Below are 115,343 nucleotides of genomic sequence, written 5' to 3' on the forward strand. Positions count from 1 at the left end.
GATTCGTACGCAGCGTGCCGGCCAGCGCGCCGACCAGGTTTTGCGCCGCGCAGCGCGCCATCGCATGACGCGTCTCGTGCGTCGCCGAGCCGATATGCGGCAGCGCGACGACGTTGCTCATCCGCAGCAGCGGCGAGTCGGCCGACAACGGCTCCTTCTCGAACACGTCGAGCCCCGCGCCGCGGATCGTACCCGCGCGCAGCGCGTCGATCAGCGCGGCCTCGTCGACCACCGGGCCGCGCGACGCGTTGATCAGGATCGCACCGCGCTTCATCTTCGCGAATTCGGCCGCGCCGATCAGATGATGCGTCTGCGGCGACAGCGGCACCTGCAGGCACACGAAATCCGCCTGTGCGAGCAGTTCGTCGAGCGTGACGCGCCGCGCGCCGTACTGCTGTTCCGCTTCGGCGTGCGCCGAACGGTTGGTGTACAGCACCTGCATCCGGAAGCCGAGCGCGGCGCGGCGTGCGACCGCGCCGCCGATGCGCCCGAGCCCGACGATGCCGAGCGTCTTGCCCTGCACGTCGGTGCCGTACAGTTCGGGGCCGATGCTGCGCTGCCAGTGCCCGGCCTTGACCCATTCCGCCAGCTCGACCACCCGGCGCGAGGACGCGAGGATCAGCGAGAACACGGTGTCGGCGGTCGATTCGGTCAGCACGTCGGGCGTGTGCGCGAGCACGATGCCGCGCCGCGTGAGATCGGCGACGTCGAAGTTGTCGTAGCCGACCGAGATCGTCGACCACGCCTTCAGCCGCGGCGCGCGATCGAGCATCTGCGGCGTGATCTTCAGGCTCGCGCCGATCGCGCCGTCCGCCTCGCCGAGTGCGTCGGCGAGCGCGTCGGCGCCGTCGGCCCGGATCACCTCGGCGTGCTCGCGCAGATACACGAGTACGTCATCGGGCAGCGGCTTGTACGCGACGATACGGGGCTTCATCGTTTTCATTTTCCTTGCAACGGCGTCGCGAGCGGATGCGCGTCGCGCGCCTGGGGTTTGACGGACAGCGTGAGGATCACCGCGGCGACCAGCGCGACGCTCATGAACGCATACGACGCGAGGGGCGAGCCGGTCGCGCCGTTCAGGTAGCCGACGAAGTACGAGCCGACGAACGAGCCGAGCGCGCCCATGCTGTTGATCAGCGCCATCGCGCCGCCGGCGACGTTCTTCGGCAGCAGCTCCGGCACGATCGCGAAGAACGGGCCGTACGGCGCGTACATCGCGGCGCCGGCGACGACCAGCAGCGCGTACGAGATCCAGAAATGCGACGAGCCGAGCGCGTACGACGCCGCGAACGCGGCGGCGCCGACCAGCAGGAACGGCCAGACGAAGCCGCGCCGCGAGCCGACCTTGTCGGACGCCCACGATGCGACCAGCATCGCGATCGTCGCCGCGAGATACGGCAGCGCCGACAGCCAGCCGGTCGCGACCATCCCGAGCTCGGAACCGTTCTTGACGATCGACGGCAGCCACAGCACGAAGCCGTACACGCCGATGCTCCAGCAGAAATACTGCGCGCACAGCTTGATCACGGCCGGCGAGCGGAACGCTTCGCCGTAGTTGCGCACGGGCTTGATGGCCGCCTGCTCGGCCGCGAGCACCGCGGCGAGGTCGCGCTTTTCCTGCGCGCTGAGCCACGGCGAGTCGGCCGGCTTGTCCTGCACGAGGAACCACCAGCACACGGCCCAGACGATCGCCGGCACGCCTTCGGCGATGAACATGTGGCGCCAGCCGAACTCGTGGACGAGATAACCGGACACGATCGACATCCACAGCACGGTCACCGGATTGCCGAGGATCAGGAACGTGTTCGCGCGCGAGCGCTCGTTCTTCGTGAACCAGTTGCTGATGTAGATCAGCATCGCCGGCATCACCGCGGCCTCGACGACGCCGAGCACGAAGCGGATCGCCATCAGCGACGGGATGTTCGTGACCACGCCGGTGAGCGCCGCGCACGCGCCCCACAGCACGAGGCTCGCGAACACGAGCTTCTTCACGCTGCGGCGTTCCGCGTAGATCGCACCGGGAATCTGGAAGAAGAAATAGCCGAGGAAGAACAGCGCGCCGATCAGCGACGACAAGCCCTTGCTGACGCCGAGATCCTGGTTGATGCCGGCCGCTGCCGCGAACCCGTAGTTCGCGCGGTCGAGGTAAGCGAGGCTGTAGGTGATGAAGACGATCGGCATGATCGTCCACCAGCGTCGGACTGCAAGGTTGGCTGCCATCTGAGTGTCTCCTGGGGTGACCAGAGCGGGCCGGTCGCATACCGGCTCCGCTCCCGTCGTTCGGAAATCGACCGGCGTCGGCGCGGCGGCGCCGGGTCCAGCCTCATTCAAAACCGTGCTCTTGGCACGAAGTGGTTCCGCGGATCGGGCCGTGGCCGGCCTCTCATTGCGCGGTGACGGTTTCTTCCTGACGCTCGGCGTGCGCGGCGCCAGCGTCGGCGCCTTCGAGCCGATCGAGCGCCGCGCGGGTCGGCAAGCCTTCCGAGTCGCCGATCACCTGGATCGCCAGCGCGCCGATTCGGTTGCCGCGTGCGACCGCCTGCTCGATCGGCTTGCCCTCCAGCAGCGCGCTGACCACGCCGACCGCGAAGCCGTCGCCGGCGCCGACCGTATCGACGACGTTCGCGACGCGCTCGCCGGCCACCGTGCCCTCGCGGCCGTCGGCCGTGCGAAAGTATGCGCCGTCGGGGCCGAGCTTGATCACGACGCCGCGGGCGCCCTGCGCCAGATAGAAGCCGGCGATGTCGGCCGGCGCGTCGCGGCCGGTGAGCTGCTGCCCTTCGGCGAGGCCCGGCAGCACCCAGTCGGCGAGCGCGGCGAGCGCGTTCAGCGTGGTTGCCATCGCTTCCGCCGACGGCCACAGCGTCGGGCGCAGGTTCGGGTCGAACGAAATCGTCTTGCCGGCCGCCCGCATCTCGCGCGCGAGCTTGAACGCGAGCTCGCACGACGTCGCCGAGATCGCCGGCGCGACGCCAGTCAGATGCAGGTGCCGCGCGCCGAGCACGTAGTCGGCCACGTAGTCGTCGCAGCACAGATGGCTCGCGGCCGAGCCCTTGCGGAAATACTCGACGGTCGGGTCGCTGCCGTCGTCGTTGCGCGACTTCAGCTGGAAACCGGTCGGATACTGCGGATCGACGGTCACGCACGACGCGTCGATGCCTTCGCGCGCGAGCGTGTCGAGCACGTAGCCGCCGAACGAGTCGCGGCCCACGCGGCTCATCCAGCCGACGCGAAAGCCGAGCCGCGACAGCCCGATCGCGACGTTCAGGTCCGCCCCGGCGACGCGTTTCGTGAATTGCGTCGCGTGGGCGAGGTGGCCGGGCTCGGTGGCGACGAACATCGCCATCGCTTCGCCGTAGGTCACGACATCGAGTGCTGCTTTCATGAGTGAACTCCTCCGTATCCTGGCGGCGTCAGGCGGCCGCGAGCCACGCGACGCGCCGGCCGGCGTCGGCCGCCAGATCCGCCGCGTCGAATGGGAACTCGATGCCGCGCGGCGCGGTGTGCGGCAGCGCGGCCAGCACGTCCGCGACCAGCGCATCGCCGGGCGCCGGCGCCACCGCGAAGCGGCGCGCGCCTGCGCCGGCCACGGCCTTGCAATGAATGTATTCCACGTGCGGCGCGAGCGCATGCGCGCACGCGAGCGGCGCTTCGCCCGGCCACTGCCAGTTGCCGATGTCGAACGTCATGCCGAGCGCATCGGGCATGCCCGCGCCGCTCAGCGCGGCGAACAGCGCGCGAAACTGCGCGAGCGCGCCGCCCACCGGCAATTGGCCGTTCTCGACCACCACGCGGGCACGCGCGCCGTGCGACAGGGCAACGATGTCGGCCGCGTGCGCGTCGCCGGCGAAGCCGCCGAGCTGGAACTTGACGAAGCGCGCGCCGAGCGCGTCCGCTTCGACCAGCGTGTCGCGCAACGCGGCGGCATCGAGCGCACCGCTTTCCGTATACAGCGTGGCCGGCGTCGAGTAGACCGACCACAGCCCGTGCGCGGCCACCGCCGCGCCCAGCTCGGCCAGCGCGCCGGGCGTCGCGTCCTCGTCCGCTGCGAACAGCTCGCGGCGCACCTCGAAACCGCTCGCGCCGGACGCCGCCGCCGTCGCGATGAATGCCCGGTGGCCCTCGGTACGCACGCGGTCCATCCCGAATGCGCTCGCCACGATCACGATGTCTGCCATTTCTAACCTTTCAGCCCTTTTAAACCGAAATGGAACCGGTTCCATTTGCTTGAGACGGATGGTGCGCTTCGCTTCTCATGCACGCCATAGAGGAAATCCCTAAGCAACGGCTGCCGCGCGAAAGCGCGCTTCTGGACACGCATCGGGCGTTCCCGGAGAGCGTCCGGAGGCTGTTCGACCGGCTGGTCGCGCGCCTATCCGAGTGCCTATCCGAGTGCCTGTCCGAACGCCCATCCCGACGCCTACCCGCCCGCCTCCCCGATGCACATCTCGAGAAACCGGCCGGCCACGCGCGACGGCGCGGCGCCGTGCGGCACCAGGATCGAGAAATGCCGCGTGAGCGGCGCGGGCGCGAGCGAGCGCGGCACCAGCGCCGCATCCTCGTGCCGCAACGACATCGCGGAGACGAAGCCGACGCCCATTCCCGCGCGCACGGCCTCCTTGACGGCCTCGACGCCCGCGATCTCGAACGCGACGCGCATCGGCGCGCCGCTCTGCGCGAACGCGCGTTCGACCAGTTGCCGCACGCCGGAGCCTTCCTCGCGCAGCACGAGCGGATGGGCGGCGAGCGCCGCGAGCGGCACGCCATCGTCGTACGCGGCTGCCGCCAGCGGATGACCAGCCGGCACCACCGCGACGATCTCGTCCTCCTGCCACGCGTGCATGGCGGTGCCGGGCGGCAGCGCGTCGCCGGGCGGCCCTTCGATCATCGCGATGTCGAGCGACGCGAGCGCGGCCACCACGTCCGCCGTGTTGCCTCTCATCGTGTGGATCGCGACGCGCGGCGCGCGCGGCTGGAACGCGGCGATCAGATACGGCAGCAGATAGCTCGCGGGCGTCGTGCTCGCGCCGATGCGCAGCGTGCCGGCGTCGAGCCCGCGCACCGCGTCGCGAAACGCGCGCGCCTGCGCGAACGTGTCGCGCTGCGCGTTCGCGTACTGCGCGAGCTGCTCGCCCACCGGCGTCAGGCGGATGCCGCGGCCGTCGCGCTGGTACAGCGGCTCGCCGAATTCGTCCTGCAGCACGCGCAACTGCCCCGACACCGCAGGCTGCGACAGATGCAGCGCGACGGCCGCGCGGCTGATGTTCAGATGCTCGGCGACGGCCGCGAAAGTTATCAGTTGATCCGGGGTCATGGACGTGAATTATCGGATTTCCCGATAGTTTATGTCACAAATCACAATTTTTCATATCGATATAACCAAACTAGGATTAGGCCATCGCAATCAGCTGCTGCCGGTGCCTCATGTCGACTGCCACGCATTCCCCTGTGTCCCACGCCGCGCCGACGATGCGCGGCCAGTTGAACGGCGTGCTGTTCGTCGCGCTGTTCGCCGCCGCCGTCACGAGCCTCGCCGAACTGCCGACGATCGCGTCGCTCGGCCTGTCGCCGCTGATCGTCGGCATCGTCGCCGGTGCGCTGTACGGCAACGCGCTGCGCGACGGCATGCCCGCGAGCTGGGCGGCCGGCGTCAATTTTTCCGCGCGCAAGCTGCTGCGCATCGCGGTCGCGTTCTTCGGTCTGCGCGTGAGCCTGCAGGAAATCGCGCAGGTCGGCCTGCCGGGGCTGACGGTGTCGGTGCTGGTCGTCGTCAGCACGCTCGCGATCGGCACCTGGGTCGGCATGAAGGTGATGAAGCTCGATCGCGACGCCGCGCTGCTGACCGCCGCCGGCAGCGCGATCTGCGGCGCGGCCGCGGTGCTCGCGTTCGAATCGACGCTGCAGTCGAAGCCGCACCAGAGCGCGATGGCCGTCGGCAGCGTCGTGCTGTTCGGCACGCTGTCGATGTTCCTGTACCCGCTCGCGTACCACGCCGGCTTGCTGAACCTCGACCCGGCCGGCCTCGGCCTGTTCTTCGGCGGCACGATCCACGAGGTCGCGCAGGTGGTCGGCGTGGCCAGCGACATCAGCCCGGAAGTCACGCACGTCGCGACCATCGTCAAGATGACCCGCGTGATGCTGCTGGTGCCCGTGCTGCTCGCGCTCGGCTGGTGGCTGGCCCGCTCGGCACGTTCGGCCCGCGCGAGCGACGGCGCCCACGGCAAGCGCAAGGTGGCCGTGCCGTGGTTCGCGCTCGGCTTCCTCGGCTTCGTGATCGTCAACTCGCTGAACGTGCTGCCCGCGAGCGCCACCCACACGCTGAACGTGCTCGACACCTTCGCGCTGACGATGGCGATGACCGCGCTCGGCATCGAGACGCGCGTGTCGCAGATTCGCGAGGCCGGCCCGCGGGCGCTGACCACCGGCCTGATCCTCTACGTGTGGCTGATCGTCGGCGGTTACGGCATCACGTGGGCCGTGCAGCACTGGCTTGGCTGATCCGCGTCCACGCCGCCGCGCACTGCGCCGCGCCCGCCGGGGGAACCCGCGGGCGCGGCGCAGTGCTATGCTTCGCGTCGTTTTCCTTCGTCCTCTTCCTCTCCGTCTTTCAGCCGTGCTCTCGTTCCTGCTGAAACTGCGCACGCGCGCGCAGAAGCTGTTTCGCCTGTCCGACGCTCATACGATGCTGATCTGGTCGGCCATCGTCGGCGTCGGCGGCGCATTTGCGACGATGGCCTTCCGCGAAGGCATCGACCTGATGCAACGCTTGATCGCCGGGCACAGCGGCAGCTTCGTGCAGATGGCACGCAGCCTGCCGTGGTACGTGCGTTTCTGGATGCCGGCGGCGGGCGGCTTCCTCGCCGGCTGCGTGCTGCTGCTCGCGACGCGCAGCGACCGCAAGGCCGGCAACACCGACTACATGGAGGCCGTCGCGCTCGGCGACGGCGTCGTGCCGGTGCGCCAGAGCCTGTGGCGCAGCGTGTCGTCGCTGCTGACGATCGGCAGCGGCGGCTCGATCGGCCGCGAAGGCCCGATGGTGCAGCTCGCCGCGCTCGCCGCGTCGCTGGTCGGCCGCTTCGTGCACTTCGACCCGCCGCGCCTGCGCCTGCTGGTCGCCTGCGGCGCGGCGGCCGGCATCACGTCCGCATACAACGCGCCGATCGCCGGCGCGTTCTTCATCTCCGAAATCGTGCTCGGCACGATCGCGATGGAGAGCTTCGGGCCGATGGTGGTCGCCTCGGTGGTCGCGAACATCGTGATGCGCGAATTCGCCGGCTACCGGCCGCCGTACGAGATGCCGGTGTTCCCGGCCGTGACCGGCCCCGAGGTGCTGCTGTTCGTGGTGCTCGGCTCGCTGTGCGGCGTGCTCGCGCCGCAGTTCCTGCATCTGCTCGACGCGTCGAAGCGCCAGTTCAAGCGGATGCCCGTGCCGCTGCCGGTGCGGCTCGCGCTCGGCGGGCTCGTGGTCGGCGTGATCTCGGTGTGGATTCCCGACGTGTGGGGCAACGGCTACAGCGTCGTGAACCACATCCTCCATTCGCCGTGGACCTGGCAGGCGCTCGTCGCGGTGCTGGTGTTCAAGGTGGTCGCGACGGCCGCGACCGCCGGCTCGGGCGCGGTCGGCGGCGTGTTCACGCCGACGCTGTTCGTCGGCGCGGTGTTCGGCTCGCTGTTCGGGCTCGCGATGAACGGGCTGTGGCCGGGCCACACGTCCGCGTATTTCGCCTATGCGATGGTCGGCATGGGCGCGTTCCTGGCCGGCGCGACGCAGGCGCCGCTGATGGCGATCCTGATGATCTTCGAGATGACGCTGAGCTATCAGGTCGTGCTGCCGCTGCTGGTGTCGTGCGTGTTCGCCTACTTCGTCGCGCGCGCGACCGGCACGACGTCGATGTACGAAATCACGCTGCGCCATCATCAGGACGCGCAGGAACGGCTGCGGCTGCGCACCACGCAGATGCGCGAGCTGATCCAGCCCGCGCAGACGGTCGTGCCGCTCACCGCGAGCGTCGCCGACATGACGCGCGTGTTCCTCGAATATCCGGTGAAGTACCTGTACGTGACCGACGACGCCGGGCGCTTTCGCGGCGCGGTCGCGCTGAAGGACATCACGTCCGACCTGCTCGAGAAGCGCGACACGACCGACAAGACGGCCGCCCACTACGCGCATACGCCGTTTCCGCTGCTCACGCCGGACATGCCGCTCGCGACGGCGCTCGAACGCTTCATGGCGTTCAAGGGCGAACGGTTGCCGGTGATCGAGAGCGAGGCCGAGCCGCTGCTTGCCGGGGTGGTCTACAAGACGTCGCTGCTCGACGCGTACCGGCGGATGACCGGCGAGCGCTGACCGGCGCGGCGGTGCGCGCCGCGCGAGCCATCCGGGTTATCCGCGCTGTCCAGCAGCCCGCTCGAGCCCTTCACGCCGGCCTGCCGCTCGAGCCGTGACTCGAACGGATCGCCGAAGCCTCGAAGCACATCAAGCCAGATCCCGCCCCAGCGAGCCGCCTCCGGCCCCATCAGTCCGGCGCGCGCCCCAGCACGACTCTCGCGAAGAAGCCGCCCAGCACCGCTTCGGCCGCATCGGCCGACACGTGCTGCGGATCGGCCGTGTAATACGACTGCACGCCGTCGCACAGACACATCAGCCCGAACGCGAGCGTCTCGGCGGGCAGCAGCAGCGGCGTGCCCGCGCGCTCGGCGAAGCGCTGGATGAATTCGGCCATCTGCAGCCGCTTGCCGTGCAGGAACTGGTTGAAGCGCACGCGAAACTTCGCGTCGCGCGCCGCCTGCAGCTTCGCCTCGCCCCACAGCAGCGAATACTCGTCGTCGCGAAAGAGCGTCCGGTAGTACGCGAGCGCCATCGATTCCATCTGCTCGCGCGGCCCGCCTTCGTCGAAGATCGCCTCGAAATCGGCGCGCACCGAATCGTGATCGCGTTCGAGCAACTCGAGCAGCAGATCCGACTTGCTGCGGAAATTCGAATAGAACGCGCCGCGCGTGTAGCCGGCCGCCGCCGCGATGTCCTCGACGCTCGCGGCGACATAGCCTTTCTTCTGAAAAATCCGGTGCGCGGCAGTCAGCAGACGCTCGCGCGTCTGATCCCTGCTCTGCTCGCGAGTTAAGCGCTGTGGTTTCATGGCGCGAAGTCTAGCACCAACCCCCGTTCGGATTCAGCTTTGCATTCAGATACAACTGTGTATTAGAATCCGCGACAGTCTCCGAACGACCTCGTTCGCCGTTGTCCGTGCGCGCCTATGCCGGCGCCACTCGGGGCAAGCGCGCCGCGCTTGCCGGCCTCGTTCCGCTGTCACCTGCTCTGGGGGTTTCGTGATTCGCTCCGGTTCCCGCGCCGCGCTGCTCGTCGGCGCCGCGCTCGTCCTCGCCGCCTGTCATCCAAAGGAAGCCGCCGCGCCCGCGCCGCGCCCGGTCGTCACGCTGACCGCGCACGCCGACGGCGCGGCCGTCGCCGCCACGCTGCCCGGCGAAATCCAGCCGCGCTATGCGACGCCGCTGTCGTTCCGCATCGCCGGCAAGATCATCGAGCGCAAGGTGCGGCTCGGCGATATGGTGAAGGCCGGCCAGATCGTCGCGCTGCTCGATCCGTCCGACGTCGAGAAGAACGTCGCCAGCGCGCAGGCGCAGCTCGATGCGACGTCGCACACGTACGCGTTCGCGAAGCAGCAGCTCGACCGCGATCGCGCGCAGGCGCGCGAGAACCTGATCGCGACCGCGCAGCTCGAGCAGACCGAGAACAGCTATGCGTCGGCGCTCGCGCAGCGCGATCAGGCGCAGCAGCAGCTCGCCCTCGCGAAGAACCAGCTGCGCTATGCGACGCTCGCCGCCGATCACGCGGGCACCATCACCGCCGAGCAGGCCGACACCGGCCAGAACGTGTCGGCCGGCCAGGCCGTCTACCAGCTCGCATGGTCGGGCGACGTCGACGTCGTCAGCGACGTGCCCGAAACCGCGCTCGCCTCGCTCGCACCGGGCCATGCGGCGAGCGTCACGCTGCCGTCGCTGCCCGGCCGCAGCTTCACCGCGAAGGTGCGCGAGATCGCGCCGGCCGCCGATCCGCAAAGCCGCACCTACCGCGTGAAGCTCACGCTCGCGTCGCCCGATCCGGCCGTGCGCCTCGGCATGACCGCGAACGTCGCGTTCGACGGCGCGCCGGCTGCCTCGGGCGCGCCGACCGTCACGCTGCCCGCGACCGCGCTGTTCCATGACGGCCCGCGGCCGGCCGTGTGGGTCGTGCGCAGCGGCAACGACACGCTCGAGCTGCGCCACGTCGACGTCGCGCGCTTCGGCGAGCGCACCGTCACCGTGTCGCGCGGGCTGCAGCCGGGCGAGCGCGTCGTCGTGCAAGGCGTGCATACGGTCAGCGCCGGCGAGAAGGTGCGGCCGGTCGCGCCGCTGCACGCGGAGGACTTCGCATCATGAGCGGCCCTCGCGAAGAAGGCCGCTTCAACCTGTCGGCATGGGCGCTGCGCCATCAGGCGCTGGTGGTCTACCTGATCGCGCTCGCGACGCTCGCGGGCATCCTCGCCTACACGCGGCTCGCGCAATCGGAAGACCCGCCGTTCACGTTCCGCGTGATGGTGATCCGCACGTTCTGGCCCGGCGCGAGCGCGCGGCAGGTGCAGGAACAGGTGACCGACCGGATCGGCCGCAAGCTGCAGGAAACGCCGGCCATCGACTTCCTGCGCAGCTACTCGCGCCCCGGCGAATCGCTGCTGTTCTTCACGATGAAGGACTCGGCGCCCGTGAAGGACGTGCCCGAGACCTGGTACCAGATCCGCAAGAAGATCGGCGACATCGGCTATACGCTGCCGCCCGGCGTGCAGGGGCCGTTCTTCAACGACGAGTTCGGCGACGTCTACACCAACATCTGGACGCTCGAAGGCGACGGCTTCACGCCCGCGCAGCTGCACGACTATGCGGACCAGCTGCGCACCGTGCTGCTGCGCGTGCCGGGCGTCGGCAAGGTCGACTACTTCGGCGACCCGGACCAGCGCATCTTCATCGAGGTGAACAACGCGCAGCTCACGCGCCTGGGCATCTCGCCGCAGCAGCTCGGGCAGGCGCTCAACGCGCAGAACGACATCTCGTCGAGCGGCGTGCTGACGACCGCCGACGATCGCGTGTTCGTGCGTCCGAGCGGCCAGTTCGACAACGTCGCCGCGATCGCCGACACGCTGGTGCGCATCAACGGCCGCACGTTCCGCCTCGGCGATCTCGCGACCGTCACGCGCGGCTACGACGATCCGCAGGTCACGCAGATGCGCGCGAACGGCCGCGCGGTGCTCGGCATCGGCGTGACGATGCAGCCGGGCGGCGACGTGATCCGGCTCGGCCGCGCGCTCGACGCGGAATCTAAACAGTTGCAGGCGCAACTGCCCGCGGGGCTGAAGCTCACCGAGGTGTCGAGCATGCCGCAGGCGGTCTCGCATTCGGTCGACGACTTTCTCGAGGCCGTCGCCGAAGCCGTGGCGATCGTGCTGGTCGTGAGCCTCGTGTCGCTCGGGCTGCGCACCGGGATGGTCGTCGTGATCTCGATCCCGGTCGTGCTCGCGGTGACCGCGCTGTTCATGTACCTGTTCGACATCGGCCTGCACAAGGTGTCGCTCGGCACGCTCGTGCTCGCGCTCGGGCTGCTGGTCGACGACGCGATCATCGCGGTCGAGATGATGGCGGTGAAGCTCGAACAGGGCTACAGCCGCGCGCGCGCCGCCGCGTTCGCGTACACCAGCACCGCGTTTCCGATGCTGACGGGCACGCTCGTCACGGTGTCGGGCTTCCTGCCGATCGCGCTCGCGAAGTCGAGCACCGGCGAGTACACGCGCTCGATCTTCGAGGTGTCGGCGATCGCGCTGATCGCGTCGTGGTTCGCGGCCGTCGTGCTGATTCCGCTGCTCGGCTATCACCTGCTGCCCGAGCGCAAGAAGCACGCGCACGAAGCGCATCTGCCTGACGATCACGAGCACGACATCTACGACACGCGCTTCTACGCGCGGCTGCGCGGCTGGATCGACTGGTGCATCGAGCGGCGCTTCGTCGTGCTGCTGATCACCGGCGTGCTGTTCGTCGTCGCGCTGATGGGCTTCACGCTGGTGCCGCAGCAGTTCTTCCCGAGCTCCGATCGCCCCGAGCTGCTGATCGATCTGCGGCTGCCCGAAGGCGCGTCGTTCGCGGCGACGCTGCGCGAGACGCAGCGCCTCGAGAAGGTGCTCGACAAGCGGCCCGAGATCGACCATGCGGTGAACTTCGTCGGCAGCGGCGCGCCGCGCTTCTACCTGCCGCTCGACCAGCAGTTGCAGTTGCCGAACTTCGCGCAGTTCGTCGTCACCGCGAAATCGGTCGAGGCGCGCGAGAAGCTCGCGAACTGGCTCGAGACGACGCTGCGCGACCAGTTCCCGAGCGTGCGCTGGCGTCTGTCGCGCCTCGAGAACGGGCCGCCGGTCGGCTACCCGGTGCAGTTCCGCGTGAGCGGCAGCGACATCGCGACGGTGCGCGCGATCGCCGAGAAGGTCGCGGCGACGATGCGCGGCGACGCGCGCACGGTGCACGTGCAGTTCGACTGGGACGAGCCGGCCGAGCGCTCGGTGCGCTTCGAGCTCGACCAGAAGAAGGCGCGCGAGCTGAACGTGACGTCGCAGGACGTGTCGAGCTTCCTCGCGATGACGCTGTCCGGCACGACCGTCACGCAGTACCGCGAGCGCGACAAGCTGATCGCGGTCGACCTGCGCGCGCCGCGCGCCGATCGCGTCGATCCGGCGAAGCTCGCGGGCCTCGCGCTGCCGACCCCGAACGGCCCGGTGCCGCTCGGCTCGCTCGGCCGCTTCACGCCGACGCTCGAATACGGCGTGGTATGGGAGCGCGACCGCCAGCCGACCATCACCGTGCAGTCCGACGTGCAGGCCGGCGCCCAGGGCATCGACGTCACGCATGCGATCGACGGCAAGCTCGACGCGCTGCGCGCGCAATTGCCGGTCGGCTATCAGATCAACATCGGCGGCTCGGTCGAGGAAAGCGCGAAGGCGCAGAGCTCGATCAACGCGCAGATGCCGTTGATGGCGATCGCCGTGTTCACGCTACTGATGATCCAGCTGCAGAGCTTCTCGCGCGTGCTGATGGTCGTGCTCACCGCGCCACTGGGCTTGATCGGCGTGGTCGGCACGCTGCTGCTGTTCGGCCAGCCGTTCGGCTTCGTCGCGATGCTCGGCGTGATCGCGATGTTCGGGATCATCATGCGCAACTCGGTGATCCTGGTCGACCAGATCGAGCAGGACATCGCCGCCGGCCACGGACGCTTCGACGCGATCGTCGGCGCGACGGTGCGGCGCTTCCGCCCGATCACGCTGACGGCCGCCGCCGCCGTGCTCGCGCTGATTCCGCTGCTGCGCTCGAACTTCTTCGGGCCGATGGCGACCGCGCTGATGGGCGGCATCACGAGCGCGACCGTGCTGACGCTGTTCTACCTGCCCGCGCTGTATGCCACGTGGTTCCGCGTCAAGCGCGACGAACGCGACCCGCGCGACGGGCCGCCGCACGACGGCGGCGCCGCAGCCGCACCGTCGGGAGCCTGATCATGAAACCGTCGATGGATATGAAAACGACCCTCGCCCGCGCGCTGTCGGCCGCGGCCCTCGCCGGCCCGCTCGCCGGCTGCGCCTGGTTCGCGCCGAGCGGCGAGCCGCCCGCGATGCCGTCGCCCGCGCATTACGGCGCCGCACCGCAAGTGCAGCAGACGGTCGCCGCGCAGGGCGTCGCGCAACGCTTCGACGTCGGCGCGCAGCCCGTGCCCGACTGGTGGACGCAATACCGCTGCGCTGCGCTGAACGCGCTCGTCGACGAAGGGCTGCGCAACAGCCCCACGCTGAGCGCGGCCGCGCATTCGCTCGATGCCGCGCGCGAGCAATTGCGCGCGCAGATCGGCAGCTCGATGCTGCCGTCGATCGATGCGGGCGGCCAGGCCGTGCGGCAGCGCGCGCTCGGCGTGCCGATCCCCGCGCTCGGCGCGCCCACGCTGCTGTACGACACCTTCGTCGGCCAGCTGCAGGCGAGCTATACGCTCGACCTGTTCGGCGCGGCGCGCTTCGCGAACCGCGCGCTCGCCAAGCGCGTGGACGTCAGCGCGTTCCAGCTCGAGTCGGCGCGCCGCGCGCTCGCCGCGAACATCGTCACCGCGTCGATCACGGTGTCGGTGCTCAACGCGCAGATCGCGACCACCGAACGGCTCGTCGCGCTCGCCAACGATCAGGCGCACGACGCGCAACGTCGTTACGCGCTCGGCTCGGCGTCGCGCAGCGATGCGCTGAACGCGCAGCAAAGCGCGGACACCTTCGCCGCGAGCCTGCCGGCCCTGCGCCAGCAACGCGACACGGCGCGCCATGCGCTCGCGGTGCTGATCGGCCGCACGCCCGACCGGCCGCCGGCCGACCTGACGCTCGCCGATCTGCATCTGCCCGACGAGGTGCCGGTGGTCGTGCCGTCGGGCCTGCTGCACAGCCGGCCCGACATCCAGGCCGCCGAAGCCGGGCTGCGGGCCGCCGCGGCCGAAGTCGGCGTCGCGACCGCGCAGCTGTTCCCGCAGCTGTCGCTGTCGGCGGCGATCGGCCAGGGCGGCTTCAGCTGGCCGGCGATGCTGTCGGGCGGCGGCGCGATCTGGAACGTCGGCGCATCGCTGAGCCAGCCGCTGTTCCACGGCGGCGCGCTGCTCGCGCAGCGCCGGGCGGCGAAGGCCAGCTACGAGGCGGCCGTCGATCAGTACCGGCAGACCGTGCTGGCCGCGTTCCAGAACGTCGCCGATTCGCTCGCCGCGCTCGAGCACGATGCGCAGGCGCTGCAGGCGTCATCGCACGCGGCGCTGTCCGCGCAAGGCGCGTATGACGACGCGGCCGCCCGCGTGCGGCTCGGCGCGTTGCCGCCGTCGGCCGCGCGCGCGAGCGAGCTGCAGTACCGCAACGCGCGGCTCGACGAGATCCGCGCCACCGGCGCGCGCTTCGCGGATACCGCGCGTCTCTATCAGGCGATGGGTACGCCGCCGGCCGACGGCGCCGCGCGAACGGACACGGCCGCGAACGCCGGCCGCGCCGCGCCCAGCGACACCGGCAACGGCGCGGGCGCCGCCGCGCCCGACACTCCGCCCGACACCGCGCCCCGGCAGAACTGACGCCGCCGGCGCGGCACGCACCCGGCGCGCGCGAATCACCGCGCGCGCCGCGCCGCAATCTTCCGCTTGACCCTCACGTAGCGTAACGTTCGAGACTCCAGTGTGCGTACCGAACGGAGGACATCATGCGGCTGAAAGTGGGAGAACTGGCGAAACGCAGCGGGCTGACCGTCCGCACGCTTCATCACTATCACGCGATCGGCCTGCTGGCTCCTTCGGCGCGCGCCGACAACGGCTACCGGCTGTACGACCGCGACGACATCGCCCGGCTCCACCAGATCCAGGCACTGCGCCGCTTCGGGCTGTCGCTTGCCGAGATCGGCGACTACCTGAACCAGCCCGGCACGCCGCTCGTCGAGCTCGTTGCGAAGCAGATCGCGTCGCTCGAGCGCCAGCTCGCGCAGGCGGCGCAGCTGCGCGAGCGGCTCGTGCAGTTGCACGCGCAACTTGCCGCGGGCACGGAGCCGGAGCTGGCCGATTGGCTCACCACACTGGAGTTGATGACCGTGTACGACAAATACTTTTCCGAGGAAGAACTCGCGCGCATGCCGATGTACCGCAAGAGCCAGACGGGCGACGCGGAATGGGTCGCGCTCGTCGCCGACGTGCGTGCGCTGCACGACGCGGGCGTGCCGCCCGAGGACGAACGGGCGCGCGCGCTCGCCGAGCGCTGGATGACGCTGCTGGTGCGCGACACGAACAACGATCCGCGCCTGCTCGCGAAGCTGAACCTGATGCACGAGCGCGAGCCGTCGATGCAGTCGAAGATCGGTATCTCGACCGCGCTGCGCGACTACGTGCTGAAGGCGATGGCCGAAACCAAGATGCGCGTGTTCGAGAAGTACCTCGCGCCGGACGAGATCCGCTTCATGCGCGCGCACTATGGCGAGCGCGCGATGGAATGGCCGCAGCTGATCGCCGACGTGCGCGATGCGATCGACGCCGGCAGGACACCCGCTTCGCCGGAAGGCCGCGCGCTCGCGCGACGCTGGCTCGAGCTGTTCTGCAGCTACGCGGGCACCGATCCGGCCACGCACGCGAAGTTCCGCCACGCGATGGCGACCGAGCCCGCGCTGCTGAAGAACGCGTGGACCGACGAGACGCTGCTCGGCTTCATGCGGGACGCGATGGCGCAGTTGCAGACGGCCCGGCATTGAACGACGGCGGCGGCAACGCGACGGCCGCGCGACGCGGCACCGTCAATCGTCGCCGCGCGCGCCGAGCCCCAGCGCCTTCAGCCGCCGGTACAGCGTGCGCTCGCTGAGCCCCGTGCGCTCGGCCAGCGCCTTGCGCGTCCCGACGAAGCCGCTCGCGATCCGCAGCAGTTCCGCGTCGCTCGGCGGGTTGGCCGCACGCTGCGCGTCGTGCGGCAATGCCGACGCCGCGACGAGTTCGGCAGGCAGATGCTCGACGCGGATCACGCCGTCGTCGGCGAACAGGCACGCGCGTTCGAGCACGTTGCGCAGCTCGCGGATGTTGCCGGGCCAGGCATAGGCGTCGAGGCACGCGCGCGCCGCGTCGGTGAGCACGAACGGCCGCGCGCCTGCGTCGCCGCTGCCGGCGCGCGCATTGGCGATGCGCCGCAGGATCGATTCGGCGAGCAGCGCGACGTCGCCGCGGCGCTCGCGCAGCGCCGGCAGCTGGATCGGGAATGCGCTGATGCGGTAGTACAGGTCCTGACGGAACCGGCCGTCGTCGATCATCTCGCGCAGCGGCTTGTGGGTCGCGGCGACCAGCCGGAAATCGGCGCGCAGCGCCTCGACGCCGCCGACCCGGCGAAACGTCCCCGACTCGATCAGCCGCAGCAGCTTCACCTGCATCGGCAGTGGCACGTCGCCGATTTCGTCGAGGAACAGCGTGCCGCCCTGTGCGGTCTCGACCAGCCCGGGCTTGCGCTGATTGGCGCCGGTAAACGCGCCCTTCTCGTAGCCGAACAGCTCGCTCTCGAACAGCGTCTCGGCGATCCCCGAACAGTCGACCACCACGAACGGGCCCATCGCGCGTTCGCTCGCCTCGTGCAGCGCGCGCGCGAACAGCTCCTTGCCGGTGCCCGACTCGCCGAGCAGCAGCACCGGCAGCATCGACGGCGCGACGCGCTGCAGCGCGCCCAGTGCCGCATTGAACGCGTCGGCGCCGCCGACCAGCCCTTCCGCGCTCGGCTGCGCGGACGCGCTGCGCACCGTGGTCAGCCGCTCGACGAACGCGGTCACGTCGCCGCGCGCATCGAAGATCGGCCGCAACTCGACGTCGACGTGCTCGGGGCCGCGCGGCGTATGGTGGATGTGCAGCACGCGATTCAGGCTGCGCGATTCGATCGCCTGCTTCATCGGGCAGTGCTCGCCCGCCTGGTCGCACGGCACGGCGTAGTGATGCGACACCTCGAAGCAATGGCGCCCCACGTGCTCGACGCCGGCCACGCCGAATTGCCGCCGGTACGCGCCGTTCGCCGCGAGGATCCGGTAGTCGGGATCGACGACGATCATCGGCTGCGGGTCCTGCTCCAGATACGCGATCAGCGCGCGCACGTCGGGCGTCACGTCCCGCGGCTGGGCGGGAACGATCGGAATGATGTCGTGTTGATTCATGGGGAAGCTCGGTCACGGTCGCCCGACGGACTGCCAGGCCGACTGCCAATTCTGCCACGACACTGCCGCACATGGCAGTGCCGATCGGCCCGCAGCCGCGCGCGACGCCGCATGACGCACCGCCGCCCCACCTGAAACCCGATCCCAATCAAGCACTTGTCACATTGACCCCGATTACCACGTCGATTGGCACGCTTCTTGAACATGGGATACGCAATTGCAGATGCAGAACCCCAGCGAGGACATAACGTGAGCCATGCCCCCCAATTGTCGGTCGAAGGCTTCTTCGACCCGGCGACCCATACCGTCAGCTACCTGTTGCTCGATACCGGCAGCCGCGCCTGCGCGTTGATCGACAGCGTGCTCGACTACGATCCGAAATCCGGCCGCACGCGCACGGACAGCGCCGATCGGCTGATCGCGCGCGTCGCCGAACTCGGCGCGACCGTGCACTGGCTGCTCGAGACGCACGTGCACGCCGACCACCTGTCGGCCGCGCCGTACCTGAAGGCGCACGTCGGCGGCCAGATCGCGATCGGCTCGCACGTGCGCCGCGTGCAGGACGTGTTCGGCACGCTGTTCAATGCCGGCCCCGGCTTCGCGCACGACGGCAGCCAGTTCGACCGCCTGCTCGACGACGGCGACACGCTCGCGCTCGGCGCGCTGACGATCCGCGCGATGCACACACCGGGCCATACGCCGGCGTGCATGACCTACTGCGTCGACGACGCGACCCAGCGCGCGGCCTTCGTCGGCGACACGCTGTTCATGCCCGACTACGGCACCGCGCGCTGCGACTTCCCCGGCGGCGACGCGCGCACGCTGTACCGCTCGATCGCGCGCGTGCTGGCGCTGCCGGCCGATACGCGCCTGTACCTGTGCCACGACTACCAGCCCGGCGGCCGCGACGTGCAGTTCGTGACGACGGTGGCCGAGCAGCGTCAGGCGAACGTCCACGTGAAGGACGGCGTGAGCGAGGACGATTTCGTCGCCATGCGCACCGCGCGCGACGCGACGCTCGACATGCCGGTGCTGATGCTGCCGTCGGTGCAGGTCAACATGCGCGCCGGCCACCTGCCCGAACCCGAAAACAATGGCGTGCGCTACCTGAAGATCCCGCTGAACGCGATCTGACGATCTGAAGCCGAGCCGCCGCCCGACCGGAGAACCCCCGACATGAACATCCGCAAGCTGACCGACACGCTATCGGTCTCCCCCCAGATCGCCGCGACCGACCTCCCCGCGCTGCAAGCGGCAGGTGTCCGCGCGATCGTCTGCAACCGGCCGGACGGCGAAGGCTCGGACCAGCCGACCGTCGCCGAGATCCGCGCCGCCGCCGCGCCGCTCGGCATCGCCGTGCACTACCTGCCGGTCGACACGGGCAAGGTCACCGACGAGCAGGCCGCGCAGTTCGGCGTGCTGGTCGCGTCGCTCGCCGGCCCGGTGCACGCGTACTGCCGCAGCGGCATGCGCTCGGCGACACTGTGGGCGCTGTCGCAGGCCGGCTCGCGTCCGATCGACGAGATCGTCGCGACGGCCGCCAAGGCCGGCTACGATCTCGCTGCCGTCGCCTCGCGGCTCGCGCGCGGCGCGGCGCAGAGCGCACCGGCCGTCGACGCGCAGCACGACATCGTGATCGTCGGCGCGGGCGCGGCCGGCGTCGCGGTCGCATCGAGCCTGCTCGCGCGCGACGGCTCGCTCGACATCGCGGTGATCGACCCGGCCGAGATTCATTACTACCAGCCGGGCTGGACGATGGTCGGCGCGGGCGTGTTCCGGCCCGAGACGACCGCGCGCCGCATCGTCGACGTGCTGCCGCGCAGCGTGAAGCGCATCCAGGCGGCCGTCGCCGGCTTCGAGCCCGACGCGCACGCGGTCGTGCTCGACGGCTGCCGCCGCATCGGCTATCGCAAGCTGATCGTGTGCCCGGGCCTGAAGCTCGACTGGGACGCGATCGAGGGCCTCGCCGACACGCTCGGCCACAACGGCGTCACGTCCAACTATCGCTACGATCTCGCGCCGTACACGTGGCAGCTGGTGCAGGCGTTCCGCGGCGGCAATGCGCTGTTCACGCAGCCGCCGATGCCGATCAAGTGCGCGGGCGCGCCGCAGAAGGCGATGTACATGTCGTGCGATCACTGGCGGCGCAACGGCCGCCTGGGCGCGGCGAACGTCGAATTCCTGAATGCGGGCGCCGTGCTGTTCGGCGTCGCCGACTACGTGCCCGCGCTGATGGAATACGTCGAGCGCTACGACATCGCGCTGTCGTTCGGCCACAACCTGATCGCGATCGACGGGCCGGCGCGGCGCGCGACGTTCCGGCGCACGCTGCCCGACGGCAGCACGGAGACCGTCCAGCGCAACTTCGACATGATCCACGTCGTGCCGCCGCAGAAGGCGCCCGACTTCGTGCGCGCGAGCCCGCTCGCCGATGCTGCCGGCTGGATCGACGTCGACCCGACGACGCTGCGGCACAAGCGCTTCCCGGACATCTTCGCGCTCGGCGACGTCGCCAACACCACCAACGCGAAAACCGCTGCGGCCGCGCGCAAGCAGGCGCCCGTGGTCGCGCACAACGTGCTGGCGGCGCTCGGCCGCGTGCAGGGCGACGCCGCGTACGACGGCTACGGCTCGTGCCCGCTCACGGTCGAGCGCGGCAAGATCGTGCTCGCCGAATTCCTGTACGGCGGCAAGGTCGCGCCGACCTTCCCCGCGTGGCTGATCGACGGCCGGCGTCCGTCGCGGCTCGCGTGGCTGCTCAAGGAGCGCCTGCTGCCGCCGCTGTACTGGAAGGGGATGCTCAAGGGCCGCGAATGGCTCGCGAAGCCCGCGATCGCACGTTGACCGGAAGCCGATGACACCATGCTGATTTCTCTGGTACTCGGCGGCTTCGTCGGCGCCGTGCTCGGCCTCACCGGCGCGGGCGGCGGCATTCTCGCGGTCCCGGCGCTCGTCGTCGGAATGGGCTGGCCGATGCAGCAGGCCACGCCGGTCGCGCTCGTCGCGGTGGCCGGCAGCGCCGCGCTCGGCGCGCTCGAAGGGTTTCGCCGCGGGCTCGTGCGCTACCGCGCGGCGCTGTTGATGGCGCTCGCGGGCGTGCCGCTCACCACGCTCGGCGTGCGGCTCGCGCACGTGCTGCCGCAACGCGTGCTGCTCGCGCTGTTCGCGCTGACGATGCTGATCGTCGCGGCCCGTCTGCTGCGGCAGGCACTGCGCCAAGGCGCCGGCGAGCACGACGAGTCGCGCCTGTGCGTCGGCCGCGTGAATCCCGACACCGGCCGCCTCGTGTGGTCGTGGCCGGTCGGGTTCGCGCTCGCGTCCACCGGCGCGGTGACGGGACTGATGACGGGGCTGCTCGGCGTCGGCGGCGGCTTCGTGATCGTGCCGATGCTGCGCAAGTTCACGAACGTGTCGATGCACGGCGTGGTCGCGACGTCGCTGATGGTGATCGCGCTGGTCGGCACCGGCGGCGTGCTCGCGACCTTCGTGGCGGGCACGCGCGCGCCGCTCGACATGATGCTGTGGTTCACCGTCGCGACGGCGCTCGGCATGGTAGTCGGGCGCGCCGCGTCGCGGCACCTGTCCGCGCGCCACGTGCAGGCCGGCTTCGCGATCGTGCTCGTGTGCGTGGCGCTCGGCCTGCTCGCGAAGGCCGCGTTCAGCGCATAAGCCGCGCGCAGCCTGCGCTGGCGACAAAAACGCCCGGTCCGACTCATCGTCGGTGCCGGGCGTTTTGTTGTTGCCGGTTGCGCGGCAACCGGCGCGTCAGGCGGCGCTCAGGTGACACTCGAGCGCCACTCAAGCGGCGCTCAGGCCGCGAAGCCCGCCATCCGCTTGCGTTGCTGGCGCAGCATCACGACGTTCGCGATCACGACGCCGGCCGTCACCGCGACGATGAACAGCGTCGCGAGCGCGTTCATCTCCGGATTCAGGCCGAGGCGCACGCGCGAGAACACGACGAGCGGCAGCGTCGTCGAGCCGGGGCCCGACAGGAACGCCGACAGCACGAGGTCGTCGATCGACAGCGTGAACGACAGCAGCCAGCCGGCCACCAGCGCCTGCGAAATCAGCGGCAGCGTGATCGTGAAGAACACCTTCAGCGGCGTCGCGCCCAGATCGAGCGCGGCTTCCTCGAGCGACGGGTTCAGCTCGCGCACGCGCGACTGCACGATGATCGCGACGTACGAGATGCACAGCATCACGTGGCCGAGCCAGATCGTGAACACGCCACGCTCGGCCGGCCAGCCGATCCACTTCGCGAGCTCGATGAACAGCAGCAGCAGCGAGATGCCCTGGATCACCTCGGGGATCACGAGCGGCGCGTTGATCATCCCGCTGAACAGCGCGAAGCCGCGGAAGCGCCCCATCCGCGCGAGCACGAAGCCGGCCCAGGTGCCGATGAACACCGACGCGAACGCGGTCAGCACGCCGATCTTCAGCGACAGCCACGCGGCCGCGAGCAGCTCGTCGTCCTGCACGAGCGCCGCGTACCAGCGCAACGAGAAGCCCGACCACACGGTGACGAGCTTCGACTCGTTGAACGAGTAGACGATCAGGCTGACGATCGGGATGTAGAGGAACGCGAAGCCGGCGAACAGCGCCGCGAACTGCAGGAAACGATTCGGCTTCATCGACGGCGGCCCTCCTGCTCCTTCGCCTGGAAGTGCTGGAACATCGCCATCGGCACGAGCAGCAGCAGCACCATCGCGCAGGTCACGGCCGACGCCATCGGCCAGTCTGCGTTGTTGAAGAACTCATTCCACATCACGCGGCCGATCATCAGCGTGTTCGCGCCGCCGAGCAGCTCCGGAATCACGTACTCGCCGACCGCCGGGATGAACACCAGCAGGCAGCCCGCGATGATCCCGTTCTTCGACAGCGGCAGCGTGATCTGCACGAACGCCTTCCACGGCCGCGCGCCGAGGTCGTACGCCGCCTCGAGCAGACGCAGGTCCATCTTCACGAGGTGCGCGTACAGCGGCATCACGAGGAACGGCAGATACGAATACACCATGCCGATATAGACCGCGTAGTTGGTGCGGTACAGCTCGATCGGCGTGTGCGTCAGGCCGACCCACATCAGGAAGTTGTTCAGCAAGCCGTTGTTCTTGAGGATCCCGATCCACGCGTACACGCGGATCAGGAACGACGTCCAGAACGGCAGCATCACGCCCATCATCAGCAGGTTGCGCGTGGCCGGGTTCGAGCGGGCGATGTAGTACGCCATCGGATAGCCGATCAGCAGGCACAGCAGCGTCGTGATCGCGGCCACCACGACCGAGTTCACGTAGGTCGCGAAGTACAGGCTGTCGGTGAGCAGGAACGCGTAGTGCGACAGGTTCAGCGCGATGTGCAACACGCCGTCCGTATACGACGCGAGCTCCGTGTACGGCGGGATGCCGAGCTGCAGCTCCGCGAAGCTGATCTTCACGACCAGCACGAACGGCACGAGGAAGAACAGCACGAGCCACGTGTACGGCCCCGCGACGACCGCCGTGGCGCCCGTCAGGTTGAAGCGCCGCACGGGCCACGAGAACATCGACTTGAGCGCGTTCATGACGTCAGCACCACGCCGGCGGTCGCGCTCCAGCGCACGTAGATCTCGTCGCCGAGCGCGGGCGTTTCGAGCTCGCTGATCGCGAGGCTCGACACGTTCGCGATCACCGTCTTGCCCGCGTCGAGCTTCACGTGATACAGCGAATAGCCGCCCATGTACGCGACGTTGGCGATCCGGCCGTGCGCCCAGTTGAACGCGCCTTCGGGCGGCTTGCGGGTCAGCGCGATGCGCTCGGGGCGCACCGACACCGTGACCGGCATCCCGAGCGGGCCGGTGATGCCGTGGCTCACGTACAGCCGGCTCGGCAGCTCGGGCGATTCGATGTACACGTAGTCGGGTTCGTCCTCGACGGTGATGCCCTCGAACAGGTTCGTCGAGCCGATGAACTCGGCCGAGAAGCGGCTGTTCGGATATTCGTAGACCTCGCTCGGCGAGCCGATCTGCACGATCTGCCCTTCGCTCATCACCGCGAGCCGGTTGGCCATCGTCATCGCCTCTTCCTGGTCGTGCGTGACCATGATGCAGGTGACGCCGACCTTCTGCAGGATGTTGACGAGCTCGATCTGCGTACGCTGGCGGATCTGCTTGTCGAGCGCCGACATCGGCTCGTCGAGCAGCAGCACCTTCGGACGCTTGACCAGCGAGCGTGCGAGCGCGACGCGCTGCTGCTGGCCGCCCGACAACTGATGCGGCTTGCGCTTCGCGTACTTGCTCATCTGCACGAGCTCGAGCGCGGCGGCCACGCGCTCCTTCAGCTCGGCCTTCGGCGTGCCTTCCTGCTTCAGGCCGTACGCGACATTCGCCTCGACCGACATGTGCGGGAACAGCGCATACGACTGGAACATCATGTTCACGGGCCGCTTGTACGGCGGCATTTGCGCGAGGTCTTCGCCGTCGATCAGGATCTTGCCCGACGTGACCGTCTCGAGGCCGGCGAGCATCCGCAGCAGCGTCGACTTGCCGGAACCCGAGCTGCCCAGCAGCGCGAACAGCTCGCCCTGGCGCACCGTGAGGTTCACATTGCGGACCACTTCGGTTTCGCCGAACTTCTTGACGACGTCGACGATCTGGACAAAGTTCTCCGCGCGCGACGCGGCGCCGGAAGAAGGAACGAAGGACGGCGCACCCGCGACCGGCGCGCCCGACTGGCTATTCATGATGTGCTGCTTCTCTCCTGCGTTTGACGAACAAAGCCCCCGGGGACACCAGGGGCTTCATGACTGCTGGCTCACCGCGGCGCGCGTCAGCGGCCCGATTTCAGCTCGGTCCACAGACGGGTCTGCAGACGCTGGATTTCAGGCGGCAGCGGCTTGAGCAGGAACAGCGTCTTCACGACGTCGGCCGGCGGATAGACGGCCGGGTCGTTCGCGACGTCCGGGCGCACGTACTTGCGCGCTTCGGCGTTCGCGCTCGGGTAGTACACGGCGTTGGTGATCGCCGCGTGCACCTTCGGATCCTCGATGTAGTTGATCCATTGCAGCGCGGCGTCCTTGTTCTTCGCGTCCTTCGGGATTGCCATCACGTCGAACCACACGGGCGCGCCGCCCTTCGGGATGTAGTACTCGACCTTGTACGGCTTCTTCGCTTCGACCGCGCGATGCTTCGCGATCACGACGTCGCCCGACCAGCCGAACGCGAAGCAGATGTCGCCGCCGACCAGGTCGTTGATGTAGCCCGACGAGTTGAACTGCGTGATGTACGGACGGATCTTCTTCAGCACGTCCATCGCGGCCTTGTAGTCGGCCGGGTTCGTGCTCATCGGATCCTTGCCGATGTAGTGCAGCGCCGCCGCGAACATCTGGTCCGGCGCGTCGAGCACCGACACGCCGCAGGTCTTCAGCTTCGAGATGTTTTCCGGCTTGAACAGAATGTCCCAGTTGTCGAGCGGCACCTTGCCGAGCGCCTGCTGCGCCTTCGTCAGGTTGTACGCGAGACCGGTCGTGCCGTATGCCCACGGCACCGAATACTTGTTGCCCGGATCGGCGCCGGCGACCAGCGCCATCAGCTGCGGATCGAGGTACTTGAGGTTGGGGAGCTTCGACTTGTCGAGCGGCGCGAAGATGCCGGCCGCGATCTGCTTGCCCGCGTAGTTGCTGGTCGGCACGACGATGTCGTAGCCCGAGCTGCCGGTGAGCAGCTTCGCCTGCAGCGTGTCGTCGCTGTCGTAGTTGTCGTAGCGGACCTTGACGCCCGTCTGCTTCTCGAAGTTCGGGATCGTGTCCTTCGCAATGTAGTCCGACCAGTTATAGACATTGAGCTGCGTATCCTTCGCCGCCGCCGCCGATGCACCCACGCACAGCGCGAGCGCTGCGAACCGGCCCACTACTTTTGCTTTCATCCCGCTCTCCCTCCGACCGGACCGTTTGTCCGGCTGCCGTCTGCCTCATCATGGCGGCGCAGTTGGGCGCGCCGCCCCCCGAAAACCCCGAACGCTATCATCATTCGCGCCCGGTCACAAAAAAATCATGCCCGTGTCGCGCAAACGGAACACATTGCCGCCACCGGCCGCTCAGGCGGCGCGCGCAGCAACGCATCCCGGGGAATTCTATCGGGTAATCGGCGTCTGTCCATGGGGAAAACAAGGCGGCGGTGAATCGGCGTGCGAGTCGTGCTTGCGGGCGCGCAGGGCACGCCAAGGTTGCGATCGGGTCGCGAGCGCGTAGGCGCTCAGTGGGTGACGTCGCCGCATGCCGTGCCGTGCTGGACGGCCGATGTGGATCGGCGCCCGGTCAGCCGCACGCGCGGTCGGGCGACGCGCCGTGCGCCCGGATGGCGGCTCGCCCGGGTCGAGCCATGCCGATGCATTAAAATGACGCCCCGTCGACTCCACCGCGCGAACCCTTCAGATGGCCTCCAATCTCCACGACCTGCCCGACAGCCCCTGCATCGGCGTGTGCTCGACCCTGTTCGACGAAGTGTGCAAGGGGTGCGGCCGTACGGCCGCCGAGGTATCGAACTGGGTGTTCCTCAGCGACGAAGAAAAGCGCGCCGTGTGGGAACGCATCACGCGCGACGGCACCGCGATGCGCTTCCAGTACGACAAGCTGTAAGACGACGCGCGTCGATACGTACCGCTCGCGCGGCCCGTGAACGGCAACGCCGCTGCCGGTTAATCGCGACGCCGGCGTGTTCCGGCAGCGCGACGTACGCGTCCCGCTTGCCGCCGCGCGCTGCGTGCCCCCGGCTCTGCCCGCAACGGCGCTGCATAAAAAAAGAGCGGCATGCCGACTGCCATGCCGCCAACCCCAACTCAGTTTGTTGCTCTGCTCGCTTAGAACTTCATCCCGACGCCGATACCGACGATCAGCGGATCGATGTGCAGCGTGCCGATGCCCTTGTCGCCGAGCGTCGCGTCGGTGCTCATCCAGATCTTCTTCAAGTCGACGTTCATGAACACCTTCTTGGTGAGTTGCACGTCGACGCCGAACTGCAGCGCCGGACCGAAGCTGCTCTTGTTGATCGACACGCCCTGACCGCCGACATTCAGACCGTTGTTGTAGAAGTACGTGTAGTTCAGACCCGCACCGACATACGGACGCACCTTGCCGGCGTGATTGAAGTGGTATTGCAGCAGCAGCGTCGGCGGCAGCACGCCCACGCCGCCGAGATTGCCCAGGCTCGACGTGACCTGATGGCGCGACGTGCCGAGGATCAGCTCGACCCCCAGGTAGTCGCGGATCATGTACGTGAAGTCGAGTTCAGGCACGATCGCGTTGTTCACGCCGGTGTTGATCGCGCCCAGCGTGTCGCTGCCGCGCTCGTTCGGCTGAATGCTGATCGCGCGCAACCGCACCAGGACGTCACCCTGATTGATACCGTCGCCCGCGGAAGCCGCGTGGGACAGCGAAGGCATCGCGATAAGGCTGGCCGCGACGGCGGTGGTGGTGACAAATGTTTGAATCGCTTTATGCATGGTACGGACCCCCAAAGAATGGATACCATTCTCCCAATAGGGTCTTTTTTTCATCTTGATATCGATCAAGCGAGCGTAAACATGGGGCGGTTTGCCGCAGGCTCTGCGACACGGCCCGTCAGCAACAGCTCGAGCAGATCGCGCACGCTGCGGATCGCCGTGCCGAACGGCAGCGCTTCGCGCCCGCGGAAGAACAGCCCGTTCGCAACGTCGCCGCGCAACGCGGCCGCGAGCCGCGTGTCGATGCAGAAGTGCCCGAACTTCTCGATGCCGTCGCGCAACCCGCATACGCTCAGGCATTCGAGCGCGGTCGGACAGCGTTGCTTGAACGCACCGAGCTTGCTGCGGATGCGCGCCTCGTTACGCAGGTATCGATCGAGCCAGGGAGTTCGGACCGCGCGCGCCGGCAGCCCCGTCACGCTGACGAATTCGACGATGTCGTCGGGCACCGCATCGGCCAGCACGCGCTTGAAGTTCGGATGCGCATCGCCTTCTTCCGTCACCGCGAACGGCGTCCCGATCTGCACGCCGTTCGCGCCGGCCGCGAGCGCCGCGCGCACCGCGTCGTGGCTGCCGATCCCGCCCGCAACGATCAGCGGGATCGTGTCCCGCTCGAGTCCTAGCGTGGCCATCACCTGCGCCGTCTCGTCGAGCACGCGCGCAAAATCGAATCGGGCGTCGTGCATGTCGTCGATCTGCGTGACGCCGAGGTGGCCGCCCGCATAGGCCGGATGCTCGATCACGATCGCGTCGGGCAGCCGGCCCTTCTTCATCCATTTCTTCAGCACCAGCGCGATTCCGCGGCTGTCCGACAGAATCGGAATCAGCGCGATGTCGTGGCCCTGGGTGAGATCGGGCAGATCGAGCGGCAGGCCCGCGCCCATCACGATCGCGTCCGCGCCCGCGTCGCACGCGACGCGCACGTAGTCCGCATGGGCGCTCACCGCCTTCATCACGTTGACGGCGATCATCCCGCGCCCTTCGCTGTAAGTCTTCGCGAGGCGAACCTCGCGCGCGAGCGCCTCGAGGTTCGCGGCCTCGAGCGTCGCCCGGTCGGGATGCGCGCGACAGCGCGCGAGCAGATCCGCGTGGTGATGACGCAGGTCGATGCTCGCGATCGTGCCGAGCGCGCCCTCGCGCGCGACGGTGCCCGCAAGGCGGTGCGCGGACACGCCTACGCCCATGCCGCCCTGCACCACCGGCAGTAGCGTGCGCCCGCGAATCGTGAGCGGCGGGAAGGGAGTGGGTACGGTCATCTGGAGCCTCGTCGAAACATCGGAACAGCGATGATCGACGATCCACCGGTGTGCATCTTGATGGCCGTCAACAAAAAAACGGCACGCGAGCGTGCCGTGGCGAGCGATGCGGCGTGAAACGCGTCAGGACGGATTCGCCGGCCTGAGCTGCATCGACTTGTATTCCAGGTACTCCTCGAGCCCGTACACGCCGTTCTCGCGGCCGTAGCCCGACTGCTTGTAGCCGCCGAACGGCGCGGCGCTGTTCCAGCTGCCGCCGTTGATGTCGACCTGCCCGGTGCGGAGCCGGCGCGCGACGCGCAGCGCCCGCTCGTCGCTGCCCGCCCATACCGCGCCGCCCAGCCCGTACGGCGTGTCGTTCGCGATGCGCACCGCTTCGTCTTCGTCGCGATACGTGATGATCGACAGCACCGGCCCGAAGATTTCCTCCTGCGCGATCGCCGACGTCGGGTCGACGCGGCCGAACACCGTGGGCTTCACGAAGAAGCCCTTCGTCAGCCCGTCGGGCAGGCCCGTGCCGCCCGTCACGAGTTCGGCGCCGTCGTCGATGCCGCGCTGGATGTAGGCCTGCACGCGCTGCTGCTGCACGGCCGACGCGAGCGCGCCGAGGCGCGTCGTCTCCTGGCGCGGGTCGCCCGCGACATAGGCTTCGGCGGCCGCCTTCGCGAGTGCGCGCGCGTCGTCGTAGCGCGCGTGCGGCACCAGCATGCGCGTGTGCGCGGAACAGGTCTGGCCTGCATTGAGGAAGCACGCGTTGACCGTGCCCTTCACCGCCGCCGGGAAATCGGCATCGTCGAGGATCACCGCTGCCGACTTGCCGCCGAGCTCCAGCGCGACGCGCTTGACGGTCGCCGCCGCCAATTCGGCCACGCGCTTGCCGGCGCGCGTCGAACCGGTAAACGACACCATGTCGACCTCGGGATCGGTGGCCAGCACCTCGCCGACCACCGGGCCGTATCCGCACACGAGGTTGAACACCCCGGCCGGCAACCCGGCTTCGTGGATCGCCTCGGCGAGCATGAACGCATTGAGCGGCGCGACCTCGGACGGCTTCAGGACGACCGTGCAGCCGGCCGCGAGCGCCGGCGCGACTTTCAGCGTGATCTGGTTGAGCGGATAGTTCCACGGCGTGATGGCCGCGACGACGCCCACGGGCTCGCGCACCACCAGCGAATTGCCGACCTTCGCCTCGAATTCGAACGACTCGGCGAGTTTGGCGTATGCCTTCCAGTTGTAGACCGGCGCGCCGACCTGGATCGCGCGCGACAGCTTGATCGGCATCCCGACCTCGCCGGTGATCGATTGGGCGAGCTCCTCGCTGCGGGTCTGCAAGCGCTCGACGATCCTGCGCAGGTAGCCGGCGCGCGTCGCGGGCGGCGTCGCGGCCCACGCGTCGAAGGCGGCGCGCGCCGCGCGGACCGCGTGCCGTGCGTCCGTCGCCGCACCTTCGGGAATCCGGCCGAGCACCGCCTCGGTGGCGGAATCGATCACGTCGATGGTGCCGGCTCCGGCCGGTTTGCACCATGCGCCGTCGATGTAGAACTGATCGTAGATTTTCATCGCTTCCTGTCTCCCGGAAAACGGCCATTCTAACGACGGTGCGACGGGTGCGGCGACGCGTGGGAAGCCGACGCGGCCGACCCGCTGCGGGCGCGCGGTGGGGCTGCGGTGCGCGCGCCGCCGGCCCCGCGTTCGACCCTCTGAGCCGAGCCCGCGACGCCGGTGCGCCAGGTGGCGCGCATCGTGCTATGTTTTTAGTATCGGCGCCGGCCGCTGCACGCCGCGCCACCCGGAATCGATGCCTTTCGTGAGCGCTGCCATGACCGACGCATCCCGTACCCTCGGCTCGCAAGACCGCCTCGAGCTGCTGTGCTGGCTCACCTGCGGCAATCTCGGCGCGTTTTATCTGAATGAATGCTGGCCGGACGCGGCGTTCCAGGTTCAGGCCGCGCACCGCTGGCTCGACCGCCATCGCCGGCAGTCCGACTGGCTCGCGCTCGCGAAGCTGGCCGCGCTCGCGCAGGACATCGCGAAACGGCACGCGAGCTTCGTCGACGCATCCTGGGCGCGCGACGCCGTCGAGGAGATCGTCGATACCGATGATCTCGACTACCGCGCGAAACTCGTGCAGCGGGTGTACGAAGACTGCTGCAAGGCACTCGCCGACAAACGGCTCGCCGACTAAGCGTCGGCGCACGCACGCGCCGGCGTGCGCGTCACGCGATCGGCAGCCGCTGCGTCGATTTCAGCTGCCGCAGCGACAGATTCGAGCGAATGCTCAGCACGCCAGGCAGCTTGCGCAATACCCTTTCGACGAAATGGCTGTAGTCGTCGAGATCGGCTGCCACGACCTGCAGCAGGAAATCCGCTTCGCCGGTCGTGTTGTCGCAGGCGAGCACGTTCGGGCTCGCCTGGATCAGGCGCTCGAACTCCGCGGTCACCGCCTCGCTGTGCTGCGTGCAGACGATCTGCACGAACGCCATCACGCCGAACCCCAGCTTTCTGCGATCGAGCCGCGCGTGATAACCGGCGATCAGCCCCGCTTCCTCGAGCCGGCGCAGCCGGCGCCAGCACGACGTCTCGCTCAGCGAGAACGCTTCCGCCAGGCGCGCGTTCGACACGCGCCCGTCCTGCTGCAGCATGTCCAGCATGCCGCGATCGATCCTGTCCAGCTGCTCCATGAAAGCTCCTTGCGGCAATCGCACGATCGTCGCAAGGCTATCTCAGAATCGTGCGCTTCTCAATCGCAAGACGAAAGAACAATCCACCATTGTCGCGCTATATTGAAAGAGTCATTCGACCCAGGAGGAGATCGTGAAAGCAGTCGTTTATGAAGCGTTCGGCGCGGCGCCGCGGCTGATGGACGTGGACGATCCGAGGCCGGCACCCGACGGCGTCGTGATCGAGGTGAAGGCGACCGGCGTGTGCCGCAGCGACTGGCACGGCTGGATGGGACACGATCCGGACATCGTGCTGCCGCATGTGCCGGGCCACGAACTGGCGGGCGTGGTGGTCGCGACGGGCGCGGCGGTCACGCGCTGGAAGGCCGGCGACCGCGTGACGGTGCCGTTCGTCGGCGGCTGCGGCCATTGCCCGGAATGCCACTCTGGCAATCAGCAGGTCTGCGAGCGCCAGTTTCAGCCCGGCTTCACGCACTGGGGCTCGTTCGCGCAATACGTCGGCATCCACCACGCGGACCTGAACCTCGTGCGGCTGCCCGATGCGCTCGACTTCCCGACCGCGGCGAGCCTCGGCTGCCGGTTCGTGACGTCGTTTCGCGCGGTCGTCGACCAGGGGCGCACGTCGGCCGGCCAGTGGGTGGCCGTGCACGGCTGCGGCGGCGTCGGCCTGTCGGCGATCATGATCGCGAACGCGATCGGCGCGAACGTCGTCGCGATCGACATTTCCGAGCGTGCCCTAACGCTCGCGCGCGCGCTCGGCGCGGCGGCGACCGTCGATGCGTCGCAGGTGACGGACGTCGTCGACGCGGTGAAGGAGATCACGCGCGGCGGCGCACACGTCTCGCTCGATGCGCTCGGCCATCCGACCACCTGCTTCAACTCGATCAGCAACCTGCGCCGGCGCGGCAAGCACGTGCAGGTCGGGCTGATGCTCGGCGAACACGCGACGCCGGCCGTGCCGATGAGCAAGGTGATCGCGCACGAACTCGAGATTCTCGGCAGCCACGGGATGCAGGCGCATCGCTACGGCGCGATGCTCGACATGGTGCATGCCGGCAAGCTCGCGCCGGAGCGCCTGATCGGCAAGGAAATCAGTCTCGGCGAGTCGATCGACGCGCTGATGAACATGGATCGGTTCGAAGGCGCCGGAGTGACGGTGGTGACGGATTTTTCGGGCTGAGGGGGGCTAACGGTTAGCGGTTCACGATTCATGGCCGCCGTGCTCGCATATCTCAACGGGTGTACGCACCGCCCGCCCGCTTATTGCCGCACGCCCACAAACGCAAAAAAGCCCGCCAGGCATTCATCTGGCGGGCTTCACGCGAATCGGTGCGGGCACGATCGCCCGTGCGATTACTCCTGCCCCTGGCTCGCGAGGAACTCCTCGTAATTCCCGCCGAAGTCGAACAGCGTGCCGTCGGTACGCACTTCGATGATCCGGTTCGCCAGCCCGCTCACGAACTCGCGGTCGTGCGACACGAAGATCAGCGTGCCTTCGAACTGCTCGAGCGCGATCTGCAGCGACTCGATCGACTCCATGTCCATGTGGTTGGTCGGCTCGTCCATCAGCAGCACGTTGTGGCGGCCCAGCATCAGCTTGCCCCAGATCATGCGGCCCTTCTCGCCGCCCGACAGCACCTTCACCGACTTCTTGATGTCGTCCGCCGAGAACAGCAGGCGGCCGAGCGTACCGCGCACCATCGTTTCGTCGTCGCCGTCCTTGCGGTACTGATCGATCCAGTCCATCAGCGTGATGTCGTCCGGGAACTCCTCGTAGGTGTCCTGCGGCATGTAGCCGACGTTCGCGTTCTCGGCCCACTTCACGGTCCCGTGGTCGAGCGGCAGATTGCCGAGCAGCGCGCGCAGCAGCGTCGTCTTGCCCGCGCCGTTCTCGCCGATGATCGCGATGCGCTCGCCCGGCTGCACGGACAGATTGAAATTCTGGAAGATCGTGCGCTCGTACTTCTTCGTGATCTCCTCGGCCACCACCGCGACGTTGTGCAGCTTCTTGTCAAACTCGAAACGAATGAACGGGTTCTGACGCGACGACGGCTTGAATTCCTCGATCTTGATCTTGTCGATCTGCTTCGCGCGGCTGGTCGCCTGACGCGCCTTCGACTTGTTCGCCGAGAAGCGGCGCACGAAGTCCTGCAGCTCGGCCACGCGCTCCTTCGCGCGCGCGTTCGCCGCGGCCTGACGCTCGCGCGCCTGCGCCGATGCGAGCATGTAGTCGTCGTAGTTGCCCGGCCAGACCTTCAGCGTGCCGAAGTCCATGTCGGCCATGTGCGTGCACACCGAGTTCAGAAAGTGACGATCGTGCGAGATGATGATCATCGTCGAGTTGTACTCGTTGAGCGTGTGCTCGAGCCAACGGATCGAGTTGATGTCGAGGTTGTTGGTCGGTTCGTCGAGCAGCAGCACGTCCGGCTTCGAGAACAGCGCCTGCGCGAGCAGCACGCGCAGCTTCCAGCCCGGCGCGACGTCGGCCATCGTGCCGTTGTGGAACTTCTCCTCGATGCCGATGCCCAGCAGCAGCGCGCCCGCGCGCGCCTCGGCGTCGTAGCCGCCGTATTCGGCGAACTTGCCCTCGAGCTCCGCCGCGTGCATGTAGTCGTCGTCGGTCGCCTCGGGGTTCGCGTAGATCGCGTCGCGCTCGGTCATCGCGGCCCACATTTCGGTGTGGCCCATCATCACCACGTCGAGCACGCGCACGTCCTCGTACGCGAACTGGTCCTGGCGCAGCTTGCCCAGGCGCACGTTCGGCTCCAGCGCGACGTTGCCGCCGCTCGGCTCGAGGTCGCCGCCGAGGATCTTCATGAAGGTGGACTTACCGCAGCCGTTCGCGCCGATCAGACCATAGCGGTTGCCCTCGCCGAATTTGACCGAGATGTTCTCGAACAAGGGCTTCGGCCCGAATTGCATCGTGATGTTGGCAGTAGAAAGCACGGCAGGTCCCGTAAGAGAGAAATCGACGGAAAACCGTGTATTTTAGCAGGTGTCGGCGAAACTGCCGACCGCGCCGTTCCGGCCCCGCCAGCCGGCGCGCTGCGCCGCGCGCCCGGCCGGCCGTCGCGTCACTTGCCGGCCTTCTGCGCGTGCTTCTGCGCCGTCTTCGCGTTCATCTGCCCGAACAGCTCCGAGCACGGCACGTCGCGGTTGTTGCTCGGCGCGATCAGCGGAATCAGCGCCGCGAACGGGTTGATCAGCCCGAGCCCGACCATCGCGCCGGCCCGCAGCGCGAGCGCGCCGGCGTCGACGCCGACCTTCGGGTTCTTGAACGTGCCCTTCGCATACAGCGGCGAGCGCAGCGAGAACACCCGGAAGCCCTTCGTATGCGGATGGATCTTCAGGTCGATCGACTCGTCGCGCAGATTGATCGGGCCGTCGACGTTGATGAGCGCGTCGTCGGTGTCGAGTGCGAACACCTTCGGGTCGAGCATGCCGTCCTTCGCGACGAAATCGATCGCCGCGCAATTGATGTTGACGTCGCGATTGCCGAACAGCTTCTCGTAGACGACGTTCGCGACGTTCAGCCCCGCCGCCTCCATCAGCAGGCGGCTGATGCGGCCGTCGGTGACGAGCGCCTTCACTTCGCCGGTCGACGTCGCGGCGAGCGCGGCCGGCGAATTGCCGGTCGCCGACAGCGACGCGTCGCCGTTGATCTCGCCGAGCGCGGTCTGCATCACTTTCTGCGTCGGGAACAGCTGCTTGAGCTTCAGGTGCCGCGCGGCCAGCGTGAAGCGGCCCTTGAGCGGCGTGCGGCTGCCGTCCAGCCGCGCATCGGTCGCGAGCGTGCCGCCTGCGACGCCGAACTGCAACGGCTCGAGCGACAGCACGCCGTCCTGCAGCAGGATGTGCGTGTACAGATCGGTGATCGGCAACTGCGGGCTCTTGATCAGCTTGCGGCCGGTGAACTTCACATCGGCGTCGATCGCGCTCCAGCGCTCGGTGCGGAATGTCGCGACCGGCAGCACGCGGTCGGCCGGCTGGCGCGTCGTGTCGCCGCGCTTCGCCTTGCTCGCGGCGGTGTCGGCGCCGATGACCGGCGCGAGGTCGGAAAACTGCAGCAGGTTCGACACGAGCTCGCCGGACAATTTCGGCCGCGGCTCGCGCTGCGCCCACACGAGCGTGCCGCCGAGATCGCTGCCGCCGACGCGGCCGTTGAAGTTCTCGTAGCGGAACGTGCTCGCATGTTGCTTGAAGTTGCCGATCAGACGGCCTTCGGTCGCGTACGGCGGCGTGTCGGGCAGCGTGATGCCGGTGAGCTGATAGAGATGCGACATCGACGTGCCCTGCAGCCACAGGCGCAGATCGATCGCCGCGAGATGCATCGGGTCCGTCAGCGTGCCGACGATCGCGAGCCGCGTGTCGCCGGCCTTCACGTCGGCTTGCAGCGGAAACGGCTGCGTCGCGTTCTCGACCGCGAGCACGCCGCCGACCTTGCCGGTGCCGCTGACCGGCGCGTTCTTGTAGCGGCCATCGACCTTGAGCCCGAACGCATAGGTCGGACCGGACGACTGCGCGGACGCAGTGGCGCCCGAGGCAGCACGCGCACTAGACGCACTAGACGCAGCGGACGCCTGCACGACCGCTGACGCAGACGAAGCCGAAGCCCCCGAAGCAGCCGCCGCTCCGCTCGCCCCCGACGCTGCATCGGCATTGGCCTTCGCGCTGAGCTGCGCGGCGCCGCGCTTGCCGACGCGCTGCGCGGACGCGGCGCGCGACGTCTGTTCCTGCTGCTTGAGCACGTCGCCGAGCGGTATCGGCTTGCCGAGCGTATCGACCGCGATCGTCAGATCGGCTTTCGTGATCGCATCGCGATAGACGATCGTGCCTTTGGCGAACGCGAAGCTCTTGAGCCGCACCTGCCACTTCGACGGTTGCCCCGACTGCTTGAATTGGAAGGTCCACGTGTTGCGGCCGTCGGCGAGCCGCTCGAGGTCCACCGCGGGATTGACCACGTCGATCGACGGAATGACGATCTGATGCGCGAACAACGGCAGAATCGCGAGATCGAAATGCGCCGCGTCGAGCGTGACGAACTTCTGGCCTTGCGCCCAGTCGGGATTGCCGATCTCCAGCTGCGTCGCCGACAGGCTCGGCCACGGCACCCACGCACGCCAGCCGGTTTCGCCGATCGGGCGGCGCCAGCCGAGCTTCAGATCGCCGTTGATCGCGAACGGACGGCCGAGCGCCGCGCTCACGTGTTCGTTGACCCACGGCTTCGCGCGGTTCCAGTCGAACGTGAAGATGAAGATGCCGGCCGCCGCGATGATCACCGCGACGATACCGACGATCCATGCAGCCGATTTGCCGATGGTGCGGGCGAGCGTCATGGCGGTTCCGTCGTTGTTCTGCAGAGTTGGCGCGCCATGTCGGGCCACTTGCGCGAGCGCACAGAGCACGACACCGGCGGCTTTTCAATCGGTATTATGGCGCACGCTCGCGCCACGCTTCGGCGCCATTAACGCTTTTTTTCATTTTCGACATGACCGCCCCGACCGCTCTCATCGACGCGCAGCAGATCACGCGCCGCGACGCGACCAACGGCAAGACGCTGCTGGCGCCGACCGACCTCAGCGTCGCCGCAGGATCGCGAATTGCTATCACGGGGCCATCGGGCTCCGGCAAGAGCGTGCTGTTGCGCGCCCTCGCGCTGCTCGATCCGCTCGATGGCGGCCAGCTCCTCTGGCGCGGCGCGCGCATCAAGCGCGGCGCAATTCCGCGCTACCGGCGCAGCGTCGCTTATGTGCGTCAACGCGCGGCGCAGATGGACGGCACGGTCGATGCGCAGCTGCGCTATCCGTACGCGCTCGCGGTCTATCGCGACGCGGCGTACGACCGCGCGCGCGCCGAAGCGCTCGCCGCGCGCGCCGGCCGCGGCGCGGATTTTCTCGACAAGCGTGCGAGCGAGCTGTCGGGCGGCGAAGCGCAGATCGTCGCGCTGCTGCGCGTGCTGCAACTCGAGCCCGACGTGCTGCTGCTCGACGAGCCGACTTCGGCGCTCGACCCGGCGTCCGCGCGCGCGATCGAAGCGCTCGTCGCCGCGTGGTTCGATGCGGCGCCCGCTGCGCGCGCATACCTGTGGATCTCGCACGATCCCGCGCAGGCCGCGCGCATCGGCACGATCCAGCTAGTGATGCAGGCCGGCGTGCTGCACGCGGCCAACCCGACGGAGTGTGCGCAATGAGCCCGACGCTGCAGGACCTGAGCCTCGTCGACGTCGGCATCGCGGCCGGGCTCGTCGCGATCAACGGCGCGATCTCGGCGGCGCTGTCGCTCGGCCTGGGCCGCCGGCTCGCGCTCGCGGCCGTGCGCACCGTCGTGCAGTTGCTCGCCATCGGCTACGTGCTGGGCTGGGTGTTCGGTCATCCGCACTGGAGCGTCGTGTTGCCGCTCACCGCGCTGATGACGCTGATCGCCGGCTTCGCGGGCGCCGGGCGCGGCAAGCACGCCTACCGCGGCCAGCGCGTCGACAGCATCGCGTCGATCTGGTTCAGCAGCTGGATCGTCGCGGCGATCGGGTTGTTCGTCGTGATCCGCATCCATCCGTGGTACACGCCGCAATATGCGATCCCGATCCTCGGGATGATTCTCGGCAATACGCTGACCGGCGTATCGCTCGGCGTCGAGCGGATGATGGAGGAGCTGACCGCCAGGCGCGATCGCGTCGAGACCGCGCTCGCGCTCGGCGCGACGCGCTGGGAAGCCGCGCAGGACGCCGCGCGCCAGGCCGTGCGCGCCGGCATGGTGCCGACGCTGAACCAGATGGCCGTGGTCGGCGTCGTGAGCCTGCCGGGGATGATGACCGGTCAGGTGCTCGCCGGCCAGTCGCCGCTGCAGGCCGTGCGCTACCAGATCGTCATCATGTTCCTGATCGCGGCCGCATCCGCGCTCGGCACCGTCGGCGCCGTGTTGCTGACGTATCGCCGGTTGTTCTCGCCCGACCATCGCTTCATTGCGTCGCGGCTCGAGGAACGCAAGTCGTGACGCGTGACGCGGCAAGGCCGCCGCGCGCGCATGCATGATCGGGTTGGAATGACGTCTGGGAAGAAGAACCGCCGCGCCGCAGCTGCGTGACGGCCATATGACGTCATGCAGTGCGGCGGGCGAGCGGCCATCCGGCCGGCGCGCAACCGCGATGGTTGCGCACGCACCGGTCGGCGGCCGGCCTCAGTGCTTGATCGATACGGTGACCTTGGTGCCGTCGCTCATCGTGACGGACTTCGAGCCGCCGTTGGTCGGAATCGACACCCACTTGACCTGGCTCACCGACACGACGTCCGGGCACTGCAGCGACTTGCCGCCTGCGCTGACATTGCGCGTGCCCTTCGGCGCGGCCGCCTGGAAGCTCAGCTGAACGTTCGCGATGCCCTTCGCGTCGACCGACGGCGCGAGCCGCACCTGGGTCTGACGCACCATCGCGCCGTTGGCATCGCGCGGCAGGTTGTCGGCGTTGGGGCAGCCGTTCGGCATCGCGATCGCGCCGCCCGGCGGCACCGACTTCCAGTTGAAGTCGTCGGTTTCGCCCGAACGGATCTTGCGGGTCTCCTGCGTGTTGCCGAAGGTCTTCGAGTCGACCTTGACCGTATATTCGAGCTGCCCCGTCCCGCCGCCCGTCAGGCTGCCCTTCACCGGCGGCGCCGCGAATACGCTCGCGCTGACGCACGCCACGGCGAACACGGCCGACCACGATGCGGCGGCCGACCAGCTGCGTTGGCTCATGCTGACCTCCTTGTCTTGCGGCGGCACGCATATGCCGCGCGGTTTTCGATGCATGATGCGCTGCCAGTCTACCGCCAAGCGGCACGCGATGCGGCGCGAACGCATCGGGTGTTACCCCGCTTGCGCTCGCGACGCCGCTTGCCTTACGCGCTTCGCGCGCGGATCGCTCAGAAGCCGCTGAGCACCAGCTTGCCGATCGCGCGGCCGCCCTCGAGCATCCGGTGCGCATGCCGCAGGTTCGCGGCGTTGATCGTGCCGAGCTGTTCGCCGAGCGTCGTGCGCAGCGTGCCGCCGTCGACGAGCCGCGCGACCTCGCTGAGGATCTTGTGCTGCTCGATCATGTCCGGCGTCTCGAACATCGCGCGCGTGAACATGAACTCCCAGTGAAACGCGGCGCTCTTCGCCTTCAGCAGCTCGACCGGAATGGGCTTCGCGTTTTCGACGATCGTGCAAATGCCGCCCTGCGGCCGGATGACTTCGGCCGCGGCCGGGAAATGACGGTCGGTGTCGTTGAAGATCAGCACGTAGTCGACGTTCGGACGGCCGATCTCGCGCAACTGTGCCGGCAGGTCGCCGAAATGGTCGACCACGTCGTCTGCGCCGAGCGAGCGGACCCATTCCGCCGACGCCGGCCGCGACGCGGTCGCGATCACGTGCAGCCCGCCGAGCGTCTTCGCCAGCTGGATCGCGATCGAGCCGACCCCGCCCGCGCCGCCGATGATCAGCACCGACTTGCCGGCGTCCGCTCGCTGCGGCGACACGCGCAGCCGGTCGAACAGCGCCTCCCAGGCAGTCAGCGCGGTGAGCGGCAACGCGGCGGCCGCCGCGAAATCGAGCGACTCCGGCTTGCGCGCGGCGATCCGCTCGTCGACCGCATGGAATTCGCTGTTCGCGCCCGGGCGCGTGATGCTGCCCGCATAGAACACGGCGTCGCCGGGCCGGAACAGCGTGACGTCGGCGCCCACCGCGACGACGGTGCCGGCCGCATCCCAGCCGAGCACGCGCGGCGCTTCCTCGACCTGCGGTTTCGGCGCGCGCACCTTGGTGTCGACCGGGTTCACCGAAATCGCCTCGACCTTCACGAGGAGGTCGCGCGGACCGGGCACCGGTTGCGGCAATTCGACGTCGACGAGGGCCTGCGGATCGTCGATCGGCAGGTAACGGGTCAGTCCAACGGCTTTCATCTCGAACATCCTCCACGGAAATCAGGCGGGCCGCGGCGCAGCCCCATGACCACGATCGTAGACCCCGCTATCCTTCGAGAAAACCGCTATATTTCCTTAAACATTTTCAGGAATATCCGAACAATGTCATCCGATCCGGTCCCGGCGCCCGACAAGCCGCTCGATCTGCTCGACGTCGGCCTGTTCGTGCGTGCCGCGCTGCTCGCGAACGTGAGCGCCGCCGGGCGCGAATTCGGCGTGTCGGCGGCAGTGGCGAGCGCGCGCATCGCGCAGCTGGAGCGCCAGCTCGGCGCACGGCTGCTGCACCGCACGACCCGCCGCATCAGCCTCACGCAGGACGGCGAGGTGTTCATGGCCCGCGCCGACGCGCTGCTGTCGGCCGCCGACGCCGCGCGCGCCTGCGTCGGCCACGGGCGCAGCGAGCCGTATGGGCGGCTGAAGGTGTCGATGTCGTCGTCGTTCGGCCGTCAGCACGTGGCGCCGGTGATTCCGGCGTTCCTGCGCCGCTATCCGTCCGTGTCGCTCGACCTGCGGCTGTCCGACGAGATCGTCGACCTCGTCGACGACGGCTACGACGTCGCCATCCGGCTCGGCGCGCTGAAGGATTCGACGCTGGTCGCGCGCCGGCTCGCAGCGAACCGGCGCGTGCTGTGCTGCTCGCCCGCGTATCTGGCCGAGCGCGGCACGCCGCGCCATCCGGCCGAGCTCGCGCAGCACGAATGCGTGATCCTCGGCGATCAGCGCGACTGGTCGTTCGTCACGCCGCAAGGGCCGCTGACCGTGCGCGTCGGCGGGCGGCTGGTCGCGAGCAACGGCGAGGCGATCCGCGAAGCGCTCGTCGACGGCTTCGGCATCGCGATCAAGTCGACCTGGGACGTCGGCCCGCTGCTCGCGAGCGGCGCGCTCGTCACCGTGCTGGACGACTACCCGTTCGCGGACGACGTCGCCGTCTGGGCCGTCTATCCGAGCCGCGCGCACGTGCCGCTGAAGACGCTCGCGTTCATCGGGTTCCTGGCCGAACACTTTGGCGACCCGCCGTATTGGGATCGCTCGGAACGGAGATAGTGGAATAGCGCCCCCAGCCGATCGCGGCCCGGCCGGATACCAACCGGATACAATGGCGCGTTCTCGACGCAGCAGCCCCGCACGCCGGCGGGGCCGCGGCCGCACACGCGTTTCATTCGCTTTCAATCATTCCGTCATGACCCACAACCTCGTCATCCAGAGTCTCGCGCCGCTGTCGGACGCCCATCACAAACCGCTGCTCGCGCTGTCGCGCGGCACCCGCATCGTGCAGACCGACGATCACGCGCTGCGCATCGAAAACGCGAATCCCGCGCAGCGGCTCGATATCGACGCGTACTGCGGCACGCACGCGCTCGACTTCGGCTTCGTCGATGCCGGGCGCACGCTCGGCGATTTCGGGCTCGTCGTGATGGACATGGATTCGACGCTGATCACGATCGAATGCATCGACGAGATCGCCGACTTCTGCGGGCTGAAAACGCAGGTCGCGGAGATCACCGAAGCGTCGATGCGCGGCGAGATCCGCGACTTCAACGAGAGCCTGACGCGCCGCGTCGCGCTGCTCGCCGGGCTCGACGCGCATGCGCTCGAGCGCGTGTACGAAGAACGGCTGCAACTGTCGCCGGGCGCCGAGACGATGCTCGCCGGCGTGAAGGCCGCGGGCCTGAAAACGTTGCTCGTGTCGGGCGGCTTCACGTTCTTCACCGAACGCCTGAAGGCGCGCCTCGGCCTCGACTACGCGCATGCGAACACGCTCGAGATCGTCGACGGCAAGCTGACCGGCAAGGTGCTCGGCGAGATCGTCAACGCCGACGTGAAGGCGCGCTTGCTGCGCGAGACCTGCGCGTCGCTCGGCCTCGAGCCCGGTCGCGCGATCGCGATGGGCGACGGGTCGAACGACCTCAAGATGATGTCCGAGGCCGGGCTGTCGGTTGCGTTCCATGCGAAGCCCGTGGTGCGCGAGGCGGCGACCGTCGCGTTCGATCACGTCGGGCTGGACGGGCTGCTGCGGCTGTTCTGAGCGGCACGCGGCAGAAACGAAAACGCCGGCGCGATACTCGATCGCGTCGGCGTTTCGTTTTCCGCGTCGGTTGCGTCGGGTGCTGCGGCTGCGTCAGCTGCCGAGCGTTGTCTGCATCGCGCGCTCGATGTCCGCGCGCAGATCGCCTTCGTCCTCCAGGCCGACGTAGAACCGCACGAGCGTGCCGCGATGCGGCCAGTTCGTGCGCATCGACGCGACGTCGTAAGGCATCGCAAGACTGCACGCGCCGCCCCAGCTCCAGCCGATCGCGAACAGCTCGAGCGCTTCGACGAAACGATCGATCTGCGCGCTGTCGTAGCGTTCGTCGAACACCACCGAGAACAACCCGCCGGCGCCGGTGAAGTCGCGCATGAACGACGCGTGCCCCGGGCAATCGGGCAGTTGCGGATGCAGGACGGTCGCGATCTCCGGGCGCGTCTTCAGCCATTGCGCGAGCGCGAGCGCGCTCTTACCGTGTGCGTCGAAGCGCACCTGCAGGCTCGGCAGGCTGCGCAGCACGAGCGAACAATCGTCGACCGACACGCCGATCCCGCAGCGCATCCGCGCGAGCTTCAGCTGCGCGTGCAGCTCGGCGTTCGCGGTGATCGTCGCGCCCATCAGCACGTCGCTGCCGCCCGATTGATACTTGGTCAGCGCCTGCACGGAAATGTCGACGCCATGCTCGAACGGCTTGAACGCGAGCCCGGCCGAATAGGTGTTGTCGATCGCGGTGACGATGCCGCGCGCGCGCGCCACCGACGTGATCGCGCTCACGTCGGGCACTTCCATCGTCACCGAGCCCGGCGCCTCGATCCAGATCAGCCGCGTGTTCGGCTGGATCAGATCGGCAATCCCCGCGCCGACGAGCGGATCGTAGAAGCGCGCGCTGATGCCGAAGTCCTTCGCGAGCCAGTTGCCCAGATCGGCGTTCGGGCCGTAGACGTTGTGCGGGATCAGCACGTCGTCGCCCGCCTTGACGACGCCGAAATAGACGTTGGTGATCGACGCGAGGCCCGACGGCTGCAGCAACGCGTGCGTGCCGCCCTCGATCTCGGCGAGCCGCTGCGCGAGCGCGAGCGAGGTCGGCGTCGCGTGCAGCCCGTAGCGCCACTGGTTGTCTTTGTGCCAGACGAGCGCGCGCATCGTCGCGAGATCGGGGAACACGACCGTCGACGCGCGCGCGACCGGCGGCACGAACGAACGGAAGCCGTCCGGAATGACATCGTCGGGTTGAACGATACGGGTCTGGAGGGCGCGCTTCGGATTGGATGCAGTCATGTCGGCAGGCCGGTAGGAGGCTCGGTTGCGAAAGATGTCGCTAGGGTAGTCAAATTCGCCGCGCTTGGCCCGATACAATGCGCGCCGCGCGCGCCGAGCCAGCGGGTGCTCAGTCGTCGGTACGCAGGTTGACGACGCCGCCGACGGTCTCGATTTCCTGCACGCGGCCGTCGCGCACCTGCAGCGCCGCGCGCGCGCCGGGCGCGGCGCGCAGCACGACCGGTTGCGGGTCCGATTCGTCGGCGTTCATCCGGTCGGCCTTCAGGTCGCCGGTCGCATCGAAGCGGCCGACCCATACTCCGGTGATGTTGGTGCCGTCGTTCGATTCCTCGACTTCGAGCGTGTCGCCGTCGCGATCGCCGGCGAGCAGGATCACCTCACCCGTATCGACGAACTGGTATTCGCCGTGCACGCCCTCCTCGTCCGTCTTCGGGCCGAGATGCGCGACGATCGGGCGGTCGCCGAGCATGCCTTCGTAGCGCGGCAGGCGCGCGAATTCGGGATTGGGCCGCAGCGGCCGCGCGGGCGCCCCTTCGTCCGTCTGCATGCCGGGCGCGACCGCCTGCGCGACGACCGCGCGCGGCAGCGCGAGGCTCGCCGCAAGCACGCCGGCCAGCGCCAGCATCCGTTGCCACTGCTTGTATTGCCGCACGTTGTGTTGCTCCCTTCTTCAAATTCGCTCGAAAATCGCGGCCGTATCCCGGCCATCGACGTCAGCCCCGCAGCAAGCGTTCGACCGCGTCGCGATGCGGAATCGGCGCGACCGCGCCGTAGCCGGTGGTCGACAGCGCCGCCGCTGCGTTCGCATAACGCGCGGCGGCGAACGGATCGTCGCCCGCGACGATCCGCGCGACGAACGCACCGCCGAAGCAATCGCCGGCGCCCGTCGCATCGACGGCCTCGACCGCGAAGCCCGGCACCACACGCCGTTCGCTCGGCGTCGCCACATACGCGCCTTCGCGGCCGAGCTTCAGCGCGACGATCTGCGGCCCGAGTTCGAGCATCGCGTCGACGATCGCGTCGCGATCGTTCGCGCCGGTGAGCGCGGCGACGTCGTCCCAGCTCGGCAGGCAGATGTCGGTGTGGCACAGCGCTTCGCGGATCACCGCGCGGGCGCGCGCCAGCGGCCACAGCTTCAGGCGCAGGTTCGTGTCGAAGCTGATCAGCGCGCCGTTGCTGCGCGCGTGGACGATCGCCGCGAACGCCGCATCGCATGCGGCCGTGCTGATCGCCACGCTGATGCCCGACAGGTGCACGGCCTTCGCGGCGGCCAGCGCATCGAGCGGCAGGTCGGCCGCCGTATAGCGGCTCGCCGCGGAGCCCGCGCGCAGGTAGTCGAACTGATGGCCGTCAGGCCCATGCGTGACGAAGTAGACGCCGGTGGGCGCGCTGCGGTCGACGCGCACGTAGCGCGTGTCGACGTGCTCGTCTGCCCACATCCCGGCCAGCAGGCGGCCGAACGGATCGTCGCCGATCGCCGACACGAAGCCGGTCGACGCGCCCTGGCGCGCCGCGGCGATGCAGAAGTTCGACGTGTCGCCGCCGAAACCCTGCAGGAATTCCGGACGGCCCGGCTGCGACTGATTGAATTCGATCATCGCTTCGCCGAGCGCGAGTATCTCCGGAACCGCGGCGCTCATCGCCTAGACCTCGCCCCACAGATCGTGGCCGTCCGCGCCGGTGATCTTCACCGACACGAAATCGCCGACCTTGTAGCGCTTCGATGCCTTCGCCGCCGGCTCGACGTAGACGACGCCGTCGATCTCCGGCGCATCCGCCGCCGTGCGGCCGATGCCGCCCTCGTTGCCGACTTCGTCGATCAGCACCTTCAGCGTCTTGCCGACCTTGCGCTGCATGCGCCGCGCCGACACTTCCTCGGCCACTTCCATGAAGCGCGCGCGGCGCTCCTCGCGCACGTCGTCCGGCAGCGCGCCGTCGAGCTCGTTGGCGGTTGCGCCCTCGACCGGCGAATACGCGAAGCAGCCGACGCGGTCGAGCTCCGCTTCACGGATGAAGTCGAGCAGCGTTTCGAACTGCGCTTCCGTCTCGCCGGGGAAGCCGGCGATGAACGTGCTGCGGATGGTCAGGTCCGGACAGATCTCGCGCCACTTCTGCACGCGCTCGAGCACCTTCTCGGCGTTGGCCGGGCGCTTCATGCGCTTGAGCACGTCCGGATGCGCATGCTGGAACGGCACGTCGAGATACGGCAGCACGTGGCCCTTGAACGGGCCTTCGGCCATCAGCGGAATCACTTCGTCGACGCTCGGATACGGATACACGTAGTGCAGGCGCACCCACGCGCCGTACTGGGCGGCGAGTTCGCCGAGCGCGGCGACGAGGTCGGTCATGCGCGTCTTGATCGGCTTGCCGTTCCAGAAGCCCGTGCGGTACTTCACGTCGACGCCGTACGCGCTCGTGTCCTGGGAGATCACGAGCAATTCCTTCACGCCCGACTTGAACAGGTTCTCGGCTTCGAGCATCACTTCGGCGACCGGACGCGACACGAGATCGCCACGCATCGACGGGATGATGCAGAACGTGCAGCGGTGGTTGCAGCCTTCCGAGATCTTCAGATACGCGTAGTGGCGCGGCGTGAGCTTGATGCCGGCGGCCGGCACGAGATCGACGAACGGGTCGTGCGGCTTCGGCAGGTGCGAATGCACGGCCTGCATCACTTCGCCGACCGCGTGCGGGCCGGTGACGGCGAGCACCTTCGGATGGACTTCCTCGATCAGGTTGGAGCCGCTCGCGCTCGACTTCGCGCCGAGGCAGCCGGTGACGATCACCTTGCCGTTCTCGGTCAGCGCCTCGCCGATCGCGTCGAGGCTTTCCTGCACGGCTTCGTCGATGAAACCGCAGGTGTTGACGACGACGAGATCGGCGCCGTCGTAGGTGCCGGAGATTTCATAACCTTCGGCGCGCAACTGCGTGATGATTTGCTCGGAGTCGACGAGGGCTTTCGGACAACCGAGCGACACGAAGCCTACTTTGGGGGACTGGGACATCTGGAATGTGGGGCGTGGCGGCAAAAGCGAGAGTTTACAGCGATTTAGGGGTGAGCGAGACAAAACCGGCGGCAGCGCACCACCCGCAGTGGCCCCAAAATGCGTGCCCCGCAAATGCGACACGCCGCCGAGGCTCGCGTTCCCGCCCACACCGAAGCGCTCCGCCGCCCCGCCCTCATGCGAAAATCGCAGCGTCCGCTTTTTCACTTTCCCAACGGAATCCGCATGACCACGCACATCACGATCGAATTCACCGAGCACGCCGCCGAAACCATCGGTGAACAGACCAGCACGAGCTTTTCGTACGATCAGGGCGCACAGGTGCCGCAACCCGGCGACTTCGTCGAGCTGGAGAATTCGCGGCAGACGTTTCTCGTGATCGGCCGCGTGTTTTCGCTGAAGGCGAACTACAGTGCGGTGAAACTCGTGCTCGATCTGCCGCCGTCGGAAGACGATCAGGACCTCGATATCGCCCTGTGAGCAAAACCGGCACGGCGTGCCGGCCTTGCGCCGACCCGCCGCTGCACGCTGAACGTTGCACGCCGCCGCGCAGGCGACGGCCTTACTTCTTTTCCGGCTCCGGCGCGCCCGGCTGCTTGAACGGGAACGTGCTGAACATCGACTTCGCCTGGTTCTGCATCTGCTCCTGCATCTGCACGAACATGTTCTTCGACTGCTCGATGTAGCTCGTCATCATCCCCTGCATCATCGGCGCCTGCATGTTCATGAACTGCGACCAGACCTCCGGATTCATCGCGTTGCCTTCGTAGAGGTTCTTCGATTGATCCGCGAGCTTGTGCTGGATGTCGATGAAGGCCTGGATGTTCTTTTCCAGGTACGTGCCCATCATCCCCTGCATCGCGTGACCGTAGAAACGGATGATCTGCGACAGCATCGACGACGAGAACATCGGCACGCCGCCGCTCTCCTCTTCGAGGATGATCTGCAGCAGGATGCTGCGCGTCAGGTCTTCGTTGGATTTCGCATCGACGACCTTGAAGTCCTCCTGTTCCAGCACGAGCTGCTTGACGTCGGTCAGCGTGATGTACGTGCTCGTCTCGGTATCGTAGAGCCGGCGGTTCGGGTACTTCTTGATGAGCCGCTCGGCCGTCTTCTTTGTAGTAGTCATGTAACGCCTTTGAGTGCAGCGTAGCGCAAGTGACGAATCCCCGCCGCCCGAAGCCGGGTGGCGGGGGCCTTCGGAAGGGCCCGGCTGCGCGGCCATCCGGCCCGCGCAGCCGGCCCGTTCAGCCCATGTGCAGGCCGCCGTTCAGCGAGAAGTCGGCGCCGGTCGCGAAACCGGAGTCGTTCGACGCGAGCCACGCGACGATCGAGCCGATTTCCTCCGGCGCGCCGAGACGGCGCACCGGAATCGTCGCGACGATCTTCTCCAGTACGTCCGGACGGATCGCCTTGACCATGTCGGTGCCGATGTAGCCGGGCGACACGGTGTTGACCGTCACGCCCTTCGTTGCAACTTCCTGTGCGAGCGCCATCGTGAAGCCGTGAATGCCGGCCTTCGCGGTCGAATAGTTGGTCTGGCCGAATTGCCCCTTCTGGCCGTTCACCGACGAAATGTTGACGATGCGGCCCCAGCCGCGCTCGACCATCCCGTCGATCACCTGTTTCGTCACGTTGAACAGGCTCGTCAGATTGGTGTCGATCACGGCCGTCCAGTCTTCGTGCGTCATCTTGCGGAACACGACGTCGCGCGTGATGCCCGCGTTGTTGACCAGCACGTCGACCTCGCCGACTTCGGCCTTGACCTTGTCGAACGCTGCCTTGGTCGAGTCCCAGTCGCCGACGTTACCTTCAGACGCGATGAAATCGTAGCCGAGTGCCTTCTGTTCCTCGAGCCATTTCACCCGGCGCGGCGAGTTCGGGCCGCAACCCGCCACCACCTTGAAGCCGTCTTTCGACAGACGCTGGCAAATACTGGTGCCGATGCCGCCCATGCCGCCTGTTACGTACGCAATTCGCTGAGACATAAATCTCTCTCCATTTTTAGATTCGAGAGCTGCAGAAGGCCCCTCTGACTTTCACGTGACGCCGGCCGATTGCGGCTTCGGCCGGCGCCCGGATCGGTTCGGCCGATTACGGACGACCGCTTACGCGCGCTCCACCGCGAGCGCCACGCCCATCCCGCCGCCGATGCACAGCGACGCCAGCCCGCGCTTCGCATCGCGCTTGACCATCTCGTGCAGCAGCGTCACCAGAATCCGGCAGCCCGATGCGCCGATCGGGTGACCGATCGCGATCGCGCCGCCGTTCACGTTCACCTTCGACGTGTCCCAGCCCATCTGCTTGTGCACCGCCAGCGCCTGCGCCGCGAACGCCTCGTTGATCTCCATCAGGTCCAGATCGCCCGGCGTCCAACCCGCGCGCTCCAGGCAGCGCCGCGACGCCGGCACCGGGCCCATGCCCATCACGCTCGGATCCACGCCCGCGTTCGCGTACGCCTTGATGCGCGCCAGCGGCGTGAGCCCCAGCGACTGCGCCTTCTGCGCCGACATCACCAGCACCGCCGCCGCGCCGTCGTTCAGCCCCGACGCGTTCGCCGCCGTCACCGAGCCGTCCTTCGCGAACGCCGGCTTCAGCCCCGCCAGCGACTCGGCCGTCACGCCGTGACGCACGAACTCGTCGGTCGCGAACTGCAGCGGCTCGCCCTTGCGCTGCGGAATCGACACCGGCACGATCTCGTCGGCGAAGCGGCCGGCCTTCTGCGCGGCTTCCGCCTTGTTCTGCGACAGCGCCGCGAACGCGTCCTGCTCCTCGCGCGTGATCCCGTATTCCTTCGCGACGTTCTCCGCCGTGATGCCCATGTGGTACTGGTTGTACACGTCCCACAGCCCGTCGACGATCATCGTGTCGACCAGCTTCGCATCGCCCATCCGGAACCCGTCGCGCGAGCCCGGCAGCACGTGCGGCGCCGCGCTCATGTTCTCCTGGCCGCCCGCGATCACGATCTCCGCGTCGCCCGCCGCGATCGCGTTCGCCGCCAGCATCACCGCCTTCAGGCCCGAGCCGCACACCTTGTTGATCGTCATGCCCGGCACCGCCGTCGGCAGCCCGGCCTTGATCAGCGACTGACGCGCCGGGTTCTGCCCCGAGCCCGCCGCCAGCACCTGGCCCATGATCACTTCGCTCACTTGATCGGGCTGCACGCCTGCGCGCTCCAGCACCGCGCGAATCACCGTCGCGCCCAGCTCCGGTGCCGCAACCTTCGCGAGCGAACCACCGAATTTGCCGACCGCGGTCCGCGCGGCCGATACGATCACTACGTCCGTCATTTCCGTTTCCTCCGGGCCCGCACGACACGGCGCGTCGCCACCGACCCTGTTAAAAAAACTGTTATGCGCCGAACAGCGTGCGCCGCTGCCCGGCTTTCGTCAATCGCGCTGCAACACGTAGCGGCCCGGCGCCGGCTCGATCACCGGAAACTGCGCGGAGCCCGGCTGCGCCGGCGGCGCCACCTTGCGGCCGCCGTACTGGTCGAGCCATTCCACCCAGGTGGTCCACCAGCTGCCCGGCTGCTCGGTCGCGCCCGCGAACCAGTCGTCCGCGGCTTCGGGCAGATCGCCGTCGTTGACCCAGTAGCTGCGCTTCTTCTTCGCCGGCGGATTGATCACGCCGGCAATGTGGCCCGATGCGCCGAGCACGAACTTCAGCGGGCCCGTCAGGATCGACGTCGATGCGTAGGCCGTCTGCCACGGCACGATGTGGTCCTCGCGCGAGCCGTAGATGAAGGTCGGCACGTCGATGCGCGACAGGTCGACGGGCTCGCCGCAAACCGTCAGTGCGTTCGGCTCGCGGAGCTTGTTCTCGAGGTAGGTATTGCGCAGATACCACGCGTACATCGGCCCGGGCAGGCTCGTCGAGTCGCTGTTCCAGTACAGCAGGTCGAACGCGGCCGGCGTGCGGCCCTTCAGGTAGTTGTCGACGACGTAGTTCCACACCAGATCGTTCGGCCGCAGGAACGAGAACGTGTTGGCGAACTCGACGCCGCGCATCAGCCCCGGCGCCGTGCCGTTCTTGCCGCCGATGGTCTGCTCGCGCATCTGCACGTGCGCCTCGTCGACGAACACGTCGAGGATGCCGGTGTCGGTGAAGTCGAGCATCGCGGTCAGCAGCGTCATCGACGCGGCCGGATGTTCGCCGCGCGCCGCGAGCACCGCCAGCGCCGTCGCGAGCATCGTGCCGCCGACGCAGAAGCCGAGCGTGTTGATCTGCTCGCGGCCGCTCACCTGCTGCACGGCGTCGATCGCCGCGAGCAGCCCTTCGTTCATGTAGTCGTCCCAGGTCTTGTGCGCAACCGACGCATCGGCGTTGCGCCACGACACGAGGAACACCTGGTGGCCGCTCGACAGCGCATGCGCGACGAGCGAGTTCTCGGGCTGCAGGTCGAGGATGTAGAACTTGTTGATGCACGGCGGCACGATCAGCAACGGCCGCTCGAATACCTTGTCCGCCTTCGCGTTGTACTGGATCAGCTGGATCAGGTCGTTCTCGTAGACCACCGCGCCTTCGGTGCAGCCGAGATTCTTGCCGACCACGAACTGCGATTCGTCGGTCTGGGAGATCTTGCCGCGCTGCATGTCGCCGAGCAGATTCATCATCCCCTGACGCAGACTTTCGCCCTGTGTGTCGAGGATCGATTTCTGCGCATCGGGATTGAGCGCGAGGAAGTTGCTCGGTGCGGCGGCGGCCGTCCATTGCTGGACCGCGAAACGGATGCGCTCGCGCGTTTTCGGATCGGTCTCGAGCGCGTCGGCCAGCTCCTGCAGATAACGCGCATTGAGCAGATACCACGCCGCCGCGAACGCGTGCGCGGGCGACGCCTTCCATGCGTCGCCGCTGAAGCGGCGGTCTTTCAACTCGGGAGATTCGAGCTTCGCGGCGCTCGCCTGCTGCATCAGCGTGATGCAGTCGCGCGCGTAGTCGGCCTGCAGTTTCTGGAGCCGCTCCGGCGGGATCGCGGCGACCGGCAGCTTCAGCCCCGCGAACGGCGAAGCGAAATTGCCGAGGCCCGCGAGGTCGGGCATCGCCGGCATCTGGAACGGAAGCGCTGTCGGGAACTGGAATGCGGCGAACGGATTCGCCGCGCTCGCCGCGGTGGCCGCGCGCGCCGGATCGGCAAAACCGCGCCATGCATTCAACCACGACTCGAACATCTGCTGCATCGGCTGGGCAGCCTGATCGAAGCCCGTACTGCCCGCGGAAGTGCCCGCCTGAGCGGACGTCGACGAATTTTTCGATGCTGTCATTACCTGCCTTACCGGTGATTCGTGAGCGTCAATCGTGAAATCCTGCTCGCGCGCGGCATGCCGGCTGCGAGCCGGGCCGTCATGCTCTGGAGAGGCGTCTCCAGATTCTGCCGCAGTGCGGTATTTTTATCATTATCGTTTTCCCCATGTGAAGCGCCACATCAAAGGACCGAACATTTCTGCCCGGAGATAATCGTCGCGCGACAGGCAGGACAAGGCTTGCGCGGAAACATAAAACATTTTCGGTGACTCGCGTTTGCGATTATTCATTCCAGTGTGCATGCCGCGCCGCATTGCGTCGGTAATATCGAGACAAACCGATTTTGCGGCGCAACACGCGGCGCGCGCAAGTGCGCGACCCGGTGTCAATCGGACAGCCAGATCGCTGCGGCCATCCGCCCGGTCACACGATCGCGCCGATAGGAATAGAAGCGCGTGCGTTCGGCGACCGTGCAGGCGGTTCCGCCGCTGACGCGCACGACGCCTGCGCGCGCGAGCCGCACGCGCGCCAGCGCGGGCAGATCGGCGAGGTACTTGCCGGGCGCGCCGTCGATCGCGACGAACGCTTGCCGCGTGTCATCATGCTCCGACTGCGCAGCCGTGTCGAGAAACGCGTCGCGCACCTCGGCGCCCACTTCGAACGCATGCGGACCGATCGACGGGCCGAGGTAGGCGTGGAGTTCACCGGCCGCGCCGCCCGCGAGCGCCGCGACGCGGGCCGCCGTCTGCTCGACGATGCCCGCGGCCAGCCCGCGCCAGCCGGCATGGGCCACGCCCACCGCGCGGCCCAGCGCGTCGCACAGCAGCACCGGCATGCAGTCGGCGACCATCACGACACACATCACGCCCGCGCGATCCGTCACGCTCGCGTCGGCCTGCACGGGCGCGCTCGTGTGCTGCGTGGCGTCGATCACCTCGTCCGCGCGCACGATCCGCGCGCCGTGGACCTGCTCGAGCCACGCCGCCTGCGACTGCCCCGCGAGCGCGAGCAGACGCGCGCGGTTCTCGGCGACGTGCGCCGGCTCGTCACCCGTGTGCAGGCCGAGATTCATCCCGCCCGGCAACGCGGCGCCCGCCTGCCACCGCCCGTACGGGCCTTCGCTCACGCCGCCGTCGCGCGTGGTGATCAGCGCGCGCACGCGCGGCGCCACCTGCCAGTCGGGCCGCACGCAGTCGTGCCATGTCAACGGCGCCAGATTCGTCATCGGCACTCACTCCTCCTCGTCGTCCTGATACGACTCATCGTCGTGATATTCGCCGCCGAAGTCGTCATCGTCGTATATGCCGTCGTCGTCGAACTCGTCGTCGCCCTGCCCGAAGCCGAGTGCGGCGACCAGCTCGTTCATGTCGTCCGGCAACGGGCAGCGCCACTGCATCGTCTTGCCCGTGACCGGATGCACGAGACCGAGCCGCCATGCGTGCAGCGCCTGACGTGCGAAGCCGTTCGGCAGCGGCGTGACCGAGCGCTTGCCGCGTGCGCGCCCGTAGACCGGATCGCCGAGCAACGGATGGCCCGCATGCGAGCAGTGCACACGGATCTGGTGCGTGCGGCCGGTTTCGAGGTCGCACTGGATCGCCGACACCGGCTGACGTTGCCACACGCATGTGTCAACCGTGCGGAAATGGGTGCGTGCGGGCTTGCCCGACGCGCCGGTGACGACCGCCATGCGCGTGCGCTCGCGCGGATCGCGCCCGATCGGCGCGTCGATCGTGCCTTCCTCGGGCATGGTGCCCCACACGAGCGCGAAGTAGCGGCGCTTCACCGTGCGCGCCTGCAGCTGGCGCACGAGGTCCGTCTGCGCGGCGAGCGTGCGGGCGACCACCATCAGCCCCGACGTTTCCTTGTCGAGCCGGTGGACGATGCCCGCCCGCGGCAGGCCGGCCGCCGCGTCGCCGTAGCGGTGCAGCAAGCCGTTCAGCAGCGTGCCGCTCCAGTTGCCGGCGGCCGGATGGACGACGAGGCCGGCCGGCTTGTTGATGACGACGAGCGCGTCGTCCTCGTAGATCACGTCGAGCGGCACCGGCTCAGCGGCGAACGCGAGCTGTTCCGGAAGCAGATCGGGCACGAGCTCGATCTTCGCGCCGAGCGGCACGGGCTGGCGGATCTTCGCCGGCGCGCCGTCGATCAGCACGCGCTGAGCCTCGATCCAGCTCTGCAGACGGCTGCGCGAGAATTCGGGAAACAACTGGGCGAGCGCCTTGTCGAGGCGCTCGCCGGCGAGCGACAGCGGCACTTCGACGACGCGCGGCGCAGCGTCGGCCGCCGCCGACGGGCCGGCAGCCGGCTGCAACGCAGCGGCGGGCAGATCGTCATCGACGGAATCCCCCGATGCAGCGTCGGCGGGCCGGGCGCTTGGGCTATAATCTTCGCGATCTGACTTGCCCCGCGGGGCATTCTGCGAACTTGAACGGGTCATTTAGACTGGGTCACCGAGACTTGAAGCTAGGACATGCGAGCATGATGAATTCGACCAAACGTACGGCCAAAACCGTCGCCGCCCGAGCTGCGGCGGTAGCGGCCGCGGCCCTCATCGCCGGCTGCCACGGCTTGCCGCAGAAGCAGGACGAGACGGCTACCTGGTCGAACAACAAATTATACTCAGAGGCCCAGGACGCACTGTCCGGCGGCGACTGGGGCAAATGCGCGAAATATTTCGAATCGCTGCAAGGCCGCGATCCGTTCGGCCATTTCGCGCAACAGGCGCAGATCAACGTCGCGTACTGCAACTGGAAGGACAACGAAGCGGCCGCCGCCGATCAGGCCGTCGACCGCTTCATCCAGCTTCACCCCGATCACCCGGACATCCCGTACGCGTACTACCTGAAGGGGATGATCCACTTCAACGACGATCTCGGGCTGTTCGGCCGCTTCTCCGGCCAGGACATGAGCGAGCGCGACCCGCAGGCGCTGCGCGAGTCGTACGATGCGTTCAAGGTCGTCGTCGACCGCTATCCGAAGAGCAAGTACGCACCCGACGCCGCCGCGCGGATGCGCTACATCGTCAACGCGCTGGCGTCGCACGAAGTGCATGCGGCCGATTACTACTATCGGCGCGGCGCGTACGTCGCGGCGATCAACCGCGCGCAGCTCGCGATCAAGGACTACAAGGGCGCGCCGGCGATCGAGGACGCGCTGCACATCATGGTCCTGTCGTACGGCAAGCTGAACCAGCCGCAGCTCGCGGAAGACACGAAGCGCGTGCTCGCAGGAACGTTCCCGGACAGCCCGTACATCACCGGCCATTCACGCCCCGGCGCGAAGCGGTCGTGGTGGCAGTTCTGAGCGTCGCTCGCCGCAGCAACAAAAAACCCGGCCATCGAGCCGGGTTTTTTGTTGCCGACGCCCGTGCAGCGGGCGCCTCGATCACGCGCTCTTTCCGGCGCGATGATCGTCGAAGAAGTCCTGCACGACCGCGATCTCGCGCGTGCGCTTGAACGGCGGCAGGCTTTGCCAGATCCGGCGACCGTAAGGCTTGTCCACGAGCCGCGTGTCGCAGATCATCAGCACGCCGCGGTCGGTTTCGGCACGGATCAGGCGGCCGGCGCCCTGCTTCAGCGTGATCACCGCCTGCGGCAGCTGATGCACGGCGAACGGGCTGAGGCCCTTCTTGGTCAGCGCGTCGAGCCGCGCAGCCAGCACCGGATCGTCGGGCGGCGCGAACGGCAGCTTGTCGATCACGACGAGCGACAGCGCATCGCCGCGCACGTCCACGCCTTCCCAGAAACTCTGGCTACCGACCAAGATCGCATTGCCGTACGCACGAAAGCGATCGAGCAGCTCGGTCCGGCTCGCGTCGCCCTGCACCAGCAGCGGCGTCTTCCAGCCGCGCGACTCGATCACGTCGCGCAGCTTCGATGCGATCCGGTCGACCGCGCGCAGCGTCGTGCACAGCATGAACACGCCGCCGCCCGACGCCTCGATCGCCGGCAGCGCCGCGTCGAACACCGCGTCGGTGAATCCGGGCGACGACGGTTGCGGCAGGTTGCGCGGCACGTACAGCAGCCCCTGCGTCTGATAGTCGAACGGGCTCGCGAGCGTCATCGAGCGGCGCGAGCTGAGCCCCATCTGCGCCGCGTAGTGCGTGAAGTCGCCGCGCACGGACAGCGTCGCCGACGTGAATACCCATGCACGCGGCACGCCGGCGCGCTGCTTCGCGAAAATCGGCGCGACCGACAGCGGCGTCTCGTGCAACTGGACCGTATGCGCGAACACTTCGACCCAGCGCACCTTCTCGTTCGGGTCGTCGGCAGCCCCGTCGTTGCCGGCCGCTCGCGCGTCGGCATCCGCTGCCGCCTGCGCGGCGCCGGGCGCGACCCAGCCCGCCAGCAGCGCCTGCAGTTCGCGCGCGCGCCGCAGGCATGCGCCGAGCGATTCTGCACGCTCGGCCTGCCCCGCGAGCGCCGAGGCGAGCGCATCGAGTGCGACCTCGAGCGCGTCGAGCGCGGCGAACATCGGGTGATCGTCACCGAGCTGCGCGAGCGACATGCGCACGATCTGATCGTTCGCGAACGCGAGCCGCAGATCGCGCGCGGCACGCTCCAGATCGCCGCCGAGCTTCACCCACTCGACCGCATCGCGCGCATGGCTCAAGCCCTCGGCGACGGTATCGCGCGCCAGTTCGAGGATCTGCGTGGTCGACAGCGTCTCGCCGAAAAACAGCGTGGCCGTCTCCGGCAACTGGTGCGCTTCGTCGAAGATCACCGTGTTCGCGTTCGGCAGCAGTTCGGCCATCCCGGTGTCGCGCAGCATGATGTCCGCGAAGAACAGGTGATGGTTGACCACGACGATGTCGGCCTGCTGCGCTTCGCGACGCGCCTGCATCACGAAGCACTCCTTGTAATGCGGGCACTCCTGGCCGAGGCAGTTGTCGCGCGTCGACGTGACCATCGACCACACGGGCGCCGTCTCCGGCACGCTCGCGAGCTCGGCCTTGTCGCCGCTCTTCGTCACCTTCGCGAAACGGACGATCTCCTGCAGATACGCGGTGTCCTGCCGCGACGGCAGGCGGCCGTTGTCGGCGGTGCGCTGCAGGTAGTAATGGCACAGGTAGTTGGCGCGGCCCTTGAGCATCGCGACCGTCACGGGCACCGCCAGCGCGTTGCGCACGGTCGGGATGTCGCGCTGGAACAGCTGGTCCTGCAAGTGCTTCGTGCCGGTCGACACGATCACCTTGCCGCCCCACAGCATCGCGGGCACCAGGTAGGCGTAGGTCTTGCCGGTGCCGGTGCCGGCCTCGACGATCAGCGTGTTGTCCGCGGCGTCGCTGTCGGCCTCGGCCGCGGCGTCGTCCGCGCCGGCTTGCGCTGCCTTGTCGGCGGCGCCTTCGCCGAGGCGGCGCGCCGGCCGCTTGCGGGTTTCGAAGATTTCCGGATCGGGCATCCGACGCGCGGACGCCTCCATCGCCGACGCGACCGCGCGCGCCATCTCGATCTGGGACTGGCGCGGATGATAGCCGTCGAGCGCGCGCGCGAGCAGCCCGTCGGCGCCGAAGATCGTATCGAGCTCGTCGACGCGCTTGCGGCTCAGCTCGAACGTGCCTGCGGGCGCGCGGGCGCGCCCGGCGGACGACGTGTCACGCCGGGCATCGGGATTGGCTTCAAGCGGTGAGTTCAAGGCAAGCGTTCCTGTGTCCAGCGCCCGGGCGGCGCCGGCGCTTGCCAGGCCGCGCTCAGGCGCGCTTATCCGGTTCCAGCTGCGATTGCAGCAAAATGATTTTGTCCTTGGCCGCCAGCTTTTCCTTCTTCAGGCGGTGCAACGTGACGTCGTCGATGTCGGAGTGTCCTTCCTTCAGCTCGATCTCCCGAGCGAGCTGCCGATGCTGCTCCTGCAGTGCAGCCAAACGGTTGTGCAATTCCTGCTGCTGTTCCGTGGGACGGTTTTGCATATGCGCCTCCTCATCGAAGCAGCGCGCCGGCTGGCGTGCCGGCACGCACGAGACTGACTCCGGTTCAATCCAACACGTTACTGCCCCAGCTGTTGCTTCTGCTTGGCCTTCTCGGCCGCTTCCTGCTGACGCCGCGCGACATCGGCCTTGTGCTCGGCGGCTTCGCGCTGCTTCTGCTCATAGCGCGTCGCGTTGTCCGCGCGCTCCTGCGCCTTCTGCGCGGCCTGCTGATGCGCCTGGTCGAGCTTGCGCTGGAAATCCGCCTGCTTCTGGTCGTATGCCTGCTTGCTCGCCGCATGCTGCGGCGCCTCCGCACCGCGCTGCGCCTGCTTCAGTGCATTCTGCTCCTGCTTGTCGCGGAACGCGGCCGCGTTCGCCGCGTCGGTCGCCGCGCGCTGCGGCGCCTCAGCCGCGTTCTGCGCCTGCTTCAGCGCCTGCTGCTGGTCGCGCTGCTGCGCCCGTACCGCGCGCTGCTCGTCGTCGAGCGCGAGCTGCTCCTGGCGGATGCTCGCCCGCTCCTCGCGCATCCGGTCGCGCGCATTGCCGAGACAGTGATTGACGAAGAACTTGCTGTAGCAATCGTGCTCCGCCACCGCATAACGATAATCGTTTTCTGCGGAGCGCTGATTGAGCACTTTTTGACGGGCGTCGAAATCCTGCGTGGCGGAAGCGGCGACGGGCGCGGCGGCTGCGACATCCGGCGCGGCTGCGCCCGACGCCTGCGCATACGCGGCGGCAGACCCGCCGGACAAAGCGGCTGCCAGCGCTGCGCCGAGCGCGACGAGAGAAATGCGGGAAGTTGGCAACGTCGTAGGAAAGCTGCGGGACATGGGTCAAATTCTATCACCGCCCGGCTGGACGCTCCGCCATTTATGGCAAAATGCCCCGCTTCACTCACCCGCGGCATCGGTCCGGCGGGCCCGTGTTGCAGGCCGCCAGCACGGCCTGCCGGCCCGCGCCGCGATTTCAGCCAGGCAGATCATCCACGACATGACGGAAACCGTAGCACTCAAGATCGTACAGCGCATCGCCACTGAACTGTCCGTCCAGCCGCGCCAGGTCGCGGCGGCGGTGCAACTCCTCGACGAAGGCTCGACCGTTCCGTTCATTGCCCGGTACCGCAAGGAAGTGACGGGCAATCTGGACGACACGCAACTGCGCCAGCTCGAGGAACGCCTGCTGTATCTGCGCGAGCTCGAGGATCGCCGCGCGACGATCCTGGCGAGCATCGACGAACAGGGCAAGCTGACCGACGAGCTGCGCGCCGCGATCGACGCGGCCGACAGCAAGCAGGTGCTCGAAGATCTCTATCTGCCGTACAAGCCGAAGCGCCGCACGCGCGCGCAGATCGCCCGCGAAGCCGGCCTCGAGCCGCTCGCGCACGCACTGCTCGCGAACCCGCTGCTCGATCCGCAGACGGAAGCCGCCGCATACGTCGACGCCGACAAGGGCGTCGCCGACGTCAAGGCGGCGCTCGACGGCGCACGCGACATCCTGTCCGAGCAATTCGGCGAAACGGCCGAGCTGCTCGGCAAGCTGCGCGATTACCTGCATAGCCAGGGCGTCGTGTCGTCGGCCGTCGTCGAGGGCAAGGAAAACGAGGAAGGCGAGAAGTTCCGCGACTACTACGACTACTCGGAAACGCTCCGCACCGTGCCGTCGCACCGCGCGCTCGCACTGTTCCGCGGCCGCAACGCCGGCGTGCTGACCGTCAAGCTCGGCCTCGGCGACGAACTCGACGCACAGGTTCCGCACCCGGGCGAAGCGATGATCGCGCGCCATTTCGGCATCGCGAACCAGAACCGGCCGGCCGACAAATGGCTGTCCGACGTGTGCCGCTGGTGCTGGCGCGTCAAGGTGCAGCCGCATATCGAGAACGAGCTGCTCACGCAACTGCGCGAGACGGCCGAAGCCGAGGCGATCCGCGTGTTCGCGCGCAACCTGAAGGATCTGCTGCTCGCCGCGCCGGCCGGCCCGAAGGCCGTGATCGGCCTCGACCCCGGTCTGCGCACGGGCGTGAAGGTCGCCGTCGTCGATCGCACCGGCAAGCTGCTCGCAACCGACACGATCTACCCGCACGAGCCGCGCCGCGACTGGGACGGCTCGCTCGCGAAGCTCGCGCGCCTCGCCGCGCAGACGCAAGCGGAGCTGATCAGCATCGGCAACGGCACCGCTTCGCGCGAAACCGACAAGCTCGCGAGCGAACTGATCGCCAAGCATCCGGAATTGCGCTTGCAGAAGATCGTCGTATCGGAGGCCGGTGCGTCGGTGTACTCGGCGTCCGAGCTGGCCGCAAAGGAATTCCCTGACCTCGACGTGTCGCTGCGCGGCGCCGTGTCGATCGCGCGGCGCCTGCAGGACCCGCTCGCCGAACTCGTGAAGATCGAGCCGAAGGCGATCGGCGTCGGCCAGTACCAGCACGACGTGAACCAGCGCGAACTGGCCCGCTCGCTCGACGCGGTGGTCGAGGACTGCGTGAACGCGGTCGGCGTCGACGCGAATACCGCGTCGGTCGCGCTGCTCGCGCGCGTGTCGGGCCTGAATGCGACGCTCGCCCGCAACATCGTCGACTTCCGCGACGCGAACGGCCCGTTCCCGTCGCGCGACCACCTGCGCAAGGTGCCGCGTCTCGGCGACAAGACCTTCGAACAGGCAGCCGGCTTCCTGCGCATCAACGGCGGCGAGAATCCGCTCGATCGCTCGTCGGTGCACCCGGAGGCCTACCCGGTCGTCGAGCGGATTCTCGCGAAGATCAACAAGCGCATCGACGACGTGCTGGGCAGCCGCGACGCGCTGTCGGGCCTGTCGCCGGCTGAATTCGTCGACGAGCGCTTCGGCCTGCCGACCGTGCGCGACATTCTGTCCGAGCTGGAAAAGCCGGGGCGCGATCCGCGGCCCGAATTCAAGACCGCCACGTTCCGCGACGGCGTCGAGAAGGTGTCCGACCTGATGCCCGGCATGCTGCTCGAAGGTGTCGTGACCAACGTCGCCGCGTTCGGTGCGTTCGTGGACATCGGCGTGCATCAGGACGGCCTCGTCCACGTGTCCGCGATGTCGACGAAATTCATCAAGGACCCGCACGAAGTCGTGAAGGCCGGTCAGGTCGTCAAGGTCAAGGTGCTCGACGTCGACGTGAAGCGCCAGCGCATCGCACTGACGATGCGCCTGGACGACGAAGCTGCCGCCCCCGGCGGCGGCGCGCCGCGCGGCGGCCAGGACCGCGGCAGCGCCGGCCGCGGCGCGGCCCGCCCGCAACGCTCGCGCGAGCCGGAGCCGGCCGGCGCGATGGCTGCGGCGTTCGCGAAGCTGAAGCGCTGAGCGCGCGCTCGCCCGCGGGCGAGCGCAACGACCACCGTTGCGGCGTCGTGCCGCTCGGCTCGATCACGACGCCTTCCGCCCTACCGGCCGCATACTCGACGGCCCGATCGCATCTGCGATCGGGCCGTTTTACATTGATGAGCGATTCGAGATGTCGGCGAAGCCGCTGCGGGACGCCGCGCAGCGTGGAACAGGTCAGCTCGTGCTGAACGGGAGGAAGCGGATGTCGTCGATTGGATGCGCTCGGCGTCGAGCCTGACGACCACGCGGCCCAGCCATCATCGGCTCAAAACGCAACGCGCCGCCCCGCGCCTTCGCCAAAACAAAAATGCCGTTCAGTTTTTCAACTGAACGGCACGATTGCCGAAAGCGCAGCACGCGCCGCCGGTTAGATCTCGATCTTGGTGCCGAGCTCGACGACGCGGTTCGCCGGAATCGAGAAGAAGTCGGTCGGCTTGGCCGCGTTCTGGTGCATCCATGCGAACACGCGTTCGCGCCAGATCGACATGCCGGGCAGATGCGTCGGCACGACCGTCTCGCGCGCGAGGAAGAACGACGTGTCCATCAGCTCGAACGTCATGTCGTGCGTGCGGCCGAATTCCTCGAGCACGGCCTTCACGTCCGGCGTCTCGTTGAAGCCGTACTCGGCCTTGACGATATAGAGGCCGCCGCCCGCATCGCGCGAGCTGAGGCGCTTGTCGTCGCGCACGTACGGAATATCGCGCGTGACGAACGTGAGGAAAATGGTCCGCTCGTGCAGCACCTTGTTGTGCTTCAGGTTGTGCAGCAGGCTGACCGGCACGAGCTTGTCGTTGCCCGTCAGGTAGATGGCCGTGCCCGACACGCGGTGCGGCGGGTGCGCGAGCAGCCCCTGCAGGAACGGCTCGAGCGGAATGCCGTCGGCAGCCGTGCGCTCCTTGACGATGTGGCGGCCCTTGTACCAGGTCATCAGCAGGAAGAACAGCAGCGCGCCAATGCCGAGCGGGAGCCAGCCGCCCTGCGCGACCTTCAGCAGGTTCGCGCCGAAAAAGCCGAGGTCAACCGCGAGGAACACGGCGATGATCGCGCCGACCAGCAGCCGGTTCCAGTTCCACACCCGTACCATCACGACGGCCGCGAGCACGGTGGTGATCACCATCGTCGCCGTCACCGCGATCCCGTACGCGGCCGCGAGATTGTCTGAGCTCTTGAAGCCGATCACGATGCAGAGGATCACCGCCAGCAGCAGCCAGTTGACGACCGGCACGTAGATCTGGCCGATCGCCAGCTCGGACGTATGCAGCACCTTCATGCGCGGCACGTAGCCGAGCTGGATCGCCTGCGACGTCAGCGAATACGCACCCGAGATCACGGCCTGCGATGCGATCACGGTCGCGACCGTCGACAGCACGACGAGCGGCAGCAGCGCCCACTCCGGCGCCATCAGGAAGAACGGATTCTCGATGGCCTTCGGGTTCTGCATCAGCAGCGCGCCCTGGCCGAAGTAGTTGAGCACCAGCGAAGGCATCACGAGCCCGTACGCGGCCAGGCGAATCGGTTTTGCACCGAAGTGGCCCATGTCGGCGTACAGCGCTTCGGCGCCGGTCAGCACCAGCACGACCGAACCCAGCACCACGTATGCCTGGAGCAGATGGTCGGCCATGAACGACGCCGCGTAATACGGGTTGATCGCCGCGACGATGCCCGGCACGCGCGAGATGTGATAGACGCCCAGCGCCGCGATCGCGACGAACCACAGCACCATGATCGGCCCGAACAGCTTGCCGACCATCGCGGTGCCGTGGCGCTGGATCCAGAACAGCGCGATCAGGATCACGATCGTGATCGGCAACACGAGGTGGGACAGATGCGGCGTCGCGATCTCGAGCCCTTCGACCGCCGACATCACCGAGATCGCCGGTGTGATCACGGCATCGCCGTAGAACATGCATGCGCCGAAGATCCCGAGCGCCATCAGCGCGCCGGCCACTCGCGTCTTCGAGTCGAGCGGCCGCAGCGACAGCGCCATCAGCGCGAGCACGCCGCCTTCCCCGTTGTTGTCGGCGCGCATCACGAACAGCAGGTACTTGATGCCGACCACGAGCACGATCGCCCAGAACAACAATGAGATCACGCCGAGGATCGAGCTCTCGGTCAGCGGAATGCCGTGGGCGGGGCTGAACGCCTCCTTCAGCGAATACAGCGGGCTCGTGCCGATGTCGCCGAACACGACGCCGATAGCCGCTATCGCGAGCGCCTGCATCGAGTGTTGGTGCGTCGAATGCGCGTGGGCTGCGTCGGTCGCCTGGGTCGTGTCGTTCATATGAAGCTTGATAATCGGTCCGGGTCGGACGAAACGAGCGCTATTCTACTCGCGCCCCTCTGAAACACCGTCCTGCCTTGTTGCCCTGAAACCACGTGAGTCACGCCGCGCATGCATTCCTGCGCAAGCTGTGGCAGGGCTGCCATCATAGCCGCGGCCGCGCCATCTGCCTACCGGCGGCGTCCGGCTGCCGTGGCCGCGGTGCCGATCGTGCCGATCGTGCGGGGCGAATCGCGAACAAAAAAACGGCGCCGCAAGCGGCGCCGTGCAAGGCTGTCGGTCGGACGACCGGACGCTTACGCGCCCGAACCGTCGCGCTGCGCGCGACCGCGTTTGATCCATGCCTCGAGGTTGTGCGGACGAACGGTGTCCCACTCCTCGAACGGCTGATGAATCCACGGATTCGTCGGCAGGTACTGCGTGTGATAGTCGGGCTTGACCTTCGAGCAACCCTTGTACCAGAGCACGGCCGAGCGCACGGCCGTCACGGCCGGATAGCGCTCCTTCAGATGCTCCTGCACACGCGCGAGCGTCACGCCGGAATCGACGAGATCGTCGACCAGCAGCACGTTGCCCGCGAGATGGCCGCGTGTCATCGTGATGTACTGCGCGATGTCGAGCTCGCCCTGCTCGGTGCCGGCAGCTTCCCGATACGAACTCGTCGCGAGGATCGCGAGCGGCACGTCATAGATGCGCGACAGCTGGTCGCCCACGCGCAGACCGCCGCGCGCGAGGCACAGGATCTGGTCGAACTTCCAGCCCGATTCGTGAACCTTGAGCGCCAGCAGCTCGATCAGGCGGTGGTACTCGTCCCAGCCTACCCAGAGGTTCTTGTCGTCGTTGCGCGGATCGGTCATCAAGTCTGCCGCCGTCATCGTCATTTGCTGCGTCATCTGCGAATTACACCTTGAACGGATGACGGAGCAGGATCGTTTCGTCGCGGTCCGGCCCCGTCGAAATCATGTCGACCGGCACGCCGGCCACTTCCTGCACGCGGCTCAAGTAGGCGCGCGCGTTGGCCGGCAGCGCATCCCACGTCTTGATGCCGACGGTGCTTTCCTTCCAGCCGGCGAACGTTTCGTACACCGGCTCGCAGCGTGCGACGTCGGCTGCGCCGCGCGGCAGGATGTCCGCGTCCTTGCCGTCGATCTTGTAGCCGACGCACAGCTTCACTTCGTCGAGACCGTCGAGCACGTCGAGCTTCGTCATGCACAGGCCCGACACGCCGTTGATCTGGATCGAGCGGCGCAGCGCCGCCGCGTCGAGCCAGCCGGTGCGGCGGGGACGGCCGGTGACCGAACCAAATTCCTTGCCGACGTTAGCGAGCGTGATGCCGACCTGATCCTGGCGCTGCGGGTTGTCGGCGTCGTACAGCTCGCTCGGGAACGGGCCCGAGCCGACGCGCGTGCAGTACGCCTTCGTGATGCCGAGGATGTAGTTCAGCTTTTGCGGACCGACACCGGCGCCGGCCGATGCCGCGCCCGCGACGCAGTTGCTCGACGTGACGAACGGATAGGTGCCGTGGTCGATGTCGAGCAGCGTGCCCTGCGCGCCTTCGAACAGCAGGTTCTGACCGGCGTTGTTCGCGTCGTACAGACGGCGCGACACGTCGGCCACCATCGGCTTCAGACGATCGGCGTAGCCAAGCATCGTGTCGAGCGTGGCCTGGAAATCGACTGCTGCGCCGCCCAGGTACTGGGTCAGCACGAAGTTGTGGAAATCGAGGTTTTCGCGCAGACGGTCGGCGAAGGTCTTCGGATCGAACAGATCCTGCACGCGCAGCGCGCGGCGGCCGACCTTGTCTTCGTACGCCGGGCCGATACCGCGGCCGGTCGTGCCGATCTTGCCCGCGCCCTTGCGCGCTTCGCGCGCCTGGTCGATCGCGATGTGGTACGGCAGAATCAGCGTGGTCGCTTCGGAGATGAACAGGCGGTCGCGCACGTTGACGCCGGCCTCTTCCAGCTCGCCGATTTCCTTGAACAGTGCCTCGGGGGACAGCACGACGCCGTTGCCGATGAAGCAGGCAACGCCTTCACGCATGATGCCCGACGGAATGAGGCGCAAGATGGTCTTCTTGCCGCCGATGATGAGGGTGTGGCCGGCGTTGTGACCGCCCTGGAAACGCACGACGCCCTGAGCGTGGTCCGTCAGCCAGTCGACGATCTTGCCCTTGCCTTCATCACCCCATTGCGTTCCCACGACGACGACGTTGCGCCCGGGAGTCACGTTCACTGCGCTGGCAGACATGTTGATTCGTTAGCTGGTTAAAAACGTATTCTACCTATGTTCGCGGGCGATTCCGAATTTTTCCGTTTCGCTTCAACGATATGCACGCCGAACGACGGCCCGCGAACGCCTGTTTAACGGGGCTCGACCACCCATGCGCCCGCACGTTCGACGAGCGAACGGTCGCATGCGAACTCGTCGAGCACGTGGTCGTGACCGGGCAGTGCCTGGATCACGACCTCGCCCGCATCGCGCAGCGCGGCGACGGCCGCGCTGAGTGCATCGTCCTGCGCCCAGGGCGCGAGAATCGCGGTGCCGCGCGCCTCGACCGGGGAAATCCGCGCGAGCTCGCGCAGGTCGAGCGAGAAACCCGTCGCCGGGCGCGCCCGGCCGTATGCCTGACCCACGTGGTCGTAGCGGCCGCCGCGCGCGATCGCGTTGGGCACGCCGTCGATGTAAGCGGTAAACATTGCGCCGCTGTGGTACGCATAGCCGCGCAGATCGGCGAGATCGACGGCGACTTCGACGCCCTTCGCGCTCGCCGCGAGCTGCGCGAGATCGTCCAGCGCGCGCGTGATTTCCGGCAGCACGGGCAGCCGCGCCCGCGCTTCGTCGAGCACGCTCGCGTCGCCGTACAGGTGCGGCAGCGCGCGCAGCGCCGCGCGCGTGTCGGCGCCGAGATCGTCGGTCAGCTCGTGCAGCAGCGGCACATCCTTGCCCGACAGCGCGTCGTACAGCGCTTCGCCGCGCGCGGCGGCCTGCGCATCGCGCGCGAGCAGCGCCGCGAGCACGCCCGCATGGCAAAGGTCCAGACGAATCCGCGACAGCCCCGCGAGATGCAGCGCGTCGAGCATCAGTTGCTGGATCTCCAGGTCGGCTTCCAGCCCCGCATGCCCGTAGATTTCGGCGCCGATCTGGATCTGCTCGCGCGTCGCGTGCAGACCGCGCGGGCGCGTGTGCATCACGTGGCCGGCGTAGCAGAGGCGCGTGACGCCCTGGCGGTTCAGCAGGTGCGCGTCGATCCGCGCGACCTGCGGCGTGATGTCGGCGCGCAGACCGAGCGTGCGGCCCGACAGCTGATCGACCAGCTTGAAGGTGCGCAGCCGCAGGTCGGCGCCGCCGCTCGTCAGCAGCGACTCGAGGTACTCGAGCAGCGGCGGCATCACCATTTCGTAGCCGTAAGAACGGAAGCGGTCGAGCAGCCTGCGGCGCAGCTCCTCGATCTTGCGCGCTTCCGACGGCAGTACGTCGGCGATATTCTCGGGAAGTAACCAGGTCGACATCGGTACGGTCCTACGACGGGAAACAGCGCGACTTTGCGCGCCGCGAGATGAATCGGAAATGGGAAATCGAAATCGGGCGGAACGAACGGCCGGTGCGCCGTCCGGTTCAGGTGGCGAACAGCAGCAGGACGAGCCCGAGCGCCATCACGATGAGCCCGCCGATCCGGATATGATGCGGCGGCCGCTCCGCTATTCTACGAAACGTGTCGCGCCATGCGACGGGAAACACGAAAGGGAACGCTCCCTCGATAATCAGCATCAGTGCTACCGCGAGCAACAACGAGCCAGCCAGATCCATGCGAGCGACGGCGCCGCTCGTCGCGGCACCCCAAAAAGTCAGTGTTTGCGGGGAGCGGGCGCCGGCGCGGCGGCACCGCCCGTCGGGCTGCGCATGAAGCGGAAGAACTCGCTGTCGGGATCGACGACGATGACGTCGTTGCGCTTGAACGTGTTCCGGTAAGCCTGCAGGCTCGCGTAAAACTGATAGAACTGCGGATCGCGGCCGAACGCGTCCGCGGCGATCGACGCGGCCTTCGCATCGCCCTCGCCCTTGATCGTCTGCGCCGACTTGTATGCGTTCGCGAGCACCGCCTGCTGATCGCGCTCGGCGTCGGCCTTGATCTGCTCGACATCCGCCGCGCCTTCGGCGCGCACGCGCGCGGCCTGGTCGCGCAACGCCGCGATCATCCGCTGATAGACGGCGTCCGTCTGCGCGGCCGGCAAGTCGACGCGCGTCAGCTGGACGTCGACCACGTCCACGCCGAAGCCCGCCGCCTTTGCCCGCACCGCGTCGCGCGCCGCGTTCGCGATGTCGCGCTGGTCGCCGAGCGCGTCGTCGAGCGCGCGCTTCGCGAAGGCGTCGCCGAGCGCGCCCTTCAGCGCATCGGCGAGGCGTTCGGTGGCGGCCGTCGGGTCGCCGCCGGTGGCCGTGAAATACTTCATCGGATCGTCGATCCGATACTTGAGCGCATACGCGACGAGCAGATCGTGCTTGTCTTCGGTGGCCAGTTGCAGCGGGTCCGTCGACTCGAGCGATTGCAGGCGCGTGTCGATCAGCGTCGCCGTCTGCAGCGGCGGCGGCAGCTTGAAGTGGATGCCGGGGCCGGCGAGCTGCGGCTGCCCGCCGTCGCGGCCGGACAGCACGGCCGCATGGCGCGGGTCCACGCTCAGCACCGTCGACGAAGCCGCGAACGCGGCGATCACGATTGCGACGACGAGCGCAATGATTCGATTCATGTTCTGCGCTCCCGTTACTTCAGATCGTCTTCGCGCGCGCGGCTGCGGAACGCCTCTCGCGAGCGCAGCACGTCGCTGCCCGCGGCGGGCGCGGCAGCGGCCGAAGCGCCGCTCGCCGGTGCGCCCGACGCGACGGCGGCCGGAGCCGACGCCGTGTCCGGCGCGGCTGCGCCGGCTGCCGCGTTCGATGCACCTGCGGCGTTCGCGGCATTTTGCCGGCCCTGCTCGACGAGCTTGTCGAGCGGCAGGTACACGACGCTGCTGCCCGCCTTGTTGCCGACGAATACCTTGGTCGCCTTCGAGTAGATTTCCTGCATCGTTTCAAGGTACATCCGCTCGCGAATCACGGCCGGCGCCTTCGAATACTGCGCATAAACCTGCTTGAACCGGTCGGCGTCGCCTTCGGCCTGCGTCACGACACGGTCGGCATAGGCCTTCGCATCGTCGACGAGTTTCGCGGCGTCGCCCTGCGCCTTCGGCAACAGGTCGTTCGTATACGCTTGCGCGGCGCGCTTGGCGGCCTCGCGCTCGTCGCGCGCCTTCGCGACCTCGGCATACGCGGCCTGCGTCTGTTCCGGCGCCGCGACGCTTTGCATCGTGACGGCCGTGACCTCGAGCCCGGACTGGTAGCGGTCGAGATCGCGCTGGATCGCGGCGGACAGCTGGCTACGCAGCGCATCGCGGTCCTGGTTCAGGATGTCTGCCGCGCTGCGCGTGCCGACGATCGCGCGCACTGCGGCCTGGGCGGCCTGCGACACGCTGCGCTCGGGATCGACGCTACGGAACAGGTAATCGGTAGCCGAACGCACGCGGTACTGGACGACGAAACGCACGTCGACGATATCCGCATCGCGCGTCAGCATCGCGGCTTCCTTGACGTTCGCGAGACGCACGACGTTGTTGCGGCCGATCTCGATCGAGCGCACTTGCGTCGTATCGACGATTTCGTGCGACGAGAACGGATACGGCGCACGCCAGTGGACGCCCTCGCCGACCGTGCCGGCCAGCTTGCCGAGCTGGAGCACGACGCCGGTCTGGCCGTCCTGCACGACGAACAGCCCGCTGCCCGCATAGACCGCGATCAGCACGCCGATCACGATGCCGACGCCGACGCGCGCAGCCCGGCCGTTGTCGGGCCGGAAGCCGTTGCCGCCCTTGCCGCCGAACAGGCCGCTCAGACGCCGGTTGAAGTTGCGCCACATCTCGTCGAGATCGGGCGGACCGTCACCGTCGCCGCCGGGCGGACGTTTCGATTCGTTGGCACGCGGACGGGATCCGTCGTTGCCTTTGCCGTCGCCGCGCCCCCAGCGGGGATCGTTGATCGACAGCAAGGCGCGCATCCGCCGCCAGGTACTCCGCTCGTTGTATTCGTTCACCAGAGTTTGTTCACCAGATTAGACGCCGGCGAACCGGCCGGGACCGGTTAGCGCCCGTGTTCGGAAATCGTGTGGCCTTCGTGTGGTTCAGCGGGCGCGCCGTCGAGCGCGCCGTCGGCTGACGTCGCGCCGGAGAGGTGTTCCGCGGAGGCGATCTCGGCGATGGCGGCACGCAACGCGTCGAGACCCTGACCGGTGCGCGCGCTCAAAAAGACGCGCGAAATATTACCATACTCGTCCCGCTCGACCGCGTCGCCGCGGGCGGCCAGTTCGGGCACGGCGTCGATCTTGTTGAACACCAGCACCTGCCGCACGGTGTCCGCGCCGATCTCGTGCAGCACGTCGTTGACCTGCTCGATCTGTTCGAGCCGCACGGCGCTCGACGCGTCCACCACGTGCAGCAGCAGATCCGCATGAATCGTTTCCTCGAGGGTCGCGCGAAACGCGGCAACCAGTTGGTGAGGCAACTCGCGGATGAAGCCGACCGTATCGGACACGACGATCTGGCCGACCTCGTCGCCCAGATACACGCGTCGCGACGTCGTATCGAGCGTCGCAAACAACTGGTCGGCCGCATAGGCCTGCGCCTTCGTCAGCGCATTGAACAGCGTCGACTTGCCCGCGTTCGTATAGCCGACCAGCGACACCGACATGGTGCCGCTGCGCGCGCGCTGACGACGCTGCGTGCTGTGCTGCCGGCGCAGCCGGTCGAGACGCGCCTTCAGCATTTTGATCCGCTCGCCGATCAGCCGGCGGTCGGTTTCGAGCTGCGTTTCGCCGGGGCCGCGCAGGCCGATACCGCCTTTTTGCCGCTCCAGGTGAGTCCACGCGCGAATCAGCCGGGTCGACAGATATTGCAGCTGCGCGAGCTCGACCTGCAGCTTGCCTTCGTGGCTGCGGGCGCGCTGCGCGAAGATATCGAGGATCAGGCTCGTGCGATCGACCACGCGGCGGTTCAGCGCCTGCTCCAGATTGCGTTGCTGGGCGGGCGCGAGTGCGTGGTTGAAGATGACGATTTCGACGTTGTGCGCGTCGCATGCGAGCCGCAATTCTTCGGCTTTGCCGCTGCCGATGAACATCTTGGCATCAGGGCTGGCACGACGACCGGTGAGGGTGACGGCGGGACGGGCTCCCGCGCTGGAGGCAAGAAGACTGAGTTCTTCGAGACTGGCTTCGAAATCGGTCTTGCCGAAGTCGATGCCGACGAGCGCTGCGTTGATCAAATTGTCGGGTGTCAAGATAAGGCGGCTGGCATCGGTCGCTCGCGGCGACCGGATGCCGGCCGCTGCGATAGGTTAGGACGAAGCTTCCGCGTCCGGGTGGAAATTCACCGGGCGCGCCGGCACGACCGTCGAAATGGCGTGCTTGTAGACCATCTGGGTCACGGTGTTACGGAGCAACACGACGTACTGGTCGAAGGATTCGATGTTCCCTTGGAGCTTGATCCCGTTGACGAGATAGATCGAAACAGGAACGTGCTCTTTACGCAGTGCGTTCAAAAACGGGTCTTGTAACAATTGCCCTTTGTTGCTCATGGCGTACTCCATCTTTTTTTGCAGGTTGATCTGGATTGGCGACGAAGAAAAAGAGATCCGGCGCCAATCGCTACACTATAGCTGATTTTGCCTGCCCCGCCCGGCCACTGGCCATGCGGCCAGGTCGTTGCCGGGCGTACCCGGCAGGCTCGTTCAGCCCTTGTCCGCGTACGGATTGTTCGACGAGCGGAACTCTATGCGCAATGGAGTCCCGGTCAGGGAGAAAGTTTCGCGGAATCTGTTTTCCAGATATCGCTTGTATGTCTCGGTCACCGCATCGAGCGCGTTGCCGTGGATCACGATCAGCGGCGGATTCTGGCCGCCCTGGTGCGCGTAGCGCAGCTTCGGGCGCACCGGGCCGCGACGGCGCGGCTGCTGGAACTCGACGGCCTCGATCAGCGCGCGCGTGAGCTTCGGCGTCGGCAGCTTCGCCATCGCCGCGGCATAGGCGTCGTCGACCGAGCGCATCAGCGCGCCGATGCCGGTCTTCTTCGCGGCCGAAATGTAGTGCGATTTCGCGAAATCGAGGAATTTCAGCTTGCGGGTCAAATCCGCTTTGGCGCGATCGCGCGCGTGATCGTCGAGGCCGTCCCACTTGTTGACGCCGATCACGAGCGCGCGGCCCTGCTCGACCACGAAGCCCGCGATGTGCGCGTCCTGGTCGGAAATGTCCTGCTGCGCGTCGAGCAACAGAATGACGACGTTCGCGTCGGAGATCGACTGCAGCGTCTTCACGACCGAGAACTTCTCGATCGCCTCGAACACCTTGCCGCGACGCCGCAGCCCGGCGGTATCGATCAGCGTGTACTTCTTGCCGTTGCGCTCGAAGTCGACGTAGATCGAATCGCGCGTCGTGCCCGGCATGTCGAACGCGATCACGCGATCCTCGCCGATCAGCGCGTTCACGAGCGTCGACTTGCCGACGTTCGGCCGGCCGACGATCGCGATCTTGATGCCGCGCGACGGATCATTGTCGTCCGCTTCCTCCGGCTGGCCCGCATACGCGACTTCCAGCGCCTCGTTGATCATGTCGGTCACGCCGTCGCCGTGTGCGGCCGAGATCGCGCGCGGATCGCCGAGCCCGAGCTCGTAGAAGTCCGTCGCGACCGCCGTGTACTTCATCCCTTCGGCCTTGTTGACGACCAGGAAGATCGGCCGCCCGGTCTTGCGCAGATAGTCGGCGATCGACTTGTCCTGCGGCGCGAGGCCGTTGCGCCCGTCCACGATGAACACGACGACGTCGGCTTCCTCGACCGCCTGACGCGTCTGGCGCGCCATCTCGTGCAGGATGCCGTCCTTCGCGACGGGTTCGAAGCCGCCGGTGTCGACGACCAGGTACGGCCGCTCACCGACTCGCCCTTCGCCGTAATGGCGATCGCGCGTGAGGCCCGGCAAGTCGGCGACGAGCGCATCGCGCGAGCGCGTGAGCCGGTTGAACAGCGTGGATTTCCCCACATTGGGGCGCCCAACGAGGGCAATGACCGGTTTCATCTGTGTTTTCTACGGTGGTGCGCAGCAGCGGGAGGCCCGCTGCTGCGGGCGGCTGCGCTGAATGAAAATATCACGAATTCGCGCCGCGCCGGATGCGCGCGCCGGGCGCGCGGTGCGCGCCGTCGTCTTTCGCTACGAACTGCCTTTCAAATACTGCGCGGCCGGGGACACCGGCCGCGTTCATGTCGCGCGTTCGCGGCATGCGGAACTCGTTCCGCCACGCCGCGCTTCGCGCTTGCTGCGTGCGTATCAGCGCGGGCGGAACCCGTACAGGCCGCCGTCCTGGGTCTGCACGACCAGCGTGTTGCCGGCAAGCACCGGCGCCGCAGTGATCGCGCTGCCGTCGGTCTTCATCCGCGCGATGAAGCTGCCGTCCTCGCGCGACAGGAAGTGCACGAAGCCCTTGTAGTCGCCCATCACGACCGCATGGCCGAGCAGGTAAGGTACGCCGACGTCGCGGCTCTTCAGCTTGTCGTTACGCCAGAGCGGGTTGCCGCTCGCCGCGTCGTACGCGGTCACGACCGACCAGTCGTCGCCGGCGGCCACGACCGAATCGTCCTGCGCGAGACCGCTGCGGCTCGAGAACGGCTTTTCCCACACCGGACGGCCCGAGTTCGCGTCGAAGCAGCCGATCTGCCCCTGGAACGTGACCGCGCATGCCTGCGCGCCCACGAGCGTCGGCGGACCGCTGACGTCGTTGATGCGCTCGACCTCGGTCACGCCCTTCGGGAACGACACGGGCGTCTGCCAGAACGGCTCGCCCGTCTGCAGGTTCAGCGCCACCAGGCCGCCGCCGGGGAAGCCGGCCAGCACGGCCGCATCGCCGGCGAACGTCATGCCGGCCGACACGCGCAGGTTCAGCGGCACCGCGCGGTTGCGGTAATTCCACTTCTGCTCGCCGGTCTGCGCGTTGAACGCGATCACCTGGCCGTCGATCGTGCGCACGATCACGAGGCCGTTGCCGACCAGCGGCGGCGAGAAGACCTCGCCCTGCACGGTGGTCTTCCACAGCAGCTTGCCGTCGGGGCCGAGCACGAACACGCCGCCCTTCAGCGCGCCGACCGCGGTCAGGTTGCCGTCGCTGCCGACACCGGCCGACAGGTCCGAACCGACCTTCCCGCGCCACACCGTCTGGCCCGTCTTCGCGTCGATCTTCTCGACCGAACCGTTCTCGCCCGCCGCGTAGACGGCGTCGCCCACGGCCACCGGCGAGAACAGGTAGCGTCCGCCCTTGCCGACGCTCGCCTTCCAGACCTGTTGCACGTCGAGGACGGGCTTGAACTCGGTGAGGGGCGTCGGCACGCGGCGCGCGTCCTTCGACGACGAGCAGGCCGCCAATGCCAGGACAGCCGCCGCGCAGGCTACGGGCACAGCGTAACGTTTCAGCAAATTCATCGGTTAGCGAAGCAGAGTTAAGAGGTTGAGGGGGCCGACATCAGCCGCCGAGCGCGTCCAGCTTGAACTGCACGAGCTGGCGCGCCGACTGGTCGTCCTTCGACAGGCCGTCGAGCGCGAGCTTGTACGCGGCGCGCGCATCATCGGTCTTGCCTTGCGCGGCCAGCAGATCGCCGCGGCGATCGGCCACGAGGCCCTTGAATGCGTCGACCGGCGTGCCCGACAGCAGCACGAGACCCGCGTCGTACGCCTTCTCGTCGAGCAGCAGCGACGCAAGCCGCAGCTTCGCGATCTGCTTGTACTCGTCGTCCTTGGCGTGATCAGCGGCCCATTGCAGCTGCGCCTTCGCGCCGGCCGCATCGCCGCTCGCGTACAGCGTCTTCGCAGCCGCGAGCGCGGTCATTTGTGCATAGGCCGTGCTGCCGAACTTGTCTTCCATGTCGGCGGCCGCGCGGGCCATCGTGGCCTTGTCGTTCGCCGCGGCGGCCTTCTGCACCTGCTCGTACAGGCCGGACGCTTCGGCGGCCTGGCGGCGCTGCCAGTAATTCCAGCCGTTGAAACCGGCCGCGACGACCAGCGCCGCGAGCACGATCCACGTCGTGAGATTGCCCCAGCGGGCCCACCACGCTTTCAGACTTTCAATCGATTCTTGTTCGTCGTGATAACTCATCGGCGAGCGATTCCTTCCTTTTCGGGCTTTTCTTGTCGAGCGAATGCCAGCGCGATCAGTCGTCGCCGTCTTCGGCGGATGCAACCATCGCATTGATTAGGAATTCGGTCAAGCCTTCGACCGGTACGGTCTGCTGAACGTTCTTTTCCCCTTCCTGGCCGCCGCCGCGCAGCGCTTTCACGCCCGCCGTGCCGTTCGCCACCTCTTCTTCGCCGAAGATCACCGCGAACGCGGCGCCGCTCGCGTCGGCCCGCTTCATCTGCGACTTGAAGCTCGCCGGCGCGCCGTCGGCGCTGCAGTGGAAGATCACGTCGAGGCCCGTGTCGCGCAGACGCTCGGCCGCGATGAACGCCTGTTCGCGCGCCGCCTCGCCCTGGTGCACGACGTACACGTCGACGCCTTCCTGCTCGGGCGCGAGGTCTTCTTCCTTCAGCAGCTCCAGAATGCGCTCGATGCCCATCGCCCAGCCGCATGCGGCGGTCGGCTTGCCGCCCAGCTGCTCGATCAGCGGATCGTAGCGGCCGCCGGCCGCGACCGTGCCCTGCGCGCCGAGCTTGTCGGTCACCCATTCGAACACGGTCAGATTGTAGTAGTCGAGGCCGCGCACCAGCCGCGGATTGATCTTGAACGGAATGTTGTTCGCGAGCAGCAGGCGCTGCAGCCCCTCGAAATGCGCGCGCGATTCGTCGCCGAGGAAGTCGATCAGCTTCGGCGCGTTCTGGGCGATTTCCTGCAGCGCCGGATTCTTCGTGTCGAGCACGCGCAGCGGGTTCGTGTACAGACGGCGCTTCGCATCCTCGTCCAGCACGTCGACGTGCTGCTCGAGGTACTTGATCAGCTCGACGCGGTGCGCGGCGCGCTCTTCGGCCAGGCCGAGCGAATTGATCTCGAGTTTGATGCCCGTCAACCCGAGGTCGTCCCACAGGCGCTGGCACATCATGATGATCTCGGCGTCCGCGTCCGGGCCCGCGAAGCCGAGCGCCTCGACGCCGACCTGGTGGAACTGGCGATAGCGGCCGCGCTGCGGACGCTCGTGACGGAACATCGGGCCGATGTACCACAGGCGCTTCGGGCCGTCGTACAGCATGTTGTGCTCGATCGCCGCGCGCACGACGGCCGCGGTGTTCTCCGGGCGCATCGTCAGGTTTTCGCCGTTGAGCGCGTCGGTGAAGCTGTACATCTCCTTCTCGACGATGTCCGTGACTTCGCCGATGCCGCGCGTGAACAGCTGCGTGTGTTCGACGATCGGCGTGCGGATGTTCTGATAGCCGTACGCGCGCAGCAGCGATTTCACGGTAGCTTCGAAGAACTCCCACAGGCCGGCATCCTGCGGAAGGATGTCGTTCATGCCCTTGACGCCCGCGAGCTTCTCGATCTTGCGTTTCTGTTCAGTCATCGTTCGTGTGTATGGACGAATGGTTCAGGCCGCGCTGCGGCCGTAATTGCGTGCGACGTAGTCGCTGACGATCTGCTGGAATTCCTCGGCGATCCGCTCGCCGCGCAGCGTCTTGACCTTCTCGCCGTCGATGAAGACGGGTGCGGCCGGGTTCTCGCCCGAGCCCGGCAGGCTGATGCCGATGTTCGCGTGCTTCGACTCGCCCGGGCCGTTGACGATGCAGCCCATCACCGCGACGTTCATCTTCTCGACCCCCGGATACTCCTTGCGCCACACCGGCATCTGCTCGCGCAGGTAGGTCTGGATCTGCATCGCGAGCTCCTGGAACAGCGTGCTCGTCGTGCGGCCACAACCCGGGCAGGCGATCACCATCGGCGCGAACGAGCGCAGGCCCATCGTCTGCAGGATTTCCTGGCCGACGATCACCTCGCCCGTGCGCGGTGCGCCCGGCTCCGGCGTCAGCGAGATGCGGATCGTGTCGCCGATGCCTTCCTGCAGCAGCACGCCCAGCGCCGCAGTCGACGCGACGATGCCCTTCGAGCCCATGCCGGCCTCGGTCAGGCCCAAGTGCAGCGCGAAGCCGCAACGGCGGCCGAGTTCGCGGTAGACGGCGATCAGGTCCTGCACGCCGCTGACCTTGCACGACAGCACGATGCGGTCGCGGCCGAGGCCTAGCTCGACGGCGCGCTCGGCCGAGCCGATCGCCGACTGGATCAGCGCCTCGTACATCACGCTCTGCGCGTCCCACGGCTGCGAACGCGCGGCGTTCTCGTCCATCATCCGCGCGAGCAGGTCCTGATCGAGGCTGCCCCAGTTCACGCCGATGCGCACCGGCTTGTCGTACTTCGCCGCGGCTTCGATCATCTGCGCGAACTGCGTGTCGCGCTTCGCGCCCTGGCCGACGTTGCCCGGGTTGATCCGGTACTTCGACAGCGCCTCCGCGCAGCCCGGATAGTCGCGCAGCAGCAGATGGCCGTTGTAGTGGAAGTCGCCGACGAGCGGCACCGTCACGCCCATGCGGTCGAGCTGCTCGCGGATGGCCGGCACCGCGGCGGCCGCCTCAGGCGTGTTCACCGTGATGCGCACCAGTTCGGAACCGGCGTTCGCGAGATCCTTGATCTGGATGGCGGTGCCGATCGCATCGGCCGTGTCGGTATTCGTCATCGACTGCACGCGCACCGGCGCATTGCCGCCGATCGTCACGAGCTGCCCGCCCCAACGAACATCCACCGCATGCGACACGCGACGCGGCTGGTGGCCGCCGAACACCGGCTCGGTTGAACAAATCTGACTGCTGCGTGGGGATTGAGCTTCGGATTGCATCGATAGATCCATTTACGCGGAATGCGCCGCGACGGCGCATGAATTGAAAAAGCGCCGTGCCCTCGCGGCCCGTGCAGCACGGGCCTTCGTCACGGCGCTTGGCGTCAGGGCAACGTGAACCGCGCCACGTTACCCCGCGCTGCCGAATATTTTGCCGGATCGACGGGTTTTCCGTCGAACGCGACCGCATCGAGACCGGCCTTGTTGCCGATCGTGACCTTGAACGGGCCGTCGCCTGCGACCTGCTTCGTCTCGCCGGCCCGCACCAGCGCCGAGAACAGCTCCTTGCCGTTCTTGTCGCGCACGCTGAACCAGCAGTCCTGCTTGACCTTCAGCTCGACCACCGACTGGCCCGCGGCAACCGCGACGCTCGCTGGCTCGGCCGCATTTGCCGTGCTTGCCGCGCTCGCGGCGGCCGGCTGCGATGCGGGCGATGCTGGGGCCGCAGCCGCCGGGGCAGCCACGGACGCCGCGACCGGCGCCGACGCCGACGCCTGCGCGACTACGGCCGAAGCAGCCACAACCTCGTTGCCTGCTGCCGTCGACGCACTGCCCGCCGCGGGCTCTTCCGCGGCCGATGCGGCCGATGCCGCCACTGCACTCGCCGCCGGCGCATGCTCGGCGGCGGCGCCCTTGAAGCGGGCGAGCCAACTCGCCGAATCGCCGCCAGTGTGCCACATGAGCACGGCGATCACCGCCACGACGACGATCGCGGTGCCCCACAGCCACGGATGATGACCGGACGAGCTGCCGAGCGGGATCGACACGCGGCCACGCGGCAGATCCGTGCCGCTCGACGCGGGCATCGACAGGTCGACTTCCGGCACGCCGCGCTCGCGGCGCAGCGCCTGCGCGAACGGCTCCGGATCGACGCCGAGCATCTTCGCGTAGCTGCGCACGACCCCGAGCGCGAACGTCACGCCGGGCAGATGACTGATGTCGCCCGCCTCGAGCGCGCGCAGCTTCTGCGGAGCGACCTTGAGCCGCGCCGACACGTCGTCGACCGTCCAGCCCTTCGCCTCCCGTAGCTGCGCCAGCCGGCTGCCCACGGCCGCCAGCGTTTCCAGCCCCGCCGGTGCCGGCTTCGCGGCATTCGTCTCTGCGCCGTTTGTCGGCTGCGGCTCACTCATCCTTGTCCTCGCGTCGATTCTTCTTCACTGGGGCGCCGCCGGCCCCTGCCGGCCGGCACCCGCTACCGTCCATACCATGCGCGGCGCCAAGGCGCCGCGACCGATCGCTATTCGCGTGTTGTACCGCCAAAAAGTTCGGGCATCCGCATTTGCGCGGCCCCGTCAAACCGCCCGAACTTCGATGATCTTTGCTGCTGTGCCCGTCCGTTCGGCGAGGCGCGTGCGATCCTTCACGGCGCCGGCCAGCTGCCCGCACGCGGCGTCGATGTCGTCGCCGCGCGTCTTGCGCACGGTCGTGACGACACCCGCGTCGATCAGAACCTGCGCAAAACGCTTGATCTGCTCCGGCTTCGAGCGGATGAGGCCCGATTCCGGGAACGGATTGAACGGGATCAGATTGAATTTGCACGGCACGTCACGCGTGACGGCCAGCAATTCGCGCGCATGCGCTTCGGTGTCGTTGACACCGTCGAGCATGCAGTATTCGAAAGTGATGAAATCGCGCGGCGCGACTTTCAGATAGCGCTGGCACGCCGCCATCAGTTCGCGCAGCGGATGCTTCTTGTTGAGCGGCACCAGTTCGTCGCGCAGCGCATCGTTCGGCGCGTGCAGCGACACGGCGAGCGCGACCGGCAATTCGGCGCCGAGGCGGTCCATCATCGGCACCACGCCGGACGTCGACAGCGTGACGCGGCGGCGCGACAGCCCATAGGCGTTGTCGTCGAGCATCAGCCGCATCGCGGGCACGACCGCGTTGTAGTTCAACAGCGGTTCGCCCATGCCCATCATCACGACGTTCGTGACGACCCGTTCCGCCTTGCCGTTCGGTCCGGGCGCGCGGCCCAGCGACGCACGCAGCGCAAATTCGGCCATCCGCAGCTGGCCGATGATTTCGGCCGTCGACAGGTTGCGCGAGAAGCCCTGCTTGCCCGTCGAGCAGAAGCGGCAATTGACCGCACACCCGGCCTGCGACGACACGCACAGCGTGCCGCGCGTCTCTTCCGGGATGAACACGGTTTCGACCGCGTTGCCGTTCCCGACGTCGATCAGCCACTTGCGCGTGCCGTCGGCGGAAACGTGATCGCTGGCGATCTCGGGCATGCCGATCGTCGCGCGGCCCTTGAGCTTTTCTCTCAGGGACTTCGCGAGGTCGGTCATGCCGTCGAAATCGCCGGCGTTGTACTGATGGATCCAGCGCTGCAACTGCTTGGCGCGGAACGGCTTCTCGCCGAGGCTGCCGCAGTACGCGACAAGACCCTCGGCATCGAAGTCGAGAAGATTGACGGAAGTTTCGCTCGTCATGATGTGCTGCCTTGCCGCGTGCGCCGAATCCTGCCTGACCGTTGCCAGCCAGCGCTTAACGCGAGTAGACGTTCATTTCCGGGAAGAAGAACGCGATTTCGACCGCTGCCGTTTCAGCAGCGTCCGAGCCGTGCACGGCGTTCGCGTCGATGCTGTCGGCGAAGTCGGCGCGGATCGTGCCCTTTTCCGCCTTCTTCGGATCCGTCGCGCCCATCAGGTCGCGGTTCTTCAGGATCGCGCCTTCGCCTTCCAGAACCTGGATCATCACCGGGCCCGAGATCATGAAGTCGACGAGGTCCTTGAAGAACGGACGTGCTGCGTGAACTGCGTAGAACTTCTCTGCGTCGGCACGCGACAGGTGCGCCATGCGCGATGCGACGATCTTCAGGCCGGCGCCTTCGAAACGGCTGTAGATCTGGCCGATCACGTTCTTTGCCACCGCATCCGGCTTGATGATCGACAGGGTGCGCTCGATTGCCATAAAAACTCCAAAAAATTAAGAAGTTACAGGTTCAAATGAATCCGCTATTGTAGCACGATCCCGTGTATCATTGCGATTGAACCCTTACACCGGCGAAAGGTTCGGAATCCCTGTGTTTTTGCGCTGCCCGGCCATTGAAACCAAGCGGCGCGGAACGTATCTTAGCCATAGCTGCTCCGGTTTGCTGCGCCGCACACCGCGCGCGCCGAACCGGCCCCGAACGCCCGTGCGTTCAATGTTAGGAGAAACCATGAACGACTATCCGTACAATTTCGGCCGCGGCGGCACCGTCAGCACCGCGGAGGTTCGCAACCGCGTGCTGCGGAACACGTACTGGCTGCTCGCGCTGTCGATGATCCCGACCGTCCTCGGCGCGTGGGTCGGCGTCGCGACGGGCTTCTCGCTGTTCGCCGCCACCAGCCCGATGATGAGCCTGCTCGCGTTCTTCGCGATCGCGTTCGGCTTCATGTTCGCGATCGAGCGCACCAAGAACAGCGCCGCCGGCGTATTCGTGCTGCTCGGCTTCACGTTCTTCATGGGGCTGATGCTGTCGCGCCTGCTCAGCTTCATCCTCGGCTTTTCGAACGGCCCGTCGCTGATCATGCTGGCGTTCGGCGGCACCGGCATCATCTTCGCCGCGATGGCGACGGTCGCAACGGTCAGCAAGCGCGACTTCTCCGGGCTCGGCAAATGGCTGTTCATGGGCGTCATCGTGATCCTGCTGGCGTCGGTCGCGAACATCTTCCTGCAATTGCCGGCGCTGATGCTGACCGTGTCGGTCCTCGCGATCGCGATCTTCTCCGCGTACATGCTGTTCGACGTCCAGCGCGTCGTCAACGGCGGCGAGACGAACTACATCTCGGCCACGCTCGCGATCTACCTCGACCTGTACAACGTGTTCACGAACCTGCTCGCGCTGCTCGGCATCTTCGGCGGCAACCGCAACTGACGTTCGGCTCACCCATAAAAAAACCGGCCCGCAGGCCGGTTTTTTTTCGTCCGCGACCGCGGCTCAAGCGCGCTCGAACAGCGCGATCGATTCGACGTGCGACGTATTCGGGAACATGTTCACCACGCCGGCGCCCTTGAGCCGATAACCGGCCTCGTGGACGAGCAGCCCGGCGTCGCGCGCAAGCGTCGACGGATTGCACGACACGTAGACGATCCGCTTCGGCAGCGGGCCTTCACCGCTCTGCGCGATCTCGGCGAGCGCCTTGGACACCGCGAGCGCGCCTTCGCGCGGCGGGTCGATCAGGAACTTGTCGAACGCGCCGAGCGCGCGCAGATCGTCGCCCGTCACTTCGAACAGGTTCCGGCACGCGAACGTCGTATGGCCGTCGACGCCGTTCTCGCGCGCATTCGCGAGCGCGCGCGTCGTCAGCGTTTCGCTGCCCTCGATGCCCATCACCTCGCGCGCCAGGCGCGCCAGCGGCAGCGTGAAGTTGCCGATCCCGCAGAACAGGTCGAGCACGCGATCGTCGCGCGACGGCGCGAGCAGACGCAGCGCACGCCCGACCAGCACGCGATTGATCTGATGGTTGACCTGCGTGAAGTCGGTCGGCTTGAACGGCATGCGGATGCCGAACTCCGGCAGCGTGTAGTCGAGCGCCACGTCGAGCGGATAGAACGGCGCGACCGTGTCGGGGCCCTTCGGCTGCAGCCAGAACTGCACGTTGTGCTCGTCCGCGAACGCGCGCAGCAGCGCTTCGTCGTCGGCATTGATCGGCTCCAGGACGCGCAACACCAGCGCGGTCACCTGCGAGCCGACCGCCAGCTCGATCTGCGGCATCCGATCGCGGATCGACAGGCCCTCGACCAGCCGGCGCAGCGGCACCAGCATCGCCGACACGTGCGGCGGCAGCACTTCGCAGCTCGTCATGTCGGCGACGTAGCTGCTCTTCTTTTCGTGGAAGCCCACCAGGACGCCGCCCTTCTTCGCGACGTTGCGCACGGTCAGGCGCGCGCGGTAGCGATAGCCCCACGACGGGCCGTGGATCGGCGCGTACATCGCCTCGGCGCGCAGCTTCGACAGATGCCACAGGTTGTCCTCGAGCACGCGCTGCTTGATCGCCACCTGCGCGCGCATGTCGAGGTGCTGCATCGAACAGCCGCCGCAGGTGCCGAAAAATTCGCATTTCGGCTTCGTGCGCATCACGCTCGGGCGCAGAATGTCGACGACGGTCGCCTGCTCGTAGCTCGGCTTGCGGCGATAGCTCGAATAGGTCACGCGCTCGCCGGGCAGCGCGCCTTCGACGAAGATCACCTTGCCGGGCGTGCCATCCTCGGTCGCCGTGCGGCCGACACCGCGCGCTTCCATGTCGAGCGATTCGATCTCGAGCACCGGGGCAGGCCCGGGCGGGACGGGCGCATTTTTCGATTTGCGCGCAGAAGTGGGGACGGCTTCGGACACCAGCTTTTCCTGACAAAACGTTGAAGAAGGCGAGATTGTAGACGACGAAAGCCCGCGTCGCCCGCTTTCGTCGCGCGGGCGCGGGCGCCGGCGCAACGGACACGGCCCGGCCCGCGGGCGGCGCGGGCGCTGCCGGCCGCCATCGAACTCGGAGCTCGACCATGCGATTGATCGACTGGAACATTCAATGGGGACGCGATGCCGACGGCGTCGTCGATCTGCCGCGCACCGTCGCGGCCGCTCGCCGGCTCGGCGACTTCGACGTGCTGTGTCTGCAGGAGGTCACGCGTGGCTTCGGCGCACTGCCCGGCGGGCCCGGACCGGACCAGTTCGCGGAGCTCGCCGCGCTGCTGCCCGGCTATACGATCGTCGATGCGATCGGCGCCGACCTGCCCGCGCTCGAGCCCGGCGCGCCGCGCCGGCAATTCGGCAACGCAATCGCGACGCGCCTGCCGGTCGGGCGCGTGTTGCGGCAATTGCTGCCGTGGCCGGCAGACGCCGGTGCGCCGTCGATGCCGCGCGTCGCGCTCGAGGTCGAATTGCTGACGCCGTCGGCCCCCGTGCGCGTGGTGACGACGCACCTCGAGTTCTATTCGGCGCGCCAGCGGCTCGCGCAGGTCGATGCGTTACGCGCCCGCCACCGCGAGGCCTGCGCGCACGCCGACCACCCGGCGCCGGCCGAAAACGCGACGGGACCGTTCAGCGCGACGGCGCAGCCGCGCGACGCGATCGTCTGCGGCGACTTCAACAGCGCGTTCGACAGCGACGCGTACCGGCGCATGCTGGAGCCAATCGCCGATGCGCCGTCGTTCGTCGACGCGTGGGTCGCGCGCCATCCCGGCCGCACGCCGCCGCCGACGGCCGGCGTCTACGACACGGTGCAATGGTCGGACGGGCCGCTCGCGTGCGATTTCGTGTTCGTGACCGAGACGCTGCTGCCGCGCATCACGCGCTGCGAGATCGACGGCGACGTGCGCGCGTCGGATCATCAGCCGGTCGTGCTCGAACTCGATTGAGGGCAAACGCGGTGCGGCCGCGCGGTCGGCGGCCGGTGCTCAGGCGTCGAAGCCGGCCAGGTATTCGGCCCAGTGCGCCGCGGGTTCCTGTGCGAGCGCGTTTTTCACGAGCAGGATTTCATCCGCGTATTCGTTCGGCGTGAGCCCGCCGCGCATCAGCTGGAAGCGGCAGTACAGCAGATACGTGTTGACGACGTCGGTTTCGCAGTAGTTGCGGATCTCGTCGATCCGGCCATCCCGAAATGCCGGCCACACCTGGCTGCCGTCCATTCCGAGTTTGCCCGGAAAGCCGCACAGCTTCGCCAGCGCGTCGAGCGGCGCATTGGCGCGCGCCTGGTACATCGCGAGCACATCCATCAGATCGGTGTGCCGCGAGTGATAGCGCGAGATGTAGTTGTTCCACTTGAACTCTCGGTCGTCCTCGCCGAGATCCCAATAGCGGGTCGCCGGGATGCCGTGCACGAGCGCACGGTAGTGCAACACCGGCAGATCGAAGCCGCCGCCGTTCCACGACACGAGTTGCGGCGTGTATTTCTCGATCACGCGGTAGAACGACTGGACCAGCGCGGCTTCGTTGTCCTGCGGCGTGCCGAGCGAGCGCACGCGAAAGCCGTTGTTGTCGCGGAACACGCAGGAGATCGCCGCGATGCGCTGCAAGTGATGCGGCAAGAAATCGCTGCCGGTCTTCTCACGGCGGGCGGCGAACGCATGCTCGGCCACCGCCGCATCGTCGAGCGTCGCGGGCAGGTCTTCCAGACGGCGAATGCCGTCGACATCGGGAATGGTCTCGATGTCAAAAACGAGAATCGGAGTCATCGATTACAGAACGGCGTCCTTGCGCACGCCGTTGGAGGCAAAGAACCGCTTCAGGCGCACCAGCGCTTCCTGCTGGATCTGCCGCACGCGCTCGCGCGTGAGCCCCATCTCGTCGGCCAGTTCCTCGAGCGTGGCCGGTTCGATGTGATTCAGCCCGAAGCGGCGTTCGATCACGTGCCGGTGCTTGTCGGACAGCCGCGACAGCCACGCGCGCGTGAGCGTCTCGAGCTCGCGGTGCTGCACTTCGGCATCGGGCGACTGGCTCTGGTCGTCCGGCAGCAGATCGAGCAGGCTGCTCGCGGGATCGAGATCGAGCGGCGCGTCGAGCGACGCGGTGTGCTCGTTCAGCGCGAGAATGTCGGTGACTTCCTCGGCGGTCTTGCCGGTGAGGTAGGCGATGTCGTCGATGCTGGCTTCGCGGCGTTCGGCCGCGTCGCCCGTCGACATCGAGTTCTTTTCGAGGTGGCGCTTCGCGCGCAGCACCTGGTTCAGCTCGCGGATCACGTGCACAGGCAGGCGCACGGTACGCGCCTGATTCATGATCGCTCGCTCGATGCTCTGGCGAATCCACCATGTCGCGTAGGTCGAGAAGCGAAAGCCGCGCGTCGGGTCGAATTTCTCGATCGCGTGCATCAGACCGAGATTGCCCTCCTCGATCAGGTCGAGCAGCGGCACGCCGCGGTTCAGATAGCCCTTTGCGATGCTGACGACGAGACGCAGGTTGCGCTCGATCATCACCTGCCGCGCGTCGAATTCGCCCGCTTTCGCGAGACGCGAATAGCGCTGCTCCTCCTCGACGGTCAGCAGCGGCTTGACGCTGATACGGTTCAGATAGTGCTGGATCGTGTCGGCCGTGAGTTCGGCCTGCAGCAATGCGCGGAAATCGTCGACGTCGGGGGCGGCTTCCGCGCGGCCTTCGCGTTCGTCGTCGCCGTCGGCTTCGACCTCGCGCGTGTCGAGACCGGTTTCGGTTTCCGCGACGTCTTCTTCGTCGTCCGTCGAAGCGCCAGCTCGCTTCACCGATGCTTGCGTGGCACGACTGATCTTCTCAGACTCGGCTTGCGGCTCGTGGCGCTTCGATTTCGGCATGGTCGTCTCGGTTATTGAGGCGGCAAATACTTCAGCGGATCGACAGGCTTGCCCTGCCGGCGAACCTCGAAATGCAGCATCACGCGGTCGGCATCGCTGTTACCCATCTCGGCGATCTTCTGCCCCTTCGTCACCGCGTCCCCCTCTTTTACCATCAAAGCGCGATTGTGTGCATACGCCGTGAGGTAAGTCGCGTCGTGCTTGATGATAATGAGGTTGCCGTAGCCGCGCAGGCCGTTGCCCGAGTAGACGACGCGGCCGTCGGCCGCCGCCTTTACCGCCTCGCCCGCGGTGCCGCCGATATTGACGCCCTTGTTCTTCGCGTCGTCGAAACCGTTCAGCACCGGGCCGCGCACCGGCCACGCAAACGTGACGGGACCGCTCGGCGCTGCCGCGCCATCGCTGGCTGCCGGGGCCGACGGCGGCGTGCTCGCCGACGACGAACCGGCTGCCGGCGTCGCCGGGCCGCTGCTCAGCGGCGCGGTCGTCACGGCCGCGCCGCCGATCGGTGCGGCGACCGGCGCGCCGGCCGTCGCTGAGCCGCCCGGCGGGGCGACGCGCAGCAACTGGTCGACTTCGATCTGGTTCGGGTTCGCGAGGTTGTTCCACGCGGCGATGTCGCGATAGTTCTGCCCGTTCTCGAGCGCGATCCGGTACAGCGTGTCGCCGGGTTTCACGCGATAGAAGCCGGGCGGCGGCGGACCGAGCGGCACCGCCGGCTGCGTGGCGGCGGTCGTGCCGAGCGAACCGGAGCGGTCGACGACGGGCGCGTTGTCGAGCCGCGTCGCACAGGCGGCCAGCAGCGTGGAGAACGCGGCCACACAGATCGCGCGCTGCGCGAACGTGAGCGGTTCCCTGGTTCGGTTGTTTTGCATCACGCGCAACATACTCATCGGTTTCAAATCACTCCGGATTTTAAAGGGACAAAGAAAACGCGATCAAGCCGCGACTCCCGCCACTGCGCGTGCGCGACGCGCTCGATCAGCGTGAGCACCTGGGGCTGCCCGCTCTGCGCGCCGACCGGCGCGACGAGCCGGCCGCCGATCGCGAGCTGCTCGAGCAGCGCCTGCGGCACGTCGAGCCCGGCCGCCGCGATCACGATCGCGTCGAACGGCGCTGCGGATGGCAGCCCGACCCGCCCGTCGCCGTAGTGCAGACGGATGTTCGGCACGCGCAGCGGCCGCAGGTTCAGCTTGGCGCGCTCGTAGAGCGGCTTGATGCGTTCAATCGAATACACGTCGCGCGCCACGTGGCTCAGCACGGCGGCCTGATAGCCGCAACCGGTGCCGATCTCGAGGACGCGCTCGAGCGTGCGGCCGGCCATCGCGAGCTCGATCATGCGCGCGACCACCGACGGCTTTGAAATGGTTTGCTGATGGCCGATCGGCAACGCGGAATCTTCGTAGGCCTGCGTCGCGAGGCCCGCGTCCACGAACAGATGGCGCGGCACCGCCGCCATCGCGTCCAGCACGCGCGGATCGGTCACGCCGTTCGCGCGCAGGCGTTCGACCATGCGCTCGCGCACGCGTTCCGACGTGAGCGCGAACGCGCCGGCCGGCGCGGCGTTCGCGGCGATCGGCTTGGGCATCGCGGGCTTCGGCACGGTCGGCTTCAGCGCGGTGGCCGGCTTCGCGGCGGCCGTGCCGGGCGGCATGCGCGCGACACCGGGCTTCAGCGCGACCGGCTTCGGCACGGCGGCTGGCTTGTCGGCGGCCTTCGGCGCCGCGATTGCCGCATGGCGTTCGCCGGCCCGACCGTCGGATTTGCGTGGCGCTCGCTTGAGATCTTCGAGCGCGAGCGGAAACCGCTTCGCGCGCTCGCCGCTCATGAAGCCCGCCCTGCCGCGCGCGCCCAGTCGCGCGTCGCGGGCAGCATTTGGGTGTGCGTGAGGTCGAGCTGCAGCGGCGTGATCGATACGAAACCGTTTGCAATCGCGTGGAAATCGGTGCCCTCGCTGGCGTCGAGCGCCGCACCGGCCGCGCCGATCCAGTAGACCGGTTCGCCGCGCGGATCGGTCTGGCGAATAACAGGCTGCGACGGGTGGCGCTTGCCGAGGCGCGTGACCTGCCAGCCTTTCAGCGCGTCGTACGGCAGGTTCGGAATATTGACGTTCAGCAGCGGCTGCCCGGGCAGCGGGTGCGCGAGATAGTGCGCGACGATTTCGGCGGCGACGCGCGCCGCGTCCGCCAGATGCGCCCAGCCCTTGTCGGCCAGCGAGAACGCGATGGCCGGCACGCCGAACATGATGCCTTCGGTCGCGGCCGCGACCGTCCCCGAGTAGAGCGTGTCTTCGCCCATGTTCTGGCCGTTGTTGATCCCCGAGACGACGAGGTCGGGCCGCGCGTCGGCCATCCCGGTCAACGCGACGTGCACCGAGTCGGTCGGCGTGCCGTTCACGTAGAAGAAACCCGTATTGGCTGCGCGCTGCACCGACAGCGGCCGCGACAGCGTCAGGGAATTCGATGCGCCGCTGCAATTCTGCTCGGGCGCGATGACCGTGACGTCGGCCAGCGGCTGCAGCGCGTCGCTGAGCGCGGCGAGACCGGGGGCGAGATAGCCGTCGTCGTTGCTGAGTAGGATTCGCATCCGGCGATTGTAACCGAGGAAAGATGGCGCGAGAGCGACAGTCAGGCGCCGACCGGCCCGGCGCGGGCAGCGCCGTTACGGTGCGCCGCCGCATCGCGCGGCGGCGTTCGCCGCACTCGGGAAAATGCCGATCCGCCGGACGTTTCGTGCATCGCTCGGCGGACTCCCGTCACCGTTCCGGTCGGGCCGAGCGCTGCAAACGCGCATGGTCCGCAAGCGGCGCGGCCGAGGCCCGAACCACGCTCACGCGCCGCTCAGATCGCACCCGCCTCGCGCAGCGCGGCGATCGCCTGCGCGTCGTAGCCGAGACCGCGCAGTACCTCGTCCGTATGCTCGCCCAGTTCGGGACCGAGCCAGCGCGTCTCGCCCGGCGTGTCCGACAGCTTCGGCGTGATGTTCGGCAGCGGAATCTCGGTGCCGTCGGGCAGCTTGAAGCGCTGGATCATCTGCCGCGCGATGAACTGCGGATCGGTGAACATGTCGGCCGCGCTGTAGATGCGCCCGGCCGGCACGTCCGCCGCATTGAGCACGGCGAGCGCGTCGTCGATCGTGCGCGGCGCGAGCCAGGCGGCGATCGAATCGTCGATTTCCCGCGTGCGCGGCACGCGCCCGTCGTTGCTGGCGAGCGAGGGATCGTCGGCGAGGTCGTCGCGCCCGATCGCCTTCATCAGCCGCTTGAAGATCGGATCGCTGTTGCCGCCGATCACGATGCTGCCGTCGCGGCACGCATAGGTGTTCGACGGCACGATGCCGGGCAGCGACGCGCCGGTGCGCTCGCGCACCATGCCGTATACGCCGTACTCCGGCACCACGCTTTCCATCATGTTGAACACCGCTTCGTACAGCGCGACGTCGACGACCTGCCCCGCGCCGCCGTTCACGTTGCGATGGTGAAGCGCCATCATTGCGCCGATCACGCCGTGCAGCGCCGCGATCGAGTCGCCGATCGAGATACCGATGCGCGGCGGCGGCATGTCCGGATAACCGGTGATGTGGCGCAAGCCGCCCATCGACTCGGCGATCGCGCCGAAGCCGGGCCGGTCGCGGTACGGGCCGGTCTGCCCGTAGCCGGACAGGCGCACCATCACGAGGCCGCGGTTCTCGGCCGACAGCACGTCGTAGCCGAGGCCCAGCTTCTCGAGCAGGCCGGGGCGGAAGTTCTCGATCACGATGTCGGCCTCGCGCGCGAGCTGCCGCGCGATCGCGTTGCCGGCTTCGGATTTCAGGTTCAGCGTGACCGATTTCTTGTTGCGCGCCTGGACCGACCACCACAGCGACGTGCCGCCCTGTTCCGGGTACAGCTTGCGCCACTTGCGCAGCGGATCGCCGCCGTTCGGATCCTCGATCTTGATGACTTCAGCGCCGAATTCGGCAAAGAGGCGCGACGCGAACGGCCCCGCGATCAGCGTCCCGAATTCGAGCACTTTGACGCCCGCGAGCGGGCCCTGGGTGGTGCTCATGTGTCTCCCTGGCATGAGGAACGACGCCGCCGGGCGGCGGCGTCCGGCCTACATCGTGCGGCGGTCGAGCATCGCGCGGGCGATGGTGCCCGCGTCGACGTATTCGAGCTCGCCGCCCACCGGCACGCCGCGTGCGAGGCGCGTGACCGCGAGCCCGCGCGCCTTCAGCGTCTGGCCGAGGTAATGGGCGGTCGCTTCGCCTTCGTTCGTGAAGTTGGTCGCGAGCACGACCTCCTTGACGACGCCGTCGGACGCGCGCCGCACGAGGCGGTCGAAGTGGATTTCTTTCGGGCCGATCCCGTCGAGCGGGCTCAGTCGCCCCATCAGTACGAAGTACAGCCCGCGGTACGTCATCGTCTGCTCGAGCATGATCTGGTCGGCGGGCGTCTCGACGACGCACAGCAGCGTCGGATCACGCTCGTCGTCGCTGCACACCTCGCAGATCTGCGCCTCGGTGAACGTGTTGCACTTCTCGCAGTGCTGCAGGTGCTCGGTCGCGAACAGCAGCGACCGGCCGAGCCGCTCGGCGCCCTCCCGATCGTGCTGCATCAGGTGATACGCGATGCGCTGCGCGGACTTCGGCCCGACGCCGGGCAGCGCGCGCAGCGCTTCGACGAGCGAGGACAGGGCGGACGGCTGTTTCATGCGGCGGCAGAGAGCTGAGCGGGCTGAATGGACGCTGCGCTCAGAACGGCAGCTTGAAGCCCGGGGGCAGCGGCAGGCCCGACGTCATGCCGCTCATCTTTTCCTGCGACGTCGCTTCGGCCTTGCGCACCGCATCGTTGAACGCGGCGGCGACCAGATCCTCGAGCATGTCCTTGTCGTCCGCGAGCAGGCTCGGATCGATCGCGACGCGACGCACTTCGTTGCGGCAGGTCATCGTCACCTTGACGAGGCCGGCGCCCGACTGCCCTTCGACTTCGATCTGCGCAAGCTGCTCCTGCATCTTCTTCATGTTTTCCTGCATTTGCTGCGCTTGCTTCATCAGTCCGGCGAGGTTGCCTTTCAACATGGGAATACTCCTTCTTGATCGTGTGAAAACCGGCACGCGGCGCGTGCCGGTCAATGCGTGCGGGCGTGATTGTGCCTGTCGCGGTGCCTATCGTTCAATGCGGTTCAATGCAGTTCAATGCAAGGTCGGCGACGCGCCGTCCGGCGCAGCATCCGCAAGCGGGCGCACCGAGCCGTCGACGATACGCGCGCCGAACTCGCGCATCAGCTGCTGGACGAACGGATCGCCGTGGATCTCCTGCTCGGCCTCGCGCTGGCGCGCCGCGCGCGCGGCCGCATCGAGCGCCGCCGCGGTGCGCCGTGCCGGACCGACCTCGACCAGAACCTCCACGGGCTTGCCGAGCGCATCGGCGAGCGCGGCCTTCAGCTTCGTGACCTGGGCAGCGTCCGCATACTGCGGCACCGGCACCGACAACTTCAACGTGGTCGCATCGACGGCCGTCAGCTCGCTGTTGAACGCGAGCTGATACGCGACGCCCTTCAGCGGCAGCCGTGCGGCAAGCGCCGGCCATTCGCCGTCGAAGCCGATCGCATCGAGCGCGATCGCGGGCGGCAGCGGGCGCGCGTCGACCGGCGCCGACGGCCGCGCTTCCGCCGGCTTCGGCGCGATGCGCAGGTCGTCCGGGCCGCTGTCGAATACCGGCACGAAGCCGTCGTCGGCCGCGGCGCCGAACATCTCGTCGGCGCTCAGCGGCACGTATTCGTCGGGCGGAATGTCTTCCCACGGCGGCGGCGCCTGACGCGTATCGGCAGGCTGCGGCGCGCGGGCGGCGGCTCGCGGAGTGGGCACCACGACGGCCGGACGCGACGGCGCGGGCTTTTCGGCCGCCGGTTGTGCGGCGGCTGCCTTCGGCGCGGCGCCGGGCCGCGAGCGTTCGGACGACACGCGCATGCCCGCGTTGCGCAACACGTCGAGCGCGGCGGCCGCGCCGCCGCGGGCGGAGGCACGCAGCGCCGACTCGGCCGGCGCGGTGCGCGGTGCCGGCTCGGCGGACGGTGCGGGGGCCGCGCTGCGCGGTGCGACAGCGGACGCGTCAGGATCTGACGGCGCCGACGGACGTGCATCGTTTGCCGGTGCGGCGCGCGCTGCCGACGGCGGTTGCGCGGAAGCAGCGACCGGTGCTTCGGGCGTCGCCACTACCGGTGCTTGCGCAGCAGCAGGGTTCGCGGCGGGTGTAGCGGCTGCGTCGGCGGATTGGGCCGGTGCCGGGGTTTCGGCCGGCGCCTGTGATTGGGTCGGCGCCGCCGATTGTGCCGGTGCCGTGGATTGGTCCGGTGTCACGGATTGGGCCGGTGCCGCGGATTGTGCCGATGCCGCGGATCGGTTCGATGCCGTGGATTGGTCCGATGCCGTGGATTGGCTCGATCCCGAAGATTGGCTCGGCGCCGAAGATTGATTCGGTGCCGAAGATTTGGCCGGCGCGGTGGATTGAGCCGACGCCGAACGCGCCGCAGGCACAACCGGCGCGGCGGCCTGCGGACGCGCCGCTTCGCCTGCCCCGCCCGATACCGCAGCACGCGGCGTCGCAGCGGCAGCAGCAGCAGCCGCGCGCGGCGCAGCCGCCGGCACCCCACGCGGCACGGCGGGCTCACCACCGGGCGCGCTGCCCGAGCCGACAGCCGGCTCGAACGCGAGCATCCGCAGCAGCGTCATCGTGAAGCCCGCATATTCGTCGGGCGCCAAGCCGAGCTCCGCGCGCCCGACCGTTGCGATCTGATAGAACAGCTGAACCTTCTCGGGGCTCAGCGTCTGCGCGAACCGGCGCAGGTCGGCCGCCTCCGGCCATTCGTCGAGCACCGAGCCCGGCGCGAACTGCGCCCATGCAATCCGATGCAGCAGGCTCGCGAGATCCTGCAGCGCCGTCGAAAAGGACAGGCTGCGCAGCGACATCTCGTCGGCGATCGCGAGGATTTCGGGGCCGTCGCCGGCCGCGAGCGCATCGAGCAGACGCACCATGTAGGTCTGATCGAGCGCGCCGAGCATGCCCGACACCGCCGATTCGGTCACTTCGTTCGCCGAATACGCGATCGCCTGGTCGGTCAGCGACAGCGCATCGCGCATGCTGCCCTGCGCCGCGCGCGCAAGCAGGCGCAGCGCCTGTTGCTCGAACGAAATCTGCTCTTCGCCGAGAATCCGCTCGAGGTGCGACACGATGTGGCCGGCCGGCATCTGCTTCAGATTGAACTGCAGGCAGCGCGACAGCACGGTGACGGGAATCTTCTGCGGATCGGTCGTCGCGAGAATGAACTTGACGTGCGGCGGCGGCTCCTCGAGCGTCTTGAGCATCGCGTTGAACGCGTGATTCGTCAGCATGTGCACTTCGTCGATCATGTAGACCTTGAAGCGCGCATCGACCGGCGCGTACACCGCGCGCTCGAGCAGCGCGGCCATTTCGTCGACGCCGCGGTTGCTCGCGGCGTCCATCTCGACGTAGTCGACGAAGCGGCCTTCGTCGATCTCGCGGCACGCGCGGCACACGCCGCACGGCTGCGACGTGACGCCGGTTTCACAGTTGAGCGCCTTCGCGAAGATCCGCGACAGCGTCGTCTTGCCGACGCCGCGGGTCCCGGTAAACAGATAGGCGTGATGGAGACGCCCGCCGTCGAGCGCGTGCGTGAGCGCCCTGACGACGTGCTCCTGGCCGACGAGCGAAGCGAAATCCTTCGGACGCCACTTGCGTGCGAGAACTTGATAGGTCATCGGGAAATTGTATCAGTAACGCCGCGTCGCGCCGACACGCCAAACGGTACCGACGACGGGAAACACGTGGAGAAAAACGGAGATTGCCGCAGAAACAAAAACGCCCGACGAACGGGGCGAGAGGAAAGGTGACGAGCCCGACCCTCGGCACTGGCGGAAAACGATTGTGGCTGCTTCGTTCCCGACCTGACCAGGTTCACCGCCCCACCATGCGAGGAGGCCCGTCACGGCATATTCTATCACCGCTTCCGGCCGAATGCGACCGTTTGTTCGCGACAATGCATTCGGGCGCGCAATGGCACACATGCGAACGGCGTGAATTGCGGCCGCCTCCGCACTGCTCTTGCAATTCGCCAACCGGCCTCCACGTTGGCTGAGCAACGGTCGAACGGCGCGTCGTACCCCTACTCGCGTAGCGGCTACTATCGCTGCCCGCAGCAGATAGCAATTTAGGCTAATATGACGCCCGAACGACCCGCGAGCCGCGCCATGCAGCGCTTAAGCCCTTCCTTCGGGAGAGCCGAGTGACCTGCCGCAGCGGCCGGCAGCCGCGAGGCGGCCGGAGCGCCCAACGCGCCGAGCAGGCAGTCCCCGAACCGAAAGAGGTATTGACCCAATGAGCGAACAGATCAAACACATCAGCGACGCATCGTTCGAACAGGACGTCGTCAAATCCGACAAGCCCGTGCTGGTCGACTTCTGGGCCGAATGGTGCGGCCCGTGCAAGATGATCGCCCCGATCCTCGACGAAGTCGCGAAGGATTACGGCGACAAGCTGCAGATCGCGAAGATCAACGTCGACGACAACCAGGCAACGCCCGCGAAGTTCGGCGTGCGCGGCATCCCGACGCTGATCCTGTTCAAGAACGGCGCGGCCGCCGCGCAGAAGGTCGGCGCGCTGTCGAAGTCGCAGCTCACCGCATTCCTGGACAGCCACCTGTAATACCGGCAAGTCCGCGGGCGTGTTGTCAACCGACAACACGCCCGCCGTCACACCGCCGATCGGCCGCTCAAGCGCGAATCGGCATATGCTAGAATCAAAAAACGTCTACAAGACGCATTAAGTCTCAGAGCGCCTCCGCTCGCCCTCCTCCCTTATTTCTTTTCGTCGCATCTCCTCCCTGGCGGGTTCTCCGTATGCATTTATCCGAGCTCAAGTCTCTGCACGTGTCCGAACTGATCGAAATGGCCAATGGCCTGGAGATCGAAAACGCGAACCGCCTGCGCAAGCAGGAGTTGATGTTCGCCATTCTCAAAAAGCGCGCCAAGACGGGAGAGACGATCTTCGGCGACGGTACGCTCGAAGTGCTGCCCGACGGCTTCGGCTTCCTGCGTTCGCCGGAAATGTCGTACCTCGCGAGCACCGACGACATCTATATCAGCCCGTCGCAGATCCGCCGCTTCAACCTGCATACCGGCGACACCATCGAAGGTGAAGTCCGCACGCCGAAAGACGGCGAGCGCTACTTCGCGCTGGTGAAGGTCGACAAAGTCAACGGGCAACCGCCCGAGGCCTCGAAACACAAGATCATGTTCGAGAACCTCACGCCGCTGCACCCGAACAAGCCGCTGTCGCTCGAGCGTGAAATGCGCGGCGAAGAGAACGTCACGGGCCGCATCATCGACATGATCGCGCCGATCGGCAAGGGCCAGCGCGGCCTGCTGGTCGCATCGCCGAAGTCGGGCAAGACCGTGATGCTCCAGCACATCGCACACGCGATCAAGCAGAACCACCCCGACGTCATCCTGTTCGTGCTGCTGATCGACGAACGCCCGGAAGAAGTGACCGAAATGCAGCGCTCGGTCGCCGGCGAAGTGATCGCATCGACGTTCGACGAACCGGCCACGCGTCACGTTCAGGTTGCCGAAATGGTGATCGAGAAGGCCAAGCGCCTCGTCGAAATGAAGCACGACGTCGTGATTCTGCTCGACTCGATCACGCGTCTCGCGCGCGCATACAACACCGTGATCCCGGCATCGGGCAAGGTGCTCACCGGCGGTGTCGACGCGAACGCACTGCAGCGTCCGAAGCGCTTCTTCGGCGCGGCGCGCAACATCGAGGAAGGCGGTTCGCTGACCATCATCGGCACCGCGCTGATCGAAACCGGCAGCCGCATGGACGACGTGATCTACGAAGAATTCAAGGGCACCGGCAACATGGAAGTGCACCTCGAGCGCCGTCTCGCCGAAAAGCGCGTCTATCCGTCGATCAACCTGAACAAGTCGGGTACGCGCCGCGAAGAAATGCTGATCAAGCCGGAAATCCTGCAAAAGATCTGGGTGCTGCGCAAGTTCATCCACGACATGGACGAAGTCGAGGCAATGGAATTCCTGCTCGACAAGATCCGCCAGACGAAGAGCAATTCCGAGTTCTTCGACCTGATGCGCCGCGGCGGCTGACCGCCCGCCCCCGCGCCGAACGGCCGCCCTGCATCTCGCACGGCGGCCGTTTTTTCGCGCCAACCTATACGTGAACGTACAGGTTTATCTATAATACGAACCATCGTCTCCACTCAAGCCCGAACATCCGATGTCGAACGAAGCCCCCACGCCACTGCTGACCGTCAGCGACGCCGCAGCGCGCCTCGGCGTCACGCCGCGCACGCTGAAGTACTACGAGGAACGCGGGCTCGTCACGCCGTCGCGCAGCGGCGGCCGCTACCGGCTGTACGACGAAGCCGCGCTCGAACGCTTCGCGCGCATCCTGCGGCTGCGCGCGCTCGGCTTCTCGCTGCACGGCATCACCGAGATGTTGAAGCGCCCGCTGGAGCAGACGGACGATGGCCGGCGCCGCTATTCGGACGCCTCGTTGCGCGACATTCGCACCGGGCTCGCCGCGCAGATCGGCACGCTCGACCAGCGGATCGCGGCCGTGCAGCGCGAGCTGAAGGAAGCCGTCGCGCTGCGCAAGGAGTTGCAGCACGACCTCGACTACATCGAACGACGCCTGGCCGGCGAAAACCCCGATGCGCTGATGGCGCAGCGGCGCGCCGAAGCCGGCGCGCGACGCGCGCGCAAGGACCGCGAATGAACGTCGCGCCCGGTCGCTCGCCGCTGTGGAGCCGCGCGAACCTGCGCGCGGACCTGCTCCCGTGGGCGCTCGCGCTCGTCACCGGCATCGACTACTTCGACAACGCGGCGTTCTCGTTCTTCGCGAGCTACATCGCCGGCGGCATCAATGCGTCGCCGGACGAACTCGTGTGGTCGTCGAGCGCGTATGCGGTGACGGCCGTGCTCGGCATTCTGCAGCAGCAATGGTGGGTCGACCGGCTCGGGCATCGCCGCTACGTGGCGGGCAGCATGCTGATGTTCTCGCTGGGTGCCATCGCCGCCGCGCTCGCCGACACGTCGCTCGAGCTCGCGTTCGCGCGCGGCTTCCAGGGCTATTTCATCGGCCCGATGATGGGCGCGTGCCGGATCCTTATCCAGAGCAGCTTCAAGCCGCAGGAGCGCGCGCCCGCCACGCGCGCGTTCCTGATCATGATCCTGCTGGGCAGCGCGCTTGCGCCGATCGTCGGCGGGCTGCTCGTCGCGCATTCGACGTGGCGCGCGCTGTTCGCCTGCACGGCGCCGTTCGGCATCGCGTTCGCGGCGCTCGCGTTCGTCACGCTGCCCGACTCGGGCAGGACGCTCGACGACGAGCGCGGCCCCGGGCATTTCTGGCCCTACGTCGTGTTCGCGCTGGCGCAAGGCGCATTGCAGATCGTGTTGCAGCAGGTGCATTACCAGCTCTACAGCGGCTCGCCGATGCTGATGCTGCTGACCTTCGCGGGCATCGGCGCGCTCGCATGGTTCGCGTATCACCAGTGGCACCATCCGGCGCCGCTCGTGCGGCTGCATGCGCTGCGCGAGCGCACGTTCCAGGTCGGGCTCCTGCTGTACATGTTCTATTACTACGAGTCGACCGGCTTCAGCTACCTGACCTCCCGCCTGCTCGAACGCGGGCTCGGCTATCCGGTCGAGAACGCCGGGCGGCTGGTCGGCACGATGTCGCTGATCTCGGCCACCGCGCTGTTCGCGTACCTGCGGCATGCGAAGCGCGTCACGCACAAGAAATGGTTCGTGGTGCCGGGGTTCGCGATCGCGATCGTCGCCGCGCTGTGGATGACCCGGATGACGCCGCAGGTCGGCGACGCCGCGCTGGTCGTCCCGCTGCTGCTGCGCGGATTGCTGCTGCTGTTCATCGTGCTGCCGGTCGCGAACCTGACGTTCCGGATCTTCGCGATCGACGAGTACACGCACGGCTACCGGCTGAAGAACATCGTGCGCCAGTTGACGATCTCGTTCGCGACGTCGTCGGTGATCATCGTCGAGCAGCACCGGCTGGCCGTGCACCAGACGCGGCTCGTCGAGCGCGCCAACGTGTTCGACCCGCTGTTCCAACAGAGCGTCGACACGCTCACGCGCGGCTACGCGGCCGCCGGCCACGCGCTCAGCGACGCGCACGCGCTCGCGATCGCATCGATCGCGCGGATGGTCGCGCAACAGGCGTCGTTCCTCGCGTCGCTCGACGGTTTCTATTACCTCGCGGGCGTCGCGCTCGTCGGCGGCCTGTTCGCGGCATGGCAAAAAGAGATCGATTGAGTTAAAAGACAGGCTTTGGATTTTCCCGCGCCGCCTCCATGCTCTCGAAACTGACCCGCTGGTTCGACGACCGCCGCCGCGATCGCGCGCTGCGCAGCCACCCGATCCCCGATGCGCTGTGGGACGACACGGTCGCGCGCCTGCCCTTCCTCGGCGCGCTTGCGCCGGACGACCAGCGCCGGCTGCGCGAGCTGACGAGCCTGTTCATCGCGCGCAAGTCGTTTTCGACCGCGCACGGGCTCGAGCTGACCGACCGGATGATCGTCGCGATCGCGGCGCAGGCCTGCCTGCCGGTGCTGAATCTCGACTTGTCGCTGTACGACGGCTGGGTCGGCATCGTCGTGTATCCGGGCGAATTCGTGATCCGCAAGACGGTGGAGGACGAGAACGGCGTGGTGCACGAGGTCGAGCAGGACGCGAGCGGCGAGGCCTGGGAAGGCGGCCCGGTGATCCTGTCGTGGGAAGACGCGCAGATGACCGACGGCCGCGACGCGTACAACGTGGTGATCCACGAATTCGCGCACAAGATCGACATGCTGACGGGCGCGGCCGACGGCTACCCGCCGCTGTTTCGCCGCTGGCACGCGCCGCACCTCGATGCGCAGGCGTGGGCCGACGTGTTCGAGCACGCCTACGACCAGTTCTGCGCGCGCGTCGATGCGGTGCCGGAGCGCGCGTGGGCGCGCTTCGAGCGCGACTCGCTGATCGATCCGTATGCGGCCGATCACCCGTCGGAATTCTTCGCGGTGTGCAGCGAGGCGCTGTTCGTGCGGCCGCAGGCGTTCGAGTCCGAATTTCCGGAGCTGTACCGGCTGCTCGCCCGCTACTATCGGCAGGATCCGGCCGGCACGGGCGCGCTCGACGCATGATGAAAATTAATCGTCAACCGTCTGATTTTCTGGCATAATCGCCGTTTTTCGACCTTAGGCAAGTGGCTCGCGCCGGGCTTGACGGCGGCCGAATCGCACGAATGCGTGCGGTCCGGTACGGCAAGCGGCGGGTTGGCTACCGCTCTCACCAAGGAACATCATGAAACCTGGCATTCACCCGGACTACCGCGAAGTCGTCTTCCAAGACATGTCGAACGGCTTCAAGTTCATCACGCGCTCGACGATCCAGACGCGTGAAACCATCGACCACGAAGGCAAGACCTACCCGCTCGCCAAGATCGAAGTGTCGTCGGAATCGCACTCGTTCTACACCGGCCAGCAGAAGATCATGGACACGGCAGGTCGTGTCGAGAAGTTCAAGAACAAGTTCGGCGCACGCGCCAGCGGCAAGGTCGCGAAGTAAGCTTCGCACCGATCCGGTGGTTGCAACGCACCGGTACCGCACAAAAGGGCAGCCCAGGCTGCCCTTTTTTGTCGCCGCTCGCCGGGACAGCACACGCGCCGGCACCCAGCGCGGCAATCGTCTGACGCGCAACGGCCGTCGCGTCTACAATGCCGGATGCTCGAATCCGGCCCGCCCGCGCACGATCGTGCCGGCCGCCTGCCCATAACAAATCAAATCGCTGATCTGCATGAAGCCTGTCGTTCGTCTCACCGCCTCCGCCACGCGCGCGCTGCCGCGCTGGCTGCTGCTCACGCTCTGCCTCGTCTACGCGGCGTTCGGCCTGTTCGGCCGCGACCCGTGGAAGAACGAGGACGCCGCGGGCTTCGGCGTGATGTGGACGATGGCGACCGGCGGCTGGCACGACTGGCTGCTACCCAATCTGGTCGGCAAGTTCATCACGACCGACGGGCCGCTCGGCTACTGGCTCGGCGCGCTGTCGATCCGCGCGCTCGCGCCGTGGGTCGACGCGAGCAACGCGTCGCGCGTCGATACGGGCGTGCTGTTCTGCATCGCCTGCGCGTTCGTCTGGTACGCGGCCTACCTGCTCGGCCGACGCGCCGAGGTACAACCGTTCAAGTACGCATTCGGCGGCGAGCCGGAGCCGCGCGACTACGGCCGCACGCTCGCCGACGGCGCGCTGCTGATTCTCGTCGCCTGCTTCGGCCTCGCCGAGCGCGGCCATGAAACCACGCCGCAGCTCGCGCAGTTCGCGTGGATCGCGATGTTCGTGTACGGCATCGTGCGCGGCATCGACAAGCCGATGCAAGGCGCGCTGTGGTGGGGCGCCGCGGTCGGGCTGGTCGCCCTGTCGGGCAATCCGGTGCTGGTGGCCGCGTTGCTGGCCGGCACGGCCGTGCTGTGGCTCGTCACGCCGGAGATGCGCAACCTGCGCCTGCCGCTGGTCGGCGTCCCGCTCGCGGCCGCGATCTTCGCGCTGTGGCCGCTCGCTGCCTTCAACGCGACGCCCGACGACGCCGCGTGGTTCTTCAACCAGTGGATCCACGGCAGCCTGATGCGCTTTTCCGGCCCGCCGACCGCGGTGCTCGCCTACGCGGCGAAGAACCTGCCGCTGTTCACGTGGCCGGCGTGGCCGCTCGCGATCTGGGCCTGGTGGAGCTGGGCCGGCATGCGCCGCCGCGCGCATATCGCGATTCCGCTGTCGGTGGTGGTGCCGCTGGTCGCGCTCGTGATCCTGCAGAGCCAGCAGTCGAACCGGATGTACATGCTGCTGCTGCCGCCGCTCGCGGTGCTCGCGACCTTCGCGCTGCCGACGCTCAAGCGCGGCGCGATCAACGCGTTCGACTGGTTCGCGGTATTGAGCTTCACCATCCTCGGCACGTTCGTCTGGCTCGTGTGGCTGGCGTCGCTGACCGGCTTCCCGCACCCGCTCGCGCGCAACCTCGCGCGCCTCGTGCCGGGCTACGAGCCGCATTTCAAGATCCTGTCGTTCATCTGCGCGGTGGTGGTCACCGTGTGCTGGTTCGTGCTCGCGCGCTGGCGCGTGTCGCGTCAGCCGAAGGTGCTGTGGCGCAGCGTCGTGCTGTCGGGCGCCGGCACCACGCTGATGTGGGTGCTGCTGATGACGCTGTGGCTGCCGATCGTCAACTATGGCCGCACCTACAGCGATGTCGCGCGACAGATCGCGTCGCACCTGCCGAAAGACTATGAATGCATCTCGCCCGTGCGGCTCGGCGACGCGCAGCTCGCGACGTTCGCCTATTTCGGCGACATGCACTTCGAATTCTCCGGCGAATGCGACGTGATCCTGCGCCAGGACCGCGCGGACTTCGGCGAGCCGAGCGCGATGTCGCAATACGTCTGGCGTCTCGTGTGGGAAGGCCGCCGCGTCGCCGACCGCGACGAGCGCTTCCGGCTCTACGAGCGCATCGAGCGGCCGAAGACGCCCGTCAAGCGCCGTGGCCCGCGCCATCGCGCGGTCGAGTGACGATGCTCGCCGACATCCGCCGGATCGTCGGCCTCGCATGGCCGGTGTTGGTCGGCCAGCTCGCGATCATCGCGTTCAGCGTGATCGACACCGCGATGGTCGGCCGCTATTCGGCCACCGATCTCGCCGCGCTCGGACTCGGCTCGTCGATCTACGTGTCGGTCTACATCGGGCTCACCGGGATCCTGTCGGCGCTGCAGCCGATCACCGGGCAGCTGTACGGCGCACGGCGCTATGCCGAGATCGGCGAGGAAGTCCGGCAGGCGCTGTGGCTCGCGCTGCTGCTCGCGGTGCCCGGCTTCCTGCTGCTGCACTTTCCCGACGCGCTGCTGCAAGCGGCGCACGCGCCGCCCACGCTGCACGACCGCACGGTCGAATACCTGCGCATCCTGTCGTACGGCCTGCCGGCGAGCCTCGTGTTCCGCATCTACAACGCGCTCACCAACGCGGCCGGCAAGCCGCGCCTCGCGATGATCCTGCAGATCGGCGCGCTGCTGCTGAAGTTTCCGCTCAACGTGTGGTTCGTGTTCGGCGGCTTCGGCGTGCCGGCGCTCGGCGGCCCCGGCTGCGGGCTCGCGAGCACGCTGATCAACTGGGCGCTCGCGGCGATCGGCTTCACGCTGCTCGCGAAGCTCGACGTGTTCGCGCCGCTCGCGATCTTCTCGCGCTTTTGCTGGCCCGTGTGGGCACGCCAGAAGGCGATCCTGCAGCTCGGCGTGCCGATGGGGCTGTCGTACCTGATCGAGGTCACGTCGTACACCTGCATGGCGCTCTTCATCGCGCAGTTCGGCACGACCTCCCTCGCCGGCCACCAGATCGCCGGCAATATCGGCGGCGTGCTGTACATGACGCCGCTGTCGATCGGCGTCGCCGCATCGACGCTGGTCGCGCGTGCGCTCGGCGCCGGCCGCCACGACGAGGCGCGCCTGCTCGGCCGCCACAGCGTGATGCTCGCGTGCGCGGTCGCGGCCACCTACGGCGTGCTGGTGTTCGTGCTGCGCCCGCTGATCGTCGGCGCGTACACGCCCGATCCGGCCGTCGCCGCCGCGGCGCTGCCGCTCGTCGCGATCGTCACCTGCTACCACTTCTTCGACGCGCTGCAGGTCACCTCCGCGTTCGTGCTGCGCGCGTACAAGGTCGCGGTCGTGCCGACCGTGATCTACGCGATCGCGCTGTGGGGCGTCGGGCTCGGCGGCGGCTATCTGCTCGGCTTCGACGTCGGCGGCATCACGCCGGCCTGGCTGACCGGTGCGCGCGGCTTCTGGTTCGCGAACACGCTCAGCCTGATGCTCGCCGGCGCCGGCCTCGCGGTCTATCTGCGCCGCGTGAGCCGCGCGCAGGTTGGCGCCTGACGCGCGGCTGGCGGCTCACGCGGGCTTCAGCACGTCGGCCGCGTGATACGACGAGCGCACGAGCGGGCCTGCGACGACTTCGCGAAACCCCAGCGCCAGCGCCTCGTCGCGCCACGCGTCGAACGCGTCGGGGCTCACGTAGCGCCGCACCGGCAGATGATGCGCGGACGGCGCCAGATACTGGCCGAGCGTCAGCACGTCGACCTCGTGCGCGCGCAGGTCGTGCAGCGTGGCGCGCACCTCGTCGTCGCGCTCGCCGAGCCCGAGCATCAAGCCCGATTTCGTCACGAGCGCCGGCCGCGCGGCCTTCGCCTGCGCGAGCAGTTCGAGCGAGCCGCGATAATCGGCGCCGGGCCGCGCGGCCCGATACAGCGACGGCACCGTCTCGATGTTGTGATTGAACACGTCCGGCCATGCCGACGACAACGCGTCGAGCGCACGCGCGACGCGGCCGCGAAAATCGGGCGTCAGCACCTCGACACCGATGCCCGGCACGCGCGCGCGCACCGCCGCGATGCAGGCGGCGAAATGCGCGGCGCCGCCGTCGCGCAGGTCGTCCCGATCGACCGACGTGATCACGACGTAGCGCAGCCCGAGCGCGGCCGCCGCCGCGGCGAGCCGCGCGGGCTCGTCGGGATCGAGCGGCTCGGGACGGCCGTGCGCGACGTCGCAGAACGGGCAGCGCCGCGTGCACAGCCCGCCCATGATCATGAAGGTCGCGGTGCGCTGCGCGAAGCATTCGCCGATGTTCGGACACATCGCCTCCTCGCAGACGGAATGCAGCCGATGATCGCGCAGCACGGCCGCCATGTCGGCGACCGCCCCGCTCGACATCGGCCGCGCCCGCAGCCACGACGGCTTCGGCAGCGCCGCGCCCGCCGCGGGCTCGACGCGCACCGGAATGCGCGCGAGCTTGTCGCGGCTGCGCGCGCCCGGCTGGCCGAGCGCGGTGAGGCTGGGTCGTTCGAGCGCGGCGGCCATCGTCAGTCTCCGAGAAACGCGACGATCAGGCGGTTCACGTCGGCAGCCGCCTCCATCTGCACCATGTGGCCGCTGCCGGCGATCACCTCGGCGCGCACGCCGTCCGGCAAGCCCTGCGCGTGCTGCGCGGGAATCACCTGGTCGTGCTCGCCCCAGATCACCAGCGTACGCGGCGCGAGCGACGCGACGCGATCGCGGAACACGCGCCGCTGGGCCGCGCCGTCGAACGCCGCGTTCGCGATCTTCTCGAGCGCCGCCTGCACGCCTTCGAGCCGCTTGTACTTGACGAGATCCTCGACCAGTTGCCGCGTCACCAGCGCGTGATCCGCGAACAGCGCGCCGAGATGCGGCCTCAGGGTGTTGCGGCTGTTGCCCGCGACGAAGCCGTCGATGTAATCGCGGTTGATGTCGGCGCCGAGCCCGGCGCTCGCGATCAGCGTCAGCGACGCCACGCGTTGCGGCGCGCGCTCGGCCGCCGCCATCGCCACCGCGCCGCCCATCGAATGGCCGATCAGGTGCGCGCGCTCGATCTGCTGCGCATCGAGCAGCGCGAGCACCGCGTCGGCGAGTTCGTCGAGGCTGCCGGTCTCGACCGCCTTGCCGGACTCGCCGTGCCCCGGCAGGTCGAGCGCCCACACCGGCCGATGCGCGGCGAGTTCCGCGTGATTGAACAGCCAGTTGTTCAGATCGCCGCCGAAGCCGTGAATCAGCACGGCCGGCGTGCCCGAGCCGTCGCCGAGCTTCAGGAACCGCAGCGTGCGCCCGCCGATCTGCGCCTTCTCGGGCTGCGGGCCGGCCGCGTCGTCGGCGGCCGCGCTCGGCACGAAATCGCGCTGGAATTCGGCGATCGCCGCGTCGATGTCGGCGTCGCTCGCATCAGCTGCGGCGACCACGCCGAGCAGCGCGCCGACCGGCAGCGTCTCGCCTTCCTGCGCGACTTGCCGGCGCAGCGTGCCGTCGAACGCGCACTCGACGCCCGACGAGATCTTGTCGGTCTCCACGTCGAGCACTTCGTCGCCCTTCGTCACGCGCTCGCCGATCGACTTCAGCCAGCCATTGACCTGCCCCTGCTCCATCGACAGCCCCCACTTGGGCATCGTGATCATGTGAATCGACATCGTGTCAGCTCCTCGTCTTCAGTACCGCCTGCGCGATCGCATCGGCGGACGGGATGTACAAGTCTTCCAGCACACCGGCGAACGGCGTGGGCGTGTGCGGCGCGGTCACCAGCTCGATCGGCGCCTGCAGCGAGCGGAACGCGCGCTGCGCGACGAGCGCCGCGATGTCGGTGGCGATCGAGCAGCGCGGGTTCGCCTCGTCGACGACCACCACGCGCCCGGTGCGCTCCGCGCTCTCGAGGATCGTTTCCTCGTCGAGCGGCGACGTCGTGCGCAGGTCGATCACGTCGACGTGAATGCCGTCCTTCGCGAGCTTCGCGGCCGCGTCGGTGGCGAGATGGACCATGCGGCCGTAGGTGACGATCGTCGCGTCGTCGCCTTCGCGCACGACGTTGGCCTCGCCGAACGGGATCGCATACGATTCCTCGGGCACCTCGCCTTCACGCGTGTAGAGCAGCTTGTGCTCGAGGAAGATCACCGGGTCGTTGTCGCGGATCGACTGGATCAGCAGGCCCTTCGCGTCGTACGGCGTCGACGGGCACACCACCTTCAGCCCCGGGATATGCGTGAACAGCGACGTGAGCATCTGCGAATGCTGCGCCGCCGCCCGCAGGCCGGCGCCGTACATCGCGCGGATCACCACCGGCGTGACGGCCTTGCCGCCGAACATGTAGCGGAATTTGGCGGCCTGATTGAAGATCTGGTCGAAGCACACGCCCATGAAGTCGATGAACATCAGCTCCGCGACGGGCCGCATCCCGCACGCGGCCGCGCCGACCGCCGCGCCGATGTAGCCGCCTTCCGACAGCGGCGTATCGAGCACGCGGCCCGGAAACTTGTGGAACAGCCCCTTCGTCACGCCGAGCACGCCGCCCCACGCGTCGTCCTCGCCGGGCGCGCCCGCGCCGCCTGCATTGTCCTCGCCCATCACGATCACGCTGTCGTCGCGCGCCATTTCCTGCGCGAGCGCCTCGTTGATCGCCTGCGAATAAGTGATCTTCCTTGCCATGTCTGTCTCCTGGAATATTCGGTTCGCCGTGTCGGCCGGCAGTTGCTCGGTCAGGCCGCGCTCACGGATACGACACGTACACGTCGGCGAGCAGGTCCGCCGCATCGGGCAGCGGCGCGGCCTTCGCCTGCGCGACCGCGTCGTCGATCAGCGCCTTCACCTGCGCATCGACCGCGCGCAGTTCGTCGGTGGTCAGCACTTCGGCGCGCACCACGCGCGTTTCGAAGTGCTTCAGGCAGTCCTTCTCGTCGCGCAGCTTCTGCACTTCTCCCGGCGCGCGGTAAGTCTGCGCGTCGCCCTCGAAGTGGCCGAAGTAGCGCGTGAACTTCACCTCGACGAGCGTCGGGCCGCCGCCGTTGCGCGCGCGTGCGACCGCTTCGCCGAGCGCCTCGTGCACCGCGAAGAAGTCGAAGCCGTCGACGATCACGCCCGGCATCCCGAAGCCGTTCGCGCGGTCGGCGATGTTGTCGGTCGCGACCGACCAGCTCGCCGATGTCGCTTCCGCATAGCCGTTGTTCTCGGCGACGAAGATCGCCGGCAGCCGCCACACCGATGCGAGGTTCATCGATTCGAAGATCACGCCCTGGTTCGATGCGCCGTCGCCGAAGAAGCACACGCCGACGCCGCCGGTCTTCTTGTGCTTCGCCGCGAGCGCCGCGCCGCAGACGAGCGGGCCGCCCGCGCCGACGATCCCGTTGGCGCCGAGCATCCCCATCGCGAGGTCGGCGATGTGCATCGAGCCGCCCTTGCCGTGACAGACGCCCGTCTTCTTGCCGTAGATCTCGGCCATCATCCCGTGCACGTCGACGCCTTTGGCGATGCAGTGGCCGTGGCCGCGGTGCGTGGTGGCGACGTAGTCCTCGAGGCCGAGGTGCAGCATCGTGCCGACCGCGGACGCCTCCTCGCCCGCATACAGGTGAACGAAGCCGGGGATTTCGCCGGTCGCGAACTCGACGTGCAGGCGCTCCTCGAATTCGCGGATGGTGCGCATCAGCCGGTAGGCGTCCAGCAGCGTGTCCCTGCTGAGCTGGGTCGAAACGGTCATGTGTGTCTCCTGAGTAGGTCTGACTGCGAATGCCGCCGCGGCCGCGCCGCGGCGACGGATTGCTCGGCATGCATGGTCAATGGAACGTGAAGCCGCCGTCGACGTTCACGGCCTGGCCGGTCACGTTGTCCATCGTCGCGAAGAACAGCGCGAGGCGGCCCATGTCTTCGGGCGTCTGCGCGCGGCCCTGCGGGATCAGCGTGAGCTGATGCCGCTGCCACGATTGCTCGACCGATTCGCCATCGGTCTTCCATTCGTCGGACAGCCGGTCCCACATGTAGGTGCGCACGATGCCCGGACAGATCGCGTTGACGGTCACGCCGTCGCGCGCGAGTTCCTTCGCCAGCGCGTTGGTGAAACCGACCACCGCGAACTTCGATGCGCTGTAGTGGGCGAGATTCGGGAAGCCCTCCTTGCCGGCGATCGATGCGACGTTGATGATCCGGCCATGCCCCTGCGCCTTCAGATGCGGAAGCGCCGCGCGGCAGCCGAGGAACGTGCCCTTCGCGTTCACGTCCATCACGAAATCCCAGTCGCGCTCGCTCAGCGCCTCGACCGGATGAATGCTGATCACGCCCGCGCAATTCACCATGATGTCGAGCCCGCCCAGCTCGGCGAGCGCCTGCGCGACCATCGCGTCGACCTGCGCGGCCTGCGTGACGTCGACTTTCGCGAGCACCGCCCGGCGGCCGAGCGCGCGCACTTCGCGCGCGGTCGAGTCGAGCGCGTCGTCGAGCAGATCGGCCAGCAGGATGTCGGCGCCCGCCGCCGCGAGCGTCAGCGCGATGCCGCGGCCGATGCCGCGCGCACCGCCGGTCACGATCGCGACCTGGCCTTCCAGAGGGGTTGTCATGGCGATGTCTCCGTGTTCGTCGTTATGGATATCGAAATGGCTTGCCGGTACACGCACCTTCAATCGCGCCACGCGCCGGCTTCGCGCAGCACCTGTCGTGACGACGCGTAGCGCAGCGTGCGGCCGACGTCGACGGTCAGCGGCCCGTGCCAGTCGAGCGCGATCTCGTAGCGCTCGCCGCGCGCGACCTCGATCTCGCGCTCGCCGTCGAATGCGAGCGTGCCGCGCTCGAACGGGATGGTCTGCCATGCACCGGGCTCCAGCCGCTCGCAGCTGCGCATCACGACGCGATCGACGCGCCCCGGTGCGATCGGCGCGACGAGCGGCGTGCCGTCCGTCCGCCCGTCGACGGCAAAGCGCATCGCGAGCCCGTGCGGCGCGCTGCGCTCGAGCGGCGCCCATGCGCCGCCGAGCGCGGACAGGCCGATGCCGTCCGGCTCCGCGAAGGTCAGGTAGAGCGTCTCAATGTCGGCGGGGCCGGTGACCGCGCGCGCGCCGATGAAGCGCTGCCGCGCCGCGCACACGTCGACCAGCGCGATCTCCTCGCGCCCCGCGTTGGCCCCGGCGATGCAGCGCACGACGAGCCGCTTGTTGCGCACGAACGCGATCTCGGCCGGCACCGCGCCGGTCGCGGCGAGCCCGGCCGCGACGCCCGCGACGGTTGCCTCGCGGTGTTCGGGAAAGGCGTTGTTGGTGCCGGTGGACAGCGCGACGAGCGGCGTCGCGCCGCAGTGCGCGGCAACCGCGCGATGGGTGCCGTCGCCGCCGAGCACGACGATCAGCGACACTTCCATCCGGTGCATGTAGGCGGCGCCCGCCTGCGTGTCGGCGACGCTGTCGGTGATCGGCAGATCGACGAATTCGACCTCGGGCCAGCGCTCGTGCAGCGCGACCGCGCGGTGCGTATCGAGCGCACGCATCAGCAGCGTCGCGATGCCCGTCTTGTCGCGCAAGGTCAGCACGCGCTCGACGCCCATCGCGCCGAGGCCGGCGAGCAGGCGCACGACCATGTTGGCCTTCTCCGCGGTCGGGAACACGGATGCATGCGTCGTCAGACGGCGAATGTCGCGCCCCGATGCGGGGTTCGCGATCACGCCGACGGTCACGGGCGTCGTCACGGGCTTGTCTCCATCCATTGGGCCGGCGCTCGCGCAGCGGCCCTGCATGTCTCGTCCGCCGTCATCGAGGGCAGCGGATCGTCGTCGCCGACGCCAACGCGCCGGGCTTGCCGATCACATCTGCAAGCGGCGTGCCATCGTGCGCACCACGACCGCGAAACCCGCGCGGATACAGGCTCGGCACCGCTGCCGGGCGGTGACGCAGGCCGGCGCGACGGCTCGCCGCCGCACGAAACGCCCCGTGCGTCTCACGCGGCCGAGTCGCACGGGTGGCTGCCGCGGCGACGTCGCCCATCGCGCGGTTCGGCCGCCGAGCCATGCGTGTCGCGGCACGGCGCGCGCCGGCCGAACGTCGCGGCCGGCCCGCCCGCGCGTCTCAACGGCGCGAGACGGCCGAGATCGCGCTGAGACGAACGTCTCACGCGTGCCGCGTGCTGCGATGCAATGTGATCCGCGCAAGCGGATGTGCTACAAGAAGGTCGAATTCCCTGCCGTATGGAACCGGAGCCGACCATGCCCTATGCCGTCCCCCAGGCCCAGCACGCCGATCGCGTCCTTGGCGCGCTCGCCGGACGCCTGCCCGCGCCGGCCGAGTCCGCGCGTCTGGTGTCGTCGTGGCAGCGCTCGCTCGAGCGCTACGCGCTCGATCCTGCGTCGTCGATCGGCCCGCGCGTGCTCACCGCGGCCGAACTGCGCGAGGTGCGCGACAAGGAAGAGGCGTTCCTGCGCGCGTCGGGCCAGTGCCTCACGCGCCTGCACGACATGATTCGCGTTGCAGACTATTGCGTGATGCTGACGGACGCGCACGGCGTGACGATCGACTACCGGATCGAGCGCGACCGCCGCAACGATTTTCGTCATGCGGGGCTGCACATCGGCACCTGCTGGTCGGAAAGCGAGGAAGGCACCTGCGGCGTCGCGAGCGTGCTGACCGATCTCGCGCCGATCACCGTGCACAAGACCGACCACTTCCGCGCCGCGTTCACCACGCTGACCTGCAGCGCCGCGCCGATCTTCTCGCCGGGCGGCGAGCTGATCGGCGTGCTCGACGCATCGGCCGTGCAGTCGCCGGACAGCCGCGACAGCCAGCGCCTCGTGTACCAGCTCGTGCGGCAGAGCGCGGCGCTGATCGAGGACGGCTACTTCGTGCACAGCACCGCGCAGCACTGGATTCTGTTCGGTCATCCGAACCGTCATTACGTCGAGGCGCAACCCGAATGGCTGATCGCGTTCGACGAATGCGGCAACATCGTCGCCGCGAACCGGCACGCGCGCGACGCGCTGCCGGCGCTGAACGAGCCGCGCCATATCGACGAGATCTTCGATGCGACCGAGATGCCGCTGCGCGACGCCGCGCGCCTCGATGCGATCGTCGCGCTGCGGCTGCGCGCCACCGGCGCGCCGCTCTATGCACGGCTGCGGGCGCCGCTGCGGCGCGCGAACCGCGAGACCGACAAGACGGCGCGCCGCCCGGGCGCCGAGCAGCGTCACGTCGGCGCGCTCACGCCGTTCCTGAACAGCAGCGACGCGCGCGTCGCGCAGCAGGCCGAACTCGCGCTGCGCGTGGCGAGCAAGCGGCTGCCGATCCTCGTGCTCGGCGAGACGGGCGCGGGCAAGGAAGTGTTTGCGCGCGCAGTGCATGACGCCGGCGCGCGGCGCGCGCGGCCGTTCGTGGCGGTCAACTGCGGCGCGCTGCCGGAGGCGCTGATCGAGAGCGAACTGTTCGGCTATGCAGCCGGCGCGTTCACCGGCGCGCGCAAGCACGGCGCGCGCGGCAAGATCGCGCTCGCCGACGGCGGCACGCTGTTCCTCGACGAAATCGGCGACATGCCGCTCGCGTTGCAGACGCGCCTGCTGCGCGTGCTCGCGGACGGCGAGGTCGTGCCGCTCGGCAGCGACACGCCGGTGCGCGTCGATCTCGACGTGATCTGCGCGACGCACCGCGATCTCGCCCGCATGGTCGCCGACGGCACGTTCCGCGAGGATCTGTACTACCGGCTGAGCGGCGCGACGTTCGCGCTGCCGCCGCTGCGCGAGCGCGCGGACGTGCGCGACGTGATCGCCGCGGTGTTCGCCGAGGAGGCGCAGGCCACCGGCCACGTGCTGACGCTCGACGCGACGCTCGCCGAAGAGCTCGCCGCCTACCCGTGGCCCGGCAACGTGCGCCAGCTGCGCAACGTGCTGCGCTACGCGTGCGCGGTATGCGACGGCGCGCGCGTGACGCGGCGCGACTTGCCGGCCGACCTCGCCGCGCAGCTCGGTGCCCGGCTCGGCGCGCACGGCGCGGGCGAGCCGCCGGACGACGAGCGCGGCCGCATCGTCGCGGCGCTCACCGCCCATCGCTGGCGGCCCGACGCCGCCGCGCGCGCGCTCGGCATCTCGCGCGCGACGCTGTACCGGCGCATCGCCAAGCACCGGATCGTCGCGCCGCACCGGATCTGATCCGTCGGCGCGTCCGCCCGCCGACGCGCGCTTCGCTTCACCCGCAGTGCGCCACGGCCGCTTCCGTGCGGGCGTCGGCGCCGGCCGCGTCGACGCGCCGCGTGAACACCTCGTGCGCGGCGAACAGTGCGTTCAATGCTGCCGGAAAGCCCGCATAGACGGCCATCTGCATGAACACCTCGACGATCTCGTCGCGCGTGCAGCCGACGTTCAGCGCGGCCTCGATGTGCACCTTCAATTGCGGCTGCGCATTGCCGAGCGCGGCCAGCGCGGCGATCGTCGCGATCTCGCGCGCCTTCAGGTCGAGTTGCGGCCGGCTGTAGATGTCGCCGAAGCCGAATTCGACCAACAGCCGTCCGAAGTCCGGTGCGATCGGCGCGAGCGCCGCGATGACGCGCTCGCCCACTTCGCCGTCGATTTCCTTCAGCTTGTTCCAGCCGCGCGCAAAGCGATCGTCAACGAGTCGTTCCATGGTGTCCGTCCTGTTCCGAGGGTAAGTGAGTAGGATTTGCCCGTCGTTCCGTCTCGCGCTCCTGCTGCTCGTAGTACGCGATCTTGTCGCCGATCGCGTCGAGGCTCGCCTGCAACTCGGCGATGTGCGCGCGCACCGCATCGCGATGCGCACTGAGCAAGCGCCGCCGCGCGCCGAAGGTCGACTCGCCTTCGGCCCGCAGCGCCGCGAACTGCTGCATCTGCGCGATCGGCATGCCGGTCGCCTTCAGGCGCATCACGAACGCGAGCCAGTCCAGGTCGGCCGGTGCATAGAGCCGGTGCCCGGCGGCCGTGCGCGAAATCGCGCGCAACAGCCCGGCCTGCTCGTAATAGCGCAGCGTATGCGTCGACACGCCGGTCAGTTCGGCGACTTGCCCGATCGTCAGCGGGCCGGCGGCGGTGGATCTGGAAACGGTTTTCGACATGGCAGGAACAAGGTTAGGAGTTAGAGTTCACTCTAAGTCAAGCGCGATCGAACGGCCAGGCCCGATCGTCGTCACGCGCTGCCTCACACACCCGCCCACACCCGCCCACACCCTCGCACACCCTCGCACACCGTCAAGAATGGTCAAAAGCACGGTGCCGCGCGGCTTTGCGTCTTTACACCGGCGCAAGCCTTCAGCAAGATGCGGGAAGCCTGTCTCAAAAAGGGCACGCATTTGACCTATGCTTAACGGCGGCACGCGGCGGGTGTCGCGTCGCCGTCGATTGCTACCGCCATCCATCCGTCCGAATCAGGGAGCCTGCCATGCTGAAGAAGCTGCTGATGCTGTTCGTCGCGCTGTCGTTGTCGCTTGCCGCCGGTCTGGCCGCTGCCGTCGAGGTCAACACCGCCGACCAGGCGGCGCTCGAAGCGGTGAAGGGCCTCGGGCCCGTGAAGTCGAAGGCGATCATCGACGAACGCACGAAGAACGGCCCGTTCAAGGATGCGGACGATCTCGCGAACCGCGTGAAGGGGCTCGGCACGAAATCGGTCGGCCATCTCGAGGAGAACGGTCTGACGATCGGCGGCTCGTCGACGCCGCCGAAGGGCGTGAAGCTGTCGAAGCCGGCCGCGACGCCGTCGGCGGCTCCGGCTCCGGCTCCGGCCCCGTCGGCCACGACGTCGCCGAGCGCGACCACCGGCACGCCGGCGACCGCAACCGCGCCCGCCGCGAGCGCGTCCGACGCGGCGGCCAAGCCGGCGAAGAGCAAGCGTGCGTCGAAGAAGGACAAGGCGGCAGCAGCAGCCGCGGCGTCGGCCGATGCAGGCGCGAGCGCCCCGGCCGCAGCGTCGTCCGCGAAAGCGACCAAGGGTTCGAAGAAGAAGAGCAAGAAGGACAAGGCCGCCTCCGCCGCCGCGGCGTCGGGCGCCTGACATACGCCGCGTGCGCGCGGCATTCGTTCAACGGGCGCCGTCGTACGGCGCCCTTTTCAGTGAAGGTGAAGAATCATGGGTCTCCTCGACATCGTCGGCGGTCTGATCGGCGGCCAGGCCGGCGGCAACTCGCAAAGCGCGCTCATCGCGACCGCGCTCGAATTCATCAACAACCAGCCGGGCGGCCTGAACGGGCTGATCGAGAAGTTCAAGGCCGGCGGCGCGGGCGAAGTGATCGGCTCGTGGGTCGGCACCGGCGAAAACCAGCCGATCTCGGCCGACACGCTGCAGAACGTGCTCGGCTCCGACGTCGTCGGCTCGCTCGCGAGCAAGGTCGGCATCGACCCGTCGCAGGCCTCGTCGATTCTCGCGCAGGTGCTGCCGCACGTGGTCAACGGCGCGACGCCGAACGGCGAAGTGCCGGCCGGCGGCCAGATCGACACGTCGAACGTGCTGGGCACGCTCACGCAGCTCGCCGGCATGTTCGGCGGCAACAAGCAAGGCTGAGCGCGCAGCGCACGGCCCGACGGTCCGGCGGCGGTTGCGCCGGCCCATATGCAAACGCCCCGCACGAAGCGGGGCGTTCGTTTTTGCGCGCCCGGCGCGAGCCGGGCGTGCGGGCGGCCGATGCCGCTCAGTGCACGACGCGATCGAACACGAACTGGCCGTCGCTGACGTCGACCGGGATCACGTCCTTCGGACCGAAGCGGCCCGCGAGGATCAGCTTCGCGACCGGGTTCTCGATCTCCTGCTGGATCGCGCGCTTCAGCGGCCGCGCGCCGAACAGCGGGTCGTAGCCGACCTTGCCGATCTGCTCGAGCGCCGCCGGCGACACGTCGAGCGCCATGTCGAGCTTCGCGAGCCGGTCGTGCAGGCGGGCGAGCTGGATCTTCGCGATCGATTCGATGTTGCTGCGATCGAGCGCATGGAACACGACGACGTCGTCGATCCGGTTCAGGAACTCGGGGCGGAAGTGCTGCTTCACCTCGATCCACACCGCGTCCTTGATCTCTTCCTGCGGCGAGCCGGTCAGCGACTGGATCACCTGCGAGCCGAGGTTCGACGTCATCACGATCACCGTGTTCTTGAAGTCGACCGTGCGGCCCTGCCCGTCGGTCATGCGGCCGTCGTCGAGCACCTGCAGCAGCACGTTGAACACGTCCGGATGCGCCTTCTCGATCTCGTCGAGCAGGATCACGCTGTACGGCTTGCGGCGCACGGCTTCCGTCAGGTAGCCGCCTTCCTCGTAGCCGACATAGCCCGGCGGCGCGCCGATCAGGCGGGCGACGCTGTGCTTCTCCATGAACTCGCTCATGTCGATCCGGATCAGGTGCTCTTCCGAGTCGAACAGGAACGACGCCAGCGCCTTGCACAGCTCGGTCTTGCCCACGCCGGTCGGCCCGAGGAACAGGAACGAGCCGTACGGACGGTTCGGATCGGCGAGCCCCGCGCGCGAGCGGCGGATCGCATCGGCCACCGCGCTGATCGCCTCGTCCTGGCCGACCACGCGCTCGTGCAGCTTTTCCTCGATGTGCAGCAGCTTCTCGCGTTCGCCCTGCATCATCCGCGACACCGGAATCCCGGTGGCACGCGACACGACCTCCGCGATTTCTTCCGCGCCGACCTGCGTGCGCAGCAGACGCGGACGCGTCGGCGCGTGCTGCTCCTGCGCTTCGGCCTGCGTGACCTGCTTCAGTTGCGACTCGAGCTGCGGCAGCCTGCCGTACTGCAGTTCGGCGACCTTCTCCAGCTTGCCTTCACGCTGCAGACGCACGATGTCGGCGCGCACCTTCTCGATCTCTTCCTTGAGCTGCGCGCCGCCCTGCACCGCTGCCTTCTCGGCGGTCCAGATTTCCTCGAGGTCCGCGTATTCGCGACCGAGCCGCTCGATCTCCTCCTCGATCAGCTGCAGGCGCTTTTGCGACGCCTCGTCCTGCTCCTTCTTCACGGCCTCGCGTTCGATCTTCAGCTGGATCAGCCGGCGATCGAGCTTGTCCATCTCTTCGGGCTTCGAATCGATTTCCATCTTGATCTTCGACGCGGCCTCGTCGATCAGGTCGATCGCCTTGTCCGGCAGGAACCGGTCGGTGATGTACCGATGCGACAGCTCGGCCGCCGCGACGATCGCCGGGTCGGTGATGTCGACGCCGTGGTGCAGTTCGTACTTTTCCTGCAGCCCGCGCAGGATCGCGATGGTCGCCTCGACGCTCGGCTCGTCGACCAGCACCTTCTGGAAGCGGCGTTCGAGCGCGGCGTCCTTCTCGATGTACTTGCGGTATTCGTCGAGCGTGGTCGCGCCGATGCAGTGCAGCTCGCCGCGCGACAGCGCCGGCTTCAGCATGTTGCCCGCATCCATCGCGCCTTCGGCCTTGCCCGCGCCGACCATCGTGTGGATCTCGTCGATGAACACGATCGTCTGGCCTTCGTCCTTCGCGATGTCGTTGAGCACGGACTTCAGGCGCTCTTCGAACTCGCCGCGATACTTCGCGCCGGCGAGCAGCGCGGCCATGTCGAGCGACAGCACGCGCTTGCCCTTCAGCGTCTCCGGCACTTCGCCGTTGACGATCCGTTGCGCGAGTCCTTCGACGATCGCGGTCTTGCCGACGCCCG

100 protein-coding genes and 1 other RNA gene (2 of these 101 running past the window's edge) are annotated in these 115,343 nt (G+C 68.0%); 32 read left to right on the top strand and 69 right to left on the bottom strand.

The window, feature by feature from the left end; translation table 11 throughout:
- From MYA_RS07440 to MYA_RS07460, 5 genes are all read right to left on the bottom strand, one after another.
- Positions 1-934, bottom strand: the 5' portion of a protein-coding gene (locus MYA_RS07440; RefSeq protein ID WP_014723068.1) for a bifunctional glyoxylate/hydroxypyruvate reductase B. Its footprint begins 32 nt before the window's first position; only the first 934 of its 966 coding nucleotides appear in the window; it begins with the start codon at positions 932-934; its stop codon lies beyond the left edge, outside the window.
- A gap of 5 nt (positions 935-939) precedes the next feature.
- Positions 940-2,220: an MFS transporter gene (locus MYA_RS07445; protein ID WP_011884906.1), complete on the bottom strand. Its 1,281-nt coding sequence runs from the start codon at positions 2,218-2,220 to the stop codon at positions 940-942.
- Positions 2,221-2,383: 163 nt separating this feature from the next.
- A complete protein-coding gene (locus MYA_RS07450; RefSeq protein WP_011884907.1) occupies positions 2,384-3,385 on the bottom strand; it encodes a sugar kinase in 1,002 nt (333 codons plus the stop codon).
- Positions 3,386-3,413: 28 nt separating this feature from the next.
- The gene (locus MYA_RS07455) at positions 3,414-4,178 is read right to left on the bottom strand and encodes a xylose isomerase (protein ID WP_014723069.1); all 765 of its coding nucleotides are present in this window, start codon (positions 4,176-4,178) and stop codon (positions 3,414-3,416) included.
- A 242-nt stretch (positions 4,179-4,420) separates the two neighbouring features.
- Positions 4,421-5,314: a LysR family transcriptional regulator gene (locus tag MYA_RS07460; protein ID WP_014723070.1), complete on the bottom strand. Its 894-nt coding sequence runs from the start codon at positions 5,312-5,314 to the stop codon at positions 4,421-4,423.
- Between the two features lie 110 nt (positions 5,315-5,424).
- On the opposite strand from MYA_RS07460, the gene MYA_RS07465 reads away from it, so the two are divergent.
- On the top strand, positions 5,425-6,498 hold the full coding sequence (locus MYA_RS07465; RefSeq protein ID WP_050991213.1) for a YeiH family protein: 1,074 nt from the start codon (positions 5,425-5,427) through the stop codon (positions 6,496-6,498).
- Positions 6,499-6,613: 115 nt separating this feature from the next.
- Entirely contained in the window at positions 6,614-8,347 is a 1,734-nt protein-coding gene (locus tag MYA_RS07470; protein ID WP_034193153.1) for a ClcB-like voltage-gated chloride channel protein, read from the top strand.
- 169 nt (positions 8,348-8,516) lie between these two features.
- On the opposite strand, the gene MYA_RS07475 is transcribed toward MYA_RS07470, so the two are convergent.
- Entirely contained in the window at positions 8,517-9,137 is a 621-nt protein-coding gene (locus MYA_RS07475) for a TetR/AcrR family transcriptional regulator (protein WP_011884912.1), read from the bottom strand.
- A 190-nt stretch (positions 9,138-9,327) separates the two neighbouring features.
- Between MYA_RS07475 and MYA_RS07480 the strand changes: the two genes are divergently transcribed.
- The 4 genes from MYA_RS07480 to MYA_RS07495 all read left to right on the top strand — a co-directional run bounded on the left by MYA_RS07480 (position 9,328) and on the right by MYA_RS07495 (position 16,326).
- Positions 9,328-10,437 (top strand): efflux RND transporter periplasmic adaptor subunit, encoded by a 1,110-nt coding sequence (locus MYA_RS07480; protein WP_014723073.1) that lies wholly within the window; start codon positions 9,328-9,330, stop codon positions 10,435-10,437.
- The gene (locus tag MYA_RS07485; protein ID WP_011884914.1) at positions 10,434-13,583 is read left to right on the top strand and encodes an efflux RND transporter permease subunit; all 3,150 of its coding nucleotides are present in this window, start codon (positions 10,434-10,436) and stop codon (positions 13,581-13,583) included. The genes MYA_RS07480 and MYA_RS07485 overlap by 4 nt, the downstream gene beginning before the upstream one ends.
- Positions 13,584-13,585: 2 nt before the next feature.
- Entirely contained in the window at positions 13,586-15,169 is a 1,584-nt protein-coding gene (locus MYA_RS07490; RefSeq protein WP_011884915.1) for an efflux transporter outer membrane subunit, read from the top strand.
- Between the two features lie 125 nt (positions 15,170-15,294).
- A complete protein-coding gene (locus MYA_RS07495; RefSeq protein WP_014723074.1) occupies positions 15,295-16,326 on the top strand; it encodes a MerR family transcriptional regulator in 1,032 nt (343 codons plus the stop codon).
- 42 nt (positions 16,327-16,368) lie between these two features.
- Here the strand turns inward: MYA_RS07495 and MYA_RS07500 are convergent, their stop codons facing one another.
- Positions 16,369-17,754 carry a sigma-54 interaction domain-containing protein gene (locus tag MYA_RS07500; protein WP_011884917.1) on the bottom strand — a complete coding sequence of 462 codons (1,386 nt, stop codon included), beginning with the start codon at positions 17,752-17,754 and terminating at the stop codon, positions 16,369-16,371.
- Between the two features lie 249 nt (positions 17,755-18,003).
- Here MYA_RS07500 and MYA_RS07505 point away from each other — a divergent pair, with 249 nt between their 5' ends.
- The 3 genes from MYA_RS07505 to MYA_RS07515 are packed head-to-tail and all read left to right on the top strand — an operon-like array spanning position 18,004 to position 21,423.
- Positions 18,004-18,888, top strand: a complete 885-nt coding sequence (locus MYA_RS07505; protein ID WP_034193156.1) for an MBL fold metallo-hydrolase — start codon at positions 18,004-18,006, stop codon at positions 18,886-18,888.
- A 42-nt stretch (positions 18,889-18,930) separates the two neighbouring features.
- Positions 18,931-20,598: a bifunctional protein tyrosine phosphatase family protein/NAD(P)/FAD-dependent oxidoreductase gene (locus MYA_RS07510; RefSeq protein WP_014723076.1), complete on the top strand. Its 1,668-nt coding sequence runs from the start codon at positions 18,931-18,933 to the stop codon at positions 20,596-20,598.
- Positions 20,599-20,616: 18 nt separating this feature from the next.
- Positions 20,617-21,423, top strand: a complete 807-nt coding sequence (locus MYA_RS07515) for a sulfite exporter TauE/SafE family protein (RefSeq protein WP_011884920.1) — start codon at positions 20,617-20,619, stop codon at positions 21,421-21,423.
- Positions 21,424-21,563: 140 nt separating this feature from the next.
- Here MYA_RS07515 and MYA_RS07520 read toward each other — a convergent pair whose 3' ends face one another.
- The 4 genes from MYA_RS07520 to MYA_RS07535 all read right to left on the bottom strand — a co-directional run bounded on the left by MYA_RS07520 (position 21,564) and on the right by MYA_RS07535 (position 25,649).
- Positions 21,564-22,385: an ABC transporter permease subunit gene (locus MYA_RS07520; RefSeq protein WP_011884921.1), complete on the bottom strand. Its 822-nt coding sequence runs from the start codon at positions 22,383-22,385 to the stop codon at positions 21,564-21,566.
- The gene (locus MYA_RS07525) at positions 22,382-23,311 is read right to left on the bottom strand and encodes an ABC transporter permease subunit (protein ID WP_041493835.1); all 930 of its coding nucleotides are present in this window, start codon (positions 23,309-23,311) and stop codon (positions 22,382-22,384) included. Before MYA_RS07525 ends, MYA_RS07520 begins: the two co-directional genes overlap by 4 nt.
- Positions 23,308-24,468 (bottom strand): ABC transporter ATP-binding protein, encoded by a 1,161-nt coding sequence (locus MYA_RS07530; RefSeq protein WP_011884923.1) that lies wholly within the window; start codon positions 24,466-24,468, stop codon positions 23,308-23,310. Before MYA_RS07530 ends, MYA_RS07525 begins: the two co-directional genes overlap by 4 nt.
- 86 nt (positions 24,469-24,554) lie before the next feature.
- Positions 24,555-25,649: a polyamine ABC transporter substrate-binding protein gene (locus MYA_RS07535; protein WP_011884924.1), complete on the bottom strand. Its 1,095-nt coding sequence runs from the start codon at positions 25,647-25,649 to the stop codon at positions 24,555-24,557.
- 508 nt (positions 25,650-26,157) lie between these two features.
- Between MYA_RS07535 and MYA_RS07540 the strand changes: the two genes are divergently transcribed.
- The gene (locus MYA_RS07540; protein ID WP_011884925.1) at positions 26,158-26,361 is read left to right on the top strand and encodes a DUF1289 domain-containing protein; all 204 of its coding nucleotides are present in this window, start codon (positions 26,158-26,160) and stop codon (positions 26,359-26,361) included.
- Positions 26,362-26,582: 221 nt separating this feature from the next.
- On the opposite strand, the gene MYA_RS07545 is transcribed toward MYA_RS07540, so the two are convergent.
- The 3 genes from MYA_RS07545 to MYA_RS07555 form a co-directional block, all read right to left on the bottom strand.
- Positions 26,583-27,224: an OmpW/AlkL family protein gene (locus MYA_RS07545; protein ID WP_011884926.1), complete on the bottom strand. Its 642-nt coding sequence runs from the start codon at positions 27,222-27,224 to the stop codon at positions 26,583-26,585.
- Positions 27,225-27,289: 65 nt separating this feature from the next.
- Entirely contained in the window at positions 27,290-28,480 is a 1,191-nt protein-coding gene (locus tag MYA_RS07550) for an NAD(P)H-dependent flavin oxidoreductase (protein WP_011884927.1), read from the bottom strand.
- A gap of 123 nt (positions 28,481-28,603) precedes the next feature.
- Positions 28,604-30,040, bottom strand: coding sequence for an aldehyde dehydrogenase family protein (locus MYA_RS07555; RefSeq protein ID WP_014723079.1), 1,437 nt, complete (start codon positions 30,038-30,040; stop codon positions 28,604-28,606).
- A 259-nt stretch (positions 30,041-30,299) separates the two neighbouring features.
- Between MYA_RS07555 and MYA_RS07560 the strand changes: the two genes are divergently transcribed.
- Positions 30,300-30,665, top strand: coding sequence for a hypothetical protein (locus MYA_RS07560; RefSeq protein WP_011884929.1), 366 nt, complete (start codon positions 30,300-30,302; stop codon positions 30,663-30,665).
- 31 nt (positions 30,666-30,696) lie between these two features.
- Here MYA_RS07560 and MYA_RS07565 read toward each other — a convergent pair whose 3' ends face one another.
- Positions 30,697-31,161: an Lrp/AsnC family transcriptional regulator gene (locus MYA_RS07565; RefSeq protein WP_011884930.1), complete on the bottom strand. Its 465-nt coding sequence runs from the start codon at positions 31,159-31,161 to the stop codon at positions 30,697-30,699.
- Between the two features lie 133 nt (positions 31,162-31,294).
- Between MYA_RS07565 and MYA_RS07570 the strand changes: the two genes are divergently transcribed.
- The gene (locus MYA_RS07570; RefSeq protein WP_014723080.1) at positions 31,295-32,341 is read left to right on the top strand and encodes a zinc-dependent alcohol dehydrogenase family protein; all 1,047 of its coding nucleotides are present in this window, start codon (positions 31,295-31,297) and stop codon (positions 32,339-32,341) included.
- A gap of 173 nt (positions 32,342-32,514) precedes the next feature.
- Here MYA_RS07570 and MYA_RS07575 read toward each other — a convergent pair whose 3' ends face one another.
- Together MYA_RS07575 and MYA_RS07580 are read right to left on the bottom strand one after the other, a co-directional pair.
- Positions 32,515-34,107 (bottom strand): ABC-F family ATPase, encoded by a 1,593-nt coding sequence (locus MYA_RS07575; protein ID WP_014723081.1) that lies wholly within the window; start codon positions 34,105-34,107, stop codon positions 32,515-32,517.
- Between the two features lie 128 nt (positions 34,108-34,235).
- The gene (locus MYA_RS07580) at positions 34,236-36,497 is read right to left on the bottom strand and encodes an AsmA family protein (RefSeq protein WP_011884933.1); all 2,262 of its coding nucleotides are present in this window, start codon (positions 36,495-36,497) and stop codon (positions 34,236-34,238) included.
- Positions 36,498-36,649: 152 nt separating this feature from the next.
- Here MYA_RS07580 and MYA_RS07585 point away from each other — a divergent pair, with 152 nt between their 5' ends.
- Positions 36,650-37,351, top strand: coding sequence for an ABC transporter ATP-binding protein (locus MYA_RS07585; RefSeq protein ID WP_011884934.1), 702 nt, complete (start codon positions 36,650-36,652; stop codon positions 37,349-37,351).
- Positions 37,348-38,151, top strand: a complete 804-nt coding sequence (locus tag MYA_RS07590) for an ABC transporter permease (RefSeq protein WP_011884935.1) — start codon at positions 37,348-37,350, stop codon at positions 38,149-38,151. The genes MYA_RS07585 and MYA_RS07590 overlap by 4 nt, the downstream gene beginning before the upstream one ends.
- Positions 38,152-38,334: 183 nt before the next feature.
- On the opposite strand, the gene MYA_RS07595 is transcribed toward MYA_RS07590, so the two are convergent.
- On the bottom strand, positions 38,335-38,886 hold the full coding sequence (locus tag MYA_RS07595) for a DUF6013 family protein (RefSeq protein WP_014723082.1): 552 nt from the start codon (positions 38,884-38,886) through the stop codon (positions 38,335-38,337).
- Between the two features lie 167 nt (positions 38,887-39,053).
- Positions 39,054-40,070, bottom strand: a complete 1,017-nt coding sequence (locus tag MYA_RS07600) for a zinc-binding alcohol dehydrogenase family protein (RefSeq protein WP_034193202.1) — start codon at positions 40,068-40,070, stop codon at positions 39,054-39,056.
- A 123-nt stretch (positions 40,071-40,193) separates the two neighbouring features.
- Here MYA_RS07600 and MYA_RS07605 point away from each other — a divergent pair, with 123 nt between their 5' ends.
- On the top strand, positions 40,194-41,135 hold the full coding sequence (locus tag MYA_RS07605) for a LysR family transcriptional regulator (protein ID WP_014723084.1): 942 nt from the start codon (positions 40,194-40,196) through the stop codon (positions 41,133-41,135).
- A 136-nt stretch (positions 41,136-41,271) separates the two neighbouring features.
- Positions 41,272-42,117 carry a phosphoserine phosphatase SerB gene (serB, locus tag MYA_RS07610; RefSeq protein ID WP_014723085.1) on the top strand — a complete coding sequence of 282 codons (846 nt, stop codon included), beginning with the start codon at positions 41,272-41,274 and terminating at the stop codon, positions 42,115-42,117.
- 93 nt (positions 42,118-42,210) lie between these two features.
- Here the strand turns inward: serB and MYA_RS07615 are convergent, their stop codons facing one another.
- The 4 genes from MYA_RS07615 to rimO all read right to left on the bottom strand — a co-directional run bounded on the left by MYA_RS07615 (position 42,211) and on the right by rimO (position 46,400).
- Positions 42,211-43,395: a cystathionine beta-lyase gene (locus tag MYA_RS07615; protein ID WP_014723086.1), complete on the bottom strand. Its 1,185-nt coding sequence runs from the start codon at positions 43,393-43,395 to the stop codon at positions 42,211-42,213.
- A 109-nt stretch (positions 43,396-43,504) separates the two neighbouring features.
- Positions 43,505-44,020: a hypothetical protein gene (locus tag MYA_RS07620; protein WP_232356153.1), complete on the bottom strand. Its 516-nt coding sequence runs from the start codon at positions 44,018-44,020 to the stop codon at positions 43,505-43,507.
- A gap of 88 nt (positions 44,021-44,108) precedes the next feature.
- Positions 44,109-45,035 (bottom strand): sugar kinase, encoded by a 927-nt coding sequence (locus MYA_RS07625; protein ID WP_011884942.1) that lies wholly within the window; start codon positions 45,033-45,035, stop codon positions 44,109-44,111.
- A gap of 3 nt (positions 45,036-45,038) precedes the next feature.
- Complete coding sequence (rimO, locus tag MYA_RS07630) at positions 45,039-46,400, bottom strand: 30S ribosomal protein S12 methylthiotransferase RimO (RefSeq protein WP_011884943.1); 1,362 nt, start codon at positions 46,398-46,400, stop codon at positions 45,039-45,041.
- A 225-nt stretch (positions 46,401-46,625) separates the two neighbouring features.
- Here rimO and MYA_RS07635 point away from each other — a divergent pair, with 225 nt between their 5' ends.
- Positions 46,626-46,880, top strand: a complete 255-nt coding sequence (locus MYA_RS07635; protein WP_011884944.1) for a hypothetical protein — start codon at positions 46,626-46,628, stop codon at positions 46,878-46,880.
- Between the two features lie 82 nt (positions 46,881-46,962).
- Here MYA_RS07635 and phaR read toward each other — a convergent pair whose 3' ends face one another.
- The 6 genes from phaR to MYA_RS07665 all read right to left on the bottom strand — a co-directional run bounded on the left by phaR (position 46,963) and on the right by MYA_RS07665 (position 54,081).
- Entirely contained in the window at positions 46,963-47,529 is a 567-nt protein-coding gene (phaR, locus tag MYA_RS07640; RefSeq protein WP_011884945.1) for a polyhydroxyalkanoate synthesis repressor PhaR, read from the bottom strand.
- 118 nt (positions 47,530-47,647) lie between these two features.
- A complete protein-coding gene (locus MYA_RS07645) occupies positions 47,648-48,388 on the bottom strand; it encodes a 3-ketoacyl-ACP reductase (RefSeq protein WP_011884946.1) in 741 nt (246 codons plus the stop codon).
- A gap of 120 nt (positions 48,389-48,508) precedes the next feature.
- Complete coding sequence (locus tag MYA_RS07650) at positions 48,509-49,690, bottom strand: acetyl-CoA C-acetyltransferase (RefSeq protein ID WP_041493836.1); 1,182 nt, start codon at positions 49,688-49,690, stop codon at positions 48,509-48,511.
- 99 nt (positions 49,691-49,789) lie between these two features.
- A complete protein-coding gene (phaC, locus tag MYA_RS07655) occupies positions 49,790-51,664 on the bottom strand; it encodes a class I poly(R)-hydroxyalkanoic acid synthase (protein WP_011884948.1) in 1,875 nt (624 codons plus the stop codon).
- 365 nt (positions 51,665-52,029) lie between these two features.
- Positions 52,030-52,869 carry a peptidoglycan editing factor PgeF gene (gene pgeF / locus MYA_RS07660; RefSeq protein ID WP_011884949.1) on the bottom strand — a complete coding sequence of 280 codons (840 nt, stop codon included), beginning with the start codon at positions 52,867-52,869 and terminating at the stop codon, positions 52,030-52,032.
- 6 nt (positions 52,870-52,875) lie between these two features.
- Positions 52,876-54,081, bottom strand: a complete 1,206-nt coding sequence (locus MYA_RS07665; protein ID WP_011884950.1) for an RluA family pseudouridine synthase — start codon at positions 54,079-54,081, stop codon at positions 52,876-52,878.
- 41 nt (positions 54,082-54,122) lie between these two features.
- Here MYA_RS07665 and MYA_RS07670 point away from each other — a divergent pair, with 41 nt between their 5' ends.
- Positions 54,123-54,947, top strand: coding sequence for an outer membrane protein assembly factor BamD (locus MYA_RS07670; RefSeq protein WP_011884951.1), 825 nt, complete (start codon positions 54,123-54,125; stop codon positions 54,945-54,947).
- An 81-nt stretch (positions 54,948-55,028) separates the two neighbouring features.
- Here the strand turns inward: MYA_RS07670 and MYA_RS07675 are convergent, their stop codons facing one another.
- The 3 genes from MYA_RS07675 to MYA_RS07685 form a co-directional block, all read right to left on the bottom strand.
- Complete coding sequence (locus MYA_RS07675) at positions 55,029-57,278, bottom strand: ATP-dependent DNA helicase (protein ID WP_011884952.1); 2,250 nt, start codon at positions 57,276-57,278, stop codon at positions 55,029-55,031.
- 55 nt (positions 57,279-57,333) lie between these two features.
- Entirely contained in the window at positions 57,334-57,549 is a 216-nt protein-coding gene (locus MYA_RS07680) for a YdcH family protein (protein ID WP_011884953.1), read from the bottom strand.
- 77 nt (positions 57,550-57,626) lie between these two features.
- A complete protein-coding gene (locus MYA_RS07685; RefSeq protein ID WP_041493837.1) occupies positions 57,627-58,379 on the bottom strand; it encodes a hypothetical protein in 753 nt (250 codons plus the stop codon).
- 160 nt (positions 58,380-58,539) lie between these two features.
- Here MYA_RS07685 and MYA_RS07690 point away from each other — a divergent pair, with 160 nt between their 5' ends.
- Positions 58,540-60,867 (top strand): Tex family protein, encoded by a 2,328-nt coding sequence (locus tag MYA_RS07690; RefSeq protein ID WP_014723091.1) that lies wholly within the window; start codon positions 58,540-58,542, stop codon positions 60,865-60,867.
- Positions 60,868-61,255: 388 nt separating this feature from the next.
- Here the strand turns inward: MYA_RS07690 and MYA_RS07695 are convergent, their stop codons facing one another.
- The 17 genes from MYA_RS07695 to ndk all read right to left on the bottom strand — a co-directional run bounded on the left by MYA_RS07695 (position 61,256) and on the right by ndk (position 80,013).
- The gene (locus tag MYA_RS07695; protein WP_011884956.1) at positions 61,256-63,169 is read right to left on the bottom strand and encodes a potassium transporter Kup; all 1,914 of its coding nucleotides are present in this window, start codon (positions 63,167-63,169) and stop codon (positions 61,256-61,258) included.
- 296 nt (positions 63,170-63,465) lie between these two features.
- Positions 63,466-64,062, bottom strand: coding sequence for a phosphoribosyltransferase (locus MYA_RS07700; RefSeq protein ID WP_014723093.1), 597 nt, complete (start codon positions 64,060-64,062; stop codon positions 63,466-63,468).
- Between the two features lie 7 nt (positions 64,063-64,069).
- Entirely contained in the window at positions 64,070-65,416 is a 1,347-nt protein-coding gene (locus tag MYA_RS07705) for an adenylosuccinate synthase (protein ID WP_011884958.1), read from the bottom strand.
- Between the two features lie 113 nt (positions 65,417-65,529).
- Positions 65,530-66,678, bottom strand: coding sequence for an ATP phosphoribosyltransferase regulatory subunit (locus tag MYA_RS07710; protein ID WP_011884959.1), 1,149 nt, complete (start codon positions 66,676-66,678; stop codon positions 65,530-65,532).
- A gap of 106 nt (positions 66,679-66,784) precedes the next feature.
- The gene (locus MYA_RS07715; protein WP_011884960.1) at positions 66,785-66,976 is read right to left on the bottom strand and encodes a DUF2065 domain-containing protein; all 192 of its coding nucleotides are present in this window, start codon (positions 66,974-66,976) and stop codon (positions 66,785-66,787) included.
- Between the two features lie 38 nt (positions 66,977-67,014).
- Positions 67,015-67,914 (bottom strand): protease modulator HflC, encoded by a 900-nt coding sequence (hflC, locus tag MYA_RS07720; RefSeq protein ID WP_011884961.1) that lies wholly within the window; start codon positions 67,912-67,914, stop codon positions 67,015-67,017.
- 14 nt (positions 67,915-67,928) lie between these two features.
- A complete protein-coding gene (gene hflK / locus MYA_RS07725) occupies positions 67,929-69,290 on the bottom strand; it encodes an FtsH protease activity modulator HflK (RefSeq protein WP_011884962.1) in 1,362 nt (453 codons plus the stop codon).
- Positions 69,291-69,337: 47 nt separating this feature from the next.
- A complete protein-coding gene (gene hflX, locus MYA_RS07730; protein WP_174479794.1) occupies positions 69,338-70,513 on the bottom strand; it encodes a GTPase HflX in 1,176 nt (391 codons plus the stop codon).
- Between the two features lie 72 nt (positions 70,514-70,585).
- A complete protein-coding gene (gene hfq, locus MYA_RS07735) occupies positions 70,586-70,825 on the bottom strand; it encodes an RNA chaperone Hfq (RefSeq protein WP_006399927.1) in 240 nt (79 codons plus the stop codon).
- A gap of 153 nt (positions 70,826-70,978) precedes the next feature.
- Positions 70,979-72,316 carry a ribosome biogenesis GTPase Der gene (gene der, locus MYA_RS07740; protein ID WP_011884964.1) on the bottom strand — a complete coding sequence of 446 codons (1,338 nt, stop codon included), beginning with the start codon at positions 72,314-72,316 and terminating at the stop codon, positions 70,979-70,981.
- 249 nt (positions 72,317-72,565) lie between these two features.
- Positions 72,566-73,711 carry an outer membrane protein assembly factor BamB gene (gene bamB / locus MYA_RS07745; protein ID WP_011884965.1) on the bottom strand — a complete coding sequence of 382 codons (1,146 nt, stop codon included), beginning with the start codon at positions 73,709-73,711 and terminating at the stop codon, positions 72,566-72,568.
- A 40-nt stretch (positions 73,712-73,751) separates the two neighbouring features.
- A complete protein-coding gene (locus MYA_RS07750; protein WP_014723099.1) occupies positions 73,752-74,381 on the bottom strand; it encodes a tetratricopeptide repeat protein in 630 nt (209 codons plus the stop codon).
- A gap of 55 nt (positions 74,382-74,436) precedes the next feature.
- Positions 74,437-75,777 (bottom strand): histidine--tRNA ligase, encoded by a 1,341-nt coding sequence (hisS, locus tag MYA_RS07755; protein ID WP_014723100.1) that lies wholly within the window; start codon positions 75,775-75,777, stop codon positions 74,437-74,439.
- Positions 75,778-75,801: 24 nt separating this feature from the next.
- Positions 75,802-77,100 carry a flavodoxin-dependent (E)-4-hydroxy-3-methylbut-2-enyl-diphosphate synthase gene (gene ispG, locus MYA_RS07760; protein WP_034195407.1) on the bottom strand — a complete coding sequence of 433 codons (1,299 nt, stop codon included), beginning with the start codon at positions 77,098-77,100 and terminating at the stop codon, positions 75,802-75,804.
- Positions 77,101-77,204: 104 nt separating this feature from the next.
- Positions 77,205-78,230: a helix-turn-helix domain-containing protein gene (locus tag MYA_RS07765; protein ID WP_014723102.1), complete on the bottom strand. Its 1,026-nt coding sequence runs from the start codon at positions 78,228-78,230 to the stop codon at positions 77,205-77,207.
- A 162-nt stretch (positions 78,231-78,392) separates the two neighbouring features.
- A complete protein-coding gene (gene rlmN / locus MYA_RS07770) occupies positions 78,393-79,532 on the bottom strand; it encodes a 23S rRNA (adenine(2503)-C(2))-methyltransferase RlmN (RefSeq protein WP_011884970.1) in 1,140 nt (379 codons plus the stop codon).
- A 55-nt stretch (positions 79,533-79,587) separates the two neighbouring features.
- On the bottom strand, positions 79,588-80,013 hold the full coding sequence (gene ndk / locus MYA_RS07775) for a nucleoside-diphosphate kinase (RefSeq protein ID WP_006478674.1): 426 nt from the start codon (positions 80,011-80,013) through the stop codon (positions 79,588-79,590).
- A gap of 250 nt (positions 80,014-80,263) precedes the next feature.
- On the opposite strand from ndk, the gene MYA_RS07780 reads away from it, so the two are divergent.
- On the top strand, positions 80,264-80,962 hold the full coding sequence (locus tag MYA_RS07780) for a Bax inhibitor-1/YccA family protein (protein ID WP_011884971.1): 699 nt from the start codon (positions 80,264-80,266) through the stop codon (positions 80,960-80,962).
- 63 nt (positions 80,963-81,025) lie between these two features.
- Here MYA_RS07780 and rlmD read toward each other — a convergent pair whose 3' ends face one another.
- Positions 81,026-82,330, bottom strand: a complete 1,305-nt coding sequence (gene rlmD, locus MYA_RS07785; protein ID WP_034195427.1) for a 23S rRNA (uracil(1939)-C(5))-methyltransferase RlmD — start codon at positions 82,328-82,330, stop codon at positions 81,026-81,028.
- Positions 82,331-82,584: 254 nt separating this feature from the next.
- Between rlmD and MYA_RS07790 the strand changes: the two genes are divergently transcribed.
- Positions 82,585-83,439, top strand: a complete 855-nt coding sequence (locus MYA_RS07790; RefSeq protein WP_014723104.1) for an endonuclease/exonuclease/phosphatase family protein — start codon at positions 82,585-82,587, stop codon at positions 83,437-83,439.
- A gap of 39 nt (positions 83,440-83,478) precedes the next feature.
- Here the strand turns inward: MYA_RS07790 and MYA_RS07795 are convergent, their stop codons facing one another.
- The 10 genes from MYA_RS07795 to ffs all read right to left on the bottom strand — a co-directional run bounded on the left by MYA_RS07795 (position 83,479) and on the right by ffs (position 93,328).
- The gene (locus tag MYA_RS07795; RefSeq protein ID WP_011884974.1) at positions 83,479-84,255 is read right to left on the bottom strand and encodes a 3'-5' exonuclease; all 777 of its coding nucleotides are present in this window, start codon (positions 84,253-84,255) and stop codon (positions 83,479-83,481) included.
- Between the two features lie 3 nt (positions 84,256-84,258).
- Entirely contained in the window at positions 84,259-85,344 is a 1,086-nt protein-coding gene (gene rpoS / locus MYA_RS07800; RefSeq protein ID WP_014723105.1) for an RNA polymerase sigma factor RpoS, read from the bottom strand.
- An 11-nt stretch (positions 85,345-85,355) separates the two neighbouring features.
- Positions 85,356-86,237 (bottom strand): peptidoglycan DD-metalloendopeptidase family protein, encoded by an 882-nt coding sequence (locus MYA_RS07805; RefSeq protein WP_011884976.1) that lies wholly within the window; start codon positions 86,235-86,237, stop codon positions 85,356-85,358.
- Positions 86,238-86,242: 5 nt separating this feature from the next.
- A complete protein-coding gene (locus MYA_RS07810; RefSeq protein ID WP_011884977.1) occupies positions 86,243-87,172 on the bottom strand; it encodes a protein-L-isoaspartate(D-aspartate) O-methyltransferase in 930 nt (309 codons plus the stop codon).
- Entirely contained in the window at positions 87,169-87,930 is a 762-nt protein-coding gene (gene surE / locus MYA_RS07815) for a 5'/3'-nucleotidase SurE (RefSeq protein ID WP_011884978.1), read from the bottom strand. The genes MYA_RS07810 and surE overlap by 4 nt, the downstream gene beginning before the upstream one ends.
- Positions 87,931-88,184: 254 nt before the next feature.
- On the bottom strand, positions 88,185-89,390 hold the full coding sequence (locus MYA_RS07820) for a CaiB/BaiF CoA transferase family protein (protein ID WP_014723107.1): 1,206 nt from the start codon (positions 89,388-89,390) through the stop codon (positions 88,185-88,187).
- A gap of 48 nt (positions 89,391-89,438) precedes the next feature.
- Positions 89,439-90,035, bottom strand: a complete 597-nt coding sequence (recR, locus tag MYA_RS07825) for a recombination mediator RecR (RefSeq protein WP_011884980.1) — start codon at positions 90,033-90,035, stop codon at positions 89,439-89,441.
- Between the two features lie 40 nt (positions 90,036-90,075).
- On the bottom strand, positions 90,076-90,402 hold the full coding sequence (locus MYA_RS07830; protein ID WP_006755698.1) for a YbaB/EbfC family nucleoid-associated protein: 327 nt from the start codon (positions 90,400-90,402) through the stop codon (positions 90,076-90,078).
- 114 nt (positions 90,403-90,516) lie between these two features.
- Positions 90,517-93,102, bottom strand: coding sequence for a DNA polymerase III subunit gamma/tau (locus MYA_RS07835; RefSeq protein ID WP_014723108.1), 2,586 nt, complete (start codon positions 93,100-93,102; stop codon positions 90,517-90,519).
- Between the two features lie 127 nt (positions 93,103-93,229).
- An RNA gene (gene ffs / locus MYA_RS29440) (signal recognition particle sRNA small type) lies at positions 93,230-93,328 on the bottom strand.
- Positions 93,329-93,718: 390 nt separating this feature from the next.
- Between ffs and trxA the strand changes: the two genes are divergently transcribed.
- From trxA to MYA_RS07875, 8 genes are all read left to right on the top strand, one after another.
- Complete coding sequence (trxA, locus tag MYA_RS07840) at positions 93,719-94,045, top strand: thioredoxin TrxA (protein WP_006402348.1); 327 nt, start codon at positions 93,719-93,721, stop codon at positions 94,043-94,045.
- Positions 94,046-94,239: 194 nt separating this feature from the next.
- Positions 94,240-95,502: a transcription termination factor Rho gene (gene rho, locus MYA_RS07845; protein WP_006478662.1), complete on the top strand. Its 1,263-nt coding sequence runs from the start codon at positions 94,240-94,242 to the stop codon at positions 95,500-95,502.
- Positions 95,503-95,632: 130 nt separating this feature from the next.
- Positions 95,633-96,133, top strand: coding sequence for a MerR family transcriptional regulator (locus MYA_RS07850; protein WP_014723110.1), 501 nt, complete (start codon positions 95,633-95,635; stop codon positions 96,131-96,133).
- On the top strand, positions 96,130-97,686 hold the full coding sequence (locus MYA_RS07855; RefSeq protein ID WP_011884983.1) for an MFS transporter: 1,557 nt from the start codon (positions 96,130-96,132) through the stop codon (positions 97,684-97,686). Before MYA_RS07850 ends, MYA_RS07855 begins: the two co-directional genes overlap by 4 nt.
- 38 nt (positions 97,687-97,724) lie before the next feature.
- The gene (locus MYA_RS07860) at positions 97,725-98,555 is read left to right on the top strand and encodes a zinc-dependent peptidase (protein WP_011884984.1); all 831 of its coding nucleotides are present in this window, start codon (positions 97,725-97,727) and stop codon (positions 98,553-98,555) included.
- Positions 98,556-98,715: 160 nt separating this feature from the next.
- Positions 98,716-98,979 carry a type B 50S ribosomal protein L31 gene (locus MYA_RS07865; RefSeq protein ID WP_011884985.1) on the top strand — a complete coding sequence of 88 codons (264 nt, stop codon included), beginning with the start codon at positions 98,716-98,718 and terminating at the stop codon, positions 98,977-98,979.
- Positions 98,980-99,208: 229 nt separating this feature from the next.
- The gene (locus MYA_RS07870) at positions 99,209-100,966 is read left to right on the top strand and encodes an ArnT family glycosyltransferase (protein WP_011884986.1); all 1,758 of its coding nucleotides are present in this window, start codon (positions 99,209-99,211) and stop codon (positions 100,964-100,966) included.
- Positions 100,967-100,968: 2 nt separating this feature from the next.
- Positions 100,969-102,318 carry an MATE family efflux transporter gene (locus tag MYA_RS07875; protein WP_014723112.1) on the top strand — a complete coding sequence of 450 codons (1,350 nt, stop codon included), beginning with the start codon at positions 100,969-100,971 and terminating at the stop codon, positions 102,316-102,318.
- Between the two features lie 15 nt (positions 102,319-102,333).
- Here the strand turns inward: MYA_RS07875 and lipA are convergent, their stop codons facing one another.
- The 6 genes from lipA to MYA_RS07905 all read right to left on the bottom strand — a co-directional run bounded on the left by lipA (position 102,334) and on the right by MYA_RS07905 (position 108,442).
- Entirely contained in the window at positions 102,334-103,299 is a 966-nt protein-coding gene (lipA, locus tag MYA_RS07880; protein ID WP_011884988.1) for a lipoyl synthase, read from the bottom strand.
- Between the two features lie 2 nt (positions 103,300-103,301).
- Positions 103,302-104,417 carry an acetoin dehydrogenase dihydrolipoyllysine-residue acetyltransferase subunit gene (locus MYA_RS07885; protein WP_014723113.1) on the bottom strand — a complete coding sequence of 372 codons (1,116 nt, stop codon included), beginning with the start codon at positions 104,415-104,417 and terminating at the stop codon, positions 103,302-103,304.
- Between the two features lie 4 nt (positions 104,418-104,421).
- Complete coding sequence (locus MYA_RS07890) at positions 104,422-105,426, bottom strand: alpha-ketoacid dehydrogenase subunit beta (protein WP_011884990.1); 1,005 nt, start codon at positions 105,424-105,426, stop codon at positions 104,422-104,424.
- A 61-nt stretch (positions 105,427-105,487) separates the two neighbouring features.
- A complete protein-coding gene (locus MYA_RS07895) occupies positions 105,488-106,471 on the bottom strand; it encodes a thiamine pyrophosphate-dependent dehydrogenase E1 component subunit alpha (RefSeq protein ID WP_014723114.1) in 984 nt (327 codons plus the stop codon).
- Positions 106,472-106,547: 76 nt separating this feature from the next.
- Positions 106,548-107,324: an SDR family NAD(P)-dependent oxidoreductase gene (locus MYA_RS07900; RefSeq protein WP_011884992.1), complete on the bottom strand. Its 777-nt coding sequence runs from the start codon at positions 107,322-107,324 to the stop codon at positions 106,548-106,550.
- A gap of 59 nt (positions 107,325-107,383) precedes the next feature.
- Positions 107,384-108,442, bottom strand: a complete 1,059-nt coding sequence (locus MYA_RS07905) for an ATP-NAD kinase family protein (RefSeq protein ID WP_014723115.1) — start codon at positions 108,440-108,442, stop codon at positions 107,384-107,386.
- Between the two features lie 513 nt (positions 108,443-108,955).
- Here MYA_RS07905 and MYA_RS07910 point away from each other — a divergent pair.
- Complete coding sequence (locus MYA_RS07910; protein WP_041493962.1) at positions 108,956-110,884, top strand: sigma-54-dependent Fis family transcriptional regulator; 1,929 nt, start codon at positions 108,956-108,958, stop codon at positions 110,882-110,884.
- Between the two features lie 37 nt (positions 110,885-110,921).
- On the opposite strand, the gene MYA_RS07915 is transcribed toward MYA_RS07910, so the two are convergent.
- Entirely contained in the window at positions 110,922-111,356 is a 435-nt protein-coding gene (locus MYA_RS07915) for a carboxymuconolactone decarboxylase family protein (RefSeq protein ID WP_011884995.1), read from the bottom strand.
- A complete protein-coding gene (locus MYA_RS07920) occupies positions 111,340-111,801 on the bottom strand; it encodes a MerR family transcriptional regulator (RefSeq protein ID WP_011884996.1) in 462 nt (153 codons plus the stop codon). Before MYA_RS07920 ends, MYA_RS07915 begins: the two co-directional genes overlap by 17 nt.
- Positions 111,802-112,124: 323 nt before the next feature.
- On the opposite strand from MYA_RS07920, the gene MYA_RS07925 reads away from it, so the two are divergent.
- Both MYA_RS07925 and MYA_RS07930 read left to right on the top strand, forming a co-directional pair.
- Positions 112,125-112,733 carry a ComEA family DNA-binding protein gene (locus MYA_RS07925; RefSeq protein ID WP_014723118.1) on the top strand — a complete coding sequence of 203 codons (609 nt, stop codon included), beginning with the start codon at positions 112,125-112,127 and terminating at the stop codon, positions 112,731-112,733.
- A gap of 75 nt (positions 112,734-112,808) precedes the next feature.
- Positions 112,809-113,240, top strand: coding sequence for a YidB family protein (locus MYA_RS07930; RefSeq protein WP_011884998.1), 432 nt, complete (start codon positions 112,809-112,811; stop codon positions 113,238-113,240).
- A 127-nt stretch (positions 113,241-113,367) separates the two neighbouring features.
- Here MYA_RS07930 and clpB read toward each other — a convergent pair whose 3' ends face one another.
- Positions 113,368-115,343 carry the 3' portion of an ATP-dependent chaperone ClpB gene (gene clpB / locus MYA_RS07935; protein WP_014723119.1) on the bottom strand. It continues 622 nt past the right edge of the window, so 1,976 of the gene's 2,598 nt are visible here — the last part of the coding sequence; its start codon lies off the right edge, out of view — the gene reads right to left on this strand; its stop codon occupies positions 113,368-113,370.

Origin of the sequence: Burkholderia sp. KJ006 (assembly GCF_000262695.1) — a bacterium.
Lineage (GTDB): Bacteria > Pseudomonadota > Gammaproteobacteria > Burkholderiales > Burkholderiaceae > Burkholderia > Burkholderia vietnamiensis.

Coding starts and splice junctions, on each gene's coding strand:
- MYA_RS07585 (WP_011884934.1), top strand. CDS start 36,650: ATGACCGCCCCGACCGCTCTCATCGACGCGCAGCAGATCACGCGCCGC.
- MYA_RS07550 (WP_011884927.1), bottom strand. CDS start 28,480: ATGACCGTACCCACTCCCTTCCCGCCGCTCACGATTCGCGGGCGCACG.
- MYA_RS07870 (WP_011884986.1), top strand. CDS start 99,209: ATGAAGCCTGTCGTTCGTCTCACCGCCTCCGCCACGCGCGCGCTGCCG.
- rlmN (WP_011884970.1), bottom strand. CDS start 79,532: ATGACGAGCGAAACTTCCGTCAATCTTCTCGACTTCGATGCCGAGGGT.
- MYA_RS07635 (WP_011884944.1), top strand. CDS start 46,626: ATGACCACGCACATCACGATCGAATTCACCGAGCACGCCGCCGAAACC.
- MYA_RS07820 (WP_014723107.1), bottom strand. CDS start 89,390: ATGAGCACCACCCAGGGCCCGCTCGCGGGCGTCAAAGTGCTCGAATTC.
- MYA_RS07555 (WP_014723079.1), bottom strand. CDS start 30,040: ATGAAAATCTACGATCAGTTCTACATCGACGGCGCATGGTGCAAACCG.
- MYA_RS07695 (WP_011884956.1), bottom strand. CDS start 63,169: ATGAACGACACGACCCAGGCGACCGACGCAGCCCACGCGCATTCGACG.
- MYA_RS07590 (WP_011884935.1), top strand. CDS start 37,348: ATGAGCCCGACGCTGCAGGACCTGAGCCTCGTCGACGTCGGCATCGCG.
- MYA_RS07850 (WP_014723110.1), top strand. CDS start 95,633: ATGTCGAACGAAGCCCCCACGCCACTGCTGACCGTCAGCGACGCCGCA.
- MYA_RS07680 (WP_011884953.1), bottom strand. CDS start 57,549: ATGCAAAACCGTCCCACGGAACAGCAGCAGGAATTGCACAACCGTTTG.
- MYA_RS07460 (WP_014723070.1), bottom strand. CDS start 5,314: ATGACCCCGGATCAACTGATAACTTTCGCGGCCGTCGCCGAGCATCTG.
- MYA_RS07615 (WP_014723086.1), bottom strand. CDS start 43,395: ATGACTGCATCCAATCCGAAGCGCGCCCTCCAGACCCGTATCGTTCAA.
- MYA_RS07620 (WP_232356153.1), bottom strand. CDS start 44,020: ATGCTGGCGCTGGCCGGCGTGCTTGCGGCGAGCCTCGCGCTGCCGCGC.
- pgeF (WP_011884949.1), bottom strand. CDS start 52,869: ATGACGAATCTGGCGCCGTTGACATGGCACGACTGCGTGCGGCCCGAC.
- MYA_RS07580 (WP_011884933.1), bottom strand. CDS start 36,497: ATGACGCTCGCCCGCACCATCGGCAAATCGGCTGCATGGATCGTCGGT.
- MYA_RS07780 (WP_011884971.1), top strand. CDS start 80,264: ATGAACGACTATCCGTACAATTTCGGCCGCGGCGGCACCGTCAGCACC.
- MYA_RS07915 (WP_011884995.1), bottom strand. CDS start 111,356: ATGGAACGACTCGTTGACGATCGCTTTGCGCGCGGCTGGAACAAGCTG.
- MYA_RS07595 (WP_014723082.1), bottom strand. CDS start 38,886: ATGAGCCAACGCAGCTGGTCGGCCGCCGCATCGTGGTCGGCCGTGTTC.
- hfq (WP_006399927.1), bottom strand. CDS start 70,825: ATGAGCAACAAAGGGCAATTGTTACAAGACCCGTTTTTGAACGCACTG.
- MYA_RS07465 (WP_050991213.1), top strand. CDS start 5,425: ATGTCGACTGCCACGCATTCCCCTGTGTCCCACGCCGCGCCGACGATG.
- lipA (WP_011884988.1), bottom strand. CDS start 103,299: ATGGCCGCCGCGCTCGAACGACCCAGCCTCACCGCGCTCGGCCAGCCG.
- MYA_RS07520 (WP_011884921.1), bottom strand. CDS start 22,385: ATGAAGCCGAATCGTTTCCTGCAGTTCGCGGCGCTGTTCGCCGGCTTC.
- MYA_RS07665 (WP_011884950.1), bottom strand. CDS start 54,081: ATGACCCGTTCAAGTTCGCAGAATGCCCCGCGGGGCAAGTCAGATCGC.
- MYA_RS07605 (WP_014723084.1), top strand. CDS start 40,194: ATGTCATCCGATCCGGTCCCGGCGCCCGACAAGCCGCTCGATCTGCTC.
- MYA_RS07545 (WP_011884926.1), bottom strand. CDS start 27,224: ATGCATAAAGCGATTCAAACATTTGTCACCACCACCGCCGTCGCGGCC.
- rpoS (WP_014723105.1), bottom strand. CDS start 85,344: ATGCCGAAATCGAAGCGCCACGAGCCGCAAGCCGAGTCTGAGAAGATC.
- MYA_RS07625 (WP_011884942.1), bottom strand. CDS start 45,035: ATGAGCGCCGCGGTTCCGGAGATACTCGCGCTCGGCGAAGCGATGATC.
- bamB (WP_011884965.1), bottom strand. CDS start 73,711: ATGAATTTGCTGAAACGTTACGCTGTGCCCGTAGCCTGCGCGGCGGCT.
- surE (WP_011884978.1), bottom strand. CDS start 87,930: ATGCGAATCCTACTCAGCAACGACGACGGCTATCTCGCCCCCGGTCTC.
- MYA_RS07765 (WP_014723102.1), bottom strand. CDS start 78,230: ATGAGTGAGCCGCAGCCGACAAACGGCGCAGAGACGAATGCCGCGAAG.
- hflC (WP_011884961.1), bottom strand. CDS start 67,914: ATGAATCGAATCATTGCGCTCGTCGTCGCAATCGTGATCGCCGCGTTC.
- MYA_RS07890 (WP_011884990.1), bottom strand. CDS start 105,426: ATGGCAAGGAAGATCACTTATTCGCAGGCGATCAACGAGGCGCTCGCG.
- MYA_RS07445 (WP_011884906.1), bottom strand. CDS start 2,220: ATGGCAGCCAACCTTGCAGTCCGACGCTGGTGGACGATCATGCCGATC.
- MYA_RS07490 (WP_011884915.1), top strand. CDS start 13,586: ATGAAACCGTCGATGGATATGAAAACGACCCTCGCCCGCGCGCTGTCG.
- MYA_RS07475 (WP_011884912.1), bottom strand. CDS start 9,137: ATGAAACCACAGCGCTTAACTCGCGAGCAGAGCAGGGATCAGACGCGC.
- serB (WP_014723085.1), top strand. CDS start 41,272: ATGACCCACAACCTCGTCATCCAGAGTCTCGCGCCGCTGTCGGACGCC.
- MYA_RS07540 (WP_011884925.1), top strand. CDS start 26,158: ATGGCCTCCAATCTCCACGACCTGCCCGACAGCCCCTGCATCGGCGTG.
- MYA_RS07910 (WP_041493962.1), top strand. CDS start 108,956: ATGCCCTATGCCGTCCCCCAGGCCCAGCACGCCGATCGCGTCCTTGGC.
- MYA_RS07450 (WP_011884907.1), bottom strand. CDS start 3,385: ATGAAAGCAGCACTCGATGTCGTGACCTACGGCGAAGCGATGGCGATG.
- MYA_RS07650 (WP_041493836.1), bottom strand. CDS start 49,690: ATGACGGACGTAGTGATCGTATCGGCCGCGCGGACCGCGGTCGGCAAA.
- MYA_RS07805 (WP_011884976.1), bottom strand. CDS start 86,237: ATGAGTATGTTGCGCGTGATGCAAAACAACCGAACCAGGGAACCGCTC.
- ndk (WP_006478674.1), bottom strand. CDS start 80,013: ATGGCAATCGAGCGCACCCTGTCGATCATCAAGCCGGATGCGGTGGCA.
- MYA_RS07855 (WP_011884983.1), top strand. CDS start 96,130: ATGAACGTCGCGCCCGGTCGCTCGCCGCTGTGGAGCCGCGCGAACCTG.
- MYA_RS07485 (WP_011884914.1), top strand. CDS start 10,434: ATGAGCGGCCCTCGCGAAGAAGGCCGCTTCAACCTGTCGGCATGGGCG.
- MYA_RS07835 (WP_014723108.1), bottom strand. CDS start 93,102: ATGACCTATCAAGTTCTCGCACGCAAGTGGCGTCCGAAGGATTTCGCT.
- MYA_RS07875 (WP_014723112.1), top strand. CDS start 100,969: ATGCTCGCCGACATCCGCCGGATCGTCGGCCTCGCATGGCCGGTGTTG.
- MYA_RS07700 (WP_014723093.1), bottom strand. CDS start 64,062: ATGACGCAGCAAATGACGATGACGGCGGCAGACTTGATGACCGATCCG.
- rimO (WP_011884943.1), bottom strand. CDS start 46,400: ATGTCCCAGTCCCCCAAAGTAGGCTTCGTGTCGCTCGGTTGTCCGAAA.
- MYA_RS07925 (WP_014723118.1), top strand. CDS start 112,125: ATGCTGAAGAAGCTGCTGATGCTGTTCGTCGCGCTGTCGTTGTCGCTT.
- MYA_RS07535 (WP_011884924.1), bottom strand. CDS start 25,649: ATGAAAGCAAAAGTAGTGGGCCGGTTCGCAGCGCTCGCGCTGTGCGTG.
- MYA_RS07600 (WP_034193202.1), bottom strand. CDS start 40,070: ATGAAAGCCGTTGGACTGACCCGTTACCTGCCGATCGACGATCCGCAG.
- MYA_RS07560 (WP_011884929.1), top strand. CDS start 30,300: ATGACCGACGCATCCCGTACCCTCGGCTCGCAAGACCGCCTCGAGCTG.
- ispG (WP_034195407.1), bottom strand. CDS start 77,100: ATGCAATCCGAAGCTCAATCCCCACGCAGCAGTCAGATTTGTTCAACC.
- phaR (WP_011884945.1), bottom strand. CDS start 47,529: ATGACTACTACAAAGAAGACGGCCGAGCGGCTCATCAAGAAGTACCCG.
- rho (WP_006478662.1), top strand. CDS start 94,240: ATGCATTTATCCGAGCTCAAGTCTCTGCACGTGTCCGAACTGATCGAA.
- MYA_RS07895 (WP_014723114.1), bottom strand. CDS start 106,471: ATGACCGTTTCGACCCAGCTCAGCAGGGACACGCTGCTGGACGCCTAC.
- MYA_RS07710 (WP_011884959.1), bottom strand. CDS start 66,678: ATGTCGACCTGGTTACTTCCCGAGAATATCGCCGACGTACTGCCGTCG.
- MYA_RS07685 (WP_041493837.1), bottom strand. CDS start 58,379: ATGTCCCGCAGCTTTCCTACGACGTTGCCAACTTCCCGCATTTCTCTC.
- rlmD (WP_034195427.1), bottom strand. CDS start 82,330: ATGGAAGCGCGCGGTGTCGGCCGCACGGCGACCGAGGATGGCACGCCC.
- MYA_RS07525 (WP_041493835.1), bottom strand. CDS start 23,311: ATGAACGCGCTCAAGTCGATGTTCTCGTGGCCCGTGCGGCGCTTCAAC.
- MYA_RS07715 (WP_011884960.1), bottom strand. CDS start 66,976: ATGGATCTGGCTGGCTCGTTGTTGCTCGCGGTAGCACTGATGCTGATT.
- trxA (WP_006402348.1), top strand. CDS start 93,719: ATGAGCGAACAGATCAAACACATCAGCGACGCATCGTTCGAACAGGAC.
- MYA_RS07865 (WP_011884985.1), top strand. CDS start 98,716: ATGAAACCTGGCATTCACCCGGACTACCGCGAAGTCGTCTTCCAAGAC.
- MYA_RS07565 (WP_011884930.1), bottom strand. CDS start 31,161: ATGGAGCAGCTGGACAGGATCGATCGCGGCATGCTGGACATGCTGCAG.
- MYA_RS07455 (WP_014723069.1), bottom strand. CDS start 4,178: ATGGCAGACATCGTGATCGTGGCGAGCGCATTCGGGATGGACCGCGTG.
- MYA_RS07645 (WP_011884946.1), bottom strand. CDS start 48,388: ATGTCTCAGCGAATTGCGTACGTAACAGGCGGCATGGGCGGCATCGGC.
- MYA_RS07495 (WP_014723074.1), top strand. CDS start 15,295: ATGCGGCTGAAAGTGGGAGAACTGGCGAAACGCAGCGGGCTGACCGTC.
- MYA_RS07860 (WP_011884984.1), top strand. CDS start 97,725: ATGCTCTCGAAACTGACCCGCTGGTTCGACGACCGCCGCCGCGATCGC.
- MYA_RS07705 (WP_011884958.1), bottom strand. CDS start 65,416: ATGTCTGCCAGCGCAGTGAACGTGACTCCCGGGCGCAACGTCGTCGTC.
- MYA_RS07670 (WP_011884951.1), top strand. CDS start 54,123: ATGATGAATTCGACCAAACGTACGGCCAAAACCGTCGCCGCCCGAGCT.
- MYA_RS07900 (WP_011884992.1), bottom strand. CDS start 107,324: ATGACAACCCCTCTGGAAGGCCAGGTCGCGATCGTGACCGGCGGTGCG.
- hisS (WP_014723100.1), bottom strand. CDS start 75,777: ATGACTGAACAGAAACGCAAGATCGAGAAGCTCGCGGGCGTCAAGGGC.
- phaC (WP_011884948.1), bottom strand. CDS start 51,664: ATGACAGCATCGAAAAATTCGTCGACGTCCGCTCAGGCGGGCACTTCC.
- MYA_RS07920 (WP_011884996.1), bottom strand. CDS start 111,801: ATGTCGAAAACCGTTTCCAGATCCACCGCCGCCGGCCCGCTGACGATC.
- MYA_RS07810 (WP_011884977.1), bottom strand. CDS start 87,172: ATGAGCGGCGAGCGCGCGAAGCGGTTTCCGCTCGCGCTCGAAGATCTC.
- MYA_RS07510 (WP_014723076.1), top strand. CDS start 18,931: ATGAACATCCGCAAGCTGACCGACACGCTATCGGTCTCCCCCCAGATC.
- MYA_RS07750 (WP_014723099.1), bottom strand. CDS start 74,381: ATGAGTTATCACGACGAACAAGAATCGATTGAAAGTCTGAAAGCGTGG.
- MYA_RS07690 (WP_014723091.1), top strand. CDS start 58,540: ATGACGGAAACCGTAGCACTCAAGATCGTACAGCGCATCGCCACTGAA.
- MYA_RS07790 (WP_014723104.1), top strand. CDS start 82,585: ATGCGATTGATCGACTGGAACATTCAATGGGGACGCGATGCCGACGGC.
- MYA_RS07515 (WP_011884920.1), top strand. CDS start 20,617: ATGCTGATTTCTCTGGTACTCGGCGGCTTCGTCGGCGCCGTGCTCGGC.
- MYA_RS07530 (WP_011884923.1), bottom strand. CDS start 24,468: ATGAATAGCCAGTCGGGCGCGCCGGTCGCGGGTGCGCCGTCCTTCGTT.
- recR (WP_011884980.1), bottom strand. CDS start 90,035: ATGAAACAGCCGTCCGCCCTGTCCTCGCTCGTCGAAGCGCTGCGCGCG.
- MYA_RS07500 (WP_011884917.1), bottom strand. CDS start 17,754: ATGAATCAACACGACATCATTCCGATCGTTCCCGCCCAGCCGCGGGAC.
- MYA_RS07795 (WP_011884974.1), bottom strand. CDS start 84,255: ATGACTCCGATTCTCGTTTTTGACATCGAGACCATTCCCGATGTCGAC.
- der (WP_011884964.1), bottom strand. CDS start 72,316: ATGAAACCGGTCATTGCCCTCGTTGGGCGCCCCAATGTGGGGAAATCC.
- MYA_RS07930 (WP_011884998.1), top strand. CDS start 112,809: ATGGGTCTCCTCGACATCGTCGGCGGTCTGATCGGCGGCCAGGCCGGC.
- MYA_RS07830 (WP_006755698.1), bottom strand. CDS start 90,402: ATGTTGAAAGGCAACCTCGCCGGACTGATGAAGCAAGCGCAGCAAATG.
- MYA_RS07885 (WP_014723113.1), bottom strand. CDS start 104,417: ATGTCGATTCACATGATCACGATGCCCAAGTGGGGGCTGTCGATGGAG.